Here is a 115,343-nt window from a genome sequence, read left to right on the forward strand (position 1 = left end):
GCCTACTATTGGGTGTTGATCGCTCAAGTGGTCATTATCTTACCGCATGCAGCCCATCTGCCATTGTGGTTAATGGGTTTTGCGGTGGTTAGTATCGTAGCGCAGCTGCCCGGCGTCAAAGCGCGGTTTAAAAAAATAGCACATCTAAAACGCGTCTATCAGGGCATGCAGATGCTCGGGTTTTTATTAGGGCTGGCAGGGCTATGGCTGACTTATCACACCGCTTTCGGCCTCGATATGGGTGTGGCGTTTTTGGTGCTGTGCTTGATTAGTAAGCTGTGGGAGCTCTATAAGCGCCGTGATGCCTATGTGGTATTAAATTTATCGCTATTTGTCCTTGCCGCGCTGTTTTTGATGGATCAAGGCTTGGTCACGACGTTTGAGGTAATCGTGGGGGCGGTGACGGTGCTGCTGGCCTTTATTGCGTTAAATGACGATGGCAATGCTCGTGGTGATGGGCGTCTGCGTACGTTGGGCGTGCTCGGCATCGGCGCATTGCCATTATTGGTCGTGTTGTTTTTGTTTTTTCCGCGCCTGCCGCCGCTTTGGTCAGTGCAGCTCTCAGGTCAGCAGGCGACCACGGGTGTCTCTGATAGTATGTCGCCTGGCGATTTTGCCAATTTGGGACAATCGACCGAGCTGGCGTTTCGGGTAGAGTTTGCAGACAATCGTCCCCCGCAGCAGCAGCTCTATTGGCGTGGCTTGGTGTTTAGTGAGTTTGATGGGGCGACGTGGCGTCCTAGCCCTCAGCAACAAGAGTGGCAGCCTGCTCCGCAAGCACCTGCTTGGATTGAGAATGCCTTTGCAACTATCCCTGATAAAGCAAAAGTTGCGCCGACCAATTATGAGATTATCCTAGAGCCAACGCAGCAAAGCTGGCTGTTTGGGCTTGATTATCCGTTTACGCAGCGCCAAGACGTCAAAATCACCTCAGACTTTACCTTATTAAAAGATCAGCCGGTGACTCAGCAGCTGCGCTACGAGGTAGTGCAGTTTGCACCGATGCGTATCGACCCGATTCTCTCTGATGAGTCGCGCCGTCTCAATCTTACACTGCCAACTGACGGCAACCTGCAAGCGCGAACATTGGCGCAGCAGTTATTCGCTCAGTCAGGTTCAGACCCTATGCGTTATATGCAGGCGCTGGAGCGCTGGATTAACCAAACGGACTTTCGTTATACACTGTCTCCGCCACGACTGAATAATAACCGTATTGATGAGTTTTTATTTGAGACCAAAGCGGGTTTTTGTGAGCATTATGCTTCCAGCTTTACCTTTATGATGCGCGCCGCTGGCATTCCTGCACGCGTCGTGGCGGGCTATCAAGGCGGTGAGCCCAGCCGCGGTGGTAATGTTTGGGAAGTACGGCAAAAGGATGCGCACGCTTGGACGGAGGTTTGGCTTGACGGTCAAGGTTGGGTACGTGTCGATCCGACGGCCTTTGTCGCGCCTGAGCGCATCGAGCAGGGGATGGATGCACTGACGCAGTCGCAAGGCGCGACGATGTTTGGCGACGGCGCTGCCGCCCAAGTCAGCTATCAGCAGTATCAGCTGCTACAAACCTTACGCCGCCTCTCCGATCAAGCCAGCTATTATTGGCAAAAAGACGTCGTTGGCTATGATCAGGACAAGCAAGCCGACTCGCTACTCAAATGGTTTAATATCCGCACACTCATGCAGCAAATTATATGGCTAGTGGCAAGTGCTATTACTGTCATGGTGATTTTGGTCTTTGTTATTTGGCAACGTCGTCGTAAGCGTTGGCATCCAGCAGACCTACCACTTGCACAGCTATCAAAACGTATTGGTAAAAGTGATAAAGAGTTGGCTCGTCAAGAGAGTGAAGGGCAGCTGGCTTGGCTTGAGCGCTTGGCAATAGCGGTTGATGACCGAGAAAATGATTCAAATACTGATATCGACGCTGATATCAACGCCGATACCAATGCTAAAAGTAGTAATAAGAGCAGTAAAGTGAGTAAGCTAACAGATAGCGGGCATTCAGAGAGTGTACAAGCAAAAATCTTGCAAATGAGGCAGGACTATCGGCAACTGCGTTATGGACGCCTAAGCAGCCTTGAAACCAATGATAGCGAGTACCAAACTATCCTAAAGCAGCTTAAGAAAGATGCACGTGAACTGTTCTAATGGCTGTTTTGTGAAAGCGTTGTTTAGCACATCATAAAATAGCTATTGATAATAAAGGAGGCGACTCTATGGCGATATACGTCGATTTTATGCAGATAGAATTTAAAGGCTATAAATGGTGCCACATGCTGGCAGATACCCTGCAAGAGCTGCATGATTTTGCAGCGCTGATTGAAGTGGATAAGCGTTTATTCCATCGTCATGCCAGTTATCCACACTATGATGTCACGGTGCAAATGCGAGAAACAGCGATTGAATATGGCGCTATTCCTGCCAATCGAAAGAAAATTATTGAATGTGCAAAGAAGTTGAAAGTAGAATTACATGAGCAAATAGCACAATCTGAGAATTCCTAATAAGTTAATTTTTTACAACATGAAAAAGGTGGGAGTGCTTTTGCATCCCACCTTTTTATTTGTTTAGACTTTCATTTATAGGTTATTTTGCAATAGCGGCTTTACTAACACCATCAAGGGCTTTTGCAATATTCCCTAATTGGGTATCACAACCTTTTATATTATGGCGGTCTTTGAGATAGGCAGGATTATTGTACGACAACCAGACCTTTTTATCGGCATCTGCACTGATAAGAATTTTTTGCGGCAAATCAATAGCGACGCTTTGCTCGCAATTCATCAATGGTGTACCCGCTTTCGGATTACCAAACATAATCACTTGCGTCGGTCTTAATGTTAAATCGACACCTTGCGCGTTTTTTTGATGATCGACGCGGGCGAATACTTTCATGCCTTTACTTTCGATAATGGCGACCAGCTTATCGGCAGTGTCTTGTACTGAGTGCGGGCTTGGCATGGTTACCAAGCCTTTTTGGGCGTTGATAGCAGGCGTGGTTTTGGGTGTTGGCGGCATCGTGTCAGGCGCATTGACAATACTTTCAATACTGGCGCAAGAGGATACGGCCAAAGCTAGGGCAGCGATAGAGATAATCTTAAGCATAAAAAGTCCTTGTTTATGGTGGTTGTTTGGTAAACCACGGCTGGCTATATAAGTACGCTTTGTATATCAGAACGTGATGCTTTAGAACATTGTGCGTAATAAACCATGCATAGTAAAGGCGCGCGTGACAAATGGATCTTATCAGCGATGATGTATGAGCGCCAACTATGCCAGACGCGCTGCCAGATAATCCACCAGCAAGCGAATCTTTGGCGATAAATGACGATTGTGCGGATAAATCGCCCAAATGCTTTCTTCAGGCTCTCGATAGTTATCCAGTACGCTGACCAATGCCCCTGACGCCAGATATTGCTGCACATAATAATCAGGCAGCTGCACGATACCCAGACCCTTTAATGCTGCATCCACTAAGCTATGACCGCTGTTATATTGCACGCTGCCTGAGACGCGTAGGTTTTTTTCTGTGTCCGTTGGTTTGTGCGCTTGCTGATCCACTGCCTTGTTAGCCTGTTTATCATTTTCGATAAAGTGCCAATAATCACGTGTGCCAAGTAGGCAGTTATGTTTGTACAGATCAGACAGCGTGTGCGGTGTACCATATCTTTTGAGGTAAGCAGGTGCAGCGCAGACAAAGTTGGTACGGCGACTGAGTTTTTTTGCCATCATGGTTGAGTCGCTTAATTTGCCAATACGCACCGCTAGATCATAGCCGCCCTCTATTAGATCTATTTTTTGATTGCTCAAAAATGCTGTCACTTCGATATCACGGTATTGCACCATAAAGTCATTGATCAGGGGCAAGAGTTGCTGCTCGCCATAGGTGACAGGGGCGGTGAGTTTGATTCTGCCTTGCGGCTTAGATTGTAAGTTACTCACCGCTTGCTCGGCGGCATCCAAGCCATCGAGCACACCGCGGCAATGCTGATAAAACACCCGCCCTTCTTCTGTGAGCGATACCTTCCGTGTCGTACGATAGAGCAATTTAATATTCAGGCGTTTTTCTAACGCGCTGATCTGCCGGCTGACTTGCGCGGTGGAGATGCCCAACTCTTTTGCAGCACGTGTGAAGCTCTCGTATTCAGCCACATAGACAAACTCACTAATGCCATCCCAGCGCATGATTATTACCACTGTGAAAAAGATATTTGCAAATATAACACATTGTTATCACAGCAGAAACAACTATAATGGACAGTATAAAATCAACGCCTATAGACGACTCAAACTAGCGCTTGCCTCTACGGTGTAAGCGCTATAAGCTAAATTGGTCTGAGCGTGATTAACGCCATCACTTATTTATGATAACAAGAGAGAATACTATGTCAGATAATTTTATTAAGTCCAAAGCCGCCATCGCGTGGGGGCCAAATGAGCCGCTATCTATCGAAGAAGTCGATGTGATGCTGCCCAAAAAAGGTGAAGTGCTGGTAAAGATCGTCGCCAGCGGCGTTTGCCATACCGATGCGTTCACCTTATCTGGTGAAGACCCAGAAGGCGTGTTTCCTGCGATTTTGGGTCACGAAGGTGGCGGTATCGTCGAGAAAGTCGGTGAAGGCGTGACCAGTGTGCAAGTTGGCGATCATGTCATTCCGTTATACACCGCAGAGTGCGGGGTGTGCAAGTTCTGTACTTCAGGTAAGACCAATCTATGCTCAGCTGTGCGTGAGACCCAAGGTAAAGGCCTAATGCCAGATGGCACCACGCGTTTTTATAAAGACGGTGAGCCGATTTATCATTATATGGGCTGCTCGACTTTTTCTGAATACACGGTGTTGCCAGAGATTTCATTGGCCAAAGTCAACGCCGAGGCACCATTAGAAGAAGTCTGTTTGCTGGGCTGCGGCGTGACCACGGGTATGGGCGCAGTGATGAATACAGCCAAAGTCGAAGAGGGCGCAACGGTCGCTATCTTTGGTTTGGGCGGTATTGGACTGTCCGCAATTATCGGTGCGCAAATGGCCAAAGCCAGTCGCATCATTGGTATTGATATCAATGAGAGCAAGTTTGAGTTGGCCAAAAAACTGGGCGCAACCGACTGCATCAATCCAAAAGACTATGACAAACCCATTCAAGAGGTTATCGTTGAATTAACCGATGGCGGCGTCGACTATTCATTTGAATGTATCGGTAATGTCGATGTCATGCGCTCAGCACTAGAGTGCTGCCACAAAGGCTGGGGCGAGTCGGTCATCATCGGGGTCGCAGGCGCAGGCCAAGAAATCTCAACCCGTCCATTCCAGCTGGTGACAGGCCGTGTTTGGAAAGGTTCAGCATTTGGCGGTGTCAAAGGCCGCAGCGAGCTGCCAGGCTACGTCGAGCGCTACCTAGCAGGTGAGATTCCGCTACAAGACTTCATCACTCACACCATGCCGTTAGAAGACATCAACGATGCCTTTGATTTGATGCATAAAGGTGAGAGTATTCGTTCGGTGGTGCACTTTTCTGAGTAAACATTAAGTTAAGCAGCAAACGATAAGCTGAAAATACCGCGCCTATTATGAGGCGGTATTTTTTTATGCTCAAGACAAACCATAGCGATTAGCCTTGCGCGCGATGAATGATTTGCTCTGCAAGCGTAGTCAAGTCTGTGGCCATAAAGTCCGGTGTTGGCACATTGGGAGCGGATAACAAGGCATTATAAGGACGTTTGAGAAACGCTCCTTGGCAGCCAGCAGCTTGCGCGCCGATGGTATCCCAAAGATGACAGGCGACTAGGCATAAATCTGACGTCTGGACGGCCAGTTCATTAGCGACCAGCTCATAGGTTTCAGGCGCCGGCTTGAACTTTGCGGCCTGCTCCACACTAAAAGACTGCTCAAAAAATACGCTCAATCCTGCCCTGTCTAGTGGCGTAGGGGCAGCGCTGGGTGCTGAATTGGTCAGCGTCACTAGACGAAACCCTGCCTCACGTAGTTTGGTTAATGCTGGGACAGCGTCAGAGTGCGCAGGCATGTTGCTCATACGCGCTTTTAACTCATCGATATCGTCCTCTGTCAGCGTGATTTGGTGGATGTCAGCGCTCATCTGTAATGCGCCGATACCCAGCTCACCAAAAGGCGTGTACAGTCCTGATAAAGTCAAGGTTTGCGAGTATAGCACCAGCTGGGCAAACCACTCTCTTAGCATGTTTTCGTCACCGAATAGGCGTACAAATAACGGCGCTAAAGTGGTTATGTCGAGTAGTGTCTCGTTGACATCAAAGACGATAACCGAGGGTGTTAGGTGAGCGTGCATAAGATATCCTTTCATCGACAACGCTTAGGGTTTAGTCGGGCATATGGGCCAATTGTTCTAAGATATTGAGGTAATTGTCTACCCCTTGCGCGCCGCTTACCAAATGACGCTCATTAAAAATCATCGCTGGCACACTTTGAATGCCTTGCTGCTGCCAGTGCTGCTCTTCTGCGCGTATCTCTCGAGCAAAACGCTGGTCTGCTAAGACCGCCAGTGCCTCGCTTCGATCTAAGCCGACATCTGCTGCGATATCGGCCAGTACCGCGTTATCCGATATATCGCGATTGTCCGTGAAGTGCGCTGCAAAAAGCGCTTGCTTTAACTCATGTCTGTGGCCTTGTTTTTCGGCCCAGTGTAAGAGCTGGTGCGCATTAAAGGTATTGTGCATCCGTGTGTCGTCGTTGAAGTGAAATTGAAAGCCGACCTCATTTCCCGCCTCTGTTATTCTGGCGCGGCTGGCATCTGATTCTGCCTTACTTGAGCCATACTTTTCCATGATGTGCTCACGCATATTTTGTCCTTCTTTTGGCATTTTTGGGTTTAATTCAAAAGGATGCCAATGTATCTCATGGTCTGTATTGCTTTGCTCAAGCGCTGCGGCTAATTGGCGGTAGCCAACGACGCACCAAGGGCACACCACGTCTGAGACGATGTCGATACGTAGGGGAGTGTTGGTATTTTTCATATCTATCTGCCTGATATTATTTATATAATTGATATTATTTAAAGTTATTTGAGGTTTATGCTCAATTGCTATCTATCAATTCATGCTAGAAGAATGATATTGCGATTGCAATCATATTATTAAATAAACTTTGGTTTGTTTTTTTAGATTGATACCTACACTGCAATGACGACACAGTAAAAACAAGACAACGCAATCGTTACGTCATAATAAATCAGTCAGCACTATCTTATAGGTCATAATGCTTTGTAATGTGGCCACTGCCCCGCTGGGCAGATTTACAAGCACGCGCCAGCAGTGGCAAGGTGCGGCCATCACGTCAGGCATCCATCATACAGGAGGGGTTATGCCATAGCCTTGCGTGCAAAGGTCAAGATATGACCCTTAAAAGGCAGCTCAAGATAAGAGGTATCCTCTGGCCTTACGTGCTGACTGCTAAAACCAAACTCCAACATTTTATTGGTCAGCTTATTTTTGCGACCACGCCCAGGGTCGACGATGATGACCTCACAAGTTGGCCGCGCATGGCGCTCGATGAAGTCAGCTAAGATATCGATATGCTGGTCTTCATAGAGCAAGTCGCTACCGATAATCATATCAAACGTGCCCAGATGGCTGTTGTTATCATGCCAGTCTAGGCGCTCAAAATGTATCTCTTTGTTATTGTTTAAAGTGGTATTACGATCAAGGAAATACTCAACCGTCGGATGATAGTCAGTTGCAGTAATATCAGCACGCCTGTGGTTGAGTAGCAGGCTAGACAACGCCATGCCGCAGCCGACTTCTAAGATACGCTTACCAGCCACATCGTAGTTAAGCATATGATTGGCCAGCACCAAGCTCGATGGCCATATCACCCCAAACATCGGCCAAGACGCCGAGCAAATACCGAGGTTTAACGCCTCATCATTGGGATCACTAAATTGTTGATTGTCACGTAGCGTACAAATATGGATGTCGGTATTGCCGATTTCAATCGTTTGATAACGCACGCGCACAGTCGTCAGCGAAGTCATAAACTGTCCTAAAAAATAAGCAAGAATGCAAGGTTTGGCAAGGAGTGCCACGTTCAAAGGCTGGGTTTTTTGTGCAATGACGTAATGCGTAGGGAGCTGGTTGATATAAATGGTGGGTCATGCACAGCAGTGGTTATTGGTGAATATTCAACACGGGCTATATGTCAGTTCAATAAAACATCAGTTCAATAAAATAAATAAAAACAGACAAATAGAGTCTGGCAAAACGTCAAAGGCCAGTATGACGCAATACGGTGCCAGCTACTGTTACGTATGAGGGTAGTATCGTTGCGAAGTGTGCCGCCGTCAGCTATCTCGTTGCTTATATAAAAGCATAGCGGTATGGCATAAAAATAAAGGAGGGCGTTGTAGATAAAAAGAGCGCGCACCGCACCGAGTTGTCTGCTATAAACCCAAACATAGAAGTGGGGTGCGTGCCTCTTAATGAGAATATGATATGTCAGTCATGTCTATTTTTATGTTTATAAAAGTCATGACTGTTACGAGTTATGAGCAAGTACGCCATAGACGCTTAATTTAAAAATCGGAGTCCAGAGGTTTTGAGTGCCCAAACCAGCTCTACAAAAGCGCGGCTATTGGTGAGCGGCTCGCCATCGATGATAAGTACATATCCTGAGCCATCAATCCATAAAAACACAAAACTGGTCTCAGGAATCAATAAGTCAACCTGCTGAAAAAACGAAATTGCTTGGCTTTCTACTGCCCAGCCGCGTTGTTTTTGGCGCAGCATAAAGCCTGAAAAGTCAGCCGCCGCCACACTCAGCATATCCGCTTCTTCTTGGTTATAGCCGATACGCGCCAGACAAAAGCCCTCATCAGAGCCGATGGCGGCACGGCGCTTACCAGATAGGCTAGCGACGACATAAGGCAAAAACTGATCCAATGGTAAGTTGGGCGCGGGCAAAAACAGAGACAACTTTTCGATCCAGCCGGCCTCTATAAAGCGCTGTAACCACGCCTCAGAGTAGCGCTCTAGCCAATCAGCGGCGAGTAGGGTTTGCTCATAAGAGAGTAGGTCTTGTAACGATAGCTGCTCCTCTGTAGGTTCGCTTTGGGAAAATGCCTCAAAAATACCGGCTGGGGTTAGGGTAAGATAGGTTTTATCAGCATTTAAGTAAGAGGACATAGCGGCTACCATTGTGATGAAATTATAAAACAGGCGATAAGTTAAGTTTTGATGGTTTTGGTTTGGTCAAGGCGTTGCTGGCAGTTGTTCCAGCGCTCGTCAAAGTGCCAGTCGCTTTTGCCTAAACGAAACCAAACCAAAGAAAAAGCCAGACGGTCATTGCGAGCGATACAGTGGGCAAAAAACTCGTTTTCGATTTGTTCAATCGTGCCCCAGTCCTCCTCGGCACGTGCTTGCATCAGCTCGGCGGTGATGTCTTTGGATATTTCTTTGGCATCGTCGCTACTGATGCGCAGTCGCTGTTTTTGCTCATTGAGCGACGGCGATATCAATACACTCCAACGCGTCGCCAGCATACTGTTGCGCTGGATATAGCGTTTTTTGTCGATGCAGTCGCGAAAGCCTTGTGCAACATGAGGGTACAGACGGTCTTTAATACGGGTAAATAGATTATTGACATCGTAAGGAATGTCGTACCAGCAGCCATAAAAAAAATCTGCCACCGCGCCCTGTAGCGGCTCTTTTTCGCTCAGCAGTAGGGCCGCATTGATACGCTGCTCATGAAAGTGACGATTGGCAGGTGCCAAAAACACTTTGCGTGAGTAAAAGCGAAACGCACGGCGCGCCTCGGTCTCGGCTTCTTTGATCAGATCTACATCAGACATAACAGGATCCTTTAGGTCACATCTTCGTTGCGGTTATTCTTGCCTTGATAGCGGCTGCGCCTATGGTGTTGCGTTGTATGGACATGACCCAATAATCACGGCGACGACGATTGTCATCGACCATGAAAAAATAAAATCAGCCAAAGCAAGATAGCAAGTAACGACTAATCAAGCAAGGTTTCCATCAAATCAATCATAAACTCGGCGTCTTCTTCATCCATGGCCTCAAACCCTTGCGGCATACCCAGCTCGGCCAATGCTTCTTGACCGTCTGGGTCGTTGTGCAGGTTGAGTATGGCATTCATAAAGATATCGGTATCTGGGAAGTCTTCTTTGATCAGCAGCACATGACTGATATCAGCCAAATCACTTTCGATCAGTACCGATAGCTGAGCTTTGGTCAGACGAGAAAAACCGTGAAATACCTCTGCCAAAAAGAACGCTGCCTGCACATCGCCTTTGATGACTTTACGCGCGGCAGCTTGATATGTTTCGGTGACATCCCAGCTCAGATCAGACTCTGCTATATCGACAGCCTCAAGCAGGCGCAAACCGATCAGCTTGACATCGCGGTTGTTTGCCATCGCGATGGTGGCACCAGCTTTGATATCTTCTAAGGCGTTGATGTCGCTGTTGGCACCAGCGGCGATGACCATTTCATCAGATTTGCCGATAGGACGTGCGACCGCTTTGTAGCCTTGTTCACGGATCAAAGTTGCCGCATCAAAAGGGTTGGCATAGATGACCTGAATGTCCCCAGCCGTGATGATTTGTTGTTGCTCTGCGTGTGAGGCTGGCGTATTTAGGTGCATGTTTAAGTTGGCACGCTTTTGAATCAAGGTGTTAAACATATGCCAACCTGCAAAACGCTCAGGCGAAAAATCAGGGGCGATTAACATATTGTGTGTCGTCATGATTTACCCTTCCTCATTTTGTTTCATATCAGCGTACTGCGCCTGCATGGCTTCGATTTTGCTACGTGATGGCTTGCGGCGCACTGAGGTATAGCCCACGGTTTCACCGCGGCGCACGTTTGGCACCACAGTGGCATAGACCCAGTAGTGACTACCGTCTTTACATAGGTTTTTGACATAGCCGTGCCACTTTTTTCCAGCTTTTGCTGTGTCCCACAAGTCTTGATAAGCCGCTTTTGGCATATCAGGATGGCGCAGGATAGACTGCGGCTGACCAAGCAGCTCGTCTTTGGTGTAACCACTAATCTCGACAAAAGCATCGTTGACGTGGGTTAGGACACCGTCTAAGTCGGTACGCGAGACGATAAGCTTACCATCAGGATAAGGGCGCTCAACACCCGTATCATAAATGGTGCGCGAGGTACCGTCATAGTAAGTCAGCGTCATCTGCTCAGCTGGCATATCCGGCTTTGGTGCATCAGGGACTGGAGAACCCATAGTAATCTCCTTTATTTATCATTGTATTTATCTATCGTTGTATTCGTCGTGATTGACTGGCAAATAATGATCGATTAAATAAGTTTTGCTAGGGCTTCTGAGGCGCGTTTGATGTCCAAAAAGATCAAACCGAGCTTGGCGTTTGGCTTGGCCATGATGGTCAATACCGCTTCATCGCCTGCTGAGGTCATGATGACATAGCCTTTTTCGCCTTGGATCATAATACGATCGATACTACCACGCGCCAGCTCGCGACCTGCACGGTCACCCAATGACAATAAAGCGGCTGACATAGCGCCAACACGGTCTTCATCAACGCCTAACGGTAGGGCTGATGCGATCATTAGACCATCGTTAGAAATTAGGGCAGATGCTTCGACATCGGCAGATGAGCTGTTTAGGTCTTCCAAGATTTGCTGGAACGAATCTGTACGCATATCACTTTCTCTATGACGGGTTATTGAATGGATGAGATCACTATCAGCGACACTAAAAAGGGCTGAAGCAAACGCTGGTCATTATAAACCCTTACTACTTATATTGATATATGTTACAGCAAACAAATGGCTGGGTTCTGCTATTTTTTGACCGTCTAGTTATCATTATCAACCTTTTATCTGTTGTTTTTAATTTTAAGCCGAACTAAAGTTGGCGATAGGGTTTTTATTCTCTCCATTTGGCTCAGCCACTTGCAATCAGACAGTAGGCCTGTAGCAATTTTTGTTTCATTTACCCAGCGCTTTGCTTCATGCTCGCAATGCCTAGCAGCCTGCGTAGCGGCCAGATAAACGAATGATTTATACAAAAAACGTTGACCATAACTTTTCATGATGGTGATATTCACTAGACTTATACCCTAAAAAAATGATATATAGTTATAGGATAGAAACGGTCATTGCTACTGAGCGTCTTGTTCAGGCGTCACATTATCCCGCTTTTCTACTCCCACGAGCCTCTGTATACCGCAGTGTATAGGGGCGATTGTAGTCTTACATCAATGTCCATAATCCCCTTCGTTTGTTGCCATACGACGCGACATCGATGTAAATAAACACGTCCACCATTTTTACCCTAAGGAACCTATATGAGTATCAGTCAGGCCATCGAAAAAGTCGAAGCGCGTTACGCCCATCAACCTGAATTTGTCCAAGCCGTAAAAGAAGTGGCACTGACTATCGCGCCTTTATACGATGCCCATCCTGAATTTCAAAAAATGAAGATATTCGAGCGTTTGGTTGAGCCGGATCGTATTATTTGCTTTCGCGTCAACTGGGAAAATGATAAAGGTGAAGTACAAGTCAACCGCGGCTGGCGTGTCCAGTTCAGCAACGCTCTTGGCCCTTACAAAGGCGGTGTACGGTTTCATCCAACCGTCAACCAGTCAGTGCTTAAGTTTTTGGGCTTTGAGCAAATTTTCAAAAACGCTTTGACAGGTCTGCCGATGGGCGGCGGTAAAGGGGGCGCTGATTTTGACCCTAAAGGTAAAACAGACAGCGAAATTCGCCGCTTTTGCTATGCGTTTATGCGTGAGCTGCACCACTATGTCAATAAAGACATCGATGTGCCAGCTGGTGATATCGGTGTCGGCGGCCGCGAGGTCAGCTATATGTTTGCCATGTACAAAAACTTAACGCGTGAATACGGTGGCGTGTTGACAGGTAAGGGGGTGGGATTCGGTGGTAGCTTGATGCGTACAGAAGCGACAGGCTACGGTGCGGTGTATTTCTTAGAAAACATGCTCGCTGCTCAAAACGAGAGTATCGAAGGCAAAAAAGTACTGGTGTCAGGGGCAGGCAACGTCTCGCTCCATGCCGCCGAAAAAGCCTGCATGCTAGGCGCGACAGTTCTGACGGTCTCCGACTCACAAGGGACGCTCTATGACGCAAATGGCCTAAATCAAGAAAAAATCGATTGGCTAAAAGCGCAAAAAGCCCAGAGCAAGCCACTGTGCGATTATGTCGAGGTCTATGGTGGTGAGTGGTTCGCGCAGCAAAAACCTTGGCATATCAAAGGTGATATCGCCATTCCATCAGCCACACAAAATGAAGTCAACGAAGACGATGCCAAACATATGGTCGAAAACGGCATCAGATATATCGTCGAAGGCGCGAATATGCCACTGACGGCAGAGGCAGTCGATCATATCCGCTTGCACCGTGTGCATTATGCGCCAGGTAAGGCAGCAAATGCAGGCGGCGTGGCGGTCTCAGGTCTTGAGATGTCACAAAACTCGGTACGTCAATACAAAACCTTTGAGCAAATAGATGAGCGCCTAAAGTGCATCATGAAAAACATCCATGACTGCTCGGCTGAAGCGTCAGCAAACTATGGTCAAACGGACAACGGCTATATCGACTATATGGCAGGGGCTAATATCGTTGGCTTTAAACGGGTGGCGGACGCACTGTGCGCTTATGGTATCTTAAACTAACGCTTTCTGGCTGCTGAGACATTGTCAAATACCGCATTTATCATATATAAGTGCGGTATTTTTTTGTCTGTATAAAATATTTATGAGCGCAAAGACTGGTTGCACACTCGAGGTAATAGACGCCAGCTAAAGTTTTTTGGATTATAAAGTATTAATTTATAAAAGCTTTTACATGTTTTACTTGAAGTTACATTAATCTATTTTTTTAGACAGTTTATAAATAATTATCACCGATCTTTTTGACTATCATCAATTATCTCAGTGTTTATCGCACGGGTTTATATCATCAATCATTAATGTCGCGGGCAAACGATGCCGCTGACAATGTCGATATATTTATCAAAGGATGAATCATGACAGTCAATAAGGAGGTCTATTCTGATGGCCGCTCAGGTATGTCGGGCTTATATCCAATGATACAGGATACGCCAAATGCTGAGCGGTTTGCTTGCAGCGTTGGTCAGAATCATAACGATAATGGCAGTGAAGCTATAAGCAATCGAGCGGCGCATGCCTTTGGCGCTTATCCACCAGCCTCCAAACGCGCGCAGACCAGCTGGTATAAAGACCCTGTATTAAACAACCATATAAACAATCATATAAATGAGCATATAAACGAGCAAGTAACCAACCATCTACGTAGCAATGATTACCTAAAGCCCTACCACCAAAACACCCAAAGGGGTATAAAAAGTGACACAAACAATGGCATGCAACCTGTCGGTAAATTTGAGCGGATGGAGCGTCTAGCAGATGATGCAGGCAGTACTATCGATCAGGCGATGACTCATGCAGAGGTCGCGCAGCCGATACGCTTGAGCTTCCAATTGATGACCCGTGCTGAGCCTACCACAATGGTGATTGCGACCATACAATCGCTACTAGCCATTAAAGCGGCCGATGATGAGATTTTAATCATAGATAACAACCATACTAAGCGTGAGCTTTATGAGCCTTTGGCAGATTTTTGTCATAGCTTGAAGCCGCATCTCAATGTGCATTTTTATCATATCGATGCGGTGGCAGGGTTTAAGTCTGGTGCGCTCAATTTGGCGCTGGGACTGATGGACCCTAGCGCCAGTCATGTGGTGGTGGTTGATAGTGATTATCAGGCGTTGCCACATGCCCGTGATGCTATTATCAGCGCTATCCACGAGTATCCTGAGCATGCTTTATTGCAATTTCCGCAGTTTTATCGTGATGCAGATAAAGCAGATGTCCACAGCGAATTAAACCATTATTTTAATCACCATTTGCATCGCTTTTTTAACCGTCAGCGGGCGTTATCTACCGGTACTTATGCGGTGATACGCCGAGATGCTTTAGTGGGTTTAGGCGGCTGGTCAGGAGCGTCCATTACTGAAGATGCGCAGATGGGCGTGCTGCTCCATCGTATGGGTCTGCACAGTCGTTTTATACCCAAGGTGATTGCTACTGGTATATTGCCCACCACGCTGTGTGATCTGATCGCTCAGCGGCAGCGCTGGGTATATGGCAATGCACAAGTGCTCAATAGTTACTTTGTTAGGCCGGCGTCTTTGACCGCCGATAGCAGCGCAAATACAAATGTAAGCCAGACGATGGGCGAGCGTTTGCAGTATATGCGTGCGCATTTTTCGCAGCTGAGTGCCTGGATTAATTTTACGGGAATTTTTATCGTGCTGCAGATCTGTACGCTGCTTATCGTGCTGGCGGCTCTGATAATAGGCGCACAGGTGGATATGGCGATGTTGCTTACGCCCTTATATGTGGTTTATGCCGCTTACGGCGTGTTTTTGTTGCGACGGCTGTGGGCCTATGCACAAGACCGCTCACCACTTAATCAGCAGGTAGCTCAGCACGTTACGCCAACCTTTATCAATAAGCTACGAGCGTGGGCACTGCATCTGAACTTTTGGGAAATCGGTGCGTTGTCATGGTGGCCTGTGCTGTGGGGCCGCGACAAGCCATTTGTCTGTACGCCCAAACAGGTGGTGATCAGTAGCCGCCGCAGCGTATGGCAGGCCAATGTTTGTGCCTTACCAAAACTGCTACTCATACTTAATATCATCACTTTGGCTGTGACCTCACCGCTATCAGCGCTGTATTCGCCTTTGTTATTTGTCAGTGCGCTTGTGGTCACTGTCCTCAAGCTATGGTCTGCAAAGATAGCTTTTGATAACTATGGGTATCATCCTGAGGTGAATGACCGCTATGCTGATGAGCATGACACGTATGACGAGATCAATAACACTGTAAACCAAAGCTGTGTGATTAAAAATAATGTCGCTAAAAATAACAATACGGCTAGAGATAATATTACTAAAAATAAGCGCCCAAATAACACCGACCCAACAAAAAAATATATGGTTGAATAAAATAATAAATGGATGACGTATGCTGACTTCTCTCAAAACCAACCCTAATAGTCATATAAAAGCTAAAAACCCTAACATCATTATGCACAAGACATATGAATTGTCTGAGTCATCAGCGGCGTGTGAGACAATCGATGGGGCAAACGTTAAAGTAAGAAAACCACGACGTATTGCGGTTATCGCTCACTCGTTATATCCCATTGCCCAGCCTTATGCAGGCGGTCTTGAGATGATCACTCAGCTGATTTGTGATGAGCTGGTGGCTCAAGGCCATCAGGTGTTGCTCTACGCTCATGCGGATAGTCAAACCCATGCCACACTAGTGCCCTTTATGACCCGTGATGAATTTGAAAAGACAGTTTATCCCAATGAGCATGAGTCAGTAGAGATGAGCCGTGAGGAGCTGTATCAGTATTTGGTCTACCAGCAGGCGCTGCGCGATATTATTAGCCGTGATGAGATGGGAATGATCGATGTGGTGCACAATCATAGCTTGCACCATGTGCCGATGATGATGGGTCAGACGTTTGGCGCACGGTTTTTTACCACGTTTCATACGCCGATTTTTCCGCAGCTGCGTCTGGCGCTACTGACGCTACGTCTGGGGACGCAGACTCAGTTTACGGCAATCAGTGGTCATCAGCAGCAGTTGTTTGCTGAGTTTGTGCCCTCGCATGTGGTCTATAACGGCATCGATGTCCACTCATTTACTGCCAATACAAACCCAATTGCTGATGAAGTGTATTTTTGGTACGGGCGTATCTGTCCTGAAAAGGGCACGCATTTAGCGATGGACTACTGCAAAGCGGCAGGCAAGCGCCTGATTATTGCAGGACCCAAAAGTAATGAGGAGTACTTCGATGACTATGTGGCACCGTTATTAGAAGCCGATAGAGCGAGCACTGCGCCGTTATTTGATTATGTTGGACATTTAAGTAAGGATCAAATCAACGAGCAGTTAAGCCAATCGACCGCCATGCTATTTACCAGTATTTGGGATGAGCCTTATGGTCTGACGCTCGCTGAGAGCCTCGCTTGCGGTACACCCGTGATTGGCTTTGATGTCGGTGCCAGTGCTGAGATTATCACGCATCAGACGGGTATTATCGTGCCCAAAAAGGATGAAAAAGCATTCATACAAGCGTTTGCTGACATTCAGCATATTTCACGAGCAGCGTGCCGCCTTCGTGCTGAGCAGTTCTGTTCAGTCGCTACGATGGTTGATGGTTATCTGCGTTTATATGAGCAAGCAGTAGCGGTTGATGACAGCAATGGCACTTGAAAGATGTTTGTCTAGCGTTCTTTCCTTTTTTCTTTATGTAGTGAATATCAATGACTGCCTTAATTCGTTAGGAGCTATTTACTATGCGTATCGGCTACTATGCTCATCATCACGGCTCGGGGCACTGCCGCCAAGCAGACAAACTGGCCGCCTTACTATCAATAGAGCTGCGTTCGCAAATGACGGTGTTTACCAGCTTACCTGCCGATGGTTATCGCTTTAGCAGTATAAATGATGAGCACATCGTACGTTTAGACGCTGAGGATGAGCGACCAGATGATGTGCTAGCGGGGCGAGCAGGTGAGTATTGGCAGCCAAGCTGTTTGCACTACTCGCCAGTAGGTAACAAAGACATCCAGAGACGCAGTTGGCAGCTGCTTGATGCCATTTATCAGCGCCAGATTAACCTGATGATTATTGATGTGAGCGCCGAAGTCGCTATGCTATGCCGTACCGCTAGTGTGCCTTATCTCTATGTACGGCTGGCAGGCGAGCGCGATGATGCGCCGCACTTAAACGCCTTTGCGGGCGCGCTTGGATTGTTAGCTCCTTATCCTAAAGCATTGGAGGCGGCAGCAACGCCGGACTGGGTACGACGAAAAACGTTATATTTGGATTTTTTGCCAAGTAAAGCCCAAGGTTTGCCTAGCTTTTGTGAGTTTATGGACGAGCTTATGACATTGACCCATGATGATGCTATTCATAAACAACTGGTCGCCAGTGTCGATAAGTCTTTTATCGTTACTGTGATTAAAGGCTATGGCGGGCACGAAGCGATTGATGCCAAGTTGCCAAAGCTACGCCAAATGCTACCAGACGCTATAATTGTCTCTCTTGGCCCTATCAATGATGAAGTACGGCATTGTGTCGATATTGCCGCCCATGTCGATGATGTGACGCCATTTATCGCCTATAGTCATCTGCTATTGATGGCGTGTGGCTTGAATGGAATTGCGCAGGCCTATGATTATGCCACGCCGTTTATTGTATTGCCTGATGTGCGCCCGCACCGTGAGCAAGAAGTGATGGCAGAGGCGCTTATTGAGCAAGGCCGTGCGCTTAGTTGGCCACAGTTTATCGCTAAAGCCTCTAGTCTGGACACTCAGAACCTATTGTCTTCTCTCTCCACGAATAATAAGTCAATTGACCATGAGCAGACTGCTTTGACGGGTAAGCAAGCCAATCTGGCTGCGCAACGCTTTATGAATAGCATTGTTGACTATATTTCTGTAAAAGCTTGGTTTGCGGAATGGCTATTGCCGCAGTTGGACTTAAAACCTAAAAAATAAGAAATAACAAAGAAACTTATAATAATAAACGCAAAGAAGATATTTATGACTACCATACCCCAAGTAGCAAACGCTGCACATACTACTATTCCCACTAGCGTGCCTTTAACGGTTATTACTACCTGCTATGGGCGCAATCGTCATCTTTATAATCTACTTGGTAGTCTGGCGCAGGGTAGCATCAGGCCGAGCGAGGTGGTTATCGTTAATGATGACGCCGAGGTTGAACGTCTGGCAGACTACGATTTAAATATTATTAAGATAGCAACGACTACAGCGACTGAGCATGGAGTAACAGATAGCATGTCATTTGATATCGGTCGTAACCGTAATCTTGGCGCTGCACGTGCTAGCTATGAGACTATGATTTTTTTGGATGTGGATTGTATCGTCGCCTATGACTTTATCGGCGGGCTATATGATAAATTGCAAACGCATCCTGATGCGCTACTAATGGGACAGCCACGTTATTTAACACGGCCTTTGACGGATGATGAGGGTAGTCAGCTACAGCAAGGTCAAATGGCGTCTGACGCTTTAGACCAGCTGTCGGTATTTAACCCTTATCGTGATAACTTTACCCAACAGCGCAATGACAATATCGACGCTAATATTAAGAAAACGCAAGATTATGGCGCATTTTGGAGTCTTTGCTTTGCGATAATGCGCCATCAGTTCGAGCGGATCGGCGGCTTTGATACCGACTATGTCGGCTACGGCGCTGAAGACACCGACTTTGCTGTTATGGCACGTGCTTTAGACATTGATTTTTATCTGACCAATGACGTGGTTTACCATCAGCAGCACAGCGTCTACCGGCCGCCGCTCAATCATCTCGATAGCATAGTCATCAATGCCAATCGCTTTTATGACAAATGGCAGCATTGGCCGATGGCAGGCTGGCTGGCAGCGTTTGCGCAGCTAGGTTTGATTGACTGGCAAGAGGCACAGACAGTGCCCATTGAGATTCTTCGTCAGCCAAGTAGCGCTGAGATTGACGCCGCACATTGTCCAGATGTGCCGTATGTGTAGACGGCTCTTAGTTCTGCTAATACCGATGCGTCACTAGTATTGATGAGTAGTTAGTATCAATGAGTAGTGAGTTTTGATGAGCAACTAATACTGACGGATAATCTCCACACCTGTCGGCGGCGTTGCAAGCGCTTGCCGCTCAAACGCCCAATTATGACCTTCCCAGAAATGCGCGGTTTTGTCATCATTATTAAAACCCAACATCACTATTGATAGCGGCGCCTCAGCTTTCTGTTTTTGCTGAATATGCAGGCGCGCAGATAACAGTAGCCGATATAATAAAAACCCTGATGTCGGCGCCGATGAATGGATATCAGCAAAAATAGGATAATCTGCCACTACTTTATGCTGCTCTGATAGCACAGCGCAATACTCATCGCTACGTAATAGTTTCTCAAGCTGTTCTGGAATCTCTAGCACTCGGTTGGCCGTTATAGGGTCGTCAGTGGGGTTTGGGTCATCGCATGGCACGGGAAACTGATAGGCAGCATTCCCAAACAAGATGCCAAGCGGTGCTTGCTTGGTCATATCGAGTATCGCTGTCACATTATTACTGCGAGGTGGTAGGCCAAAATGTAGTTTACTGTCACCGATTTGTCTAAAAAATAGCAGCTTTGGTAAATCTTTGGCGAGTGGATGATAGGCAAAGAAGTCTGCATGAATAAAATCATTAAATAACACCAACATATCAGTAGGCTGCAATAACGTCTCTAAGCTCGCTGTGTCTATCGACGGGTTGTTGGCGATCAATATCACACGCTGGCTTCGTATTAGCCGCGCCTGCATGATAGGCGGTAGCACAGCAAATGCTTCTGCAGCAAGATGGCTGCTACTGATGTTTGGTAGTGATTGATCAAGCATATCTGGCATATCAATGTAATTAAGGTATAAAGGTATAGACGGTGAGTGAGATTTTTCTCATATGCTTATTACAGTATAAAGAAGAAGGTGCTCAGGCTTGTTTGAGTTTTGAAAATAGAAAAAATCTGGCAATAAGGTATTGCCAGATTTTTTGTTATGAATAGGTTTTTATAGGGGTTTGTTATACCGCTTCACGCCATCTGCCTTGTGCCATGATACCTGCGATAGGGTTTAGCCCCATCTGATAAGCAAGGTCTGCAGGGCGGGCGATGTCCCATAATACCAAGTCAGCATCACAGCCGACTTCTATCTTGCCTTTTTTGGTTAAGCCTAATGCTTGCGCCGCATGTACGGTCGCCCCTGCCAATACTTCTTCCGTAGTGAGATAAAATAAGGTACAGCCCATATTCATTGCCAATAACAGCGAGGTGAGCGGTGAGGTACCGGGGTTGCAATCGGTTGAGATAGCCATCGGCACCTGATGCTTGCGCAACGCTTCAATCGGCGGCAACTTGGTATCACGCAGCGTATAAAAAGCACCCGGTAATAGCACGGCTACCGTGTTGCTTGCGGCCATTTTCTTGATATCGTCTTCTGCTAAGTGCTCGAGATGGTCGCTTGATAGCCCTTGATAATCAGCGACCAAAGCGCTCGCACCTATATTTGATAGCTGCTCGGAATGCAACTTCACTGGCAAGTCTAATGAGCGAGCAACGTCAAAGACCCGCTTAATCTGCTCACTACTAAAGGCGATGTTTTCACAAAAACCATCGACCGCATCGACCAAGCCTTCGCTATGTAAGATGGGCAACCACTGGCAAACTTGCTCGATATACGCATCGGCACGGTCTTTATACTCTAGCGGTAGCGCATGGGCGGCCAAATACGTGGTACTGACATGAATGTGGTGTTTGTCACCAAGTGCGCGGGCGACTTTTAGCATTTTGCGTTCAGTATCTAAGTCTAGCCCATAGCCAGATTTAATCTCGATACTGGTCACGCCCTCGCGCATGAGGGCGAGCAGGCGTTTTCCACTTTGCGCAAACAATTCTTCCTCATTCGCTGCACGAGTGGCGCTCACTGTCGAGACAATGCCGCCACCTTGTGCCGCGATATCTTGATAACTGGCACCTTGCAAGCGTGCTTCAAACTCGTTGCTGCGATTGCCGCCATACACGATATGGGTATGACAATCGATAAGTCCAGGCGTGATCCAGTTGCCATGTACGTCTTTGATTTGATCGCTTTTATAATGAGTCAGATGCGGTTTGATTTGCTCATGCGTACCAACCCATGCGACTTTGCCGTCTTTGATACCGATAGCGGCGTTTTCTAATTGACCATAAGGGGTGCTTTTGTTTTGATCATTGCTTTGATTGGCGCTTTGTTTGTCACTGTAAATATCAAAGCCGTATTGCGCTGAAAAGGTGGCAAGATTGGCATTGATAATAACGTGATCAAATGAAGTCAAGGTATTAGTAGTATTGTTGTCAAGTATTTGGGCGCTAGTGTGGTTCATAATAAGCTCCTGCTTGTGGTTAACCAACTATTTTTTTTGTCTATGTTAAAAGTAAATGCTGCTCGATAATAGTGGCTAAGAGGCGAGCGGCGACTTTACAGCTGCGTGCATCAATATCAAAGGTCGGATTAATCTCGGCGATATCAACCATTTTTACTTGGCCTGATGCCATGATCAGTTTGACCGCGCGCTCAACGAATGCCAAGTTAATGCCATAAGCAGCGGGCGCACTGACGCCCGGTACCACGCTTGCTGGCAAGCAATCCATGTCAATGGTTAAATAGATGACATCAACGTCATTGATAAAGGTCTCTATTTGCGCCGCAAGTGTTTTCCATTTTTTATTGGTGCAGTCTTCGTCACTGATGATATGAACGCCTAACTGCTCAGCACGGTCAAAGAGCGCGGCAGTATTTGAAAACCGACTAACGCCGATACAGCAATAGTGAAATGGCTGGTCTTGCGCTGCAAGGTGCTCGGCTATTTGGCGAAAGGGCGTACCAGAGGTGGCAACATCAGATTGGCGAATATCTAGATGCGCATCAAAGTTAATCACCCCGATGGTAGGCATTGTGCTTACATGGCTTTTGACATCATTTTCAAAATAGTTTTCGACATTGCTAACGTCATGAGTAGGCTGATCGGCTTTTGATGACAGCGCTTGCCACAATCCTAAAAAGCTGCCATAAGCGATGGCATGACCGCCACCAACTCCAATGGGTAGCCCGCCTTGCTGGATAATGTGACTGACTTTATCAGCGTAGGTTAATTGAGCTTGCTCAAGGGTACGCTCAGCAAAATCATCATTATCATGACAATGAATATCGCCAGCATCACCCAGTAGCGTTGATAGTTGACCATCAAAGCGTTGTTGTAGCTCAGCGATGACGGGCAGCGCCGCAAATGCTTGACGAATCAAAGGCGGCGCCGCTCTGGCTCCCACACGCCCTTGATTGCGTCTGACACCTTGGTCACAAGCGAAGCCGACCAGCCCAATGCGCTGGCCGTTTTTCTGGTTGTTTTGTTGACTGCTGCTATCAAAGGTATAAGGCTGCGCTATTTGATACCAATAGCGGGCGCGCGCAGTTTCAAACGGCTCAGCACGTCCAGTCCAGCGGCTCATATCAGCGGCGCTGTGGCTCACGGCTGTGTCAGGCATTGATAGGCTCATCGCTGATTTCCTTTAATCCGTATTGCTTGTGTATATTTGATCCGCTATAAAATAAGTACAGTGCTACTGGTATAAATTTTCTTTGCTTGCTGTGTGACTTCGTCACTCCAGAGGCGGCATAAAATTCATCCCAGTAGCACGCCATAAAATCTGCACTCTTTTTATTTAGCACTTACTATAGAAGGATGCTATTTATTTAGACTCGTACCAATCGCTGCGCAGTGCCTGCCAATGCTTTGTCAGCGCACCATCTAATACCAGCTGTTTTGCCGCTTCGATATCAGGGGCTAGGTAGCGATCTTTGTCATAAAAAGTCACTTGCTCACGCAATTTTTGATGCGCGGTTTGTAATGCTTCGGAAGTAGCAAGATTACGATGGAAGTCGATACCTTGACTAGCAGCCAATAGCTCAATGCCAACGATGGTAGCGGTATTGTGCGCCATCTCATATAGGCGGCGAGCGCTATAGGTGGCCATCGACACATGGTCTTCTTGGTTGGCAGAGGTTGGGATGCTATCGACACTGCCTGGGTGAGCCATAGACTTATTTTCTGAAGCCAGCGCTGCTGCCGTCACGTGAGCGATCATAAAGCCGGAGTTTACCCCTGCATTTTCTACCAAAAATGGCGGCAGGCCACCTGATAAGGTTGCATCAATCAATAACGCCACACGGCGCTCAGACATAGAGCCAATCTCAGCGATTGCCAAAGCGAGCATATCTGCGGCAAAGGCCACTGGCTCGGCATGGAAATTACCCCCTGAGATAGCTACTGGGCCATCTTCATTGTTAAAAATAAGGGGATTATCCGTCACCGCATTGGATTCTATTAATAACGTCTTGCCTGCTTGGTTGATGATATCAAGGCAAGCACCCATCACTTGTGGCTGACAGCGTAAGCAATACGGATCCTGCACGCGATCGTCTTGCTCGTCATTGTGCGAAGCACGAATAGCACTGCCTTTAATCAGCTGACGATGCGCTTTGGCGATCTCTATCTGACCGTGATGGCCACGCACCTCATGAATACGGGCATCAAATGGCGCATCCGAGCCTTTGGCGGCATCGATAGACATAGAGCCGACGATGGTGGCGGTCTCAAGTAAATCCCTTGCTAAGAAATAGCCACGTAATGCCAGTGCCGTTGAGACCTGCGTACCATTGATAAGGGCAAGGCCTTCTTTGGCTGCTAGGGTGATAGGCTCAAGACCATGCTGCGATAATGCCTCAGCAGCAGGGACTTTTTTGCCAGCGACATAAACGTCGCCTTCGCCCATCATCGCCAGCGTCATATGCGATAAAGGCGCAAGGTCGCCAGAAGCGCCAACGGAGCCTTTGGCGGGAATGTTTGGCGTAATTTGATGATTAATTAAGCCAAGTAAACTATCGACGACCTCGCGGCGGACGCCAGAGACGCCTTGAGCGAGGCTGGCCACTTTCATCACCATAATTAGCCTGACCACGTTGTCTGGCAGTGCCTCACCCGTACCCACTGAGTGTGAGATGATCAGGTTGCGTTGAAGCAGTTCGAGCTGGTCATCGTTGATACGGGTCTTTGCTAACAGGCCAAAACCAGTATTGATACCATAAGCGCTCTCATCACGTGCGATGATGGTACGTACATCGTCATGTGAGGCATCGATTGCCTCATAAGCGCTGGCGGGTAAGGTGAGGTGGACTGGGTGATTATAGATATCACGTAGCATCTCAAAGCTTAGCTTACGTGGATGGAGAGTCAGAGTTTTGATAGCAGTCATAGGAGAGTCCCAAAGTTAAAAACAATATGAATAATATGCTTTAGTGTTCTGATTTACTTAATGGTATCGGCGCTGATGCTGGCAGATGACGCGATTTAAGCCATCCAGCCTACATACATAGCAAAATGTCCGAACGCGGCTGCGAGTAGGACGCTAAGGGCCACACGCTCAAACCATATGACGATCATTTTGCCAACCGATAATGGAATTTCTGTTGCGAGCACACACGGAATCATGGCAGAAAAAAACAGCACGCTGCTAATCGATATCACCCCAGCGACGTAGCGTGTTAGGATATCTGCCTCACTGAGTAGTAGGGCTGGCAAGAACATTTCAGCGAGCCCAGCAGACATACCTTTAGCAGCCACTAAAGGCTCTGGCAAGCCGCCGAGCCACGTAAATGGATACAAAAGCAGACCCAATACATCAAACACTGGGGTGTATTTGGCTAACAAAAGACCGGTCAGCCCGACAGCAATAATCGAGGGCACAATGGCAGCAGCCATCATAAGACCATCGCGAAAATTGGACCATAAAATCTGTTTTAGGTCAGTTGCCTGACGCGACGTCGCTAAGCCTAAATCAAAAGCGGCGGCCAGCCGTTTGCCACGGGTATGATCGAGTGGCGGGCGTTCAACGTCATTGTCAAAAAGGCTGATGGGCGGAATACGAGCGGTAATAGCGGTGACGATAAAGGTAATCACCAGTGTTGACCAAAAAAATACATTCCAAAACTCCATCAAGTTTAAGGTTTTGGCAACAATCACCATAAACGCTGCCGATACCGTAGAAAACCCAGTCGCAATAATGACGGCTTCACGCGCTGAGTATTGTTTTTGTAGGTACACACGATTGGTAATCAATAAACCAATAGAGTAACTACCCACAAAAGACGCAACGGCATCAATAGCTGATGAGCCAGGCGTTCTCCAAATCGGTTTCATAATCGGCTGCATCAGCACACCGACCATCTCAAGCAAACCAAAACCCACCAAAAATGCCAAGATTAATGCCCCAATAGGTACAATCATACCCACGGGTAATGCCAGCTTTTCAAACAAAAATGGCAGCATATCAGCTTCCATCATATAGGCAGGGGCGGTGCCAGTCATATACATCACCGCCAAAACCAAACCGATTATCTTAAACACGGTCAGGGTCTTGTGGGTGAGGTTCTTGCGCCATGAACCGTCTATGAATGGCTTGCCAACACCAAATATCATCAGCAAAAACAATAAGGTCACAGATAAGGTGTGTTGCTGAGTGACCAGATAAGTGGCCCCATGATCAAACAAAATCGTGCTTTTGTCACCGATGGTAAAGGGCACAAAAAACATCACTAAGCCAATAGCACTAAAGACGATAAGTTGTAATAGTGCGATGGGTTTCGACAGCAGTTTGTTAGACGATGGCGGCGTCGTCATAGCATCAGTATCGGCGTGATTTATGGTGTTTTGCTCAATCATATTATCCTCCTTGATAAAATGTATTGGGTAAGCTATTTAATCATCGGCAGATGTAAGCCATAGTCCTTGGCGGTTTTGATCGCCAGCTCGTAGCCGGCATCGGCATGACGCATCACCCCTGAGCCGCAATCATTGACCAGTACGCGCGCCAAGCGCTTGGCTGCGTCATCTGTACCATCGGCGACGATGACCATGCCAGAGTGCTGCGAGTAGCCCATGCCCACGCCGCCGCCATGATGGAGGGACACCCAAGTGGCGCCGCCTGCGACATTGAGCATACCATTTAATAGCGCCCAATCCGACACCGCGTCTGAGCCGTCTTTCATGCTCTCAGTTTCACGGTTTGGGCTGGCAACAGAGCCGGTATCCAAATGGTCACGGCCGATGACGATGGGGCCTTTGAGCTCACCGTTTTTGACCATCTCGTTAAAGGCAAGTCCTGCTTTATCACGTTCGCCCAGACCTAACCAGCAAATGCGGGCTGGCAGGCCTTGAAATTGAATACGCTCTTTTGCCATATCCAGCCAGCGATGCACATGGGTGTTTTCAGGGAACAGCTCTTTGATTTTTTGATCAGTTTTATAGATATCTTCTGGATCGCCTGATAGCGCCACCCAGCGAAACGGCCCTTTACCTTGGCAAAACAGCGGACGCACATAAGCGGGGACAAAACCTGGGAAATTAAAGGCGTCTGTTACCCCTTCATCAAAGGCCACTTGGCGGATGTTATTGCCATAATCTGTGGCAGGGATACCCATGTCTTGTAGATCCAGCATGGCTTGTACGTGTACGGCACAAGAGGCGGCGGCAGCTTTGCTCAGTGCGGCGTGTTGCTCTGGGTTTTCTTGCGCCGCCCTCCACTCATCAACGCTCCAGCCACTTGGCAAGTAGCCATTGATTAAATCATGAGCGGAGGTTTGGTCAGTGACTAAGTCAGGTTTGATTTCGCCTGCGTTCGCACGCTTGACCATTTCAGGCAGGATATCGGCGGCGTTACCAAGTAGGGCGATAGAGACGGCTTCACCAGCGGCGGTATGTTGCTTAATCAGCTCATAAGCATGGTCAAGATCGTCCGCTTGCTTGTCGACGTAACCAGTACGCAAGCGAAAATCAATGCTGGACTGCTGACATTCGATGTTTAAAGAGGTCGCACCAGCAAAGCTTGCGGCCAATGGCTGCGCGCCGCCCATACCGCCAAGACCAGCGGTCAAAATCCAGCGTCCGCTCCAATCGCCATCATAATGCTGGCGACCTGCCTCGACAAAGGTCTCATAAGTGCCTTGGACGATGCCTTGGGTGCCGATATAAATCCAGCTGCCAGCGGTCATCTGCCCATACATAAACAAGTCTTTACGATCCAGCTCGTTAAAATGCTCCCACGTTGCCCAGCGCGGGACAAGGTTGGAGTTGGCAATGAGCACGCGCGGCGCATTTTCATGCGTTTGAAAGACGCCAACGGGTTTGCCAGATTGTACGAGTAAGGTCTCATCGTCTTCTAGCTCTTTAAGAGAGGCGAGGATTTGATCATAGCTTTCCCAATTACGGGCAGCGCGTCCGATACCGCCATAGACGACTAGGCTCTTTGGGTTTTCGGCCACATCAGGGTGCAGGTTGTTTTGAATCATACGATACGGCGCTTCGGTCAGCCAGCTCTTGCAATGCAGCGTATTGCCAGTGGGTGCAGCGATATCACGGCTGTCATCACGGCGGGTAAAGGTGTTTGCCTTAAGGGTGTTGTCTGTGGTGGTTTCCTTGGCAGTAGTCATGAACAGATCCTTTTGAGTGTGCGTCGCTTATTTACGCCGCGTGTTTACGTGGTCTATTTGCGAGGCATTTAGCGATAATATTGGAATTGCTTAATAAGTTGTATATACAAATTATCAAAGATTTATTTTTCATGCAAGCATTTTTTGTATGGGGTAAGATCTTTGACGCACGCCTGTCTTAGTGCCGGCTTTTCTTTGTCTTCTGTGGTCGGTGATCCAACGCAGGTAGTGATGAATGGATGAGGGCTGCCGCGGCGACGGATGGTCATGGTATTATGAGGCTATTATTTTGCTAAAACTGACGGTAAAACACGGACATGACAAAACAAGTTCCCGCTTATCAGCGGATCAAAAATGCAATCTTGGACAATATTCACTCAGGGAAGTGGCAAGCAGGTGAGGCCATCTCTACAGAGATGGCGCTGGCTGAGGAGTTTGGTGTATCGCGCATGACGGTCAACCGTGCGCTAAAAGAGCTGAGCGAGGAACGGGTGCTGGAGCGCCGGCAAGGCTCAGGGACCTTTGTCGCCCAGCAGCAGTTTAATCATACCTTTGTAGAGGTGCGCAATATCGCCCAAGACTTGCGCTCGGCCAACCGCGATTATCAAGCGCAGGTGGTGAGCAAACGTGTGATCACCACAAGTATGCTAGATGATGAGCTGCGCCGTAAGTTTGCTATCGACAGTGCGGCAATCTCAGGCGCGAGGAGCGCGGCGGATAGTAGTGCGGCGGTCTTATACGAAGTGAAAATCATTCATTTCGCCGACGGCCTGCCCATACAGTTTGAGGAGCGCTGGGTCGATGCACAAAAGCTACCTGAGTTTATCGAGCAAGACTTTAGCATTATTAACACCAGTGAGTACTTGATTGCCAAAAGTCCACTGGAGCGCGGTAGCTATACCATTCGGGCGCTAGCAGCACCAGATGAGATCGCCGCGCTGCTACAGATTGCCCCGCAGTCTCCCACATTGGTGCTGCGCCGTCAGACCTATTCAGCAGGGAAGGTGTTGACCTTTGTGAAAATGTGGCACGCAGGGGAGCGCTATCAGTTCGCAGGCGAGCTATGACCACAAACGAGCAAAATTGGCTGCTGCTCACTGTTTTTGTACGTTTATTCTTACCTAAGTGCGTTAGTATAGAAACAATTGAGTTTTTTTGTTTGAAAACTATTTGTTTGAAAACCTTTTGTTTTAAACCCTTTGTTTGAAAGATAGGGACAGGCTGTGATAAGAAAATGCAGAAAGTAGCCAACACAGTATTGAAAAATTTATCTGCAGTCCTCAAATCGGGCAGCTAAAGCCGATGCGCGCTGTGCGGACACTGTCCAAGTACGATTTGTTTGTAAAGGTGTTTGCCTGCATGGTTTTATCATACTGTTTTCTTATACAGCTTTTGCCTACAGCATGGGCACCCTATACTTTTGCTAGACACTTTTAGACTTATTCATTCATCTTATAAGGACGCCTTATGAAACGTCGTACTCTTTTAGCCCTCGCCGCCAGTACAGTCCTGCTCGCTGCTTGTGGTCAGTCTACTACCAATGACGCCGACAGCAATGCGACTGATAATGCCGCGAGCGGTGGCTCTGATATGCTGCAACGCATCAACGATGGCGGCACGATCAATGTGGGTACTGAGGGTACCTATCCGCCGTTTACCTATCACGATGAAAGCGGCAAGCTGACCGGCTACGATGTCGAAGTCACCCGTGCAGTGGCGGATAAGTTAGGCGTTGAGGTCGAGTTTAAAGAAACCCAGTGGGATGCGATGCTCGCAGGCTTAGACTCGAAGCGTTTTGATATGGTGGCCAACCAAGTCAGCCTAACGACGCCTGAGCGCCAAGCAAAGTACGATCTCGCGCAGCCTTATAGCTGGTCTGGTGCCGTGGTACTAGCGCCTACCGACGACAATCGTTATGGCTCGTGGGATAACCTAAAAGGTCTACGTAGCGCCCAGTCGCTAAGCAGTAACTATGGTGAGCTGGCCGAACGCTATCAAGCCGAAATTGTCCCTGTCGATGGTATGGCGCAAGCGATTCAGTTGGTCAAGCAAGACCGCGCTGACTTTACCATGAATGACAATTTGGCCGTACTCGATTATCTAAAAAAATTCCCAGATAGTGGCCTTGAGATCAAACTGGTTGCTCCGGCCGACGAGCAGCGCGGTTCAGGTTTGGTGCTATTAAAAGGCAATGACGCTGTCGTGACGAAGTTAAATGAAGCCATGAGCGAGCTGCATGCCGACGGCACGCTGACCAAGCTTAGCGAAGAATTCTTTGGTGCTGATATAAGTCAACAAAAATAATGCTAGCGTCTCTTACCTCAGCGTTAACCGATCTATTGGCACTGCTGCCCTTTATGAGTCCTGATCGAGCGCAAATCGTCATCGACTCGTTTTGGCCGATGCTCAAGGGTGGTATCTACTATTCGATACCGCTGGCTTTGATTTCGTTTGCCATCGGTATGATGATTGCGCTTATCGTGGCGCTGATTCGTATCGTGCCACGTACCGGCTGGCTGCATGAGATTGTCTACCGTCTGGCCCGTATCTATGTCTCGGCAATTCGCGGGACACCGATGCTGGTGCAGTTGTTTATTATCTTTTATGGCCTGCCAAGCGTCGGCGTCAAGCTCGACCCGTTTCCTTCAGCGATTATTGCGTTCTCCTTAAATATCGGTGCTTATGCCTCAGAGACGGTACGTGCCTCGATTTTGTCGATTCCAAAAGGTCAGTGGGAAGCAGGCTCGACGGTTGGTCTGACGTATCTGCAGACTTTTCGCCACGTGATTTTGCCGCAAGCGTTACGGGTATCGGTACCGCCGTTGTCCAATACCTTTATCAGTCTGGTCAAGGACACGTCATTGGCGTCGCTGGTATTGGTCACAGAGCTGTTTAAGCAAGCGCAGATCATTACCGCCCGCAACTATGAGTTTATGCTGGTTTATACCGAAGCGGCTTTTATTTATTGGGCCATTTGTTTGTTTTTGACCTTTATCCAAGGCAAGCTTGAGACCAGACTCGATCGTTATGTGGCAAAATAACCGACAATTATTGGCCACTGCCGCCATTTCACTCAAGCGACGAGCCAAGTATAGTAGTAGCTATTTGTTTACTCGTGTTTTGTTATTATTCTTTATTTGTCAGCGGAAACCTCTATGATTCAAGTCAGTAATATTCACAAAGCCTTTGGTGACAATCAAGTGCTAAAGGGCATCGACTTGACCATCGAAAAAGGCAAGGTGGTGGTGATACTTGGGCCGTCAGGGTCGGGCAAAACCACGTTTTTGCGCTGCCTAAATGCGCTGGAGATACCCGATCAGGGCGTTATTGCTTTTGAAGACGGTAGCTTGACAGTAGACTTTGCCACCAAGCCTAAGAAAAAAGCCCTGCTGGCACTGCAGCGTAAGTCTGGCATGGTGTTTCAGTCTTATAATTTGTTTCCGCATAAAACAGCGATAGAGAACCTAATGCTTGGGCCGACGGTGGTACAAGGGCAAAGCAAAGCCCAAGCGCGTAAGCAGGCGCTGGCCTTGCTCGATAAGGTGGGCTTGGCAGACAAAGCAGATCTGTATCCATTTCAGCTATCAGGTGGTCAGCAGCAGCGCATCGGCATCGCACGTGCGCTGGCCATTGAACCGTCGCTGTTATTGTTTGATGAGCCAACCTCAGCGCTTGATCCAGAGCTGGTACAAGACGTACTTGGCACCATGAAGCAGTTGGCCTCAGAGGGCTGGACGATGGTTGTGGTGACTCATGAGATAAACTTTGCTCGTGATGTGGCCGATCATGTGGTGTTGATTGAGGGCGGCCATGTGGTCGAAGAGGGCAGCGCCAAGCAGCTGTTTGAAGACTCTACCCACCCTCGTACGCAAGCGTTTTTGCAGCGTATCGAGCAGTAATCGGGCGCAATAGATATTGTCTGGCGCAACCTTGTGACTCTTATATAAAGCCTTTATGCAAAAAACAGCCCCAACCATGATGTCATGGTTGGGGCTGTTTGTGTGTAAGCTATTTTTTCACTGAGGCTTTTGTTTTGTTAAAAAGATTTTGGTCGCCGTCTGAGCCACCTTGGTACGCGCGTAGTCGTGCCATTTAGCATGGCATTCAATAAAGCCGCCAGCAAAATCAGTACCACGCCCACATATTGTATCCATGAAAGCGCCTGATGCAGGAGCAGTAGCGCCAAAGCAATGGCGGTCAATGGCTCAAAGATAGTAAAGACCGATGCGCGCGTGGCAGGCAGTTTCTCTAATGCTTTCATATACAGCGCAAATGGCACCACCGTACCAATCAAGGAAAGCCCCAGTGCGTAGCCCCAGGTGGCCAGCGGTAAGGCAAATAGCTGCCCGTAAGTACGATACGTCTCAGGCAACAACAGCAGTACGCCAGCACTGATGATAATCGAGGTAAAAAACACCAACGGCGCAGGGTGGGCATAATGCATCGCGCGTTTGCCAAGGACACCGTAGAGCGAATAACACACGCCAGATAGCAGCCCAAGCGCGATACCCCAGTTGACTTTTGCCTCATCACCCAGCATCGTCAAACCCACACCAAACACCGCCATGAGTGCCAGTAGCGCTGACTGACGAGTGATAGGCTCCTGCAATAACACCGCAGAAAACAGCAGGCTAAACACTGGTGCGGTATATAGCAAAGCAACCGCAGGGCCAGCGCCGACATAGATGACGGCAAAAAAATAACAGAGCGACATACCAAGCACGCCTATCAAGGACTGCAGCGCCAGCCCCAGCCACTGTTTTGGACGTAGCTTAATTAAATGGGGCCAGAGCGTTGGTAGCATGACCAGCACCAAAAAAGCGGCGCTCACGATGCGCAAAATAGTAATCTGCCAGCCACTAAAGCCGCTCTGGTTTAGATAGGTGGAAAATATCCCAAGCGTGCCCCAGCAGACTGCAGCGCTAATGATTTGAAGGGTGCCTATCCATGACTGCCGCGCTGTCATCGCGCTCTCGGTGTGTGCCATATCGCTCTCTATTTTATTTTCTAGAAAATTCAAACAATAAGCGAGCAGCTGGCAGCCTAGTAGGTGCTGTTTGCTCACTACGCGCCTAAAATAACAAAAGACAACCTGATAAAAGGCTGCCTTTTGTTTGTTATTTTCAGTCTAACATTAAAGCGTTAATGAAGGACTAACACAAGTCCATTAAACTTAAAAGTCGATTTACTTGGGCTGCATGATTTAAACTTGCAGTAAAAAATTGCTTAGCAAGCGTTTGGCACCTTCTGTGGCAAATGACTCTGGATGAAATTGCACGCCCTGAATTGGATAGTCTTTATGCTGCAATCCCATTATCTCATTGCCTGCGAGCGCCGCCTCTGTCAGGCTCAAGTGATGATGGGCGTCATTGGCAACGACAGCAGTGACGGTTAAGCAGTCAGGTAGCGTATCCGCCTTTACCATAAGCGAGTGATAGCGCATGATTTCTACCTCTTGCGGCAAGCCTTGATAAACACCTGCATCGTCATGGCGAATGGCGGAGACTTTGCCATGCATCGGTACGTGAGCTCGTATCACATCGCCGCCGAATACGTGGGCGATACCCTGCATGCCTAGGCAGACGCCCAATATCGGCGTGGTTTTTCCCATGATTTTGATGACTTCTGCACAGATGCCAAAATAGGCAGGATCATCAGGTGCCCCTGGGCCAGGTGAGATGATAATGCGGTCAAGATTCATCGCTTGTACGTCAGCCAAGGTGATCTCGTTGTTGCGTTTGACGATGACGTTTGCAGCGCTAGCGCTGTCTTTATCATCCTCCATGGTTTGCAAAATCTCGCCGATATATTGATATAAGTTAAAGGTAAACGAGTCGTAGTTATCGATAATCAAAACATTCATAAGTCATCACTCTTTGCTGAAGTAGAGAGGGGTTTAGGCGGTCATAAAGCTGTCTAACACCACTTTCATGGCAGAGAGCTTACGCTGGATTTCTAAGTATTCATCAGCAGGGTTGGAGTCGTAGACATTGCCGCCGCAGGTTTGCGCGTAGGCGGACTCACCATTGATAAATAGACTACGAATAGGAATGGCAAAAATACAATCGCCATTAAAATTAAACGAGCCAAGCGCGCCGCCATACGCACCGCGGCCATCAGGCTCTAGCTCGTTGATGACTTTGATTGCCTCGACTTTTGGCGCCCCTGATAAAGTACCGGCAGGGAAGTTGCTGGCAAGCGCGCTAAACATATCTTCATCAGGGTGCAAAATCCCAACGATTTCAGAGGAAATGTGCTGCACATGTGAGAAGCGTTTGATGTCCATTAGGCTGCGCACCTTCACCGTACCAAAGCGCGCGACACGGCCGATATCGTTACGGTGCAAGTCGACCAGCATATTATGCTCGGCGATCTCTTTGGCATCGTTTAGCAACGCGCGGGCAAGCTGACGGTCTTCTGAGACATCGACGCCGCGTTTGGCGGTGCCAGCCAGTGGATAGGTTTCCATCTCACCTTGTCGCAAGCGAAACAGCAGCTCGGGGGAGGCACCAATGATGCACTGCTCAGCAAATTTCATAAAGTACATGTGCGGTGATGGATTGACCGCGCGCAGCTTTTCATAAATCGGCATCTTGTCGCCGCTAATACGATATTTGGATTTAAAGCCCACCTCGCACTGAAAGATACGCCCAGAGATGATGTCTTCTTTGACTTGCATGACGGCGCGCGCATGCTCATCTTGGCTCATGCCATCAGCCAAAAACTCAACCGAGGGCGGCTCATAGCAGGGGATGGGTGCATCAAGCAAGGCCTTGATTTGCTCGATACGATTGTCTTGCTGCTCGGTAGGATAGTAAAAATAGAAGATTTCTCCGGTCATCTTATCTAGCGTTAGGCCATCGAGATAGACGCCAAATTTAAAGGGTTCAAAATCGTCGCTTGCCTTTGCATTGAGACTTGGCTCAAAAAAATTGACACTGTCATAACCTAAGTAGCCGACCAGTCCGCCTGTTTGATCACGAGCGATGACGTGCTGCGGGGTGATGCTGCGTAGTAGCTCATAAGGGTTGTCCGTTTGATAGTGCTGGGTTTTGGCGGTTTGATTATCAGTAATTGCCAAAGTTGTGCGGTCAATAGCGGCGATGGTCATCACAGGGTCAAAACCAATAGCATGATGGCGCGCCATATGTCCATCTTCGCCTAGTGACTCAAGCAGATAGCAGGTCTCAAAAGCACGCTCAATACGTTTAAATAACGCAAAAAAATCGATATCTTGGGTGAGTTTGATGCGTTTTGGTTTGCTGGGAATCTCAATCGCCGCAGGCGGATTGTGCTGTAGGGTAGGTGTCATAGTGATGTCCAAAGTGAGTTAGATAGGTGTCAGATAGAGATAGGCAGAATTGATACTAAGCAAAGTTGATACTAAGCAAAATTGATATAATGGCTAATCGCTTACGCACTTTCTCTATGCGTCGCCAATAAAGCGCTGACGTCATGCGCCTGCATCGCCTTGGCGCCGCGTGAGACAGTGGCGATACCAACCCCTAATTGCTCAGATATCTCACGCTGGGTCACGCCGCGCGCCAACAAATCAAAGATACGGATACGGTTGGCAATCTCTTGCTGCTCTTTTTCTGTCAGCAGCGCGCGAAACAACGCCTCGATATCCGCACTATCAGGACAGTTCGCCAAATGCTGTAATAAACTGTGATAAGGGTTGGTACTCATGGTATGTCGTCTTATAATAATCAGTCAGATAATAAATAACAGAACAATGGCTCTTGTTTCAGCATTCTAGTACAGTAGTACAAGAAAAACAAGGTATCCGCCTATCTTTTTATGATATTGGTTTATGATGTTGATACGTCAACCGACATCTTCCTCCCTTAGGTTTTTCGACCGCCTTTACAAATTATCATTAAAACGCTTAATTTTTCATATTCATTATTGCCAAATTGTTAATACTTGGTTATGATGCCTGTCATTATTTAAATGCTAATAATTATCATTAATATTATTAATGTTATTCGTATGTGAGCCATGCTGTAGCGTCTTGGTGTTTGTCAATGTGGCGATATAGCCATGCATTGATAAATGCCGGACAGGCTACAGTCACAGCTAAAATTTAATATTGATCGTCATCAAAGTGAGTGTGTTATGCGTGAAGTAAAGTTACCAATCTCATCCAATCAATTAACCGTATTATCTATGGGCGTGGCAGCCATATTGTGGACGCAGGCGGCTAGTGCGGCAGCAGACGACATGCCAAGTACTACGCTACAGACCATTACTGTCACGGCCAACAGCTCGGTACGAGATAAAGTCCAAGAAGATGGCGTGTATGTCGAAGACTATACGCCAGCTGCGCAGGCAAGCCACTTAAGTGATTTTTTGGATGTCATACCAGGGGTTGAGGTCGGTGGCACCTCATCGGTCAATCAGCGCGTGCGTGTGCGCGGTCTTGACGACACCAATCTAAAAGTGACGATTGATGGCGCGCGTCAAGAAGGCGCGATGTTTTATCACATGGGTGATATCACCATCGATCCAGACCTATTAAAACAAGCAGAAGTGGCAGTGGGTAACAACTCTGTCACGCTAGGTAACGATGCCATCGGCGGCGCAGTAGCATTTGAAACGGTCGATGCAGTAGATTTACTCAAACCGGGTCAAAAGGTCGGTGCCAAACTACACGCAGGATACGGCAGTAACAACGACGAGCTACTGACATCAGCCACCGTCTATGGTGCCCCAACTGACAACGTCGATTTGTTGGCCTACTATGGCAAGCGCGATGCAGATTCTGGCGAAGATGGTAGCGGCCGTGAGCTTTTTGAAGACAGCGAAAGCGAAAACATCTTATTAAAAGCAGGGGTTTCGATCCTTGACGATCACCGAGTGGGCGCCAGCTTTAGCCGTACCGAAAAAAAAGGTATCTTTCCATTTCGTCCAGATTTTCCGAGTTTGAGTGATGAGAGAATACCGCAAAAGGTAAGCCGAGATACTTACACTGTCGATTATAACTTTAATCCAGTAAACCCTTTGGTTGATGTTGATGCCAATATCTATCAGACCGAGACCGAGATCTTGCGTGATAACGATACTGAAGTCACGCCTGGCTATGATTGGAACGCTAAGATAAAAACCACTGGCGCGAAAGTTGAAAACACCAGTGTGATTGAGAGTGCGTCGGGTCGCCATAAGCTGATCGCAGGTGCTGAGCACTACCAAAAAGAGTCAGAGATGGCGCGCGACGGTGCGCGTACAGGTAATGATGAAGCCAAAAACACCTCAGTCTATCTAGAAGACCAGTGGCAGATGGGTAAGCTAACCCTCACACCAGGCGTTCGTTACGACCGTTATGAGTCTCCTGAGTTTGTATCGGACGGCAAAACGTATGACAATGTGGTTGGTGCGTTGGCAGCCAGCTATGAAATCGCGCCGCGTACGCAAGTGTTTGCCAGCTACACAGAGCTGTTCAATGGTCCAGATTTAGGCCAGGCGATATTTAACAGCAATGGTGATGGTATCTATGTCAATGATGACCTAAAACCAGAAGAAGGCTATAACTCTGAAGTAGGTGTCGCGACTACGCTACGAGGGCTGACGCTTGCCGATGATGCGCTACAATTAAGTGCAAAATACTTTAAATCAAATATCGAAAACTATCAGCTGTTTATGAGAACTGGTAATCGCCCAGGAAGATTTGGGCTTGACTGTGAGACAGGAGCAATCGGCGGTGAATGCCAAGGTATGTACAACAGTGCCGAGGACTACGAAATTAAAGGGGTTGAGCTGGCAGCCAACTACAGCACTCGTGACTTTGGCATGGGTCTTAGCTATGCGCGCGCCCGTAGTGAAGGCAGTGAAACAGGCGACAGCATCCCATCAGTGAGTGGCAGTGGTGCTGACTCGGGTGATCGCTATATGCTCAATCTAAACTACGAGCCAAGTGATGAGGTGGGACTAGGCTGGCGCAGTACTTATGTCGCGTCGCTCACCGATAACAACCAAGACACCAAGCCAAGCTATGATGTGCACGATGTGTATGTGAACTATTCACCACGTCAGTTTGATGGTCTAAAAGCCACAGTTGGGGTTTATAACCTGTTTGATGAAACTTATGCTAGCCACGCTTCACGCTTAAATCCAGCTGATGCTACGGCTACAGATTTTGAGATGGGTCGTAATATCAAAACCTCTTTGACCTATCAATTCTAATCTAACTGTTATTAGTAATATCTAAAAGCCAGCTGTCTTTGTATGAGAGCTGGCTTTTTTATGATTGCTACTAAAGGTAAAGTATGTCTGAGTCGCAGTCATTGCATAATTAAAGCACAAACATGTCAAAGTGTTAAAATGATAATAAAAGGAGCCAAAAATGGCCAAACCTACTCCACGAGTATTAGAAGTAAAAAGCATCGCTGATATCACTCCAAACATGCGCCGCATTACGCTTGGCGGTGAAGGCATGCAAGACTTCCCAATCGAGCAAGAAAGCGCCTATATCAAACTGATGTTTGCAGGGGAGGCAGGAAAAAAGCCGATCATGCGCACTTATACCATTATCCAGCAACGTGACGATGAAATCGATGTCGATTTTGTCTTGCATGGTCTCAATCACAAAGGCGCTGAAGGTCCTGCCTCACATTGGGCCAAAACCACACAAATCGGTGATACTATTTTGATCGGTGGGCCTGGTGCCAAAAAGCTTATCAATCACGAGGCGGATTGGTTTTTATTGGCGGGAGACATGACCGCGCTGCCCGCCATCACGGTAAACTTAGCACAGCTGCCCGAGGGTGCCGAGGGCTATGCCGTCATCGAGGTGCTGAGTGAGGATGATATCCAGCCGCTACAAAAGCCGAAGAATATAACGCTTGAGTGGGTAATCAATGCCGAAGCAAGAAGCAGTCATTACCCCATTCTTGAGCGTATTAAGACGCTAGGCTGGCCGGCTGGTGAAGTGGCAGTGTGGGCGGCGTGCGAGTTCAATAGTATGCGAGCGCTGCGTCAGTACTTCAAACAAAAAGAAGTGGCTAAAAGTCATCTTTATATCTCCAGCTACTGGAAACTTGATAGCAATGAAGATGAGCATAAAATTGTCAAACGCGAAGATGCTGCATTAGGGTTATAAGGTGACGTAGCCACAGTCCTGCTTAACTATAACAATGTATCGACAATCACTGGCCGACCTTGATGGTTAAGTACCGTCACATCGACGTTATATAAGTCTTTCATGGTATCTTTAGTGATGACATCGACAGGCTGCCCAACCGCCATCACTTGGCCAGTTTTCATCATGACCACAGTATCGGCAAACTGCGCGGCTTGGTTGATATCATGTAGGACGATGACCACGGTTTTTTGCTGACTGCAGCTAAGCTCGCGCAGCTCACGCATCAGACGCCCTGCATGGTACATATCCAGATTGTTTAGCGGCTCATCGAGCAGTAGATACGGCGTGTCTTGGCAGACAATCATCGCAATCAGCACGCGTTGCCGCTGACCACCAGAGAGTGTCGATAAAAAACGCTCGGCTAATGGCTCAAGCTCAAAACGCGCGATCATTTCTTGTACTTTTTGCTCGTCCTGTGCGCTTGGCTGTCCTTGATGATACGGGTAGCGGCCAAACATCAGCAGCTCATGCACGCGCAGACGACCTTGCACTTGGTTGTCTTGCCCAAGCATCGCCACCGTCTTAGCCAAAGTGCGCGCAGGGCAGCTGACAATGTCATGCTCACCAAACATCACTTTCCCAGACTGTAGCGGTTGTAGCCTTGCCATGACCGAAAATAAGGTAGATTTGCCCGCGCCATTGGGGCCGATTAGGGCAATTACTTGGGCGCTTGGTAAGGATAAGCTGATGTCATGCAGGATTTGTTGTTTGCCGATATGGTGGGAGATATTATCGAGTTTAATCATAATAATTCTTATTTTTTAGATAAATTTTAATCAGTTTTAAATAGTTTATGATTTTTTATATAGGTTAGTACGACATGTTATCAACGACGCTGAGTCATAAAAATCAAAATTAAAAACACCAAGCCGCCCGCCAGCTCAATCACCACGGATAACACTCCCGCCATGCCCAGTACTTGCTCAAACAGCGTCTGACCGAGGACCAAACAAATCATCGCCACCAAACTGACCAATATCAGGCGCTCGCTATGATACATATGCCGTGCAATGCGATTGGTCAAGGCGCAGACCAGCAAGCCAAAAAAAGTTACCGGCCCGACCAGTGCCGTGGCGGTGGCGACCAATACCGCAATGACTGTTAATAGCCCAAATGCGAGGCGTTGATAATTAATGCCCAAATTAATCGCTTGCGCCTTACCGAGCATCAAGACATCGCATTGATAGCGCCAGCGCCAAATACACAGCGCGCTAATGGTGCAAATAATGAAGCTGATCCCCAATAGCTGCGGGTTGACGGTATTAAACTGCGCGTAACTGGCTGACTGTACCACGACAAAATCATCAGGATTAATCAGGCGTGCAATCAATGCCGATAAGCTGCGAAACAACACCCCAAAGATAACGCCCACCAGTATCAGCCGCGTCAAATCCTGACTGCTTTTTGAAAACAGCACTCGAAACAATAATAATGACGCGCCAAACATCAGGACAATCTCAAGGGTGAATTTGGCAATAGGATTGATGCTGGTAAAGCTCATCGTCCCCAAAAAAAACACCAATAAGCTTTGTAGCAGCACATACAGCGAGTCAAAGCCCAGTAGAGAAGGGGTCAAAATAGGATTGTGCGTTAAGGTTTGAAAAAGCAGAGTCGATACGCCAATCGCATAGCCGACCACCATGAGCGCCAGCAGTTTTTTACCTCGTAGTGGCAAGGCAAAATCCCAATGACCATTGACATTGAGTGTCAAAAACAGCGTCATCGAGACCAGTAAAATAACAGCGGCAATCGCCTTTGGATGACTGGTAATAAATGCCCAAAGCTGAGCCAAGCGACTCTGGGTAGAGGGGGCTGTGTGGTTCTCGTTATCTAAATTATTATTTTTTAAACGACGCTTCTCTGCTGAGTCAGTCTTTGTAGAGCGGCCAGTTATAGAGCCATGCTTAGACGGTGAAAACATACGTAAATCCTACTATGCTACCTGTAATAGTAACAACGCCACGCTTATCTAAGCAGACAACAGGACGAATAAATAAAGAAAAGGGTCGATGGCGGTGAGTCAGCTGCTTGATGGCCAGATGCGTTATTATGCGCTACATTGTTATGAGGTGCCTTATTACAAAACGCCTTATTACAAAACGCCTTATCGCTCAGCAGGCGCGCGCAATAACAGCCATAAAAAAAGCACCGTGCCGACCACACCAAACACTGTGGCGACCGGCACTTCAAACGGGTAGCGGATAGAGCGCCCGATGATATCGCAGAGCAATACTGCCGATGCGCCCAGTAGCGCGACAGCTGGCAAGCTACGGCGCAGCTTATCGCCCATCAGTCGGCTGACGATATTTGGCACCACCAGACCAATAAAAGGAATCATGCCCACCGTCACGACAACGACCGCGCTCATCATCGCCACCATACCGACGCCAAGCCAAGTGACCTGCCGCTTACTAATGCCTAAGTTCAGCGCGATATTATCGCCTAGCCCAACGATGGTTAGCTTATCAGCGATGATATAAGCCAGCACGCACAGCGCGCCCGTTAGCCATAGCAGCTCATAACGCCCTGCCAAAACGCCAGAGAAGTCGCCAAATTGCCAAACGCTAAGCATCTGTAGCGTCTCGGTCTGATAGGCGATAAAGGTCGTCACCGCCTCGATGATACCGCCAAAGACGATACCGATGAGCGGAATCATCAAAAAATCCGTCGGCGGAATGCGGTGAATGAGTAGCATAAACAGCATCATGCCACCGACTGCCGCAATGGTGGCGACACCCATTTTGACCAGTAGCGCACTGGCAGGGAACAGCAGGCTGACGACCAATAAACCCAGTGCTGCGCTTTGCGTTGCCCCTACCATCGATGGCTCGACGAAGCGGTTTTTTAGCACCACTTGCATGATCATCCCTGCCACCGCCATGGCGACACCGGTCAAAATAATGGCAATGGTACGCGGTATGCGGCTCACCAGTAGTAGCGAGCTGTCTGAGTTGGCGCTATGGTTGATGAGGCTATGAAAAATACCAGACCACGAAAAATCCGCTACCCCAATGGATAAACTTAACAACACCAAAAGCCCCATCATGATGAGGCTGGCTGCGTTGATAAGCCATGGCGGTATGGCCGTACGACGACGCGCATGACTCAGAGCCTTGCTGCCGCTTTGCCAAGGTGATGATGTGGGCAAAGCGGGACTGGTCTCAAGACTATTGGCGCGGGTCTGGGCACGCGATGAAAATAACGACATAACGGCTACTGGCTCATTAAATAATAGGTCAAAAAATAGCTGGTATGGTTGCCGCGTTTATTTTGCGCTTGCAAACGCATTTTTGATCGTGGTCAGATCTTGTATCCATTGATAATAACCACCAAAGGCGAGATAAGAATCTGGGCTTAGATAAACCACTTGGTCTTTTTGCCACGCGGTGGTTTGGGCGACCAGCGGATTGTCTAAGACTGCTTTGGCACCCACGCTGTCTTCACCGATAGCGGCGCTACGATCGACGACGAATAGCCAATCAGGGTTGGTCTTTTGTAGATATTCAAAAGAGATCGGCTGGCCATGACGACCGTCTTTGATTTGATCGTCAGCGATCGGCACATTGACGACATTATGAATAAAGCCATAGCGTGAGTCAGCGCCATAGACAGACATTTTATTGCCATTGACCATCACCACCAGACCGGTGCCACTGTCTTTGGTGACGGCTTTGGTCTCTGTAATTAGGCTGTCGATATTGTTTTGTAATTTGGCTGCTTGGGCGCTTTTACCAAACAGCGCGCCAAGATCATGCAAACGCTGTTTACTTGACTCATAGATGTTGGCCGTATCGATGGTCATATCTAGGGTTGGCGCGATGCTTGAGAGCGCATCGTATTTTTCGGCCATCCGCGAGCCGACCAAGATAGCTTGGGGCTGCATGGCGTTTAGAGCCTCAAGATCTGGCTCAAATACCGTACCCACTTCTTTTGGCTCAGGTTGCGTCTCTGAATGCAAGTTGTCCAAATGTAGGCCACTTGGCGCCCCATCGACAGCCACATCCAGCGCCGCCAAATCCTGTAGCAAGGTCATGTCATAGACGACCAATGGCGATGGATTCATTGCCAGATCGATATCCCCTCTGGCGGTATCGACAGTAATGGTATGTGTCGAGACAGCATCGTTATTGGCGACGTTTTCGGCATGGTCAGCGGTTGGGTTTTCGGTCTGAGCGTCCGCAGGCTCTGAGTCGTTGGACTCAGGAGAGCTGCAGCCTGCCACGCTGATCGTCGCGGCAAGGGCGGTGGCCATCGCCGTCCATAAGGGACGTTTAAAAAAAGTGCTAGAGAGGCGGTTGGATAATACAGTAGTAGACATAAATAACTCGGTAAATCAGCTGGGTGAGCGGTGTAGAGACAACGTAGTCAGCTTGTAAAATGTCAATGACGGTCTGAAAACCATCACAGTCACCACACGGCTCATATAAAAAAAGAGCTGGTTGCAGATGTATCACATAGGATGATAGGCAAGACGATGCTCAGCGGTATTATTATCGTTCGTACATTCACTATCCAAGCGCTCGTTGATGTTGATATTGTAAGTTAAGTGTACTCAAGCGGTCTTATCGGATAGATAATCGGTCATGATAAATTAATTGAGACTCATTATCAATATAAATGATAATGGTTTTTATTAACGTATTGCCAATTACAAATAAAACAAGCACGTTGTTTTATCGGGTACGACTGATTTAGGCTTTGGCTAATAAAATTAACACAATTTATTATTGATAATAATTATCGTTTGCACTATCATCTACACCATTCTACCTCGGTCACTGAATATTAGAGTGTTATGAGTTCAACGATTTTAGACGCGCCATCTCCCAAACTGACGCTCGCCGCTGCCGTGGTCGTCGTCGGCCTTCATGCCTTGACTGTCGCTGCGCTCGTGGCGATGAAAGCGCCTGAAAAACCAGTAGAAGCAAAAATCCAAACGCCGCCCATTGAGATAGAGCTTGTGACATTGCCGAAAAAAGAGCCTGTCGCCGTGGTAGAGCAAAAGGCGCCAAAAGTGCAGCCAGCGCCGCCAAAACCTAAAGCCGCGCCTACCGTCAAGGCTCAACCAAAACCGATCAAAGAGCCGGTTATCAAAGAAAAACCGCCTAAAGCAACGCCACCAAAGAAAGCAACGCCGCCTAAAGAAGTAATAGAAAAGCAGCCTGACATCATCAAGACAGAAGCGCCAAAAACACCGGCAGCTGAGCCTAAAGTCGATACCCACGCGGCTGATGAACAACGCAAAGCTGAAGAACGTCGCAGAACTGAGGAGCGTCGTATAAAGGAGCAAGAACAGCAGAAGGCTGAGCAAGAAGCCCGTGATAGAGCAGCAGCGCAAGAGGCTGAGAGGTTGGCGGCAGAAAAAGCGGCTAGAGAAAAAGCAGAAGCACTGGCTGCCCAGCAAGCCGCGCAAAGAGCCGCTCAAGCAAAAGCTGCAGCAAGCAATACGCCAGTGAACTTTACTGCCAGTAATGCTGATTGGGCGTCACCGCCGAGATGGAGCTTTCCTAGGCGTGCTGCTCGAAATGCTCAATCAGGCGATACGTTTAATGTGGTGTTGGTGTTGAGGGTCAACAAGCAAGGCGGCATTGATAGTGTGCGAGTGTCGCAGCCGTCAGGCAATCCAAGTGTGGATAATGCAGCGCAGCGTCAAGTTCGCTCTGGCAAGTTTACACCCTTTACACAAAACGGCGTGCCCGTGGTGGGCAATGTAACACTAACAGTTAGCTACGCTGTACCTTAGCGCGCATTTTATTGAATTCATCTCATTAATTTTAAAAAATATTTATAATTTTATGATTCTTTATGATAAGGCTAGCTGTGATATACGCCGCGCTATCATAGGATGATATTAAACATTAAGGAGTCTGGCATGGACTTTATGCACTACTGGCAAATCAGCGACATGGTGACCAAAACCTTGTTTTTTTTGCTATTTATCTTGTCTATCGTCTCTTGGGTGACGGGGGTTATTCGCGTACTACAAAGCCGCAAACTGGCCGCTACTGTCGCAGACGATTTGAGTCAGCAGATTACCGCTAAGCAGCCTGAGCTGGCCGGCTGTGATGCCGCGCAGCGTCGCCTAGTCACCGAGCAGACATTGCTCAAGCATATCGGCCGCTACCGCTTTGCCAGTGAGCGTGGCTTGCCTATCCTTGGCACGACCGCTGCGATTGCGCCTTTTATCGGGCTATTTGGGACGGTATGGGGCATCTTTCATGCGCTGCACAATATCGGTATGACCGGACAGGCAGGACTCGGACAAGTGGCAGGCCCTGTCGGTGAGGCGCTGATTATGACAGGCCTTGGCATCGCGGTTGCCATCCCAGCGGTGGTGTTTTATAACCTCTCAGTGCGTATCAATCGCCGAGTGATGTATCATGCCAATGACCGTGCCCATGATTTGTTGGCGACATCTGCTAAGCAGGCAGTGACCAATAGCCGTCCTAGCACTGTCACTGCGACTCAGGCCGCAAAAGATCAGCAGATCGCCCAAAGAGATGCGCCACACGCCACGCACTATCGCAGCTCAGCGCCATCGCAGGGCTAGTCGCTGCTGGGGCATAAATGGGCAGCAGGGCGCCAAACGAGTACAAACGGTGCATCAATAACCAAACGTATTGAGGATAGTTATGGCATTTCAACTGGGTGATGATGATAGTCAGAGTATGAATGAGATGAACCTCATTCCGCTGATTGATATCATGCTGGTCTTGATGATTATATTTTTATTGACGGCGACGGTGCTCAATCCAGCGGTGCCATTGGACTTGCCAAAAACCAGCGCAGCAGTCACTGAGCCGCCACCAAAAGCCATTCAAATCAGCATCGATAAAGACGCGGGCATATTTTGGGACAGTGATCCAATTAGTATGGACACGCTAGAGGCAAAGCTACAAGAGCAAAGTGCAACAGGCGAGGATCCTTCGGTGCAGCTACGCGCTGACAAAGACAGCAAGTACGATACCGTGGCACAAGTACTGGCCGCCGCTAGCCAAGCAGGACTGACCAAGATAGCCTTTGTCAATGAGTAGCCTAATAAAGTAGGCGGTATAAAGTGCGAATAAACGGGCAGTTATAGCAGCAGAGTGGCAAAAAGTAGCAGCGCGCCGATCAACAGAAAAACCACCAAAACAACAATAAGAAAAATCAAAATAATAAATGCTTTCTCCAGCCTCGCTCGGGTAACCTTGCGAGGTTTCCTTTATTTTGGGTTTGGTAGACCCTATTACCAAGCATAACCAAAAGGACGATAACCATAGCCCAAGCGTCCAGACCCATAGCCGAATGGATAAGGCGTGCGCAGATAGTCGAGGTCGCGCTGACGAATATAATAGTAGCGCCCTTGCGAGTAGGCCTCTTCTAGCTTTTCAATGCCCTCCAACGGACAAACAGGCTGCCAGTCGTAGCCTTCGCGGCCCAGCTTATAGGCGTTGAGCTCGGTGCAGTAGGTTTTTAGGCCTTGCTGGCGTCCTTGCTCCCATTGGATGCGATTGGGCATCGCCCCGCCGACGCTTGCGCATTGATTGGTATAGTGTCCAAAGTACGCTCCTGAACGGCCACGGATACCATCTGCGTAGCCGACCTCCTGCCAATTGCTGGCTTGACACTGCTGCGGCGTTAGACTCTGAGTCGTGGCGCAGCCTGATAGTAGTAGCACGGCCGTACCTATCATCGCCAAGCTCAGGCTTGCTCGGCTTTTTTGTATACCGCATCGACTGGTTTGTATATCGCTTGCTAGCGTGGCGACTTTGCAGCGTGACGCGGTGCTCGATGAGTTTTGCTGAAGAAGATAATTCATAATAAACCTGCGCGCGTTTAAAATTATGGTTTATCATAGCACCTTTTAGCGCTACCAGCTTTTTGTATCTTGTGAGTATTGGTGTTTTTATATATCGATAAGTAATTGATATACCAGTGAATCCATAAGAATGATAGCACGCAGGCGCGCTACAAGCGTTTGCGGCTACTGTGTAGGGCTTGCTTGATTTTTAGGCGTTGATACGCATTATAAGTGTCTATCCGCGCGCTTTTTAGCCGCCAGTGGTGAGCGTTATATTTTTCATATCATTGTTTTTAGTCAAAAGGCCAGACCATCATGGGAATATTGATCGGCGTTATCATTGTACTATTTGTGTTAGGGAGTATGATGGCGCTCAAACCGAACGGTATTGATCAGCGCTTGGATAAGCTGCGCATGACAGCACGCCGCTTGCAGCTCAACCCAAAGCTGGTCAGTTGCCCTGATTGGATCAAAGGCCGTGACAACGAGTATGGCCGCGGCATGCTTGGGCAGTACTGCCTCATACTGGACGATATCCAGCTGCCCCATGCGCGCTATCAGGTGATTGATGGACAGTGGCGACCAGATAGTAGCTTTGTCGATACGAGTGCAGATGACAGCAAGCTTGTGGTGCCAAGTGCGATTCGCGCGACTCATAGCAAGCCTGTCATCAAACCGGCCAACTTTGCTTTGGATAAAGCGCCGCTGGACTTGCCTGCGAGTATCGAGCCTTTTGTCAAAGGGCTGTTGACCAAAGCCAATAGCATCGTGATTTACTGGGAAGATATCGCCTATGTGCGTCCAGCAACCAACCCCGCCTATCAACAAAAAATGATTGAGACTGATCTATTGGCCCTAAAGGCAAACTTAGACAAATGGGCGCGACAAATGCAAAAAAAACCCTAAAGCTGGTAAAGCAATTTTTCGTCTCCATTTAATAGCAATATGCAAGCACTTTTGGCAAACTCTCAGTCATTTGCAGTTGACAGCTTAATACTTAGCAGTGTAACGTCTTTATAACGTGCGCTTTGTATTATGGTTAGTGTTTGTTTCATAACCGTTTTTATTGGCAGCCATTACTACAATAAATCGCTGAGCGAATATACTTAGCTACCATAAATTGCCATGCTGCTGAATTTAAACCTACTTTTCATCTACTTATATTATGGTGTCGTCACATATGGCAAAAACCACAACCAAAAAAACTCCAGCATCCGCGACCGATAGCCCAAAAAAAGGCAAGTCGTTGGTGATTGTCGAGTCACCCGCCAAAGCAAAAACCATTAATAAATACCTTGGTGATGACTTTATCGTACGCTCAAGTATCGGTCATGTTCGTGATTTGCCCGTTAGTGCCAGTAAAAGTGCAAAAAAGACAACCGCTGCCAAAAAAGATGAGACGCTGAGCAAAGAAGAAAAAGCGCAGCAAGCACTGGTGCGCCGTATGGGTGTCGATCCAGAGCATGACTGGGCGGCCGTCTATGAAGTGCTGCCGAACAAAACCAAAGTCATCAAAGAGCTAAAGGCACTGGCCAAAGACGCTGACAAAATTTATCTGGCCACGGATATGGATAGAGAAGGGGAAGCCATCGCTTGGCATCTAAAAGAAGTCATCGGCGGCCCTGATAGCAAATACCAGCGTGTGGTTTTTAATGAGATTACCAAATCCGCCATTCAAAATGCGTTTAAAGAACCATCAAAGCTCGATATCGACCGTGTCAACGCCCAGCAAGCGCGGCGCTTTTTAGACCGTGTCGTCGGCTTTATGGTATCGCCGCTGCTATGGCAAAAAATCGCGCGGGGTCTGTCGGCGGGCCGTGTGCAGTCGGTTGCGATGCGCTTGGTGGTCGAGCGTGAGCATGAGATTCGCGCTTTTATTCCAGAGGAATACTGGCAAATTCATGCCGATACCCACGTTACTGCTAGTAATGTCAAAAAACCGACAGATGCTGAGCAAAGCTCGATTCGCCTAGAGGCGACCAAACAAGGCGGCAAAACGCTTAAGCTGGTCAATAAAGAACAGACCGATAAAGTCTTAGCAGTACTCAAAACCAGCGATTTTATCGTCAAAGAGCGTGAGGAGAAACCCACGCAGTCGCGTCCGAGTGCGCCGTTTATCACATCGACCTTGCAACAAGCGGCCAGCACACGCTTAGGGTTTTCAGTGAAGAAGACCATGATTTTAGCGCAGCGCCTGTATGAGGCGGGGCACATTACCTATATGCGTACCGACTCGACTTTTTTGTCTGGTGATGCCTTGGCGGCTGTGCGTGGCTATATCGAAGACAGCTATGGCGATAAATATGTGCCAGAAAAACCAAATTTTTATGGCAACAAACAAGGCGCACAAGAGGCGCATGAGGCGATTCGCCCATCTAATGTCCATATGAAATCCACCCAGCTCAAAGGCGTTGAGCGCGATGCCATACGTCTGTACGAGCTGATTTGGCGTCAGTTCGTCGCCTGTCAGATGCTGCCAGCAAAGTATCTATCGGTGAATTTATTTGTGGCGGCAAGCGATGTCGAGCTAAAAGCCCGCGGCCGTACCATGGTGTTTGATGGCTATACCAAAGTCATGCCGCCTGCCAAGACGGACGATACGCTACTGCCTGATGTCAAAAAAGGCGATCAGTTGACCCTAGATAAGCTCGACCCAAGCCAGCACTTTACCAAGCCGCCACCGCGCTATACTGAGGCCAGCCTTGTCAAAGAGCTGGAGAAAAAAGGCATCGGCCGTCCATCGACATATGCCTCTATCATCTCCACCATTCAAGACCGCGGCTATGTCAAGCTCGAAAACAAGCGCTTGTTTGCCGAAAAAATGGGTGATATCGTCACCGATAGATTGACCGCAAGCTTCCCAGACTTAATGGACTATACCTTTACTGCCGCGTTAGAGGACAAGCTAGATCACGTCGCAGAAGGCGATCAAGACTGGAAAGATGTGCTAGATAACTTTTATGGCGACTTTAAAAAGACGCTCGAGCGCGCCAAAGAAAAAGACGGCATGCGCCCCAATGACCCGACCGATGTGCCAGACGTGCACTGCGATATATGCTCGCGTCCGATGCAGCTGCGTACCGGCTCGACGGGGGTGTTTTTAGGCTGTACAGGTTATAACTTACCGCCAAAAGAGCGCTGCAAAGGCACCAAAAACTTGATGCCAGTCGAAGCTTTTGCCAATCTTGATGAAAGCGACGCGGCCGATGAAGTGGCGGAAGTCAAAGACCTGATGGAGAAAAAACGCTGCCCCAAATGTGGTACAGCGATGAACGGCTATATCGTCGATGGTGGCCTGAAACTGCATATCTGCGGTAACAATCCTGACTGCGACGGTTATATCTTAGAAGAAGGTAAGTTTGAAGTCCCAGGCTCAGATGCGCCAACCATTGATTGTGATAAGTGCGATGGACAAATGGAGCTAAAGACCGGACGCTTTGGCCCTTACTTTGCCTGTCAGCAGTGCGACAACACCCGCAAAGTGCTAAAAACCGGTGAAGCTGCACCGCCGCGTATGGATCCGATTCATCTGCCAGAGCTCAAATCAACCAAGCATGATGACTATTTTATCTTGCGTGAAGGCGCTGCAGGCATGTTCCTCGCCGCCTCAAAGTTCCCAAAAGTGCGCGAAACCCGTGCGCCCAAGCTGGCTGAGCTGCGACCTATCAAGGATAAGATGGAAGATAAATTCCAGTATCTGTTTGACGGGCCAGATGAAGATCCAGATGGCAATCCAACGATACTGCGTTGGTCACGTAAGAAAAAAGAGCAATACATCGGCTCTGAAAAAAACGGCAAAGCCACGCGTTGGGGTGTTTACTGGCGCAATGGCGAGTGGGTTGAGGAGTAATCAATATCAGTCCAAACGATAGCCAACCCGCTATAAAACAGATACAGTGAGCGACCTGATAGCCGCGTATCTGATTTATTTGGATTCGACCATACCTTGCGATGTTAATGTCCATAAAAAAACCTCTTAGATGATCTAAGAGGTTTTTTATTAGCAAACGGCTATGTTTTACGACCGAACTACTGCGATTAGGTCTTTTCGATGATACCACATGCCACACGGTCACCTGCATTACCCGCAGGCTGACTGGTATAATCATCAACCCCACTATGCACGATAAAGGCTAAGCGGTTGACACTGTATTTGCCAGCTTCTGCCGCAGAGATTTTTTTGTTGACGTAGTTGATGGTAGCAACGCCATCTTCGTTTGCTGTCAAGTTAGGCAGGTCGCCTGCATGGCCATTCATGTCATCAGGGTTTGAGTGCGGTTTGTTGTCTGGATTGAAGTGGCCGCCTGCTGCTTTACCCATATTGGCACAGCTGCCTGTCTCGTGAATATGAAGCGATACGGTCTTACCAGGCTGCAAGTTCATCAGCTTACCATACACCTGTACGCCGCCATCTACTGGACGTAAGAATACTTGTCCGACTTCATTTTGGTTACCAGCGACGGCTTTGATGGTAGATTTTAGTGCTGGCTGATTGACAGGATTGCCTGTTTGCATTTGACCTTCGACCGTTTGACAGCCAGTCATGGCAAGAGCCGAACCACATAGTAGTGCACTTGCAAGCATTGTCTTATTCATTATTCTCTCCATTTATATTTATTCGTTGTGATGAATGTCTACTGTTTTCTCAAAGTACTCATGTTTTCTAAGTACTCAAACACTGTATTCAAATACTGTCCTCAAACACTGCTTAATTGCTCAAGCATTGCTTAATGTCGCAATCAGTATAGCCAAGCATTAGGTATAGTTATTCATCAAATGCGCAACAATCGGTTAATAAATGTAAGTATCGTATTGGTTTAAAAAGCATGAGGCAAAAAAACCGCCCATCATGATGATGAGCGGCTTTTTTTATCAGAGTGGATTCATAACCAATCAAATCAGTTATGTAGCGCTTTGCCAGAGGTTTTATCGACCGTTACTTTGGCAGGCTTAAGCGGCACTGGCATACTGACCAGCGCTACTTTTAATATCTCATCAATTGTCGCCACTGGCTGAATGGTCAAGCCTTCTTTGACGTTGTCGGGGATATCAGCTAGGTCGCGCTCGTTACTCTCTGGAATCAACACATGCTTGATGCCACCGCGATGCGCAGCCAGTAGCTTTTCTTTGAGACCGCCGATGCGTAAGATTTTACCGCGCAAGGTAATCTCGCCTGTCATGGCAATATCCGGGCGAATGGCAATGCCAGTTAAGGCAGAGACCAGCGCTGTAGTCAGCGCACCACCAGCCGATGGGCCGTCTTTTGGCGTCGCGCCTTCTGGCATATGCACGTGGATATCAGTGGTTTTGACGGTGTCGTAGTCGATACCTAGGCTGTCGCCACGCGCCCGTACCACACTCATGGCCGCACGGATTGACTCTTTCATCACGTCACCAAGCGATCCGGTAAAGCTCAGCTCACCTTTGCCTTTCATGGCCACCGCTTCGATGGTTAATAGCTCACCGCCAACTTGTGTCCAAGCAAGACCAGTCACGCGGCCGATTTCAGGCTCTTCTTCTGCCAGACCGTAGTCGTACTGATGGACGCCTAGATAATCATCGATGTTTTTGTCGTCGACTGTGACTAGCTGACGCTCTGCTTTTTTCGGTGCGCGGGCGCCATGGGTTTCGACCGAGCCGCGTACCACTTTGCGGCAGATTTTATTGACTTCACGCTCAAGGTTACGCACACCAGCTTCACGCGTATAGCTACGCACGATGCTATGCAATGCCGCTTCGACAATCTCAATCTCGCCTTCTTTGAGGCCATTTTGCTTGATGGCTTTTGGTACAAGGTATTTCTGCGCGATATTGACCTTTTCTTCTTCGGTATAACCCGGCAGGCGAATGACTTCCATACGGTCCAGCAGGGCAGGCGGGATATCCATGCTGTTGGCAGTACAGATAAACATCACTTGCGATAAATCTAAGTCCATATCGAGATAATGGTCGTTAAAGGTATCGTTCTGTGATGGATCTAGCACTTCAAGCAAGGCTGACGCTGGATCGCCGCGGAAGTCTTGCGCCATTTTATCGATTTCATCGAGTAAAAATAGCGGGTTTTTGACTTCGACTTTGGCCAATGACTGGACGATTTTACCCGGCATCGCACCGATATAAGTACGGCGATGACCACGGATTTCTGCTTCATCACGCACACCGCCAAGCGCCATACGCACGAACTTACGACCCGTTGCACGTGCAATCGACTCACCCAACGAGGTTTTACCAACACCCGGAGGGCCGACTAAGCACAAAATCGGGCCGCGAAGTTTTTTCACTCGTGATTGGACAGCGAGGTACTCTAAGATGCGGTCTTTGACATCTTGCAAGCCGTAATGATCTTCGTCCAGCACCGTTTTGGCTTTATCAAGATTGATCGAAACCTTGGTCGTGGCGTTCCACGGCGTGTCCAAAATCCACTCGATATAGTTGCGCACCACTGACGATTCACTCGATGCAGGCGGCATCATTTTGAGTTTTTTTAGCTCTTGCTCGGCTTTTTTGCGCACATCTTCTGGCAAGTCAGCATCTTCTAGACGCTGCTCTAGCTCAGCGACATCATCTTCGCCATCGAACGCGCCATCATTGAGATCTGATAGCTCGTTTTTGATCGCTTTCATCTTCTCGTTTAAGAAGTACTCGCGCTGGTTATCTTCCATCTGCTGACGCACGGCTTCTTGGATATCCTGCTCGATGTTTTGTTCCGCGCTTTGCTTGACGAGATATTCGGTCAAGGTATTGATATGGGTTTTGATATCGTCTTTTTCTAAAAACGATTGCTTGACCTCTAAATCCATCGATACGCGGGTCGAGATAAAATAGACCAACTCCAATAGGTCGTCGATACGCCCCGCCACGCGCGTCAGCTCACGCGCATTACGTAAGCGCGCATCCGCATAGCTCTCAAACAGGGTGGTCAGCGCTTGAATGGTGTTTTTTTGCTGGCTCTCATCCATCGCTACATCAAGGTCAGCGCGTTCAAACCGTGCCATCATTAGCGCATCATGGTTTTCAATCGTATCGACACGCGCACGGTACTGACCTTCGATCAGCACTTTAATGCAGCTCTCGTCGCTGTCATGCGGCATGGTGCTGACGATGCGGCACACGGTACCGTATTGATACAAGTTGTCTTGATCAATGTCTTCGGTGAGTGAGTCTTTTTGTGCCACGACCAGTACTTTGTTGCCATACTCCGCCTGCGCCAATTCGACGGCTTTAACGGAGGGTGCGCGGCCGACAAATAGGGCGATTTGCATGTGCGGATAGACCACCACATCACGCAGCGCCAATAGCGGCAAATATGCTTCTGCCGGTTTATCGTGATGTTTTTTTGCTTGATCTGCGGTCGCCGCGATACTCTCTTGGGTATCGTTTGGCGTATCGCCGTCAGTGGCTGCGGTCGAAACGTCGACATCGATGTCGATATTGTCTTGATCAATATTGTGTTCGCTCATATATTCCTTCCTCGTTCACCAGACTTGTAAAGTCAAGTTCGTGGTTCATGTTTAGATAAATGGTGCTGCTATACAAAATTGCAAGGCTCTATTGCCAACAGAAACGAGGATATTGTCTCTTTATTTGCTTGGTTTTATTTGTCTGCGGGGTTCTGCGCGTGGGTTTTGTGAGTAAAATCAGGTAAAATAGCGCGCGTCTTAGCCGCAATCGGCAGTCAAAGCTATCTATAAGGCAGAGCGGGTAAAACGCAAAAGCGCCATCATAAGGCTAAAAACATAGGGTAAGGGGCGAGAATATGACCATCAATGCAGTGCTGTTGGCGGTAGTCATCATGCTAGGGCTATCTTTGGCGCGGGTACACGTGGTACTGAGTTTGTTAATCGGCGCGCTGGCAGGTGGGCTCATCGCAGGTCTGGGTATGACCGATACCCTCAATGCCTTTCAAGAAGGCATCCGCAATGGCGCGCAAATCGCGCTGTCCTATGCGCTGCTTGGGGCTTTTGCAGTGGCGATTGCTCACTCTGGATTGCCGCAATCACTCGCAGGAGCGGTCATTAAGCGTATCGATGCTGGTGGCACCAGCGCGATGATTAAGTATCTGCTGTTTGCCGGCTTGGTAATGATGAGCTGCTTTAGCCAAAACCTAATCCCTATTCATATCGCTTTTATCCCGCTGCTGGTGCCGCCATTGCTGCTGGCGTTCAACCGTATGCAGATAGATCGCCGTCTGATCGCGTGCCTGTTGACCTTTGGTCTGGTCACCACTTATATGTTTATTCCTTATGGTTTTGGTGATATTTATCTCAATCAAATCATGCTAAAAAACGTTGGAGAAGCAGGCATCGATGTCGCCGATATTTCAGTTGTACAAGCGATGGCAATTCCGGCGACAGGGATGCTGGTCGGCTTATTAACAGCGATATTTATCAGTTATCGTAAGCCGCGTGATTATCAGCAAGTCGCAGTGGATAAAGAAGCGCATGACGCCGTGGTGGCCAATGATGCCTTGAGCAAAACCGCTGCTGGCGCTAAGGCACAAAGTAAGCTCAAAACCCTAGTGGCGCTAGCGGCTATCGTCACCGCCTTTGTGGTGCAGCTTTATACCGACTCGTTGCTGCTCGGCTCGATGTTTGGCTTTGGGGTCTTTATGGCGACCGGCGTGGTCAAATGGCGTGATGCCGATACGGTGTTTAATGATGGTATCAAACTGATGGCGATGATTGGCTTTATCATGATTACCGCGCAAGGCTTTGCTGAGGTTATGAAAGCGACGGAGCAGATTCAGCCGTTGGTCGATGGCGCGGCGTCGTTGTTCGCAGGTAACAAGGCCATTGCCGCCTTTATTATGCTGCTCATTGGGCTGGTGGTGACCATGGGGATTGGCTCATCGTTTTCGACCATCCCTATTTTGGCCGCGATCTATGTGCCGCTCTGTATCTCTCTAGGGTTTTCACCGCTCGCCACCGTGGCGATTATCGGTACGGCTGGCGCGCTTGGTGATGCAGGCTCGCCTGCCTCAGATTCGACACTCGGGCCGACCTCTGGCCTGAATATCGATGGCCAACACGACCATATCAAAGACAGCGTGGTGCCGACCTTTTTGCATTACAATATCCCATTATTGGCCTTTGGTTGGATTGCAGCGATGGTGCTTTAGACAATACTCTAAACGGCTATTACCAAATCAAAAAAGGCGAGTGATTTGATAATCATCCGCCTTTTTGGCTTTTTATAAGGGTTTGGTTCACATTTTTCTCAGTTGCTTAGCGCACTAAGAATAGCGCTGTAATTATCAGCGATGTGCTAAGCATACCCTGTAGTTTGTTGTTCGATATAAATCATTTTTCACTGGTATTACCACCCTCATCAAAATCCCCAATCTCACCATTTACATTACTCAAAAACGCATCACTTTGTGCCAGCAACTCATTCAAACGCGCCTCATTAATGACATTAGCCAATTCATCAGAGCCAAAGGATTGTTCTTGACTGTAGTAAAGCATTTCTCTTTTGTCATCACTTCCTAACGCTTTTAGATACGTATCAACGGTATCAGCGCTAGAGGCTTCTTGCTCAGCACTATGGTTAGTTTTTGCGCTATTATTTGGTTGAAACCACCTTATACCACTTGGCGTTATCAGGCCATCTAACGGCACATCCCAAGGCTGACGCGCTAGCTGCTCGACCACCTGAAAATCATAACACCAGCCAATTTTTAACGGTTTTTTTAACCCTGCCTGATGGCTTTTACCAAGTGTCGTATCATAAAAGCCGCCGCCCATACCCATACGATTGCCACGTTTATCCACTGCCACCAGTGGACAGATAATGACGTCTAACTCTCGTGCCCAGCGTAACCTGCGATGATGATTTTGCTTCATACCCAGACTATGAATCCGTGTCGGTACGTTTACCCATTTAGAATGATAAATCGGCACAAAACGCAGGTGTTTATCAACATTACCCGTAGCATCACGACCGAGCGAGCCGACCACTGGCAAATACGGCAAATAACCTAGGCGCTTACACCAGTTAAGCAGTGGCTGAGTGGGCAGCTCACCAAAGCCATCGTAATATAAGCCAATACGCGCGCACGGTGGTAGTCGCTGCTGGAGTTTGGGTAAATGCAAACTTGCCATGCGCGCGTATTGTCTGCGTTCGCCTGCACTTAACTGGCGACGCTGGCGGGTAAATTGCCGTCTGGGTGGGTTGACAATAGTAGCAGCCATTTTATCCTTTACTTTTACGTCAGCGCCCTTAGATGATGACTTAGGCGGTGCTTTAGGCGCTGTCGTGGCAGACGGGTATTGGCTGGTGCTTTTGGACATCAGTTAGCCTCACGGACGTGGAGAAATTTGTGATAAGTCATGCTATCATAACGCCACTTTACATCGTATTTTCCTTTATGTGCAGCGTGCGTTGCACTTTTTATGGCTCAATAAAACCAAAGAGGGTAGTTATGTCGACACAGAATCAGGCAACACGACTTGAGAAAGACACAATGGGCAACGTGGAAGTCCCAGCCGACGCTTATTGGGGTGCGCAAACCCAGCGTAGCCGTGAAAACTTCAAAATCGGTGGCGAGACCTTGCCGCGTCCGATGATTGAAGCGATGGCACTGGTAAAAAAAGCCGCTGCTATCACCAACGCCAGCCTAGAGCGTATCGAAAGCGATAAGCGCGACCTCATCGTACAAGCGGCAGATGAAATCATCAATGGTGGCCTTACCGATCAGTTTCCATTAGTGGTTTGGCAGACCGGTTCTGGTACGCAGTCAAACATGAACATGAACGAAGTACTCGCCAACCGTGCCAACGAAATCGCAGGGAACGCGCGCGGCAGCTACACGCCGATTCACCCAAATGATCATGTCAACCACGCTCAGTCTACCAACGACAGCTTCCCAACCGCGATTCGTGTGGCCGCTGCTCGTCAGATCAACAGCCTACTTATCCCAGCGGTAAAAGCACTACGCGATACGCTAAATGCCAAAGCCCGCGAGTTCGATAGCATCGTCAAAATCGGCCGTACGCACTTACAAGACGCCACGCCTTTGACCCTAGGCCAAGAGTTCAGCGGTTATGTCAGCCAGCTTGACCATGCATTGACTCGCATCGACAATGCGTTACAAGGTCTATATGAGTTGCCACTAGGCGGCACAGCGGTTGGTACGGGTCTAAACGCTCACCCTGATTATGCAGTAAAAGCCGCTGAGCAATTGGCGACATTGACAGGCTTACCCTTTGTCACTTCACCAAATAAATTTGAAGCACTAGCGGCGCGTGATGCCGAAGTCTTTGCTTCTGGCGCATTAAAGACCCTAGCAGGTAGCCTCAATAAAATCGCTAACGACGTACGCTGGCTCGCTTCAGGCCCGCGCTGTGGTCTTGGCGAGCTGACCATTCCTGAAAATGAGCCAGGCTCGTCTATCATGCCAGGTAAAGTCAATCCAACGCAGTCAGAAGCGATGACCATGGTTGTGGCGCAAGTGATGGGTAACGATACGACTATCAGCATGGCGGGCGCGTCAGGTAACTTTGAGCTAAACGTGTATAAGCCGGTGATTGCCTTTAACCTATTGCAATCTATCAAGCTATTGGGCGATGCGTGCAACAGCTTTAATGAAAACTGCGCGGTCGGTATCGAGCCAGTAAAAGAAAAAATCGATGACTTTTTGCACAACTCATTGATGCTGGTGACGGCACTAAACCGTCATGTCGGCTATGAAAATGCAGCAAAAATCGCCAAGACGGCTTATAAAGAAAATAAGACTTTGAAGCAAGTGGCGGTTGAGTTAGAGCTACTCACTGAAGCGCAGTTCGATGAGTGGGTCACTCCTGAAGATATGGTGCATCCTAAGTAAGCAGTAGACCAAATAATGACCTGCTACGGCGTCAGATTCGCTTAATGTACGATAAGTACCATTTACACTCGTCTTTCTGGTAGCAGCGTCATATTTGTTCCACTGAGAATTTAGAAAGAAAAAGACCTTGTCACGTTATGTGGCAAGGTTTTTTTATTCAAAATCTAAGCTCAATTAAAACTTATACAGCAAGCCTAGCGTCGTGGTGGACTCGGTACGCGAGTTGACCATTGGGCTGTCTTTTTGCTCATTTGGCAGATAGCTTAAGCTTTGGTTGGCAAAGCCTGCCCAGCGCTCATTGAAGTCATAGTTGGCACTGATATTGATATAAGGGTTTAAGCTTGAATTGGATTTATAAGCAGCAATGCCGGTCTTGGCAGATTCTTCTTCACTAACGCCATAATAATACTCGTTATAATCTGCATCATGATACTCAAATCCTGCACTCGGATAGACGGTGAGCTTACCTTGAGTGATACGCGCCAGATAAGTCAGCCGCGCTGTGTTGCCGCCGCTACGATCCAATACATCTGTTGCGATCTGCGCACGAAAACCCCCAACTGGCGTACGACGTAAATACGTCAAACCTGCCGCTGCCGAGGCCTTACGTTCATCTAGTCCTTGTAGCGCGCCGCGGGCATCATCAGGGTCAAACTCGCTACCAGACAGCTGCGCGTATGCCGAGAGCTGATTGGTACCATCATTGATGAGATAAGCACCAGCTTGAGCGCCGCGCGCATAGACTCTGTTGTTGTCATAAAACACGCCCGGCAGCACGCGTATATCAGTGCTGTCTTCCATATCATAGGCTGGATTGACGGCCATGACGTTAACGCCGACGCTAAGTACCGCGTCTGGATCGGTCGGTAAGTTGTTTTTAAAAATTGCGGCATGAGACATGCTGGCGACACCCAGTAAGGCAGTAGCTGCCAAAGCGTTAAAGGTTGTACGGGTAGCGATATGAGGTAGCGCAGATACATTAGACATGGTTTTTTTCTCATCAGTGGTTGGACTAGTAAATGGTGAAACGATATCGTCAAAATTTGAGCAAATAAAGATAAGTAAGATAAGTAAAAAAGTGCTGGTGAATAAATTGCACAAGCTGTTGGCACGCAGGCTGTTATCAACACTATTCATAGTGACGAATAGCCACGACGCGCTACTCAATGAGCGCTATTCAATGGCGGCGAGCACTTGTAGTAGCTGCTGATGCATGTCTTGCCACCAGTAGGCAAAGCCAACACTCATGACGAGCATCACAAGCCAAGGGAGCATCTGCCATCGTATCGCAGGTTTTTTTGCCTTATTTGAGTCAGCAGGGTGATGACTATTATTATGATAGTTATTATACCCTGTATGCTGCTGATAAGTGGGATGGATGTGCAAGCTTGCATCAAAAGGCAGGCTTATTTGTGTGGCCTTGGCACGCTGACGATAGGCAATGGCAAAGGCCAGTGCAATCACCAAACCTGTCACCGCGCCGCCGATATGACCAGCATTGTCGATACCAGGGACAGCAAAACCATAGACCAAATTGATACCCATAATAAATATCAAACTTTTGAGATTAAGGACAAGGCCGTTGACTGAGATTTTGAATAATGCGGCGATGAGTAACGCCGCCCCGATACCCATGATGCCACCAGAGGCACCTGCCGATATGCCAGGCTGTCCCGTGCCATCTAAAATCCCTTGCCAAGTGACATAGTTATTGAGTAAGTTGCCACCGATGGCCGCCAATAAAAACAAGGCCAAAAACTTCGCGGAGCCAAACATCGGTTCGGCCACTTGACCGAAAAAATACATGGCAAACCCATTAAACAATAGATGCATCAAACCAATATGCAAAAACGCACTACTGAGCAGCCGCCATGGGTCGTCAGTCATGGTAAAGGGCAGCGCATTGGCGCCCCATTTGAGCAAATCCTCAGTCGAGGGGTTATTGGCATCGACGCCTGTTAGCACCTGCAGGAGAAACAGCCCAATAAAGCTGATTAACAGTAAGGTGGTCACAGGTGCTGTCTTTAACAGTTGTTGTATGGTCATAAGCGCCAGTTTTATTGATAAGTTATAAATAGAATAAATAAGCAGTAGAGACAATGATAAATAAAGCACAAAGACGATGCGTAGAGCAAGTCGTTTGCCAGCGTGCCCGTTTGTCAAACGGCGCTTGTATCAAAAGCCAATCAGCCATCATGGCTCACTTTGAGGTTTTCGTACGTGCCTTTTACCAAGATGTCTTTTGTGACTGTGTTGATATCGGTATGACCACAAAATGCCATACTAATATCGCACTCGTTATAGATAAGCTCAAGCGCGCGGCGCACACCATCTTCGCCATAAGCGCCTAGCCCATACAGAAAAGCGCGGCCAATCATCGTGCCTTTTGCGCCCAAGGCGATGGCTTTTAGGACGTCTTGACCTGAGCGAATCCCGCTATCGAGCCACACCTCGATGTCGCTGTTTTCGGCATGGACTGCCTGTACGATGTCAGAGAGGGCAGAGATAGAAGACAGCGCCCCGTCCAACTGACGACCGCCATGGTTGGAGACGACCAGCGCATCGGCACCGCTACGGGCGGCGAGTATCGCATCTTCAGGCTCCATGATGCCCTTTATAATCAGCTTACCGCCCCACATGTCTTTGATACGCGCGACATCATCCCAGCTCAGGCTTGGATCAAACTGCTCTGCCGTCCAAGCAGAGAGTGATGACAGATCCTCAACATTTTGTGCATGACCGACGATATTACCAAACGTGCGACGTTTGGTGCCGAGCATATTCATACACCACTGCGGCTTGGTCATTAGGTTTAGGATATTGGTCAGTGTCGGTTTGGGCGGGGCAGAAAGTCCGTTTTTGATGTCTTTGTGGCGTTGTCCAAGCACTTGCAAGTCGGCGGTCAAGATAAGTGCTGAGCAATTGGCTTCTTTGGCACGGCGAATCAGATTGGCCATAAAGTCCTGATCGCGCATGACGTATAGCTGAAACCAAAACGGCTTACTGGTGTGGGCGGCGACATCTTCAATAGAGCAAATACTCATGGTCGACAACGAAAAGGGCACGCCAAATTTTTCAGCGGCGCGTGCGGCATGTATCTCACCATCGGCCCACATCATGCCAGTAAACCCCGTTGGGGCGATGGCTACAGGCATCTTGACTGGCTCACCGATCATACTCGTTGCCAGACTGCGATTATCCATATCGACCAATACGCGCTGGCGCAGCTTGATACGGTCAAAGTCAGTCTCGTTATTACGATAGGTGGTCTCAGTCCACGAGCCTGAATCGACATAGTCATAGAACATACGCGGCACTTTACGCTCAGCGACACGGCGCAAATCTTCAATATCGGTCACTTTTTTTAATTCAGTCATCTTTTTTAACTCCGGCAATTTTTTAATGTTGGGTGTGAGGCGTTTATAGATGTCTTGTTATTATTATGGCAAGCTGTCCTATGATGGCGCAGACATAAATAACTGCTGCAAATCCAGCACCGAAAACGGATAATTTAAGCGTACTGTCGGTGTGATTATCACAGGAATGGTAGTGGCAAATGTCATCATCAGCGGCTCATCGAAGTCGGCAATATCGACATACTGATAGGTCAGCCGTTGTACGGTTTGAAACTGCGCGATGACTTGTTCAGCGACATCACACAGATGGCAGCCTGTGGTGCCAAGCAGCCACCAGTTATCGATATTTTCACTAGTGCCAAGGCTAGGGTTGGCGGCTACTATGCGTGCCCGCAGCTCTGCTATATCCTGCTCTGCTATATTATTATCATAATCCATGTTTATACTCGTGCTCTATTGTTTATATCTAACGTTCTACGTCTGGCGCTTGTTTTTATGTGGGTGGCAACCGCTTCGTTTATTTGGATGGGTCATAAAAAAGCTTATTGTAAAAAGCTTATATTGCATTGTGCTACTGACATGATAAAGAAATGGGGTAAATAATGACAGCGATTATGAGATTAGGTAAGATGACCTGCTATTTGAGTTAACTGCTTGGGCTGTTTTTGGATAAGCGGCTAACTTTTATCTTTTCAATCACTTGGATATCGCGCATGGCAAGTTTTGGCACATTTATCAAACGAGTATTTTTGGCGTTCATGTTGTTGGTCGTGGTTTTTCATATTTTGGTCGCAGGGCTATTATTGATTTGGAAAACCCAGCCCATTAACAACAGCATGTTTATGCTGACCCATCGTCTGACCGGCGGCGAGGTCACCCAAGAGTGGGTAGAATATGATCAAATTGCCAAGTCCGCCAAGCAAGCAGCGATCGTCAGTGAAGACGCAACCTTTAGCCAGCATAATGGCTTTGACTTAAAGGGTATCGAGGCTGCACGCAAAAAAAACGAAGAAACAGGCAAGATGTCGGCTGGCGGCTCGACCATCACGCAGCAGTTGGCCAAAAACCTGTTTTTGACCGCGCATCGCTCCTATATTCGTAAAGGCGAAGAGGCGATTATCACCGTGATGATAGAGACGTTGTGGGACAAACAGCGTATCTTGACCGCTTACCTTAACGTGGCTGAGTTTGGCGATGGTATCTACGGTATCGAGGCGGCTGCACACCACTATTTTAATAAAACTGCGGCCAATCTCAACCGTGACGAGTCCGCGCTGCTCATCAGTATGCTGACCAATCCAAAATACTATGAAAACAACCAAGGCGATAGACGGCTACGTAACAAACAGCGTATCATCAAAAAACGCATGAAAAATGCAGTCTTACCACAATCCGCATCATGACGTATCGAGAAGGCAAAAGGAGTAGGGACGTGGCAGATACCAAAAGCAATGATAACCAGCATCAGACTGACAATAGCGCCGCCGTGATGAGCATAAACGATGGGGCACATGGGAAAAAAGCGGGTGATCTCGCCCACATCGCATGGCAGCGGTTTGAAGATGGCAGTTATTCGCCCAGCAGTTATATCAATCGCGACCTGTCTTTGTTGCAGTTTCATCTACGGGTACTGGCGCAGGCTGCCAGTCCGCGCCATCCACTGCTCGAGCGTTTGTTTTTTTTGATTATTTTTTCATCAAATATCGATGAGTTTTTTGAGATTCGCGTTGCCGGTATCATGCAAAAGCTCAATATCGGTGATGTGTCGACCAGCGCGCACGGTATGCGGCCCAGTGAAGTGCTCAATGATATCTCTGCTGTGGCGCATGAAGCCATCGCTGAGCAATATCGCATTCTCAATGAAGACATCTTGCCCGCGCTGGCCAAAGAAGACATCCGTTATCTCAAACGCGATGAGCTAAATAGCGAGCAGTCGGCATGGATGAAGCGCTATTTTACCGAACAAGTCTCGCCTGTGCTGACGCCGATTAGTATTGATCCTGCCCACCCGTTTCCGCGTTTGGTCAATAAAAGCCTCAACTTTATCGCTACCCTAGAGGGCAAAGATGCCTTTGGTCGTGATATCAATCTCGCCATCGTTCCCGCGCCGCGCAGTCTCCCACGCGTCATACGCTTACCTGATGAGCTGACTGGTGGCAAAGAGCATCACGTCATGCTATCGGCCATTATTCATGAGCATATTGGCGAGCTGTTTCCGGGGATGAATGTCACCGGCTGTCATCAGTTTCGACTGACGCGTAATGCGGACTTAGACCTAGCGGACGATGTCGAGGATATCGCCAAAGCGTTAGAGGGTGAGCTTGAAAACCGCCGCTTCGGTGATAAGGTGCGCCTAGAGGTCACCACCGACTGCCCAACGCCCATCAGCGACTATCTGCTCAATGAGTTTGAGCTGCACGACAATCAGCTGTACCGTGTCAACGGGCCGGTCAACCTCACGCGTTTATTGTTCGACTTTAATATACCAGCGCTGCGCTATCAGCCCTTTACGCAAGCGATACCCAAAGCGTTTCGCCGCGAAGAAAAAAAGCTGGACAAAACCAGTAGCATGTTTGCCGCCATGCGCAAAAGAGATGTATTGGTGCATCACCCTTTTCATGCCTTCTCGCCTGTCGTCAACTTATTATGGCAAGCCGCCAACGACCCAAAAGTTTTGGCAATCAAGCAAACGCTGTACCGCTCAGGCACCAATTCAGAAATCGTCAAAGCACTGGCCGCTGCTGCTCGAAATGGCAAAGAAGTCACTGCCGTCATCGAGCTGCGCGCCCGTTTTGATGAAGCCTCAAACATCGCAGTCGCCAATTATCTGCAAGAAGCAGGGGCGGTAGTGGTGTATGGCATTGTCGGCTACAAAACCCATGCCAAACTGATGCTAATCATACGCCGCGAGGATGATCGCATTCGCCGCTATGTACACTTAGGGACAGGCAACTACCATGCCGCCAATGCTAAGGTCTATACCGACTACGGCCTGTTTACCGCCGACCCTGATATCTCAGAAGACGTGCACAAGATATTTCAGGAGCTAACGGGCATGGGCAAGCCTGCCAATCTCAAAAAACTCCTGCATGCGCCCTTTACCTTGCATGATAAGTTGATGAGTTTTATCGATGCTGAGATCGCTCACGCAAAGGCAGGCAAACGCGCTCATATCATGGTCAAGGTCAATGCTTTGACTGAGCGTCGCCTGATCGGCAAGCTCTATGACGCCTCTCAAGCAGGGGTAAAAATCGAGCTGATTTTGCGCTCGATGTGCTGTCTGCGTCCACAGGTCAAAGGTTTGTCGGAAAACATCACAGTACGCTCGGTGATAGGCCGGTTTTTAGAGCACACACGCATTTACTATTTTTATAATAACGGTGACGAGCGTCTGTATTGTGGTAGTGCCGACTGGATGGACCGTAACTTGTTTCACCGTGTCGAAGTGGCGTTTCCGATTGAAGATAAAAAACTGTTTCAGCAGATATATCAAGATGGCTTGATCAACTACTTACAAGACAATACCCAAGCGTGGACACTCAATGGCGACGGCGTCTGGCAGCAATTACAGCCCGCTGCTGGCACACCGCCACATGCCGCCCAAGAGCATTTATTAACGCTCATCAATGGGGTAGAGGCGTCGTCTTAACAGCCCTCTAATACTGACTCAAACCAAACGCTGGCGATGACTGGCGTTTGGTTTTTTTATGGATGCCAGTAGGTACCGTTATTTGTGTGATGCTGGCAGGAAGTTACAAACTGTCTTGTAACCTCACATTTATTCACACATTGATACCGCAGCACACTGGTGTCTGGTCGAGCCTTGTTTCTATAATAAAAATACACTCAATCATAAAGCATAGAACGTAAAAGAACGTAAAAGCCAATGATAAAAGCATAGGAAAAAAGGGAAGCCTCTATGAATAATCACGATACGACGCCTGATACTTCTGATACAAAATCAGACATCAAAAAAGCAGCCGAACAGGCAGACAGTCAAAAGATTCAGCAAAATCTCAAGGAAGACAAGAGAGTCGATGTGCCTGAACAGCTAAGCGAAGAAGAGCAAACCGCCTTCATCGAAGAGGATTTACGTACCGATAAATAAGAGGATAACAAATAACAGGATAAATAGTTACTCCACTTATTAGCCAATACATACGTGAGGGATATAGCATGTCAGACAATACACGCCCAAATAATGAAGAAGCAGTACCGATCCACGACCCTGCCATCAAACAGCCAGACAACCCAAAAGGCAGCTATGAAGGCCGAAAGTACCAGCCAAATATAGATGGGCCAGAACAAGCCTCACAGGAGACAGACGAGGTCTATGTCGACCCGCGTAAAGAAGAAAACCTACCTGATGGCGGCAAAAACGTGGCCGATCTCAATGCTCATGATTTGAGCCAAAAAGGCAATGGATAGTTCGTTGTCCATATAGGTTAGACTCATATAAGCTATTATAAAACATAAGGTCGAGTATTGAGCATACCATTTCGTGGCCATGCTAAAGAAGTAGCTACGACCATCAAGTATTAATGAAAAAGTATTCATGAAAAAACAATAACGATAAAAAAGACAAGGATGAGATGATGCAAACCAAAGATCCAGCATTAACCAAAACGCCCATAGATAATCATAAAGATCATAAAGACGCGCTTGGTCGCCACGATATGAGCAATAATGGCAAAAAACATGATATCGAAGATCATGAGATTGAAGAAAAAACGACAGAGAATAAAGGGACAGATACTTTTGAAGAAGGCATCGTAGAGACAGAGCATGTCAATGACGATGATAACCCTGCGCGCCAGCCAGATCGACGCGATCAAGAAGGCACTGCGTTTGATGATAACGTTAATGAAAGGACTGTCAGTAGCGAAGCCCCTGATAGCCATAAGATTAACAATAAAAATCGCTATGCCACTGTCGATAATGCCCAGACACGGGTGTTAAACCCTGATGAAAAAGATCATGAAAAAGACAGATAGTTTTTTTATGATCTAGGGCAAATCCTTCATTCACTTGATTTACTTTCATCTTTCTATCATAAGGAAATGCTATGAATAATCCCAATGATCACTCATTAAAACCAGCAGAGACAGCGCAAACGCCAAAACACCAGCAGCATGAACTAAAAGATGCTGACGACAATGACGGTATCGTGCCTGATGATGCGCTGCAAAAAGCCAATCCTGCGGCTGCAGAGCGTGTCACAGATGATCACGATCCGCATCACGTCGCCAAAGACCATAAACAGTATGATAGCCCGCTGATGGAAGACGATAAATAGTTAAGCGGGCGTGCCACTATGAAACCGTAGCTCAGTATCAGGACTGGTGATAAGCGCTGCTTCTATTTCTCTAAAAAATGCCACTCGCTCATCGATAGCCTCTGTCGATAGTGACTGTGCCAATGCCAAATAATCCTCAAAATGACGACTCTCTGACTTGAGCAAATAGCGGTAGTATTTTGCCAATCGCTCATCATCAATCACCTCAGCCAATGCCGCAAAGCGCTCACAGGAGCGCGCTTCGATAAACGCGCCGATGATCAGCACGTCAATCATTGCCGCAGGCTCATAAGTGCGCTTGTGTTTGAGCATGCCTTTGGCATAGCGCCCCGCACTTAAGTATCGCCATTCTTGACCACGCTCATTCATGATACCCAGCACTTGCTCATAGTGCAGCATCTCCTCACGTATCAGCTGCGCCAATTTACGCTGCAAATCATAAGAAAACTCATAGCGAAACAGTAGGTTCATCGCGGTGCCAGCGGCTTTTTTTTCGCAGTTGGCATGATCTTGAATGATCAAAGGTAGGTCAGCGATAGCGGCGGCTACCCAGTCTGGCGTGGTACGTGCACCCAAAAAACCATAAACCGCAGATAAGTCTACTTTGTTCGGTGTGCGCAGCTGCGAGATATCTACACTGTCTTCTGTACTGTTTTCTACTGTAGTGTCGTCGTTTATAGCATGGGAGTTGGTTGGCATGGTCGGTTTACTCATAGTCTGTGTCATGGTCAAAAAGTATTGGATAAGATAAAAGGTTGTTTTAAAGGTTTGGGTTTGCCGCCTGAGCTTATTAAGTATTAAGTATCGTTTTTATACTGAACTGGATATATAAAAGCCCGAAAAAACGATTACCACGATTTGAGGATAAAGAGCCTAAGCGCTGATAGGCTGTAGGGTATCATTATTATACAACCCCAGTATTTACTTGGTGAATGGGGTTTTCTTGTTTATTTCTTTATTTGATAGTAGGATGATATTTTGTTTAGGCGGCATTTTGTTTGATGACTCAATAAAGGAGCGATCAAGGAGCGATGAGCGCCCGCTCGAGATGGCAAACATTATAACAACTGCCAGCGCGATATAAAGCAGATATCACTATCGACAAAAAGGCACAGCCATCACGCAGATCACCCGCTCATATCAAGGGCGCGCCGTTTTAGAGAAATGCACGCCATCTACTACCCCTATAGTGGTAGCAACTTCGTAGGTACACCCATCACAGATAGATAAGGATAACAGCATGAGCCAATCTTCTAACGCCAATCGGATTCAAAAAGGTATTCTTGCCATCGACCAGCAGTTGTATGACTTTATCGAAAACGAAGTGCTGCCAAAAGTCGGTGTGGACTCAGACAGTTATTGGTCAGGTTTTGAAAAAGTCATCAAAGCGTTTACGCCGCGCAACAAAGCGCTGCTTGCGACGCGCGACAGCATTCAAGCGCAAATCGATCAATGGCATCTAGACAATCCTGCCAAAGAAGGTGAGATTGATTTCCCAGCGTACAAGGCTTTTTTGCAAGAAATTGGCTATTTGTTACCAGAAGGCGATGACTTTACGGTAAGCACCCAAAACGTCGATGACGAGATTGCTCATATTGCAGGTCCACAGCTAGTCGTCCCCGTACGCAACGCGCGCTATGCGCTAAATGCCACCAACGCTCGTTGGGGCAGCTTGTACGATGCCTTGTATGGCACCGATGTCATCAGCGATGAAAATGGTCAAGAAGCGGGCAGCAGCTATAATCCCACGCGCGGCGCGGCTGTTGTCGCTTATGCCAAAGCCTTTTTGGATGAGCATTTTGCGCTAGCCTCAGGCTCTTATACCGATGTCACAGGCTTTAGCGTCGTCGATGGCAAACTGGAAGTCAAGCTGGGTGATAGCAGCACTGAGCTAAAAGACGCCGAAAAATTCGTCGGTTATGTCGGCGAGGCAGATAGCCCCTCTGGTATTTTGCTCAAAAACAATGGCCTACACGCAGAGATTCAAATTGATGCCAGCCATCCAGTAGGTAAAGATGACCCAGCAAACATCAAAGACGTACTATTAGAGTCCGCCATTACCGCGATTCAAGACTGCGAAGACTCAATCGCTGCGGTCGATGCCGAAGAAAAAGTCGAAGTGTATCGCAACTGGCTCGGTTTGATGAATGGTGATTTGCAAGAGACGTTTGAAAAAGGTGGTAAAACTCGCACCCGTAAGCAAAACCCAGATCGTGAGTACACCACACCAGAGGGCGGCACACTGATCTTACCAGGTCGCTCATTGCTCTTGATTCGTAACGTCGGTCACTTGATGCAAAACCCAGCGATTTTGGTCGATTTGGGCAATGGTCAAGAGCAAATCTTTGAAGGCCTGATGGATGGTTTGATCACGCCGCTATTGACGCTAAACGATCTAAAAGGCAAAAACGCGCTATCAAACTCACGCAAAGGCTCGATGTATATCGTCAAGCCAAAAATGCATGGCCCTGATGAAGTTAAAATGGCCAATGATTTGTTTAATGCGGTAGAGGACTTGCTCGGCCTAGAGCGCCATACGCTCAAGATAGGTATCATGGATGAAGAGCGCCGCATGACGGTAAACCTAAAAGAAGCCATCCGCCAAGCCAAAGAGCGCGTTATCTTTATTAATACCGGCTTCTTGGATCGTACAGGCGACGAGATGCATACCAGTATGAACGCAGGTGCCTTTGTGCCCAAGGGCGAAATGAAGTCGCAAGCATGGCAGCCCGCCTATGAGCAGTGGAACGTCGATATCGGTCTAGAAACTGGCCTGCAGGGCGTGGCGCAGATTGGTAAAGGGATGTGGGCCAAGCCTGACGAGATGAAAGAGATGCTAGAGACCAAGGCGGCGCATCCAAAATCTGGTGCCAGTACCGCTTGGGTACCATCACCGACAGGCGCCACCTTGCATAGCATGCATTATCATCAAGTCAATGTCGCCGAGGTACAAGACAGCCTAAAATCACGCGAGCGTGCTAGCCTAGACGATATCTTGACCATTCCATTGGCCAAAGACACCAACTGGACAGAGGAAGAAAAACAGCAAGAGCTGGACAACAACGCGCAGGGCATCTTAGGGTACGTGGTACGCTGGGTAAACCAAGGCGTCGGTTGCTCAAAAGTGCCTGACATCAACGACGTGGGCCTGATGGAAGACCGTGCGACTTTGCGTATCTCAAGCCAGCATATCGCCAACTGGTTGCATCACGGTGTGGTCAGCGAGCAGCAAGTCATGGATACCATGAAGCGTATGGCGAAGATTGTCGATGAACAAAACGCCGGCGACAGTAGCTATCAGCCTATGGCAAACAACTTTGAGCAGTCTTATGCCTTTAAAGCGGCCTGTGACCTCGTCTTTAAAGGACGCGAGCAGCCAAGCGGCTACACTGAGCCACTATTGCACCAAGCACGCTTGGATCTAAAAGCCAACGTCTAAGCCAGTGTGCGTCGCTATCCTATTGCATCGGCATAAAAGCTGTGTCGATGCATGTATATATTGCTACATGGCTATATTGACCCGATGTCGATAGTGGGTCGATAGTAGATAGCGATAATGCTGTTTCGCTTATAAGCGCTACTTATCAGTGAATAAGTAGCGCTTTATTTTTGTACGCAATACAGTGGGCATAATCGAATGGTTTGTCATAAAACTTACGATAAACCATTGGTATTTAAGCGCATTGTATGGCTGTTTTTTTTTAACGCCTGAGCGCTATAAAAGATATGGAGTGCGCCAGATATCGCGTTAAAAGTACAAAAAAATATGTTGCAAATTATGTCAAAGTTGTTATGCTTGTACTCGAAGTATGAGTTTGGTAACGGATGTTACGCAGCAGAAGGATAAAGACCAACGTTTACATGGCAGTTACTTTTTTGATGCTGGTTATGTAAGTCATGGTTTTTTCATCTTACTGTAATAAAACTTCGCCACACTTGTTTCTGACTAATCTCGGTAGCCAGTTACACATTATATCTTTGAGGATTTGTGACGATACCAATTGGGCACCAGCTAATAATAGCTCGCTCATTACTACAATTGTAAAGTGGAGATACCCCATGAAAAAACTACTTTTAGCTACAGCCGTTGCTGCTCTATCTGTTTCTGCAGCCAATGCCGCTCCAACTATCTATGGTAAAGCATTTGTTACTGCCGACTATGTAAATGCTGAGTTTGATGCAGCTGGTAGCGTAAATGATTATGATGAAGACACTGTAGAGATTAACTCTAACTCTTCACGTATCGGTATCAAAGGCTCTGAAGCCTTAACTGCCAACACTGACGTTATCTATCAGCTAGAGTATGGTACTCGTGTTGACGGTGATAAAGATGGTTTCACTAACCGTGATACGTATCTTGGTGTCGTTAACAAAAACTTTGGTGAGATCCGTGCTGGTAAAAACCAATCTACTTTAGATTATGTAAACAACGTAATCGTTAACGATGGTTATTGGGATAACCTAGGTGGCAACAAGCTTGAGTCAAATGAAGAGCAAGGTGGTTTGAATATGGCTGATAGTAGCCGTATCAACAGCTCAATCGTTTGGATGACTCCAAAGTACGATAACCTACCATTACAACTTTCTGTCATGTATAGCTCTGATGAAGATAACGGTAACAAAGACGATGGTTTCGGTGCTGCGCTAATGTTTGACCAAGGTACTGGCTTCACTGCTGGTGTTGCGTACGATAAAGACCAAAACATCAATGGTGATATCATCCGTGGTACAGCAACTGTCGACCTAGGCAAGTATGTTGCAGCTCCAATCACATTGGGTGCTTTATATCAAGTAGCTGATTTTGACGGCGCTGGCTCAGGCGATGAAGATGAAAAAGGTTTCATTCTTAGTGCAGCAATGGGCTTAGCCAACTTTGCTCGTCCAGCAACTATCTACACCCAGTATAACAATACCTCGAACCTAAATGGTTGGAAAAATGCTGATTCAGATCAAATCGTTGTTGGTGGTAAATACTACTATCAAGACAACATCATTGCACATGCTTATGCAGGTATGAACAATGCTGATAACGTTACAGTTGCAGGTACCTCTATTACTGGTGATGCTGAAGTATTTGTAGTTGGTGGCGGTCTAGAATACAAATTCTAATCTAACCATTAGAATATAAATAAAAAACTCATCCTTCGGGGTGGGTTTTTTTGTTGTATGTATTATTTGTGACAAAAGTCTACCGCTGAGGTAGAAAACAAGAGTTTCAGACAGTTTGCATTTTTGCCCTATATTTTATGGCGTATTTTTAGTAAAATCCTTCTTTACCAATTACCGAAAGAGTACTATGACCAAGTTTATATTTGTGACCGGTGGGGTAGTGTCCTCACTAGGAAAAGGTATCACCGCCGCTTCTCTTGCTGCGGTCTTAGAAGCGCGTGGCGTGACTGTCACGATGACCAAGATGGATCCGTATATCAACGTCGATCCAGGTACGATGAGCCCATTTCAGCATGGTGAGGTGTTTGTCACCGAAGATGGCGCAGAGACGGATTTAGATTTGGGCTATTATGAGCGCTTCTTACGCCATTCTAAGATGAGTAAGAGCAACAACTTTACCAGTGGTCGTATCTATCAAAACGTGCTAAACAAAGAGCGCCGCGGTGAGTATCTGGGTGGTACCGTACAGGTCATCCCGCACATCACTGATGAAATCAAAAGTAAGATTCTTGCCAGTGGCGAAGGCTACGATATCGCCATCATCGAGATTGGCGGTACAGTCGGTGACATCGAGTCGCTGCCATTTATGGAGGCCGTACGTCAGATGCAAGTAGAGCTTGGCCGCAATCGCGCTATGCTTATGCATTTAACGCTGGTGCCTTATATCGCCAGTGCCGGCGAAACCAAAACCAAGCCGACCCAGCATTCAGTCAAAGAGCTACGCTCTATCGGTCTGCAGCCAGATATTCTCATCTGCCGCTCTGAGCACCATATCTCGCAAGACAACCGCCGCAAGATTGCGCTGTTTACCAATGTCGAAGAGCGCGCAGTCATCATGTGTGAAGATGCCCAAAGCATCTATCAAATCCCGCGCACCCTACATGAGCAAGATCTTGACGATCTAATCTGTGAGCGTTTTGGTCTTGATGTACCAGAAGCGGATTTGAGCGATTGGGACAAAGTGGTCGAAGCCCAGCTCAACCCTGAAGCGGTAGTGACGGTGGCGATGGTCGGCAAATATGTCGAGTTACCAGACGCTTATAAGTCAATCAACGAAGCGTTGCTACATGCCGGTATCGTGCATCAGTCAGATGTCAAAATTGACTATATCGATGCTGAGCTACTAGAGACGGACGATGAGCTGTATGCGCGTCTAAACGATGCCGATGCGATTTTGGTACCAGGTGGTTTTGGTGAGCGCGGTACCACTGGTAAAATGAGAGCCATCACTTATGCCCGCGAAAACAAAGTGCCGTATCTGGGTATCTGTCTGGGTATGCAGTTGGCGGTGATTGAATACGCCCGTAATGTGCTGCATATCGATGCCAACTCTTCTGAGTTTCATCGTACTGCCGCTGAGCCTATCATCGGTCTGATCACTGAATGGCTAGATGAGCGCGGCGAGCTACAGATTCGTAGCGATGACTCAGATCTTGGTGGCACGATGCGCCTAGGCGCGCAGCAAGCAGAATTGGTCGCTGGTAGCAAGCTATCACAGATTTATGGCACCAAAAATATCACTGAGCGTCATCGCCATCGTTATGAGATGAACAATCGTTATATCGAGCCACTAGAGCAAGCGGGTATGAGTATCTCGGGTTATTCTGCCAAACAGCATTTGGTTGAGTCGGTTGAGATTGCAGATCATCCATGGTTTATCGCGGTACAGTTCCATCCTGAATTTACCAGCTCGCCTCGTGGTGGCCATCCGCTGTTTAATAGCTTTGTCAAAGCGGCAAAAGACTATAGCGAAACGAAGTAGCTGTTAGCTTAGTAGGAAGTAGTCGTTAGTTTAGCAGAGAGAGTTGCTACTATTAAAAAAGCTATGAGTGAGCCGGCAATAATTGTGCTCGCACCAATCATAAATGTTATGCGATAACAGCATTACTATAAAAAGACTGATCTTCGGATTGGTCTTTTTTGCTTTTATACATGCAGGGGGTTATGCCTAGCTGGTCGGGCAGTGACAATAACAATGCTTGATCATGTCTAATTACGCTAGGATACTTTCTTTCATTGGGTTATCGGTTACAATATCAGGCAGAGACATCACTATAATAAAGAGGAAAATAGCGGTATGGACAATCTAACCACAGCGCAATCGCATATCACGCTCACCACCCCCAGTCACAGCACCATCACGATCGGTAATGATCAGCCGTTTGTGTTGTTTGGCGGCATAAATGTCTTAGAATCGAAAGAGATGGCGTTTGAGATTGCGGAGCAGTATGTCGAGATATGTCAGCGTTTGGGCATCGGCTATGTGTTTAAAGCCAGCTTTGATAAAGCCAATCGCTCTAGTTTGCATTCTTATCGAGGCCCAGGCTTAGAAAAAGGTATCGACTGGCTGGGGCAAATCAAAGAAAAGTTTCAAGTACCGATCATCACCGATGTACACGAGCCGTATCAAGCCGCACCGGTCGCAGAGGTCGCTGATATCATTCAGCTGCCTGCGTTTTTGTCGCGTCAGACTGACTTGGTGCATGCGATGGCAAAGACAGATGCCATCATCAATATCAAAAAAGCGCAGTTTTTAGCGCCGCATGAGATGCGTCATATCATCAATAAATGCTTGGAAGGTGGCAATGATAAGCTCATACTTTGTGAGCGCGGCAGTGCCTTTGGTTATAACAATTTGGTCGTGGATATGCTCGGGTTTGATACCATGAAACAAATGAACGTACCGGTGTTTTTTGATGTGACCCATAGTTTGCAGCAGCCAGGCGCGCGCAGTGACAGTGCTGGCGGTCGCCGTGAGCAAATCACCACCCTTGCCCGTGCAGGAATGGCAACGGGACTGGCGGGGCTGTTTTTGGAGGCGCATCCAAATCCAGAAGTGGCAAAATGCGATGGCCCCTGTGCGCTCAGAACCAGCCAGTTGGAGCCGTTTTTGCGTCAGCTTAAACAGATTGATGACTTGGTCAAAGGTTTTGAGGTGTTAGATACTCATTAATACCGTCAATGGAACCCATGATAGGAGGATAAGATAATGGCGATTCAGACAGCACAAGTCAGCATCGAAAACATCGATGATGCCAAAGGCTTGGACAGTGTGATGACCGCGCTGAAAAACATCACAGGGGTGACCGCGATAGACCTTGATGCGGCAAGCAGTATAGCAACCGTGCGTTATGATGATACCGATACCAGTATTCATGCCCTAACGGCGGCGATTAGCATGGTCGATTATGTGACGCAGCCATATCCTATCGATGCGCCGCAAAACCCACGCTATCATGATTAAAAGTTATCATAATTAAAAGTTATCACAATTAAAAGATACTGACGTCGCAAAGTGAGCGTCGAGCATCGCCTGCTGGATAAAGTCAATTCGATATAAAAACGACGTGACAGCCGTGGATCTGATTTATTTGGATTTGATTATATAAAGTATGAAGGCGTTAGATAATAAAGTCATACCAAAGCGCCTTGTTGTTGGCTCTGATAGGGCTTATGCTAGGACACGCCCTTAGTAAATGACTGTATTTACTGTAAACTAGGTTAATTATATAACAATAAGGAGGCCCTCATGGCAACCCAGACTCGTATTATCAATATCGATGGCATGACTTGTGGCGGCTGCGTGGCAAGCGTCCATACAGCCACAGGTGATATCGACGGTTTAGATACCATGACTGTCGATTTGACTGATAAGCTGGCAACGGTGACATTTGATGATAGCAAAACCAGCGCAGAAGCCATTGCGGCCGCGATCGAAGAGGCAGGTTTTGATGCAACCGTCGCCAACTCATAAGCCTTACCGCTTTAACGCAAAACCAGCTGTCATGGCTGGTTTTTTTCATGAGAGCCTTGCGGTCAGTCTACTTGCTTTGACAACTGTGCAAAGCATGGCTGCAGGGCTTGAATAGAGGATAGTCGTAGCCATTTATTAGGTATGAGGCAATAGCCACGCTTGAGTAGGATTTATCTCTCATTAGATTAGGGCATGTTCTTATTTTTGTTGAGCCACTATAAAATAAATACAGTGCGACTGGGAGTAATTTTGCGCAGTCTCTGTCTACGCAGGTACAGCAAGCAAGAAAAATTGATACCAGTCGCGCGTGATAAAACCATGTACTTCTTTTATTTAAGGTTGACCCTATCATTCATGTTGAGAATGAGGGCACGCCCCAGCATAGCCTATTTGCCTGCAGACGCTTTTTTCTGATTTTGACGTCTGATATTTAGATTTTTTCACCGATTTTATTATACATTTATAAACGCTATAGTCCGCCTACCCAAAAATAAAGCGCCTGTTATTTAAGAGATGGCAGTTGCCTTTATAGATGCTTTGGCCGCTTTTAGAGTAAACCGACTATGTAATGCGCTATAACGCAACCACGAGTTTTATTTATGAAAAATTCTACCCGCACCAGTACTGATCCCTCTTATGAGGTAGCGACTGATATTGAGTCCAAAACTGCGATAGCGCCTGAGCGTGCGCACTTGCAGCTGGCGATCGATGGCATGACGTGTCAGGCGTGTGCTTCGCGGATCGAGAAGGTACTTAGCAAAAAGCCGGCGGTATATGAGGCAAGTGTGAACTTCGCTGGTGAGACTGCTAATATCGATTATGATCCGGCGCAGACCACCCCTGAGCAAGTCACAGAGTGGGTCAACAAAACCGGCTTTGTCGCCAATCTGCAAGCCGATGAAAGCTTGTTTGCGCAGACGGATAAAGACACTGCAACCGAGTATCCATGGCGCTTGATCGGGCTATGGATTTGTCTGTTGCCGTTTTTGGTTGGTATGGCGGGTATGCTAACGGGGTTTGGTATGGCGTGGATGCCGCCTGTTTGGATTCAGTTTGTCCTAGCCACCATTGTCCAGTTTGGACTGGCATTGCCATTTTATAAAAGTGCGTGGGCGTCTATCAAAGGCGGCCTTGCCAATATGGACGTGCTGGTGGTCATCGGTACGGTGACTATTTGGGCGTATTCTACTTATCTGTGGTTGACTCATGGCGATGGTACGTTAAGCAGCCTATTGCAAAGTGGATATGCTGGCGGACATGGCCCCGCTGTGTATTTTGAAGCCGGGGTGATGGTCATCGCCTTTGTGCGAACGGGTAAGTATTTGGAGGAGCGCACCAAAAAGCACAGCCTAAACAGTATCGATTTATTGTTATCATTGACGCCAGATGAAGTAGAGCAGCAGCAGCCCAACGGCGACTTTCATAATGTCGCATTGCAGGCGGTGCAAGTCGGTGACATCCTGCGTGCCAAGCAAGGCAGCCGTGTGGCAACCGACGGGGTGGTCATAGATGGCGGCGGCTGGTGCGTGGAGAGTCATCTGACGGGTGAGTCTGTGCCCCTCAAAAAACAAATAGGCGACGAGCTGCTGGCAGGGGCATTGGTCGAAAACGGCAGTTTGCTGTATCGCGTCAGTGCCAAAGGCAGCGATACCAAGCTTGGCGATATGGTCAAAGCCCTTAGCGACGCCCAAGGCTCAAAGGCTGACTTGGCAAGGCTTGCCGATAGAGTAACGGCTGTTTTTGTACCAGTGGTGGTGACCATCGCTTTGGCTACCTTTGGGCTAACGTGGTGGCTGACCGGCATGGTGGATACCGCCTTGATGCATGCGGTGTCGGTATTGGTCATCGCGTGTCCTTGTGCGCTCGGTCTGGCCACGCCTGCGGCTATCATGGCAGGCATGGGCGTGGCCGCGCGCCATGGCGTTTGGTTCAAAGACGCGCAAAGCCTCGAGGCGGCGGGCAATATCGACACGGTCGTGCTTGATAAAACCGGCACATTGACTGTCGGTAAGCCGTCTATCGTCGATCATGTCATGGTGGACAGCTCCATTGCTGTCGATGATGTGCTACAAATTGCGGCAAGCGTTGAGGCGCATGCCAGTCACCCCTTAGCGACCGCCTTGATCAATGCTGCGGCCGAGCGTCATTTGCCACTGATGACTGTCACTGATATCAGCGTCATCAAAGGCGCGGGTATCCAAGCCAATATCGAAGGCTTGGGTCTGGTAAAAGTCGGCACGGCAGAATTTGCCAATCTAACTTTGCCAAAATTTATGCCAAAAGTATGGCAAATCGCCAGTACCGTAGCGCTTAGTATCAATGATGAACCGCTTGGGGCGTTTGCTTTGGCAGATGATCTAAAGGCAGACACCCCGCAGGCGATAGCGGCGTTACAAGAAAGCGGCATCCAAGTCATCTTGATGAGTGGTGATAAGCAGTCTGTGGTTGATCACGTGGCAGGGCAGCTGGGCATCGATAAGGCATATGGCCAAATGAGCCCTCGGGATAAAGCCAGTCAAATCGCGCTGTTGCAAACTGCAGGCCATAAAGTGGCCATGGCAGGTGATGGCGTCAATGATGCGCCAGCGATGGCCACCGCCGATGCCAGTTTTGCCATGTTTGAGGGTACTGATGTCGCGCAGCATAGCGCCTCCGCTCGCTTGATGGGCGAGTCGCTGATGCATATCGATGCGGCACAAAAAATCGCCAACGCCACACTGCGCAATATCAAGCAAAACTTATTTTTTGCGTTTCTTTATAATACGCTGGGCATACCGCTGGCAGCGTTTGGGTTTTTAAACCCGATGATTGCCGCGGCGGCAATGGCGCTAAGCTCTATCTCTGTCCTGATGAACGCGCTACGTTTGACCCGTTTTCGCACTGAGGTTGAGCTAGATAATACCGTCTCTACTCATCACACTGATGATAAGCGCTTGCCAAGTGCATAAGTCTGCTAGGGTAGTCACCTTCGCCGATATCGCCGTGAGCCAGATAGGCGGATAACCGAGCGTTTGTATGACTTTATGAGCGTCAGTCGGTGCAAGAGAAGGGAAGTTTGGCGAAATTTATGCTATGATGCCACGTACGATAGCTGCTCATGAAATCCGTAAATAAACGCTTGATTTTGTCCAAACCCAGCCGATTATACTAAGTAGGCAAGACAGGTTTGGGCCTGCGCTATACGATATTTTATTTTATCTTTTTTGTATTCTAGTTGCCGTTATTTACCCCATAAACTTGGCATGACCAAAGGAATTAACAGACATTATGTACGCTGAAGAAACCACCAACGTCACCGCAATTAAAGACATTCGCGCTCGTGAGATTTTAGACTCGCGCGGTAACCCAACCATCGAAGCTGACGTCATTTTGGCTGATGGTACTATCGGCCGTGCTGCTGCACCAAGTGGCGCGTCTACTGGCTCACGTGAAGCCCTCGAGCTACGTGATGGCGACAAAGATCGCTACATGGGCAAAGGTGTCAAAAAAGCCGTGGCCAACGTCAATAGCCAGATCCGTAGTGCGCTTATGGACAAAGACGTCACCGAGCAGCAAGCCATTGATGATGCGATGATTGCATTAGATGGTACAGAAAACAAAGACAACCTTGGCGCAAATGCCATGCTCGCGGTCTCTCTTGCCACGGCAAAAGCCGCTGCTAAGTCACAAAGCTTGCCACTGCATCAATACATTGCCAACCTGCGCAATCAGACATCATTGACCATGCCGGTACCAATGATGAATATCCTAAACGGCGGCGAGCATGCCGACAACACCGTTGATATCCAAGAGTTTATGATTGAGCCAGTTGGTTTTACCAGCTTCTCAGAAGCCCTGCGCGCAGGTACAGAGATTTTCCATAGCCTAAAGTCTGTCCTAAAATCACAAGGTCTCAATACTGCGGTTGGTGATGAAGGGGGGTTTGCGCCCAACTTGCGTAGCAACGAAGAGGCCATCACGGTCATCATGCAAGCGATCGAGCAGGTCGGTTATAAGGCCGGTGAAGAGATTCATTTGGCGCTAGACTGTGCGGCCAGTGAGTTCTATAAAAACGGACAATATATCTTGGCAGGTGAGGGCAACAAGGCCTTTGATAGCCAAGGCTTCTCAGACTACCTTGTAGGCCTGACGCGTCAATATCCGATCATCTCTATCGAAGATGGCCTGGATGAGTCAGATTGGGACGGCTGGAAGTACTTAACTGAGCAAATCGGTGATAAAGTTCAGTTGGTTGGTGATGATTTGTTTGTGACCAACCCTGCTATCTTGCAAGAAGGTATCGACAAGCACATTGCCAATGCGATTTTGATTAAATTTAACCAAATCGGCACGCTGTCAGAAACCCTAGACGCCATTTATCTGGCGAAGAAAAATGGCTATGCGACGATTATCTCGCATCGCTCAGGTGAGACAGAAGACAGCACCATTGCAGACTTGGCAGTCGGTACCGCAGCCGGTCAAATCAAAACGGGCTCACTATGCCGTTCAGACCGCGTAGCGAAGTACAACCAATTGCTACGTATCGAGCAGCAAGTACGCGCCAGCTACCGTGGCCGTGAAGAGTTCATTGGCCTACGTGGCTAAACGTTCTTATAGTTACAGTCGATAAGTAAGTGTATGCTGGATGATAGGCTGCTTTTGCGGTATCGTTCAGCATACTGAGCTGTGTTGATTCTCTCTGTCTTGTTTGGCGCAAACCCTTTATGAAATACTTTAGCCAATTTATGCTACTTGCCTTAGCCGTTGCAGTACTTTTAGGTCTGCAGTATCAGTACTGGCTGGGTGGCAATGGCCATTTTGAGCATGAAAAACTGCTGACACAAATCGAAGAGCAGCAGCGCTTAAATGACAATCAAGTATCAGCAAATAACTTGTTGCGTACGGACGTTCATGACCTAAAAAACGGTCTTGAGGCGGTAGAAGAGCATGCTCGTTTAGACTTAGGTTTGATCAAACCCAATGAAACCTTTGTACAGGTTTCCACGGCGCCGACGACGCACAGTCGTTATTAAGGCGGGCACATTAAGCCAGTCGTTTGGCGATACCTTGGTCTTGCCATTATCATTATCATTATCATTATGACCACGATGACATTCAGACACTTTTCAGTCTCTCTCTTTTTATCTTTTCCCCTTTTTTAGCGCCACTTCATGGCTCCCCGTGATTTTTCTTTGATAGGCCTTGGCTCATGAATACCACTCCTCGCATACATGCCATGATCGTTGCTGCTGGTCGCGGCAGTCGTTTTGGTGCGTCTATGGCCAAGCAGTATACCTTGTTTCAAGGCCAGACCTTGCTGCAGCATAGCGTGGCACGGCTCGCTTGTAGTGTCTTTATCGAGCAGTGTTGGCTGGTCATCGCTGCGGACGACACCACCGCGCAAACGCTCGATTTTACCATGCCGGTACAATATGCCACTGGCGGTGCTGAGCGTTGGCAGTCGGTGCAGGCGGGCGTGGAGGCCATTCGGCAGTCGGGTGCTGCAGATACCGATTTGGTCTTGATCCATGATGCTGCGCGCCCAGCGGTGCCCAGCTGTGATATCGATAAGGTCATTACGGCGGCGATGCATGAGCCGTATGGCGCTATCTTAGCCACGCCAGTCGCTGATACCCTCAAGCACTCCTATGCACAAGACGCGAGGCTACCTACTTATATTGCGCAAACGCTCGATCGTAGCAATATATGGCAAGCACAAACGCCGCAAGTCTTTCGACTAGACCAATTACAAAAAGTCCTACAGCATGTCAGTGAACAGCAGATAGCGATCACGGATGAAGCCAGTGCTTTTGAGTCTCTGAGTTTACCCATCCGCTTGGTGGCTGGCAGTCGCCAAAACATCAAATTGACGTATCCTGATGATGCTGTCTTGCTCTCTGCTATCTTGAGTCTGCAAGCTTAGTAGCTTTTACCTTGATAGCCTTTACGTAGACGCTAGAACCATCAGCTTATTAAACCCCTTGTCTTTTTAGTACAACCGTATATTATCGCTGCAAAAAATACAAAGCGATGCACCCAATATATTTGTTTTAGTAAATATAAAGGTGTACTAATATATCATTATTTATCTATAACCAAAATTATAGAGCAAACATAGGTTGCTTTGATGACGAAACTGGCCTATGATGTAACTAACTTAATACAATTGATATAAACACTTATAAAATCAATAATATAACAAGCCAGTTGATTGATTTTAATTGTCTTGTCTCTAGATTTTTTCTAACGTTAGTATGGTTGTCTTAGCTACATTAACCTAAATATAGGGAGAAGCGGATTGTCAATGGTCAATGATTCGACAAATCCAGTAACGACGGATCTTTACCAGCTGGTGTACATCAGCCGGATTACTTCGACTGGTCTGTCAAGTCCCAGTACGCTTAATGACATCTCAGAGATTGCGGTTGAGCGTAACCAAACGGACGAGATTACTGGTATCCTTTGTTATGGCAATGGATATTTCTTGCAATGTGTGGAGGGGTCGGAGCAAGCTTTGACCAATCTAAAAAATCGCTTGCTAGTAGATGATCGACATAAAGACATGAATGTCTTGGATTTTTCAGCGATTGATGAGCGCCGTTTTTCGAGCTGGTCGCTGCGCTCTATCACACTTGAGCGCTGGATGACGAGAGACCCTGTGTTGAAAAAGCTTATGCCGTTTAAGCCTTATAGCTGGAGTGCGGATGAGTGGCGCAGGTTTTTGGATGTACTACAAGGCTACTACGAAGAGCAAATCAGAACAGGTAATATTGACACCCAACCGATTAAGTACAGTACCTTAGGGGTAACCTTAAGTAAAGTAGTCGGTCAGCACCAAGCGTTCTTTTTGATCCAAACGGTATTGGGCTCGATGATAGTCATCGCATTGTTGTGGCTGATGCTATCAGATAAAATCTGATAGAAGGTTAGCCTGCGCCGACGGGTACGGCAAAAAATTTATACCAGCTTCGCTATATCTTATTTATTTGACCGGACTATAAGCAGTGTGTAGCCAACTTTAAACTTGCAAGGCCAGCATTCATTGCTGGCTTTTTTGTGGCTATCTATCAGACAGATAGCGTTTGATTTTGGTGGTGGGAGTACGTCAATAGAGTCTAGAGTTTAAAAGTTAGAAAAAGGGTGGCTCATTAGAAGGAAAGGGTGTGGCTTACTTAATTAAACCAAGTCATTGAGTCAAAAAACAAACATAAAAAAAGCCCCACTCATAAGATATTATGAGTGGGGCTTTTTGGTGGTATGCTTATCAGTCTTATCTTATGCTAAGTAAAAGTTATGCTAAGCAGAAGGGCTAATAAGTGACGCCTTATAGTGGCGTCCCCAGGGGGATTCGAACCCCCGTTACCGCCGTGAAAGGGCGGTGTCCTAGGCCTCTAGACGATGGGGACTAGTAACAACACCTCAGCTGCTTTCACCATTTATGCTGAAGTGGTGCGTATTCTAATAGCGTCTGCGTTTTCTGTCAAGCCTTTTTCTTCGTCTTTTTAAAATTAAATATCTTTTTTTGATAGCGCGGCGCGGATGCAGGTCTTTGCGTTTTAAATGATGCCGAATCCATAGAGAGGTGCAAGCGCTGATGGTCAGGGCTAGTAGCATATAACCGAGGATGGTGCCCCATAACTTAAGCTGTGGATCCATAGTAGAGTCCCTCCTATCAAGCCTTGCAGTGATGACTCACATACTGCAAGGACGTGTGGGCGACTTTGACCATCTGTAGGATGATAAGAACACTAAGCAGTAGGCTGGTATGGCTCGTCAGCGTACTGTTTTTATTCTCATATCCTTTTCGACTAAAACACCAAGAGGGTAAAGTCAGCTAGTCTTACCAATAGCATTATTATGAGGGCATAACAATATAGGATATGTGATTAAAGGCTTATTTGTCAGTTTGCGTAGCGGTGTCAGCTTCGGTAGGCTCAGTAGCCATGGCATTTGCGAGCATGGGGTAGCTGTTTAAGATATGACAAAAAAGCTCGGCAGTTTTTTGCGTATCGTATAGCGCTGAGTGCGCGTCTTTACCATCAAACTCTAACCCTGCCGCTTTACAGGCTCGTGCCAGTACCGTCTGACCAAAAGCAAGGGCCGACAGTGTCACGGTGTCAAATACCGAAAAGTTATGAAAAGGATTGTGGTTTTTGCTATTGGTACGTAGCACTGCGGCATTTAAAAACGCCAAATCAAAATGGGCATTGTGACCGATGAGCACGCACTGACGACAGTCCTCTGCGCGTCTGACTTCTTTTAAACCTTTAAAGATACGCCGTAAAGCAGTCTTTTCGTCTTCGGCGATGGCTTTGCGCATAGGGTTTTTGGGATCTATGCCAGTAAATGCCAGCGCACTTGGCTCTAGGTTTGCCCCTTCAAAGGGTTCGATATGGGCGTTTAGCGCATCTCCTGGATAAAACACGCCCTGCTCATTGAGTAAGATAGGGATACAGGCGATCTCTAGTAGCGCATCTGTTTGCGCGTTAAACCCTGCTGTCTCCACATCGACGACGACAGGCAAAAATTTACGAAACCGGTCTTTTAGGCTCAGTGGTGCTTGCTCATCTGACGAACCTGCAGTGCTATCTGCGCTAGTCGCCGGTGTGTGCTCAGGGTTGCGGGGTAAGGCGGTATCGTTTTGAATGGTCATATTACGTTAAATCACTTTTGTCAGTCGTGCTGTTGTATTGAATAAATAATTATTAAATTGAATAAACAATCACTAAAAAACCATCCTACGATCTCAGCTACGCTTTAGGTAATCAAGGTAGCGTCGATATCGTCGGATAGCAAATAAAAGCGCGGGTTTTGGCGTCCGCTGCCACTTATTCTTAAGTTAGCTTAGTTTTTAATCAACTTAGTCTTTAGTCGAATTAGTCTTTAATTGACCAAGGGAGTGTCTCGCCCGCCAGCAGCGGTGTCAATGAAGTGCCGTCAAAATACGGATAAGCGTTTGGCACTTGCATTGGTGTGTTTACAAGGGTGATGGTGCTTTGGTTGACAGGCAGACCATAGAACTGCGCGCCAAAACGACTGGCGAACCCTTCTAGTTTGTCTATCTTGCCGACACTGTCAAAGGCGGTGGCATATAACGGCAAAGCGATAGAGGCGCTATAGCAGCCGGCACAGCCGCACGTGGCTTCTTTTTTGTCGGTTGCGTGCGGGGCGGAGTCAGTGCCCAAAAAGAACTTTGGATTGCCACTTGTGGCCACGTCTAACAGGACTTTTTGGTGGCTTTCACGCTTTAAGATAGGTAAGCAGTAAAAGTGCGGCTTGATACCACCGACCAGCAAATGATTGCGGTTAAACATCAGATGCTGCGGGGTAATGGTCGCGGCAATATGGTTGCCTTGTGCCAAGACAAAATCAGCGGCGTCACTGGTGGTAATGTGCTCGACGACGATTTTTAGAGTGGGAAATTTGATGATGATTTGTGCCAATACCTCGTCTAAAAACCGCTTTTCGCGGTCAAAAATATCCACATGATCTTGCGTCACCTCACCATGTAACAATAACGGCAAGTCGTATTTTTCTAACGCTTCAAACACATCGACGCATGCACTGATGTCAGTGACACCATCAGCCGAGTTGGTCGTGGCCCCTGCCGGATAAAGTTTGACCGCTTGGACGATACCGGATTTTGCGGCCATCTCGATGTCTTGAGGCGTGGTGTTGTCTGTGAGGTATAACGTCATGCGGGGGTCAAACGCTACAATGCGCTCAGCGCTTATGTCGCTGTTTTGCAAGTGCGTCATGATACGCTCACGATACGCGCGGGCATCATCGACTGTTTTGACAGGGGGGACAAGATTTGGCATACAAATGACACGGTTAAAGCTATCTGCAGCATGTGGCACGGTCGTGCCCAGTGCCTTGCCGTCACGCAAATGAATGTGCCAATCGTCTGGCTGAAGAATGGTCAACTCTCTAATCGAATCAGTCATAAGGTCGTCGCGCTCTATATCGTCATATACGGGAAATAAAAGGGAGTGATACTGCCCGACTATCATAACAGATTTGCCTACTTGACTAAATATGTGACCAGATATAGTCGCTATGAGAGACAGGCGGGCAACGACCTAGCTGGCATGCCAAATAACCGCTGCCAAAATATATTTATTTGAGATTTAACGCAAAAGCGCGCCGCACGGGGCAGTGGTACTTTTGCCCATAGTAAATATGATGTACACTGAGCAGGTGGTTTATTTTTTTGTCTACGATTAGCGCTTTTATCCCCACTCAATTCTCATCATCAAAACTTTATAATAGGAGTTATTCATGGCTCAACTTGATCCAAAAAATATTAATAAAATCGTATTGGCTTATTCAGGTGGTCTTGATACCTCCATCATCGCTAAATGGCTGCAAGAAACCTATGATGCTGAGGTGATTACTTTTACCGCTGATATCGGTCAAGGCGAAGAGGTTGAGCCGGCCCGTGCCAAAGCCCAAGCCATGGGCATCAAAAATATCTATATCGAAGATTTGCGCGAAGAGTTTGCGCGTGACTATGTCTTCCCGATGTTTCGTGCCAATGCCATCTATGAAGGCGAGTACTTACTCGGTACGTCTATTGCCCGTCCGCTCATCGCCAAGCGTTTGGTTGAGATTGCCAAAGAGCACAACGCCGATGCCATCAGTCACGGTGCGACAGGTAAAGGGAACGATCAGGTACGTTTTGAGCTTGGTGCGGTCGCGTTGTCGCCTGATGTTGTGACCATTGCGCCGTGGCGTGAGTGGGACTTGTCAAGCCGTGAGAGCTTGATGCAGTATGCTAAAGAGCATGATATTGCCATTGACTATGCCGGCAATAAGAAAAAATCGCCTTACTCAATGGATGCTAACCTACTGCATATCTCTTATGAAGGCGGTATCTTAGAAGACCCATACGCCGAGGCAGAAGAAGATATGTGGCGCTGGTCGGTCAGCCCAGAAGACGCCCCAGACGAGGCGCAGTATCTAGAGCTAGAGTATGAAAAAGGCGATATCGTTGCGATTGATGGTGAGCGCCTCAAGCCATATGAGGTAATGATTAAGCTAAATGAGCTAGGCGGCAAGCACGGTATCGGTCGTTTGGATATCGTCGAAAACCGCTATGTCGGTATGAAGTCGCGCGGCTGCTACGAGACGCCAGCAGGTACCATCATGCTAAAAGCGCATCGCGGTATCGAGTCGCTGACCCTAGATCGTGAAGCGGCGCATCTAAAAGACGAGCTGATGCCGCGCTATGCAAAAATCATCTACAACGGCTACTGGTTTAGCCCTGAGCGCATGATGCTACAGGCATTGATTGACAAATCACAAGAGTATGTCAATGGTACGGTACGTGTGAAGCTGTATAAAGGCGCGGTGAGCGTGGTTGGTCGTAAGTCAGATGACTCACTGTTTGATGAAAAAATCGCCACGTTTGAAGATGATGCGGGCGCATATGATCAAAAAGACGCAGAAGGTTTTATCCGTCTAAACGGCTTGCGTTTGGCCATCGAAGCCAGCCGCGGTCGTGATTTATCAAAATAAGCGCTTACGCTATTTTTGATAACTTGATCATCAAAAAGCACGTCATTACATAAAATATAAAACAAAGGCCGCTATCGATAGCGGCCTTTGTTTTTTTATGACGGTATTATGAGGATGTTATGAGTCTGGTCATAAAAAATATTGTCTATTTGGTTTGTTGGTCATTTGCGGGTGTAGTCTCGTCATCGTCTACTCGAACGATGGCGACATCTTGCTGCTGGCGCTCTTTTAGGCGGTCTTGCTCTATGACTTCCTCAGTTGCCAGCACCATACCATCTGACTTTTGGTTTTGATACTTGAGCATCGCAAGAGCACCAAGGACACCGATCACAGTGACGATCAAAAGGATAACGGGGTTTTTCCAAAGTGGCGTGGCCGCGTCATATTCAATCGGTTTTTCGCTGATGGTGGCTGGGGTGTTGTCGTTATTACCGCCGATTAACCCTAAACTGACCAAAGGCGGCTTTGGTGGGTTGGCAGGCTCGGAAGTTATGCGCAGGCGATTGCGGCTCAAATAAATATCAGATATCTTTGCCAGCTGTAATAGCCAGCGCTGATGCGGTAGCGCGACGGCAGGCATTTGGGCAAAGACCAGCATATCATTGTGACGACCTTGCTGGACATTGTCAGGTGAGCGGCCGATGGCCTTAAGGTAGTTGCCAGTGGCCAGCTGCATATCTTGTACAGGGCTTTGATTGTCAGGTCTAAACCCAGTCAGCTCATACCAGTAAGGGTCAAATATCGGGGGCACGCTAGATAGCTGCGCGCTACTCAATAGACGGCGCTCGGCGGCATCTACAGGTGATGCTTCTGTCGCAGCAGACGGCGTGTCTATACTGCCATGTTGGCTCGGCGCTTGTGCGGCGACTGTCTCAGATGTACAAGCCTGCGCAAAACGCTCAGCTGCTAAAAACTGCGGCTGCAGCGCAAACCACTTATCGATCTCATCATTATCTAGCTGACTATAATCTGCTAAGATAGCCAGCTCACGTAGTGCAATCACGCACAAAGACGTGAGCAAAATTTGTACTTGTGGCGAGGTGGCTTTTATCTGAGAAGCAATGCGCTCACTGGCTTTGGTGACTCGGGCATTATCGTTAAATATCGCATCAGCAGCGTCGTGGCGATGGTACAACGTCGCCCCTAACGTGGCAAAGTTCATCGAGTTGTATTGGCGTAGCTCTTTGACCGCGCCGCGCCCGAATAGCTTTTTGCTGACCGCCTGTCCTTGATAGCGCTGCTGATAGGCGAGGAGCGCACTGACAATAGCTTGTAGGCTGGCATCCATTGCTAAGCGCGCCTGCGGCAGTGAAAGCTGGGCGGCATCTGCCAAAAGCGACACCATAGGCTGGGTATCATGATATAAAAAATCATACATCGACACACGTGTCGGTGAAATAGTCGTCATAATCTGCTAGCATCAAAAAGTGTGCCCCTATATTACGGTGCCAAATGTCTCGGCACAATCCCTTAATAATAGAAAAATTCAATTCATTGACTCACAACACGGTTGACACAGACATCAATTAGATGACTGAACGCTGGATATATCCTATGAAGAATAATGAAAACGTTGATAAAAGCTTTGATAAAAACCTTGATATGCATTTGGTGATTAATATTGCTCAGCAAGCCTTAACACTCTACCAATATGATAAAAAAATAGCGCGATACGCCGTATCTACCGCCAAAAACGGTATCGGCAGCCAGCAAGATAGCGGTTGTACGCCGCTTGGCGAGCATGTCATTGCTCAAAAAATAGGAGGCGATGCGCCGATCAATGCTGTATTTGTCGGGCGGGTGCCAACTGGGGAGATCTATGATGATGCGCTCGGAAAGCAGTATCCTGAGCGCGACTGGATACTAAGCCGAATTTTATGGTTAAGTGGTCTCGAGGAAGGGTACAATAAAGGCTGTAATGCCCAAGGTGGCTGTGATACCTATCAGCGTTATATCTATATTCATGGCACCCCCGACACCGAGCCGATGGGCGTTGCGCGCTCGCATGGCTGCGTGCGTATGCGCAATGACGACATCGTAGCGTTATTTGCGCAAGTCAAGGAAGGTACGCCTGTGTCTATAGTGTCAGCGTAGATGAGCAGATAGTGGCTTTGGTCAAGCAAGCGTGTCAGATACATTGCAACATCAAGCAGAATAACTTTACGGAGTGATTGATAAAATCAACTTTATAGAGACTGGATATTATTTAGTATATTGATATAATGTTTGCCTTATTAAAAGTGAGCGTGTCGTGCCAGATACCGCTCACTTATGACGTCTTTTATGATAAGGATAACGATAATGTCTAAAGAAAGTCTAGTCACGCTACAACAAGCTTTTGATGAGCGCCGTTCGGTATATGCATTGGGCAATGAATTACCAGTCGCGCCGCAAGCGATTGTTAACATGGCAGAGCGAGTGCTTTTGCATACGCCTTCAGCCTTTAACTCGCAGTCTTCACGTCTGGTGGTGTTGTTTGGTGACGAGCACCAAAAGCTGTGGGATATCGCTGAAGAAAAACTGCGGGCAGCGGTCGGCGACGGTGACTTTTCAGGCAGTCAGCAAAAGCTGGACGGCTTTCGAGCGGCGGCGGGTACCGTCTTATTTTATGAAGACCGAAACGTGACCAAGTCATTACAAGAGCAGTTTGCTTTATATGCTGAGCGTTTCCCTATTTGGGCAGAGCAAACCTCGGCCATGCACCAGTATGCCATGTGGACAGAGCTGCGTACGCTGGATATCGGTGCCAACCTACAGCATTATAATCCACTGGTAGATGAAGATGCCGCGGCAGCGTTTGCTATTCCGGACAGTTGGGAGCTGATAGCGCAGATGCCATTTGGTAATATCAAAGCCCCTGCTGGCGAAAAAACCTATCAGCCGGTCAGTGAGCGTATGAAAGTACTGGGTCTATAAGAGAGCCAGATACGAGGGCGTGCCTTCATTTCAAAAATGGTGATAAAAATGAGATAAATTGCGGTCAAACAAGGAAAATAGCGCCGTTAATATCGGGATATTGACCAGCTATTTGACGATGTTTGGCAAAATTTGGCCATTTTTAGCCCATTTAGATAACTATCGAGTGAATTGAAGACACGCCCTAGGCCTGCCTGATGATAACGTGGCCTTGTGTTACCGATATCAATGATAAAAAGACAGCTCATCAACCATGAGCTGTCTTTTTTTGTATGCAACATAATGGTTTAGATTGATATCAGCGATTTTTTGACTTTGGCCAAACGTTTTTGAAGAGGTTTATGTTGGGTCTTTAGGGTAGCAGCAAACCAGCCTGCGCCAAATAGCGCCCGCGTTTCTGTCGCTGATTTTTGCTGATAGTGCTGGCCATAACGCATGGCGTCGTCATAGTGACTCAGTGCTTGTTTTGCTTTGAGCAAGTGCTTACGCTGACGCTTGAGCTTCTTTTTCGCTTTCTTTTTTTTGTGGCCTGTCTTGAGCAAAGGCGCAGCAAACTCATGGACATGATATAAGGTCGTCACCTGCTGGTTTAACGCTAGTAGGGCTTGCTGACTCTCTTGCGTGTCTTGGGCGTCTTTCATCTCTTGGGCACCGCCGTTTTTCTTGGTATCGTCGGTAGCGCTCTCTTCTGACTCAGCGCCATCTAAGCATGGGGATCTTTTATGTTGTAGCCGCTCCTCGGCTTGCACAAATGCTTTTTGCTGCTTGAGGAGCACGGCTGTTAGCGCCTCTTTTGCGCTCTTGTCCGCGTGCGGCTCAAGCGCTGGATCACTCATCGCAAAAGCAATCAGCTCCAGTAAGGTTAGTTGAAAGTCATTGGCACAGACAGCGTCCATGGGCCGTACTTTCATAGCGTCAATATCAGCCCCCCATTCTACAGCAGGCGCGCCATATTGCTGTAAATGTGGCTCTACAGTAGAGACCAGATGAGTAAGGTGCTGATAGTCACTGAGTAACGCTTGAGTTTGCTCTAGTATAGGTGACCACTCAGGGTTGATCTCATCAGAGAAGCTGGCAAACGCTTGCAGAGCAGCGTGCAGGCGAGTGATACCGATCGCTAGCTGCAAGACATGGGCGTCATCATAGCGCCCAGAGACGATAGCGCTGCTATTAGGCAGCATATGTAGTAGGCAGTGATGTACCGCCGCCCGTACAAACGCAGGCATGCTGGTATGGTTGTCGATATGAGAAAGCTGAGTATCAGCAGTGACAGCAGGGCTATGCGTTTGTCCTGTAATCAATAGACCACCGCGCTCGGCTTTGGTGATGGTAGATAAGCACAGCTTATAACGCTTGCACCAGACTTTGGCTGTCGTAAATAAAAAATCAATAGCGCCTGACACCAGCTCAAACTCAATTTCTTGAATACAATCACGCAGCGCATCATCATTACCGTGGACAATCTCTCCATAGTCATAGGCCATCTCCAGCTGATTGTCTGCGCCTTCATCATTGTCTTCTATTAACAGGCGGGTGGTGCGCTCGACATCAGTGACATACAGCTGAGTGAGGTTTTTGGTGAGTTTTTTGAGCTTAAAGGACGCAAGAGTAGGGGCGATGGCGGTGTCTTTATATATACTCAAATCAGGCATAAGCGCTTTGTCAGCGAGCATGGCTTGTACGTGCTCAGGGTCTAAGGTGGCGTTGTGCTCTAGGCGAGCTGCCAGACCATCGCCGCCAGCTTTGATGGTCTGCACCCATGTATCATCTTCTTTACGAATGCGTAGGCCAATCCCTGCTTGCGCCAACTGCTGATCAGGGGTGTCATAGTAGTGGGCAGCCATTTGTGTGGTTTGAGAGGATTTGACTTTTGCTTGACGCATCAAGCCTTTAAGCCGCGACTCTGGGACCAAAAACTTGAGTTCGATCTCTTGCATAATGACTCCTAATAATGACGACGAATGATTATTAGTCTACCATCCTATGCGTGATGATAGGACAATAAAAAGCCGCCCTACAGTATGTAGGACGGCTTTTTGTATCAATTATACTTAAAAGTAGTCGATGATTAGAACTGGTTCATGGTGTTCTTTTCGCCGCCAGCTTTTAGTGCGTTGTCACCTGAGAAGATCTCTTTGTGATCATCGCCTAAGTCAGAGCCCGCCATGGCTTGGTGCTTAACACAAGAGATACCTTCGCGGATTTCTTTGCGTTGTACGCCAGCTGCATAAGCAAGCATGCCTTCTTCACCAAAGTAGCCTTTAGCAAGCTCATGTACGCTAAGCGCTGTGGTGTGGTAAGTTGGCAGGGTGATCAAGTGATGGAAGACACCTGCTTCACGTGACGCATCACGCTGGAAGTTTTGTGCAGCAACGTCAGCGGCAGCGTCAAGCTCAGTACCGTCGTAATCGCTACTCATCAAGTTATCTTTGTCATAGCTTGATACGTCTTTGCCTTCTTCTTCCCACTGAGCGATTACTTGCTTACGGAAGTTTAGCGTCCAGTTGAATGATGGGCTGTTGTTGTATACAAGCTTGGCTTTTGGCTGCTGCTCTTTGATGCGATCTACCATTGATTTGATATGGGCAACATCTGGCGTTGGTGTTTCGATCCACAGTAGGTCAGCACCGTTTTCAAGCGCAGTCACACAGTCAAGTACGACGCGATCGATGTTGGTCTCTTCACGGAACTGATATAGGCCGTTAGCCAGACGTACTGGACGAACCAGCTTACCGTCACGCTTCAGAAGGACGTCGTTTTCTTTTGCGTCAGCGATGTCGATTTCTTCAACGTCGATGAAGTCGATGTACTGAGAAGCAAGGTCGCCTGGCTCATTTGATACTGGGATTTTTTGCGTCAACGATGCGCCTTCAGAGTCAGTACGAGCAACGATAACACCGTCTTCAACACCAAGCTCTAAGAATGCGTAACGAATGGCATTGATTTTGGCGATGTAGTCTTCGTGCGGTACCGTTACTTTACCAGCCTGGTGACCACATTGTTTGGCATCAGATACTTGGTTTTCAACCTGAATGGCACAAGCACCGGCTTCGATCATTTGCTTGGTTAGCAAATAAGTGGCTTCTTCGTTACCAAAACCTGCGTCGATATCGGCGATGATTGGCACAACATGCGAGTCGAAGTTTTCGATTTTCTCTAAGATAGCTGAGGTATCTTGACCTGCTTCTTCAGCTGCGTTTAGCTCGCGGAAGTAGTCGTTTAGTACTTTAGCATCGGCTTGACGCAAGAACGTGTAGATCTCTTCGATTAGCTTTGGCACAGAGGTTTTTTCGTGCATAGATTGGTCAGGTAGTGGACCAAACTCAGAGCGTAGGGCAGCTACCATCCAGCCTGATAGATAGATGTAGGTTTTAGATGTGGTGCCAAAGTATTTTTTCTTTGCATACATGGTTTGCTGAGCGACAAAACCGTGCCAAGCACCTAAAGACTGTGTGTATTGAGACGTATCGTTGTCATAGTCTTCCATGTCTTGACGCATAATTTTTGCAGTATATTTGGCGATATCCAAACCGGTTTTAAAACGGTTTTGCATCATCATACGTGCCGCATCAGTCTCGCTGATATTCTGCCAGTTACCGTGCTTTTGCTTTAATTCACGTACTACGTCGATCGCTGATTTATATGCAGTTGACATCTATAGTCTCCTTGGTGGGGTGTAAAAAAACGAAAAATTCCATGTTAAAATAACGCTAATGGTGTCTGACCAAATAAGCGTATCGTGATGCTTTATTTGAGTGTTATCGGCGGCTTATCAGATCAGAGACCATCATCAGTCATCCGTTCGAGCATCTGTTCAAGCCTTAGTTACCCTAAACAAACCTGCTCGCGAATACAAGTAAGCTACTAAACTTGGTCGTCGACAGATGATGGGTAAAATATCGATAACAATGGGGCGTATCCATATATTGCTCAGGGGCTTACGCTAAATTATTAGACAGCAGTGTCATCATTGGCGATAAGAGATGTTACAATATTCAATGCCGTAATCGCTGGGTTTGGTCGCAATCCATGACCGATATCCTCTGGGTAGCTGGCCTGCGATCGGGATTTTTATAACGTTGTCGCAGCGATGACTTTCATAAATGTCTCTTTTGTCAACACGGTTTGGCGGCTTGTACGACCGGCTCATCAGAGTCTAATAGACCGGTATCAATAGCGCACAAATAGGATGGTTGTGGTCCGTGTTGCAAATCATCTACGGGATTCACTATAACTGCCTTACCAAGATTTATCTAATTTATGATAGTTATCTTTAGTATTTTTGTGGGTTATAATGTATAGATAACAGCGGTTTACGACCGGTAAATCGCGTTGTCACCAGTGAGTGCTAACACAAAATATAAAATAAATAGCGATATTATGCAGTTAAAGGCTGATGGTCAGCATCACTGCACAAAAAATGCCAAGCTTATAAAAGGCGTTTATTCAAAAGCCAAGAGAAATATATATGAATTTGCAGCGGGTAGATTTAAATTTATTGGTACATTTAGATGTGTTGTTACGAGAAAAAAACGTCACGCGGGCAGCCGAGCAGCTTGGCATTACCCAGCCTGCCATGAGCAATATTTTGCGGCGGTTGCGCAAGCTGTTTAATGACCCATTATTGGTGCGCTCGTCCGAGGGTATGACGCCAACGGAGCGTGCATTAGAGCTGCAGCCACGTATTCGTGAGATATTGGCTGACTTGACGCAAGTGCTGGAACCACGCACAGAATTCCGTCCTTATAGCACCTCACGCGTGTTTCGCATCATGACCTCAGACTACGCCGAGGCGACGCTGGTGCCAAAGCTGGTCAAAGCGCTGCGCTCTGAAGCGCCCAATGTGATTTTGGACTTTTTGACGCCCTCTGATGTCTCCTACCGTGACATGGAGCAGGGCCGTGTGGACTTGGCGATCAACCGCTTTAATGAGATACCGCAGAGCTTTCACCAAGTGCTGGTCTGGCGTGATACATTTAGTTGTTTGCTGTCCTCTGAAAGCCCTTATGCCAACCGCTTTAATCTAAAAAACTACCTAAAAGCTCAGCACGTTTGGGTATCCAAAACAGGTATGGGGGTCGGGTTTGGGGTCAACCCTGAAAAGTCTGGCGGGCTTGGCTCTATCGACCAAGCATTGCAGCGCTTGGGTCAAAAACGGCAAATCAGCGTTTTTACCCGCCATTATCAGATGCCAGCCATGCTCGCAGCAAATAAAGACTTGATTGCCACTTTGCCGACACGCGTGGCTCGTATGCAGGCCAACAACGACAGTATCATCATGGAAGAGCCGCCATTTTTTATTCCTGAATTTGAGCTGACGATGGCTTGGTCGCCACTACTTCAGCATCATCCAGCCCATCGCTGGTTGCGTCAGCTGATCATGCACGTGGCGCGTCAGGTGGTCGCTGAAGAAGAAAATCCGCCACAAAACATACCTGTCATCAATCATTTGTTTTGATTTAATACGTCTTGCCTCTACTTATCAGCTTACTCTCTCAAAACCAGCCATAGGGCTGGTTTTTTGTTTTTAACTCAGTCAATGACCATTGACTGAATCGAGCACCCATCTTTTAAACCTCTATTAGACAAGAGAGATTAATATCTCAGTGACACTCTTAACATCTTATGCACACTTCTTTATATCTTGTAAACCTACTTGCTGAGCATTTTGCTATGATAAATGAGATTTAAGAAAAAAAACAATGAACAAGGCTATTGTTAAGTTTTATAACACTATAAAGATGGCTCGATATCATCATTTAAGTGAGCCGATTGAAAGTCGATCAATACTTTAAAATTGATTCAAATAAACCATTATCATGTATAACAACAAGGACATACATCATGGCAGATATTACGACAGTAAACCCAGCAACGGGCGAAAATATCGAAGAATATAACTACATGAGCAATGACGAGGTCAATCAAATCGTCGATGCTTCGCACCAAGCTTTTTTAAAGTGGCGTAAAACCAGCCACGAGGAGCGGGCGAAGGTGATTAGCTCGATTGGCGAGACCTTGATGAGATATAAAGAAGAGCTGTCTCGCCTTATGACTAAAGAGCGCGGCAAGCTCTATAATCAGAGCCTGCAGGAAATAGATTTGTGTAAAGCCATCTGCGACTATACGGCAGAAAAAGGTGTCACTGCACTAGCTGACGATGAGCGCGATATCGAAAATATGAAAAAAGGCATCGTAACTTATCAGCCAATCGGTGTTATCTACGGTATGCAGCCATGGAACTTCCCAGCTTACCAAGTCTTTCGCTATGCCATTGCCAATTTGATGGCAGGTAACAGTATTTTGCTAAAGCATGCTGCTAATGTTACAGGCTCTGGCTTATTAATCGAGAAAATTTTCCATGAGTCTGACTTACCAAATGACCTGTTTCGCACGATTTTGATTGATCATGATCAATCAGAGATTTTGATCGGTAACGATAAAGTGCGTGGTGTGACGCTCACTGGTAGTGATGGTGCAGGTAGCGTGGTGGGCCAGCAAGCCGCCAAGGCTATCAAAAAAGTCGTCTTAGAGCTGGGCTCAAATGACGCCTTTATCGTGCTAGAAGATGCCGACTTGGATCTGGCCGTTGAGACCTGTACACAGGCGCGTTTGATCAACAACGGTGAGACATGTGTAGCGGCCAAGCGTTTTATCGTAGTAGATAGCGTGTATGACGAGTTCCGTCAGCGTATCATTGACAAGTTCCAAAGCAAAAAGTCAGGCGACCCGATGGATGACAGCTCAGATTTGGGGCCATTGGCACGCAAAGACTTGCAAGAAAAACTGCATGAGCAGGTTGAGGACAGTGTAAAAAAAGGCGCGACCGTTGCCGTCGGTGGTGAGCTGCCAGAAGGCAAGGGCAGTTTTTATCCGCCAACTATTTTAGAAAACGTAAAAAAAGGCCAGCCTGCCTATGATGACGAGCTGTTTGGCCCTGTGGCCTCGCTAATACGTGCTCAGGATCAAGAAGATGCGCTGCGTATCGCCAATGATAGTCGCTATGGACTCGGTGGTGCTATTTTCTCAAAGGACGAAGAAAAAGCCATTCGCTTGGCGCGTGAAGAGTTTGACACCGGTATGGTTTATATCAATGGTTATGGACTGGCAAATCCAGCCCTACCATTTGGCGGCGTCAAAAACTCTGGCCATGGCCGCGAGCATGGCGGTTTTGGTATCAAAGAATTCGTCAATATCAAAGCCATTCATGTGCATAATGGCTAATGCTATACGAAGCCATTAGCAGGTACTAATAGTGTGTACTAGCATACAACAAGCCCCCTCATTCAACTATTGAATGAGGGGGCTTGTTTATGGCGCTGTTATACGCCTAGCTCCGGCTCGTGATTTTTGGGTACTGATTTTTGGGTACTATTGCATCATCGGTCGAAATATAGCCTGAGCGGTAATGAGGGCAAATGCGGCTGAGCCGATATAGATGGGCTTTGTAGAGGCAGTGCCTTTGTCGCTATGAGTAATAGTGTCCATGGCAACAGTTGATGCTCAAGCTTCTGTACCCGTGCCTGCAAGCTGTCGGCCGTGTCTTTTTGGTCAACCACCAGTAACGCTTGGGTCAAGACAGCGCCTGCATCAAGCTCGGCGGTGACGACATGGATACTACAGCCATGATGACGATCACCTGCGTGTATGACGCGCTGATGAGTATCAAGGCCTTTATAAACAGGTAGTAGCGAAGGGTGCAGGTTGATCATCGGCGCAGGCGCATGGTCGATAAACCCAGCACTTAGTACCCGCATAAAGCCTGCCAGTACAATCAAGTCGGGCTGCCAAGCGCTCAGTTGCGTGCTGGCATGCGCCTCAAAAGTCTTGATGCCCATGCGCTTGCCGCTGGCCACATGTGACAATACGGCGACTGGAATATCCGCGTCTTTTGCGCGGGTGACAGCGTAGGCGTCTTCGCGATTACTGATGACGCCGACGATCTCAATCGGTAGCGTCCCTGCTTGCATGGCGTCTATCAAGACCTGCAGGTTACTGCCGCTACCAGAGACCAATACCGCCACGCGTAGTGGCTGATGGTGAGCTGTATGATGGCTATCTGACATTAACGGTACACCACCGCATCTGCCTGCTCATCAGCGCTGCGTTTGACCATTTCCCCTAATTGCCATGCGGTTTCGCCGGCAGCATTTAAGGTATCGATGGCTGCTTGCGCTTTGTCTTTTGGTACCACGATGACAAAGCCAACGCCGCAGTTAAAGGTGCGATACATCTCGCCTTGCTCGATATTGCCTTGGGTCTGAAGCCAAGTAAACAGCTCTGAGAACTGCCAGCTCGCCGTGTCGATACTAGCGGCCAGATCGTCTGGTAGCACACGGGGCAGGTTGTCCGTAAGACCACCGCCGGTGATGTGCGACATGGCGTGCAGGGCTGAGCTGCCAAGGGTATCTTGCAGCGCTTTGATGGCTTTGACATAGATACGAGTCGGTGCCATCAAGGCATCCTGAATAGGCTGACCGTCAAGCATCTCGTCGCTGGTGGTGACATCCACGCCGCTTACGTCGATGACCTTGCGCACCAATGAGTAGCCATTTGAGTGTGCGCCGCTAGAGGCAAGGGCGATCAATACATCGCCTTCGCTGACGTTTTTGCCTGTGATGACTTCGCTTTCTTCGACCACACCGACGCAAAATCCCGCTAGGTCATAATCATCGTCTTGATACATGCCAGGCATCTCAGCAGTCTCTCCGCCGATAAGCGCACAGTTTGACAGTTTGCAGCCCTCGCCAATACCAGTGACCACAGTCGCCGCGACATCGACGTCCAGCTTGCCTGTCGCATAGTAATCTAAGAAAAACAATGGCTCAGCACCGCATACAAGCAAGTCGTTGACACACATAGCGACCAAATCGATACCGATGGTGTCGTGACGCTGTAGCTGCAATGCTAATTTAAGTTTGGTGCCGACACCATCCGTCCCTGATACCAGTAGAGGCGAGATGTAACCAGTCGGAATACGACAAAGCGCTCCAAAGCCGCCAAGTCCGCCCACAACCTCAGGGCGAGAGGTGGCTTTTGCCACTGATTTAATACGTTGAACCAACGCATCGCCAGCATCAATATCAACGCCAGCATCTTTGTAGCTTAAAGAAGGCTTGTTACTCATGGTCATCTCACAAAATTTATAAGGAATGAAGGTGGGTCAAAAAGCGAGTTGGTTGTGATAACTCTGAAGGTCGTGGGCGCATTATACCCAAAAACCGCCCTGACTCGCAAAGCAACTTGCCACTTATTCGCTATATTTGCATCAGTTTGCGCCAGATCGTCAGCGGTTGCCAAAAAACTCTGATTAAACCATAAAACATCCTGACTATAGGGAATGACTAAAAGTGACTGTTACCTGTGATTGCTCCGTATGGTTTTGCTGGCATGTTACTACTTACAATCATATAAGAAACAAAAAATGACGGATTTTTTGCTGTACTTTGCGATAATAGAACACAAAATCATTGTCAATCACTGTTTACTATTTTTCATTGTTTACTATTTTTATTAGCCAATCGCAGGGTTACCCACCATGATAAACCAAACCATAGATCCTTTTTTTCGGCGCTTATTTATTGTGGCGGCGATGGTGGTGGCGCTTTTTTTATTGTATTTGATGATGCCAGTCATTATTCCGTTTGTTTTTGCTTTTGTACTGGCGTATTTGTTTAATCCGCTGGTCAAGCGCCTATCAAAGTATATTAAGCGCTGGGTGGCGATTATCATTGTCTATGCCACCATCACGCTGGGTATGGTGCTGCTGCTTTGGTGGCTGGTACCGACGTTATGGCATCAGCTGCAAGCGGCTTGGGAATATCTGCCAAAGGTGCTAAATTGGTACAATCAAGTCGTGCGTGAATGGTTTGCCAATAACAGCCGTATTCGTTTGCCTGAGCTAGAAGCCAAAGGGTTTTCTGAAACGTTGGTCGACTATATGCAGACGAACTATAAGTTTGCAGATGCCAGTACGATGATGAGTCAAATCATCGCCTCTAGTATGAATTTTATCAACAATGCAGGTCTTATCGTATTGGTACCGATTTTGACTTTTTATTTTTTATTCAACTGGGATCAGCGGTTGCAGACTTGGAAGATGGCCATACCAGCACCCTATTGCAAAAAAGTGTTACAGGTAGCGCATGAGTGCGACCGTGCATTGATGGCATTTATCAAAGGTCAACTGCTGGTCATGGTACTACTGGGCGCGATATATGCGGTGCAGCTGCAGCTTATCGGCCTTGAGCTGGGTCTGATCATCGGGATGGTGGCAGGTATCGCAAGCTTTGTGCCTTACCTGGGGTTTGGTATCGGTTTTATCGCGGCCATTGTCGCCTGTTTGTTTCAGTTTGGGCTAGACTGGACCTATTTGGCATTGATTGTTGGGGCGTTTTTGGTGGGGCAGGCGGCAGAGGGCTATATCCTGCAGCCACTGTTGTTGGGGGATAAGATTGGTCTATCGCCGCTGTGGGTCATCTTTGCGGTATTGGCAGGGGCAAGCTTATTAGGCTTTGTCGGGATGCTGATTGCACTGCCTGTGTCAGCTGTCCTGAATGTGTTGTTTCGCCATTTGTATGATTATTATCGCTCAACCGATCTGTATAAAGGCCACAAGCAACTGACATTGTTTAAGGATCAATGATTCATGTGTCTTAGTATTTTATTTATCCCGTGGTTATCACCATTTTAAAATGAGGATACGCCCAAATGATGAGTGATAAAAGTTATAACATGGATTGTATGAGCGTAAATGCCGATTGATGCAAGGTAAAGGGTAAAAGACTTGTCAGTCATTTTACAAATATGTTATATATAGGCGCAGTATCCACGGTATTTATCGTTCCTAGGTTGGCTTGGGTCAGCGTTTATAAAAGCACAAGCTACTCAAGTCAGTTTAAAAATATTAGTCGTTTAGCCTTTTTAGTGATTGCGCTACGCAAACCGAGTTGATGATTCATGGCAGAAGCACAGCTAAGTCTCAATCTGGACATTAAGCACGATGCAAGTCTTAGCGATTTTGCAGGTCCTGGTTGGATGTCGATTATTGATGCAGTCAGGCAGCTACATGTCGGCCTGATCGGTCAGTTATACCTGTTTGGCAGTCCTGCGACGGGCAAGTCTCATCTGTTGTCCGCTATTTGTGAGTCGTATATAGAAATGGATAAGACGGCTATCTGCTTGTCGCTCAATGAGCTGATTCATACAGATGTCCATGTCCTCTCGTCGTTAGAAAACTTTGATTTAATCGCCATTGATGATTTGGAGGTGCTAGAGCAAAGCACCCAGTGGCAAGAGGCTTTGTTTCATCTGATCAATCGTAGCCGAGAAGGGCAGCGCCAGCTATTGTTTGCTGCCAACAAACCTGCAAGTGAGCTACCGTTTGGGCTAAGGGACTTGCTGACGCGTTTGGCTCAATCGCCGACCTTTAAGGTTCCTAATGGCCATGACTTCGCTGACCGTCAAGCGCTGCTGCAATCTATCTTGCGCCGCCGTGGCTGGCAGTTTGACGACCGTATCATCGATCACTTGCTGACCGACGGACCACACCGTATCGGTGCGATGATGGACGTGCTCAATTATATTCAGCCCATGTTTTCCAATCTTGGCCGCAGCAATATCTCCAAAGCCGTCATCAGTGATGCGCTGCGTACCATCGATGAGCAAACGTTGGCCGCTGAGCTGGCAGATATTGCTCAAGAGACGCAAGTAGATAACAGCACAGCAGAGCAAGACCAACATACCATGCCACTCGACTTTTAGGCGGCGTTGTTCTTACTTCTAATAGGTTTGATTGCTTTTTATAAGTTTGAATGCGCGATAAATAATGGCGTATGTTATGAGTAACCCCATACGCTGTCATACAAAAAACAACGGTTTTCCCCCATTGTTTGCCAACTGTTAGCCAACCCGCTTTATTCTCTAAAACGCCACATGACTACTGGACCCACTTATGAAACCACATGCTTCTTTGTTAAAAAAACTGACCACCAGTGCTTTGCTCATAGGGGCAGGTTCTGTCTCTATGCTATCGCACGCGGCCGTGACGCTGTTGGTCGATGATCATATCAAGGTCACTGCCATCAATGGTCAAGAAGTGCAGCAGAGTGCCTTTCAGCCGCTCACAAAGAAGTTTACGTTGCAGCCTGGTACGCATGCGATTACGGCCAAATACGACCGTTTGTACAACTTGCGCCGTGATGAGCACGACTATTTGCGCTCAGGCAATGTCAGTGTGACCGCGCAATTAGCAGACAATCAGACCTATCGTCTGACCATGCCAAACCAGCCAGAAGCGTACGAAGCAGCAAGAGAGTACGCCAAACGTCCGACATTGGCTGTAGAGCAAAATAATACTGTGATCGCCAGCCAGCAAAGCCTCGGTAATCAACAAGGCGGACTGTTCTCAGGCTTGGGTAAAGCCATCGGCGGCGTGTTTGGTGGTGCAGGTGACGCCGAGCGACAAAACCAGCGAGCGATTGCCGCTTTAGAGCAGCCAGCGACTCAGCCGGCCCAGAGTAGTATCAATACAGGCACCGCGCAATCTGTGCCAGCGGCTGTGCAAACCGGTAATACTCTTGATAGCTTTATGCAGCTATGGCTACAGGCGACCCCTGCGGAGCGCGAAAAAATCCGTCAGTGGATTCAAAAGTAAGCAGCCTAAGTGTTTTGAACCAAAAAAAAGCACCCATTGGGTGCTTTTTTAATGCTTATGTTTTTTGTACTTATATTTTTAGTGCTTATGTATAAGTATAAGCGGCGTATTTTATAGCCTTAGCCCAAAAACGCATTGTACATCCAGATCAGTTTTTCTTGCTGTTGTACGTATTCATCGACCAAGTCTGCTGTGCCTTGGTCTTCGGCTTTTTCGGCCACTAATGACACGTCGCGCTGCTCTTCGATCAAAGCTTTTAGGCCAGTGACCACACCTTTTACACAAGCGTTGCCATCTTTGACGTCTTTGTCTTCAGAGATGCTGGTGTGCTGAGCAAAGTCGCTATAAGCGTGTAGTGGCGTACCACCTAATGTCAAGATACGCTCAGCGATCTCGTCGATCTCTACTTGTAGGCTGGTATATAGCTCTTCAAACTGCGGGTGCAAAGTAAAGAAGTGCTCACCCTTGACGTTCCAGTGATAACCACGGACGTTGATATAAAACATATGATAGCTTGATAGTAAGTCGTTTAGCTTGCTGATGACTTCGCTCATGTCTGCTTTTTCTAGACCAATCTGGTTGGTTGCATTATTACTCATGATATTATCCTTATAGTTTGAGTGTTCAATAAAAAGTCGTATTAAAAAGCCTAGTAGCGTACGTAATCTTGAGTCACCAAAAAGATGACCAAAAAACCACTAAAAAGCTTGATAATAAAGAAGACTAAGAGTGTAGCAAGTCATGGGCTACGTGGCTATGCTCATTCATATAATATAGCCGTTTTACCAAAAAAAATAACAATATAAATGATACGGCGATACTCGCACCAAACCAGTTTTCAGTTGCCTATAAGGCGGCCGATAATCAGTATCATAAACAAAGGTATTTACTATCAAAAGTAGGTATCGTCCTCACACCTACTTTCTTGGGACTTCTAAACCCTTTTTTCTTCTACTGGTGACTATCATAGCAAAACATCATGGATAAGTTAAATTCATTAATTTCAACCATGTGATTGGTTATTTAGAACCAAGGCGCGCCCTATAAGAGTATAGAGCGCTTTTGTATCATAAGCTGCTAAAAAAATATTATTAAGCAGGCGGTTGCAAGCTTTCAGGGTTTAAGCCTTTGACAGGCACCACTTCTTGGAGATGCTGACGCACGGTATCGATCGGAAACTTTTGCGCTTGTAGGCGTTTTGGGACAATCTGGCTGCCTTGTTGGCCTTTAACCTCAAACATCATAAAAATGTAATCGTCGGTTTCATCCCAGCTTTTGACAGCAGTCCATGGAATGACGGCTTGCTGAGTTTGGCCTGCACGCATCTGCATGCCGCGCATCTGATTGCTATTAAACATCTCTGGTTGATTGACAGGCATGGCCATCACCAGTCCGTGCTTTTGTACGCCCAGCTTCATCTGGCGCATCTCATCTGGCATTTCTTGATCGGCCACTTGTTTTTCAAACTCTCTTTTGACGTACCATTTAAAACCAAGGGTACGCACCAGTACATAAATCACCACGGCCACCAGCATTAACCAAAAGATAATCGTAGAGTAGCCCGTGACAAACACCAAACCTGCAATCGCTAGTATCACGACCACGGCCATGACGACCCATTCTTTGGTCTTAAAACTGGATAGACCAAATGAGGGACTCGCACTGGCAAACAGCTCATACTGTGCTTGATGAAATTCGGCCTCGGTGAGGTTTAAGGCGATGGGTTGGAGCGTGTAAGGGTACAGGGCCATAGAGGTTTCTCAGATACTTGTGTTAACAGCGTTGGGTTTCGATCGCCAAAGCAGGACAGCGTCGCCATACTTGGCTAAAGACAGAAAAAAGATATGCGCTTATCTTACCGAAAAGCGCTCTTAAATGAAACATATAAGCGGTGCGATGGCGGGATTGGTCTTATATTTCTATGGATGCGCTGTGCTCAGGTGGTATTTATATAAAATAAAAACCACTCCAGCATAACAAGCGCTACGGCGTGAATATGGCACCACAAAAGTCTTGTTAGGGCGTTATCGCGATATCACTGAGAACATCGCCAAAATATAGGCAAAACATGGTCAAATCTGCTGGGTCTTGGTATCATAGCGGCTATTATATATTCTTATAACCAGCATGGTACATCAGGCGGCTTGATATCCATCAGTGCGTCATGAAGACAATCATCAGAACCATTTTAGGATAATGCGATGGTCCTTTAACAGGCCATGTAAGTCTATTATCTTAGTGAAATTGGCCTGATAGAATGCTCTGATTGGCTGATCTGATTATCAACACACCCTATTAAAATTTTACCCACATTTAGCGTTACAGGCGACTATTATGATTGATCCGAAACTCTTGCGCGGCGATTTAAGTGATTTACAACAGCAGCTAGCCACTCGCGGCTACGAGCTTGATATGGCTTTTTGGCAAAATATCGAAACCGAGCGTAAATCGCTACAAGTCAAAACCGAAGAGCTGCAATCGCGCCGTAATGCTGGGGCAAAGCAAGTGGGCGTGCTAAAAAAATCAGGCGAAGATGCCAGCGAGCTACTGGCTCAAATGCAAAGCATCAGCGGTGAGATTAAGGCGGCAGAAGATGAGCTGCGCACCTTGCAAGAGCGCATCACACAAGCGGCCATGCAAATCCCTAATATTCCAGCAGCAGATGTGCCTGTCGGAACGTCAGAGGATGATAATGTCGAAGTGCGCAAATGGGGGACGCCGCGTCAGTTTGATTTTGACATCAAAGACCATACCCATATCGGTGAAACCTTGGGCATGCTAGATTTTGAAGCGGCCACCAAGCTGACCGGTAGTCGTTTTAATGTGCTAAAAGGGCAGCTGGCACAGATGCATCGCGCTTTGATTCAGTTTATGCTGAACACTCATACGGTCAAGTACGGCTATCTTGAGACTTACGTGCCTTATATCGTCAATAGCGAGAGCCTAAAAGGCACCGGCCAGCTGCCAAAGTTTGAAGAGGATTTGTTTAAACTGACCAATCATACCAATAACGATGAGATGGATTTTTATCTGATTCCGACTGCAGAAGTGCCAATGACCAACTTGGTGCGCGGCGAGCGTTTGGATATCAAAGAGCTGCCATTGAAGTTTACCGCCCATACGCCATGCTTCCGTAGTGAAGCTGGCTCGCATGGCCGTGATACCCGTGGTCTGATTCGTCAGCATCAGTTCGAAAAAGTTGAAATGGTCAATATCGCTACTAGCGAGCAGTCAGATGATTTGCTTGAGGCGATGACAGGCCAAGCCGAAGATATCTTGCAGCAGCTAAATCTTCCTTATCGAGTGGTACAGCTGTGTACTGGTGATATGGGCTTTGCTGCGCAAAAAACCTACGACATCGAAGTATGGCTACCAAGCCAAGATACCTATCGCGAAATCTCTAGCTGCTCAAACTGCGGCGACTTTCAGGCGCGCCGCATGGGCACGCGAGTCAAAGATGGCAAACAAACCAGTCTTGCTCATACGCTAAACGGTTCAGGCCTTGCTGTTGGCCGTACGCTGCTGGCAGTGATGGAAAACCATCAAAACGCTGATGGTAGTATTAGCATTCCAGAAGTGCTGCGTCCATATATGGGCGGCGCTGAGACCATTTTGGTTTAATGCAGTGATGTTTTTCTAAATTGCCCTCTACATTACTATCTAAGCTGCGGGTCATCCATGGGTTCGCGGTTTTTTGATCCGTGTTGGTTTGAAAAAACTGATACAAATGATGATTAAATACAAACGATTCTATCAGCGCATTTTTAGCGTGCCTGATGGCAAATATGTTAATATAGCACTTTGACTTTATCGTCTGTCTGTCGATGATGCGTCAGGCGTTTTCGGCAGGCTATCCTCGAGTAAACTCTCCTCTTATGCTCCACATTTCTGATTCGAATATTAGGACACTCTATGCCAGCTCCAATTAGCGAACGTAAACTAGCCAATGCCATCCGTGTACTGTCGTTTGATGCGGTTCAAAAAGCCAATTCAGGGCACCCGGGCGCGCCGATGGGCATGGCCGATATTGCCGAGGTTTTGTGGCGTAAATTTTTAAAGCACAACCCTACCGATCCTAACTGGCACAACCGCGACCGTTTTGTTTTATCAAATGGTCATGGCTCGATGCTGATTTATGCATTGCTACATTTGACTGGTTATGACGTCAGTGTCGATGACCTAAAAGGCTTCCGTCAGCTGCATTCAAAAACCCCAGGTCACCCTGAGTATGGCTATACCCCTGGTGTTGAGACGACCACAGGCCCACTCGGCCAAGGTATCGCCAATGCCGTTGGTTTTGCGATTGCCGAAAAAACCCTTGCCGCCCAGTTTAACCGTGACGGCCATAACATCGTCGATCATCATACCTATGCGTTTTTGGGTGATGGCTGCTTGATGGAAGGCATCAGCCACGAAGTGTGCTCGCTCGCAGGCACGCTAGGGCTTGGCAAACTGGTCTTCTTCTATGATGACAATGGCATCTCTATCGACGGTAATGTCGAGGGCTGGTTTACCGACGATACCAAAGGACGCTTTGAGTCTTATGGCTGGCAAGTCATCACCGTCGACGGTCATGATGCAGACGCGATCACCGCGGCCACCGAGCAGGCCATTAACGAAACGGCAAAGCCAAGCTTAATCATCTGTAAAACCACCATCGGTGCTGGTAGTCCGAACAAGCAAGGTCTAGCGGCTAGCCACGGCGCGCCACTTGGTGATGACGAAATCGCCTTGACTCGTGATGCATTGTCTTGGAAACATGCCCCATTTGAGCTAGACGATGAAATCTATGAAGCGTGGGATGCCAAAGCCAAAGGCGATGTGCAACAAAAGAACTGGGATGCTGACTTTGCAGCGTACAAAAAAGCCTACCCAGAGCTGGCAGACGAGCTATTACGCCGCCTAAATGGCGAATTGCCAGCTGATTTTGCTAGCCAAGCAAAAGACTATATTCAGCAAACCCAAGAGGCAGGCGGTGATGTCGCCAGTCGTAAAGCCAGTCAAAATGCGATCAATGCTTTGCAGCCATTGTTGCCAGAGATCATGGGCGGTTCAGCCGATCTTGCTGGCTCAAACCTCACGCTATTTAAAGACGCAAAGGGGATTGAGACCGACGTTGATGGCAACTATATCTACTACGGCGTGCGTGAGTTCGGTATGACTGCGATTGCCAATGGTATCGCCTTGCATGGCGGCTTTATCCCTTACGTGGCGACCTTCCTGATGTTTATGGAATACGCGCGTAACGCCGTGCGTATGGGCGCACTGATGAAGCAGCGCATCATTCATGTTTATACGCACGACTCGATCGGTCTGGGTGAAGATGGCCCAACGCATCAGCCAGTCGAGCAATTGACTAGCCTACGAACCACGCCGAATCTACGCACATGGCGTCCTTGCGATGCGACCGAATCGGCTACGGCTTGGGTAGAAGCGATTAAGTCAGCAAACAATCCATCCGCCTTGATCTTTAGCCGTCAGAGCTTGCCACATCAAGCGCGCGATGAGAGCCAAGTCGCGAACATCGCCAAAGGTGGTTACGTACTAGCCAAAGAACAAGGCGAGCTAAAAGCAATCATCATCGCCACCGGCTCAGAAGTTGGTCTTGCGATGCAAGCGCATAAGACGCTTAGCGAAAATGGCATTGGCGTGCGTGTGGTCTCTATGCCATGTGCCGAGATCTTTATGGAGCAAGACGCTGATTATCGCGAGTCAGTATTGCCTGCCACCATCCGCGCCCGCGTCGCAGTAGAAGCAGCGCACGTAGACTACTGGCATAAGTTTGTCGGTCTCGATGGCAAAGTCATCGGTATGACCACTTATGGCGAGTCAGCACCAGCCAGCGACTTGTATAAAGAGTTTGGTATTACCACTGACGCTGTGGTTGAAGCAGTAAACAGTTTGGTCTGATTAATCAGAGCTTAGACTGAGTTGTTGAATCCAAAAAAGAGCTGCCAGAGTAATCTGGTGGCTCTTTTTTGGTAAATTGATCGGTCGATTTTTTATAGACGTTGAAACTTTGAGGATATTGTACTAAGCGCTATGATGCTCAGCCTTAATCATATCAGCGACTTTTTCCGCTATCATAATCGTTGGTGCATTGGTATTGGCGCTAATCAGTGTTGGCATGATAGAGGCGTCGATGACTCGTAATCCGCTGACACCGCGTACTTTTAATGCCAAATCCACGACTGAGCCGTCATCTGCGCCCATGCGGCAAGTACCGACAGGATGGTAGATGGTGTCTGACTTGTTGCGGATAAAGCCAAGCATGCCGTCTTTTTTGATATAAGGCGCAGGGTAGTCCTCTGTGATGTAGGTGGCCATGGGAGCCTCTTGCATGATGGCGCGAGTGCGCTCGGCGCCCGCCACCATATATTCTACGTCTTTGGGGTGCGACAGATAATTGGGGTCGATCAACACGGCCTCTGCAGGGTCGGCCGATGCCAGACGGACAGTCCCTCGGCTCTCAGGGCGCAAGTAGCAAGTATGGCACGAAACCGCAAATCCACGTTTGAGATCGCGACCATGCTCGATGACGCGCGAGATGACGAAGTGCAGTTGGATGTTGGGCCATTGTTTTGGGGCATCACCAACACTGAAGAAAGCGCCTGCTTCTGCATAGTTGGTGGACAGTAGGCCGGTGCCATCTTTGCGCCACTGCCGAATGCTCTTGGCCAAGGTTGAGAGCGTCGCCATACCAATACCGATGACGTCGGTGGTATTGACCTCGTAATCAAACACCACGTCTAGATGGTCTTGTAAGTTACCGCCGACCTCGGGCGCATTCACGATTACCTCAATTCCGTGGGACTGTAGATGCTCGGCAGGGCCGATACCTGAGAGCATCAGGATTTTGGGTGAGCCAAAAGCGCCGCCTGATAAAATCACTTCATGGCGTGCCATGACGGTATGCTCGACGCCGTCTTTTTCATAAGCGACGCCAACGGCTTTTTTGTCTTCAAAGATAACGCGGTTGGCTTGAGCATGGGTAATGACGGTGAGGTTTGGCCGGCGTTGTACTGGATGCAGGTAAGCGGCGGCGGCAGAGCAGCGCTGACCTTGTTTTTCACCATGAAAATGCGTGACTTGATATAAGCCTGCGCCGTCTTGTTTTTTGCCATTAAAGTCTGGGTTGTGATCTAAACCATTGGCGATAGCCGCTTTTACAAAGGCTTTGGAGATATCGCGCGGACTGAGCAAGTCACTGACGTGCAAAGGCCCGCTATCGCCATGTAGCGCATCTGCGCCATGGATGTTGTTTTCAGCTTTGATAAAGTAGGGGAGGACATCGTTAAACCCCCAGCCGGTACAGCCTTGCTCAACCCAGCGCTCATAATCAAGCGCACTGCCGCGCGTATAAATCATGGCATTGATGGCGGATGAGCCGCCCAAACACTGACCACGCGGCTGAAAACCTTTACGATTATTAAGGTGCTCTTGTGGGGTGGTGTGAAAGCACCAGTTATTGAGTTTTAGCGGCTTGCCTGGCACCATGAGGATAAGTCCAGCTGGTACCCGAACCGCAAGGTCTTTGCCTGCGCCGCCGTATTCTAACAAGCAGACACGGATGTCTGGGTTTTCTGTCAGGCGGCTGGCAAGCACACAGCCTGCAGAGCCGCCACCGACGATGACGTAGTCAAAAATTGCATCAGATTCCATACGATATTTCCTTAGCTTCCATGCTAATTGAGCTGGGTGTGATGACCCAGACGATACAGACGTCAATCAGTATAGACCCAAAGTCATAGCGATGTTAAATGGTTTTTATCAGCAGATAGGTTTTTGATAGTCAGCTTTTAGACTGTAGCAATATGACAGAGGCAATGATGGTGTGTAGCATCGACAACTGCCAGCTATACCTTGCACACCTCAGAGCGCACGATAAAGCGCTTGCCCTCGGGTATCTCCAGCGAAAAACTGGCGCCGCGACCATCGACCACATCGATGATAAGATCGGTGTGTTGCCATAGCTGATACTGGGCTTTGCCCATATAAAAAGGACATCCTGCCAGCTGGCCGACCAAAACATCTTGGCCGCCCACGACAAACTCGCCTAAGGGGTAACACATCGGCGAGCTGCCATCGCAGCAGCCACCAGACTGATGAAACATCAGCTCGCCATGCTTGGATTTTAGTAAGTCGATCAGTGCTTTACAAGATGGGGTAGCAGTGACTTTCATCATGATGTCCTTATCATTGGTGGTGTGTCTTGAGTGAATAAACTGGGTAAATTGTTTAAATATCTGTATAAAACCAGAGGCATATAAAAAGTCGTACCCTCTTCATTCACACCAAAGATAGCATGTGAGTGAAAACGATACGACTAAGAGGGCTAAATAAAATACAACAAGCCAGTGCTGCGCTAAAAGAGAACCAGCCTAAAGCATCACAGTCCCATCACACCGTCATGAGCCTACATGCTATAGTCAATGACGATGCGACCTTCGATTTTGCCATCACGCATCCGCGCAAAGATATCATTGATATTTTCAAGTGGCTCAGCCGCGACGGTAGCCTTGACTTTGCCTGCCGCTGCCATGTCTAGCGACTCTTGTAAGTCTAGGCGCGTACCGACGATCGAGCCGCGAATGGTAATGCCATTTAACACGGTATCAAAGATAGAGACAGGGAAGTCGCCCGTTGGTAAGCCGTTACACACTAAGGTGCCGCCGCGGCGGAGCATGCTTAGCGCTTGGTCAAAGGCTTTGGCAGATACTGCTGTCACAAGGGCGCCATGAGCGCCTCCGATCTGCTCTTGGAGATACTCACCAGGATCGGTATCTTTGGCATTGACGATGACTTTGGCGCCCAGTTTTTTGGCAAATTCAAGCTTCTCATCGTCGATATCGACCGCCGCGACATTAAGGCCCATGGCAATGGCGTACTGAACGGCCATGTGCCCAAGTCCGCCGATACCTGAGATCACCACCCAGTCGCCAGGCTTGGTATCCGTCATTTTAAGACCCTTATAGACGGTGACACCTGCGCACAGCACCGGGGCAATCTCGATAGAGTCGACGCCCTCAGGGATGATGCCGACATAGTTGGCATCGGCCAAGACATACTCAGCAAAACTGCCGTTTACTGAGTAGCCGGAGTTTTCTTGCTGCTCGCATAGCGTTTCCCAGCCGCCTAGGCAATGCGTACAGTGACCACAGGCAGAGTAGAGCCAAGGCACACCGACGCGGTCACCCTCTTTGACATGGTGGACGTTGTCGCCGACAGCTGTGATCAATCCGACGCCTTCATGGCCTGGGATAAATGGCGGATTTGGTTTGACAGGCCAGTCACCTTCGACAGCGTGTAAGTCAGTATGACAGACGCCAGAAGCTTGCATTTTTACCACAATTTGACCGGCACCTGGGGTTGGGATATCCACTTTTTCAATCTGCAAGGGTTGTCCGAAATCATGTAGTACGGCCGCTTTCATTTTATTACTCACGTTGCATTCTCCTTATCGCGGATGGTGAGTTGATAGACATCATATCTACCAACTCATTACTTTATGGCGGCTACCATAAAGTGCGTGACAGACAGGCTTAAAAGAAGCCCATCTTTTTGGGACTATAAGAGACCAGCATGTTTTTGGTTTGCTGATAATGATCGAGCATCATTAGATGGTTTTCGCGGCCGATACCTGATTGCTTGTAGCCACCGAAGGCTGCGTGTGATGGATAAATGTGATAGCAGTTGGTCCAGACGCGGCCCGCTTGAATACCACGGCCAAAGCGATACGCCTTATGTACACTACGAGTCCAGACGCCAGCGCCTAGGCCGTATAAGGTATCGTTGGCGATTTTCATGGCTTCGTCATCGTCTTTAAACTTTGTGACGGCAAGTACAGGGCCAAAGATTTCTTCTTGGAACACGCGCATGTCATTGGTGCCCTCAAAGATGGTTGGCTGCACATAATGACCGTCGCCCAGCGCGCCATCATGTTTGGCTTGTTCGCCGCCGACCAATACTTTCGCGCCTTCTTGTTTACCGATATCCAGATAAGAGAGGATTTTTTCTAATTGGTCTGAGCTGGCTTGCGCGCCAATCATGGTATCAGTATCTAGCGGGTTGCCCATCTTGATGGCCTTGACGCGCTCGATACAGCGTTTCATAAATTCATCATAGATACTCTCATGTACCAGTGCGCGTGACGGACACGTACAGACCTCACCTTGGTTGAGGGCAAACATGACCAAGCCTTCGACCGCTTTGTCTAAGAAGTCATCGTCTTCATCCATCACATCGGCAAAGAAGATGTTGGGGCTTTTGCCGCCCAGCTCTAGCGTCACAGGAATGATGTTTTCACTGGCGTACTGCATGATAAGGCGGCCGGTTGTGGTCTCACCAGTAAAGGCAACTTTGTTGATGCGCGGGTTAGAGGCCAGTGGTTTACCAGCTTCAACGCCAAAGCCATTGACGATGTTTAGCACGCCCTTTGGCAAAATGTCAGCGATACCGATGGTCTCTAGCATAAATAGCACGGACGCTGGTGTTTGCTCAGCAGGCTTCATGACGATACAGTTACCAGCGGCGAGGGCGGGGGCGATTTTCCACACTGCCATCAGGATAGGAAAGTTCCACGGGATGATTTGTCCGACCACGCCTAGTGGCTCATGGAAGTGATAAGCAACGGTGTCTTCATCGATCTGGCTGATGCCGCCTTCCTGGGCGCGAATGGCACTGGCAAAGTAGCGAAACTGATCGATAGCTAGCGGGATATCCGCCATCAAAGTCTCACGCACAGGCTTACCGTTTTCGTAGCATTCGGCGATAGCAATGGCTTCGAGGTTGGCTTCCATCTTGTCTGCGATTTTGAGGAGTAAGTTGGCGCGTTCAGCGACACTGGTTTTACCCCAAGCGTCTTTGGCAGCATGCGCAGCATCGAGTGCTTTTTCTATATCGGCTTCTTTTGAACGTGCCACTTGGCAGATGATTTTGCCATCGATGGGGCTAGGGTTGTCAAAGTATTCACCATCAATGGGGGCGACCCACTCACCATTGATGAAGTTGTCGTATTTTTTGCGGAATTGGACGGGACTGTTTTCAGTATTGGGATAAGCGTATAACATGAACGACTCCTTGTTGGGCATTATGATGATTGAAACATAAATATTTGGCCTTCCTGACCAAGCTATGACTCTATCGTACTGAGCTTTGGTGTTGAGTGATAATGACTTTTTATAATGATATACTTCGTATCATATAACTTTATGTTATGCGATTAGCGCCTGTTAAAGTGCTTTGTAAAGTGAGTGCAGCTGTTATAATTAAATGGCAGTGCCGCACACTTGGGTGCGATGCAATGCGGTATTTTTACTTCCTATTTTCTTTTATTACTTATTGGTTTGGATATATGCGTCAATCTTCTGCTCTTAATATTTTAAAAACAGGTCAAAACGTTTTTTTGACTGGATCGGCAGGGTCGGGTAAGACTTATACTCTGAACCAATATATTGATTATTTGCGCGCGCGCCGTGTGCCAGTGGCGGTCACAGCCAGTACAGGCATTGCAGCGACGCACATGAGCGGCACCACCATTCACAGCTGGTCAGGAATAGGCATCAAAGATGAGCTGACGGAGCGCGATTTGAGCAATTTATCGCGCAAGCAGTTTTTGGCAGATCGCCTAAAAGAAACAGCGGTACTTATCATCGATGAGATATCGATGCTGCATGCCAAGCAGCTAAACTTAGTCAATCAAGTGCTCAAACACGTGCGCAAAAACGACAGTGCCTTTGGCGGCATCCAAGTGGTCGTTGCCGGCGACTTTTTTCAGCTGCCACCGATTGGCAGTCGCGGC

General features: G+C 47.8%; 96 protein-coding genes and 1 tRNA gene (2 of these 97 cut by a window edge). 49 read left to right on the forward strand and 48 right to left on the reverse strand.

Annotated features, from left to right (window positions below; genetic code table 11):
• Together BTV99_RS01220 and BTV99_RS01225 are read left to right on the forward strand one after the other, a co-directional pair.
• Window positions 1–2,145, forward strand: partial view of a DUF3488 and transglutaminase-like domain-containing protein gene (locus BTV99_RS01220; protein WP_075100523.1) — the 3' portion only. The gene continues 177 nt to the left of window position 1, outside the view; the window shows 2,145 of its 2,322 coding nt (coding positions 178–2,322); its start codon lies beyond the left edge, outside the window; the stop codon is at window positions 2,143–2,145.
• Window positions 2,146–2,213: 68 nt separating this feature from the next.
• A complete protein-coding gene (locus tag BTV99_RS01225; protein WP_075100524.1) occupies window positions 2,214–2,501 on the forward strand; it encodes a DUF4031 domain-containing protein in 288 nt (95 codons plus the stop codon).
• 82 nt (window positions 2,502–2,583) lie between these two features.
• Here the strand turns inward: BTV99_RS01225 and BTV99_RS01230 are convergent, their stop codons facing one another.
• Both BTV99_RS01230 and BTV99_RS01235 read right to left on the reverse strand, forming a co-directional pair.
• The gene (locus BTV99_RS01230; protein ID WP_075100525.1) at window positions 2,584–3,102 is read right to left on the reverse strand and encodes a DUF302 domain-containing protein; all 519 of its coding nucleotides are present in this window, start codon (window positions 3,100–3,102) and stop codon (window positions 2,584–2,586) included.
• 165 nt (window positions 3,103–3,267) lie between these two features.
• Window positions 3,268–4,182, reverse strand: a complete 915-nt coding sequence (locus BTV99_RS01235; protein WP_075100526.1) for a LysR family transcriptional regulator — start codon at window positions 4,180–4,182, stop codon at window positions 3,268–3,270.
• Between the two features lie 200 nt (window positions 4,183–4,382).
• Here BTV99_RS01235 and BTV99_RS01240 point away from each other — a divergent pair, with 200 nt between their 5' ends.
• Entirely contained in the window at window positions 4,383–5,513 is a 1,131-nt protein-coding gene (locus BTV99_RS01240) for an S-(hydroxymethyl)glutathione dehydrogenase/class III alcohol dehydrogenase (protein ID WP_075100527.1), read from the forward strand.
• Window positions 5,514–5,601: 88 nt separating this feature from the next.
• On the opposite strand, the gene BTV99_RS01245 is transcribed toward BTV99_RS01240, so the two are convergent.
• The 9 genes from BTV99_RS01245 to BTV99_RS13250 form a co-directional block, all read right to left on the reverse strand.
• Complete coding sequence (locus BTV99_RS01245) at window positions 5,602–6,297, reverse strand: haloacid dehalogenase type II (RefSeq protein WP_075100528.1); 696 nt, start codon at window positions 6,295–6,297, stop codon at window positions 5,602–5,604.
• Window positions 6,298–6,328: 31 nt separating this feature from the next.
• Window positions 6,329–6,982 carry a DsbA family protein gene (locus BTV99_RS01250; protein WP_075100529.1) on the reverse strand — a complete coding sequence of 218 codons (654 nt, stop codon included), beginning with the start codon at window positions 6,980–6,982 and terminating at the stop codon, window positions 6,329–6,331.
• Between the two features lie 344 nt (window positions 6,983–7,326).
• Window positions 7,327–7,998, reverse strand: coding sequence for a methyltransferase (locus BTV99_RS01255; RefSeq protein WP_075100530.1), 672 nt, complete (start codon window positions 7,996–7,998; stop codon window positions 7,327–7,329).
• A 532-nt stretch (window positions 7,999–8,530) separates the two neighbouring features.
• Entirely contained in the window at window positions 8,531–9,145 is a 615-nt protein-coding gene (locus tag BTV99_RS01260) for a hypothetical protein (RefSeq protein WP_075100531.1), read from the reverse strand.
• A gap of 41 nt (window positions 9,146–9,186) precedes the next feature.
• Window positions 9,187–9,810: a hypothetical protein gene (locus BTV99_RS01265; RefSeq protein ID WP_075100532.1), complete on the reverse strand. Its 624-nt coding sequence runs from the start codon at window positions 9,808–9,810 to the stop codon at window positions 9,187–9,189.
• Between the two features lie 164 nt (window positions 9,811–9,974).
• Entirely contained in the window at window positions 9,975–10,724 is a 750-nt protein-coding gene (locus BTV99_RS01270; RefSeq protein ID WP_075100533.1) for a PhnD/SsuA/transferrin family substrate-binding protein, read from the reverse strand.
• Between the two features lie 3 nt (window positions 10,725–10,727).
• Window positions 10,728–11,222, reverse strand: a complete 495-nt coding sequence (locus BTV99_RS01275) for a PAS domain-containing protein (protein ID WP_075100534.1) — start codon at window positions 11,220–11,222, stop codon at window positions 10,728–10,730.
• A 74-nt stretch (window positions 11,223–11,296) separates the two neighbouring features.
• Complete coding sequence (locus tag BTV99_RS01280; RefSeq protein ID WP_075100535.1) at window positions 11,297–11,659, reverse strand: roadblock/LC7 domain-containing protein; 363 nt, start codon at window positions 11,657–11,659, stop codon at window positions 11,297–11,299.
• 176 nt (window positions 11,660–11,835) lie between these two features.
• A complete protein-coding gene (locus BTV99_RS13250; protein WP_143507017.1) occupies window positions 11,836–12,066 on the reverse strand; it encodes a hypothetical protein in 231 nt (76 codons plus the stop codon).
• 240 nt (window positions 12,067–12,306) lie between these two features.
• Here BTV99_RS13250 and gdhA point away from each other — a divergent pair, with 240 nt between their 5' ends.
• From gdhA to BTV99_RS01305, 5 genes are all read left to right on the forward strand, one after another.
• Complete coding sequence (gene gdhA, locus BTV99_RS01285; protein WP_075100536.1) at window positions 12,307–13,653, forward strand: NADP-specific glutamate dehydrogenase; 1,347 nt, start codon at window positions 12,307–12,309, stop codon at window positions 13,651–13,653.
• A 353-nt stretch (window positions 13,654–14,006) separates the two neighbouring features.
• Window positions 14,007–16,010 (forward strand): glycosyltransferase family 2 protein, encoded by a 2,004-nt coding sequence (locus tag BTV99_RS01290; protein ID WP_075100537.1) that lies wholly within the window; start codon window positions 14,007–14,009, stop codon window positions 16,008–16,010.
• A 19-nt stretch (window positions 16,011–16,029) separates the two neighbouring features.
• Complete coding sequence (locus BTV99_RS01295; RefSeq protein WP_075100538.1) at window positions 16,030–17,292, forward strand: glycosyltransferase; 1,263 nt, start codon at window positions 16,030–16,032, stop codon at window positions 17,290–17,292.
• An 83-nt stretch (window positions 17,293–17,375) separates the two neighbouring features.
• Window positions 17,376–18,581, forward strand: coding sequence for a hypothetical protein (locus BTV99_RS01300; RefSeq protein ID WP_075100539.1), 1,206 nt, complete (start codon window positions 17,376–17,378; stop codon window positions 18,579–18,581).
• Window positions 18,582–18,626: 45 nt separating this feature from the next.
• Window positions 18,627–19,613 carry a glycosyltransferase family 2 protein gene (locus BTV99_RS01305; protein WP_083608465.1) on the forward strand — a complete coding sequence of 329 codons (987 nt, stop codon included), beginning with the start codon at window positions 18,627–18,629 and terminating at the stop codon, window positions 19,611–19,613.
• Window positions 19,614–19,697: 84 nt separating this feature from the next.
• Here the strand turns inward: BTV99_RS01305 and BTV99_RS01310 are convergent, their stop codons facing one another.
• The 6 genes from BTV99_RS01310 to hutU form a co-directional block, all read right to left on the reverse strand.
• Window positions 19,698–20,474, reverse strand: coding sequence for a hypothetical protein (locus tag BTV99_RS01310; RefSeq protein WP_075100540.1), 777 nt, complete (start codon window positions 20,472–20,474; stop codon window positions 19,698–19,700).
• A 181-nt stretch (window positions 20,475–20,655) separates the two neighbouring features.
• The gene (gene hutI, locus BTV99_RS01315; protein ID WP_075100541.1) at window positions 20,656–21,993 is read right to left on the reverse strand and encodes an imidazolonepropionase; all 1,338 of its coding nucleotides are present in this window, start codon (window positions 21,991–21,993) and stop codon (window positions 20,656–20,658) included.
• 40 nt (window positions 21,994–22,033) lie between these two features.
• Window positions 22,034–23,164, reverse strand: coding sequence for a formimidoylglutamase (locus BTV99_RS01320; RefSeq protein ID WP_256713701.1), 1,131 nt, complete (start codon window positions 23,162–23,164; stop codon window positions 22,034–22,036).
• A gap of 192 nt (window positions 23,165–23,356) precedes the next feature.
• Window positions 23,357–24,919 carry a histidine ammonia-lyase gene (gene hutH / locus BTV99_RS01325; protein ID WP_083608466.1) on the reverse strand — a complete coding sequence of 521 codons (1,563 nt, stop codon included), beginning with the start codon at window positions 24,917–24,919 and terminating at the stop codon, window positions 23,357–23,359.
• A gap of 95 nt (window positions 24,920–25,014) precedes the next feature.
• The gene (locus BTV99_RS01330) at window positions 25,015–26,385 is read right to left on the reverse strand and encodes a YjiH family protein (RefSeq protein WP_083608467.1); all 1,371 of its coding nucleotides are present in this window, start codon (window positions 26,383–26,385) and stop codon (window positions 25,015–25,017) included.
• A 32-nt stretch (window positions 26,386–26,417) separates the two neighbouring features.
• A complete protein-coding gene (gene hutU / locus BTV99_RS01335) occupies window positions 26,418–28,151 on the reverse strand; it encodes a urocanate hydratase (RefSeq protein ID WP_075100542.1) in 1,734 nt (577 codons plus the stop codon).
• Between the two features lie 317 nt (window positions 28,152–28,468).
• Between hutU and BTV99_RS01340 the strand changes: the two genes are divergently transcribed.
• The 4 genes from BTV99_RS01340 to BTV99_RS01355 all read left to right on the forward strand — a co-directional run bounded on the left by BTV99_RS01340 (window position 28,469) and on the right by BTV99_RS01355 (window position 32,050).
• Complete coding sequence (locus tag BTV99_RS01340; RefSeq protein ID WP_075100543.1) at window positions 28,469–29,218, forward strand: UTRA domain-containing protein; 750 nt, start codon at window positions 28,469–28,471, stop codon at window positions 29,216–29,218.
• Between the two features lie 400 nt (window positions 29,219–29,618).
• Complete coding sequence (locus BTV99_RS01345; RefSeq protein ID WP_075100544.1) at window positions 29,619–30,455, forward strand: amino acid ABC transporter substrate-binding protein; 837 nt, start codon at window positions 29,619–29,621, stop codon at window positions 30,453–30,455.
• On the forward strand, window positions 30,455–31,192 hold the full coding sequence (locus tag BTV99_RS01350; RefSeq protein ID WP_075100545.1) for an amino acid ABC transporter permease: 738 nt from the start codon (window positions 30,455–30,457) through the stop codon (window positions 31,190–31,192). Before BTV99_RS01345 ends, BTV99_RS01350 begins: the two co-directional genes overlap by 1 nt.
• Before the next feature lie 114 nt (window positions 31,193–31,306).
• Window positions 31,307–32,050, forward strand: a complete 744-nt coding sequence (locus BTV99_RS01355) for an amino acid ABC transporter ATP-binding protein (protein ID WP_075100546.1) — start codon at window positions 31,307–31,309, stop codon at window positions 32,048–32,050.
• Window positions 32,051–32,187: 137 nt separating this feature from the next.
• Here the strand turns inward: BTV99_RS01355 and BTV99_RS01360 are convergent, their stop codons facing one another.
• From BTV99_RS01360 to BTV99_RS01375, 4 genes are all read right to left on the reverse strand, one after another.
• Window positions 32,188–33,138: a DMT family transporter gene (locus tag BTV99_RS01360; RefSeq protein ID WP_075100758.1), complete on the reverse strand. Its 951-nt coding sequence runs from the start codon at window positions 33,136–33,138 to the stop codon at window positions 32,188–32,190.
• Between the two features lie 216 nt (window positions 33,139–33,354).
• Entirely contained in the window at window positions 33,355–34,014 is a 660-nt protein-coding gene (locus BTV99_RS01365; RefSeq protein ID WP_075100547.1) for an aminodeoxychorismate/anthranilate synthase component II, read from the reverse strand.
• Between the two features lie 33 nt (window positions 34,015–34,047).
• Window positions 34,048–35,463: an anthranilate synthase component I family protein gene (locus BTV99_RS01370; protein ID WP_075100548.1), complete on the reverse strand. Its 1,416-nt coding sequence runs from the start codon at window positions 35,461–35,463 to the stop codon at window positions 34,048–34,050.
• Window positions 35,464–35,564: 101 nt separating this feature from the next.
• A complete protein-coding gene (locus tag BTV99_RS01375; protein WP_075100549.1) occupies window positions 35,565–35,840 on the reverse strand; it encodes a Trp family transcriptional regulator in 276 nt (91 codons plus the stop codon).
• 429 nt (window positions 35,841–36,269) lie between these two features.
• Between BTV99_RS01375 and BTV99_RS01380 the strand changes: the two genes are divergently transcribed.
• Together BTV99_RS01380 and BTV99_RS01385 are read left to right on the forward strand one after the other, a co-directional pair.
• Complete coding sequence (locus BTV99_RS01380) at window positions 36,270–38,333, forward strand: TonB-dependent receptor domain-containing protein (protein WP_075100759.1); 2,064 nt, start codon at window positions 36,270–36,272, stop codon at window positions 38,331–38,333.
• A gap of 160 nt (window positions 38,334–38,493) precedes the next feature.
• On the forward strand, window positions 38,494–39,249 hold the full coding sequence (locus tag BTV99_RS01385; protein WP_075100550.1) for a siderophore-interacting protein: 756 nt from the start codon (window positions 38,494–38,496) through the stop codon (window positions 39,247–39,249).
• A 26-nt stretch (window positions 39,250–39,275) separates the two neighbouring features.
• On the opposite strand, the gene BTV99_RS01390 is transcribed toward BTV99_RS01385, so the two are convergent.
• From BTV99_RS01390 to BTV99_RS01405, 4 genes are all read right to left on the reverse strand, one after another.
• On the reverse strand, window positions 39,276–40,037 hold the full coding sequence (locus BTV99_RS01390; protein WP_075100551.1) for an ABC transporter ATP-binding protein: 762 nt from the start codon (window positions 40,035–40,037) through the stop codon (window positions 39,276–39,278).
• Window positions 40,038–40,117: 80 nt separating this feature from the next.
• Window positions 40,118–41,212, reverse strand: a complete 1,095-nt coding sequence (locus BTV99_RS01395) for an iron chelate uptake ABC transporter family permease subunit (RefSeq protein ID WP_083608468.1) — start codon at window positions 41,210–41,212, stop codon at window positions 40,118–40,120.
• Window positions 41,213–41,395: 183 nt separating this feature from the next.
• Window positions 41,396–42,337: an ABC transporter permease gene (locus BTV99_RS01400; RefSeq protein ID WP_156410090.1), complete on the reverse strand. Its 942-nt coding sequence runs from the start codon at window positions 42,335–42,337 to the stop codon at window positions 41,396–41,398.
• A 219-nt stretch (window positions 42,338–42,556) separates the two neighbouring features.
• A complete protein-coding gene (locus BTV99_RS01405) occupies window positions 42,557–43,609 on the reverse strand; it encodes a siderophore ABC transporter substrate-binding protein (protein ID WP_083608469.1) in 1,053 nt (350 codons plus the stop codon).
• 477 nt (window positions 43,610–44,086) lie between these two features.
• Here BTV99_RS01405 and BTV99_RS01410 point away from each other — a divergent pair, with 477 nt between their 5' ends.
• From BTV99_RS01410 to BTV99_RS01420, 3 genes are all read left to right on the forward strand, one after another.
• Window positions 44,087–45,034 (forward strand): energy transducer TonB, encoded by a 948-nt coding sequence (locus BTV99_RS01410; RefSeq protein ID WP_075100553.1) that lies wholly within the window; start codon window positions 44,087–44,089, stop codon window positions 45,032–45,034.
• A 129-nt stretch (window positions 45,035–45,163) separates the two neighbouring features.
• Entirely contained in the window at window positions 45,164–45,841 is a 678-nt protein-coding gene (locus BTV99_RS01415) for a MotA/TolQ/ExbB proton channel family protein (RefSeq protein WP_075100554.1), read from the forward strand.
• Window positions 45,842–45,923: 82 nt separating this feature from the next.
• Window positions 45,924–46,325: a biopolymer transporter ExbD gene (locus BTV99_RS01420; RefSeq protein ID WP_075100555.1), complete on the forward strand. Its 402-nt coding sequence runs from the start codon at window positions 45,924–45,926 to the stop codon at window positions 46,323–46,325.
• Window positions 46,326–46,519: 194 nt separating this feature from the next.
• On the opposite strand, the gene BTV99_RS01425 is transcribed toward BTV99_RS01420, so the two are convergent.
• Window positions 46,520–47,092, reverse strand: a complete 573-nt coding sequence (locus BTV99_RS01425; RefSeq protein ID WP_075100556.1) for a DUF2799 domain-containing protein — start codon at window positions 47,090–47,092, stop codon at window positions 46,520–46,522.
• A 297-nt stretch (window positions 47,093–47,389) separates the two neighbouring features.
• On the opposite strand from BTV99_RS01425, the gene BTV99_RS01430 reads away from it, so the two are divergent.
• Together BTV99_RS01430 and topA are read left to right on the forward strand one after the other, a co-directional pair.
• A complete protein-coding gene (locus tag BTV99_RS01430) occupies window positions 47,390–47,980 on the forward strand; it encodes a hypothetical protein (protein WP_075100557.1) in 591 nt (196 codons plus the stop codon).
• 274 nt (window positions 47,981–48,254) lie between these two features.
• Window positions 48,255–50,924, forward strand: a complete 2,670-nt coding sequence (topA, locus tag BTV99_RS01435) for a type I DNA topoisomerase (RefSeq protein WP_075100558.1) — start codon at window positions 48,255–48,257, stop codon at window positions 50,922–50,924.
• A 188-nt stretch (window positions 50,925–51,112) separates the two neighbouring features.
• On the opposite strand, the gene BTV99_RS01440 is transcribed toward topA, so the two are convergent.
• Window positions 51,113–51,670 (reverse strand): superoxide dismutase family protein, encoded by a 558-nt coding sequence (locus BTV99_RS01440; RefSeq protein WP_075100559.1) that lies wholly within the window; start codon window positions 51,668–51,670, stop codon window positions 51,113–51,115.
• A 302-nt stretch (window positions 51,671–51,972) separates the two neighbouring features.
• Window positions 51,973–54,534 (reverse strand): endopeptidase La, encoded by a 2,562-nt coding sequence (gene lon, locus BTV99_RS01445; RefSeq protein WP_256713702.1) that lies wholly within the window; start codon window positions 54,532–54,534, stop codon window positions 51,973–51,975.
• A gap of 296 nt (window positions 54,535–54,830) precedes the next feature.
• Between lon and BTV99_RS01450 the strand changes: the two genes are divergently transcribed.
• A complete protein-coding gene (locus tag BTV99_RS01450; protein ID WP_075100560.1) occupies window positions 54,831–56,192 on the forward strand; it encodes a Na+/H+ antiporter family protein in 1,362 nt (453 codons plus the stop codon).
• Between the two features lie 181 nt (window positions 56,193–56,373).
• Here the strand turns inward: BTV99_RS01450 and BTV99_RS01455 are convergent, their stop codons facing one another.
• Entirely contained in the window at window positions 56,374–57,363 is a 990-nt protein-coding gene (locus tag BTV99_RS01455) for a 5-formyltetrahydrofolate cyclo-ligase (RefSeq protein ID WP_256713703.1), read from the reverse strand.
• Between the two features lie 131 nt (window positions 57,364–57,494).
• Here BTV99_RS01455 and fumC point away from each other — a divergent pair, with 131 nt between their 5' ends.
• A complete protein-coding gene (gene fumC / locus BTV99_RS01460; protein ID WP_075100561.1) occupies window positions 57,495–58,898 on the forward strand; it encodes a class II fumarate hydratase in 1,404 nt (467 codons plus the stop codon).
• Window positions 58,899–59,072: 174 nt separating this feature from the next.
• On the opposite strand, the gene BTV99_RS01465 is transcribed toward fumC, so the two are convergent.
• The 4 genes from BTV99_RS01465 to BTV99_RS01480 form a co-directional block, all read right to left on the reverse strand.
• Window positions 59,073–59,885 carry a MipA/OmpV family protein gene (locus BTV99_RS01465; RefSeq protein WP_075100762.1) on the reverse strand — a complete coding sequence of 271 codons (813 nt, stop codon included), beginning with the start codon at window positions 59,883–59,885 and terminating at the stop codon, window positions 59,073–59,075.
• Window positions 59,886–60,071: 186 nt separating this feature from the next.
• Window positions 60,072–60,944 (reverse strand): rhomboid family intramembrane serine protease, encoded by an 873-nt coding sequence (locus BTV99_RS01470; RefSeq protein ID WP_075100562.1) that lies wholly within the window; start codon window positions 60,942–60,944, stop codon window positions 60,072–60,074.
• Window positions 60,945–61,084: 140 nt separating this feature from the next.
• Complete coding sequence (locus BTV99_RS01475) at window positions 61,085–62,275, reverse strand: alpha-hydroxy acid oxidase (protein WP_075100563.1); 1,191 nt, start codon at window positions 62,273–62,275, stop codon at window positions 61,085–61,087.
• Window positions 62,276–62,353: 78 nt separating this feature from the next.
• Window positions 62,354–62,692 carry a glutaredoxin family protein gene (locus tag BTV99_RS01480; protein WP_075100564.1) on the reverse strand — a complete coding sequence of 113 codons (339 nt, stop codon included), beginning with the start codon at window positions 62,690–62,692 and terminating at the stop codon, window positions 62,354–62,356.
• A gap of 275 nt (window positions 62,693–62,967) precedes the next feature.
• On the opposite strand from BTV99_RS01480, the gene mtgA reads away from it, so the two are divergent.
• From mtgA to BTV99_RS01510, 6 genes are all read left to right on the forward strand, one after another.
• Window positions 62,968–63,657, forward strand: coding sequence for a monofunctional biosynthetic peptidoglycan transglycosylase (gene mtgA, locus BTV99_RS01485; protein ID WP_075100565.1), 690 nt, complete (start codon window positions 62,968–62,970; stop codon window positions 63,655–63,657).
• Between the two features lie 86 nt (window positions 63,658–63,743).
• Entirely contained in the window at window positions 63,744–65,903 is a 2,160-nt protein-coding gene (gene ppk1 / locus BTV99_RS01490; RefSeq protein WP_256713709.1) for a polyphosphate kinase 1, read from the forward strand.
• 270 nt (window positions 65,904–66,173) lie between these two features.
• A complete protein-coding gene (locus BTV99_RS01495) occupies window positions 66,174–66,362 on the forward strand; it encodes a hypothetical protein (protein ID WP_075100566.1) in 189 nt (62 codons plus the stop codon).
• 68 nt (window positions 66,363–66,430) lie between these two features.
• Window positions 66,431–66,682: a hypothetical protein gene (locus BTV99_RS01500; protein ID WP_075100567.1), complete on the forward strand. Its 252-nt coding sequence runs from the start codon at window positions 66,431–66,433 to the stop codon at window positions 66,680–66,682.
• 164 nt (window positions 66,683–66,846) lie between these two features.
• Entirely contained in the window at window positions 66,847–67,248 is a 402-nt protein-coding gene (locus tag BTV99_RS01505) for a hypothetical protein (protein ID WP_256713704.1), read from the forward strand.
• A gap of 71 nt (window positions 67,249–67,319) precedes the next feature.
• Window positions 67,320–67,550 (forward strand): hypothetical protein, encoded by a 231-nt coding sequence (locus BTV99_RS01510; protein ID WP_075100569.1) that lies wholly within the window; start codon window positions 67,320–67,322, stop codon window positions 67,548–67,550.
• Here BTV99_RS01510 and BTV99_RS01515 read toward each other — a convergent pair whose 3' ends face one another.
• The gene (locus BTV99_RS01515) at window positions 67,551–68,249 is read right to left on the reverse strand and encodes a tRNA-(ms[2]io[6]A)-hydroxylase (protein WP_075100570.1); all 699 of its coding nucleotides are present in this window, start codon (window positions 68,247–68,249) and stop codon (window positions 67,551–67,553) included.
• A 541-nt stretch (window positions 68,250–68,790) separates the two neighbouring features.
• Between BTV99_RS01515 and BTV99_RS01520 the strand changes: the two genes are divergently transcribed.
• From BTV99_RS01520 to BTV99_RS01570, 11 genes are all read left to right on the forward strand, one after another.
• Complete coding sequence (locus BTV99_RS01520) at window positions 68,791–70,989, forward strand: malate synthase G (protein WP_075100571.1); 2,199 nt, start codon at window positions 68,791–68,793, stop codon at window positions 70,987–70,989.
• Between the two features lie 620 nt (window positions 70,990–71,609).
• Window positions 71,610–72,659 (forward strand): porin, encoded by a 1,050-nt coding sequence (locus tag BTV99_RS01525; RefSeq protein ID WP_075100572.1) that lies wholly within the window; start codon window positions 71,610–71,612, stop codon window positions 72,657–72,659.
• A 187-nt stretch (window positions 72,660–72,846) separates the two neighbouring features.
• Complete coding sequence (locus BTV99_RS01530) at window positions 72,847–74,481, forward strand: CTP synthase (RefSeq protein WP_075100573.1); 1,635 nt, start codon at window positions 72,847–72,849, stop codon at window positions 74,479–74,481.
• 315 nt (window positions 74,482–74,796) lie between these two features.
• Window positions 74,797–75,672 (forward strand): 3-deoxy-8-phosphooctulonate synthase, encoded by an 876-nt coding sequence (gene kdsA, locus BTV99_RS01535; RefSeq protein ID WP_075100574.1) that lies wholly within the window; start codon window positions 74,797–74,799, stop codon window positions 75,670–75,672.
• A gap of 36 nt (window positions 75,673–75,708) precedes the next feature.
• A complete protein-coding gene (locus BTV99_RS01540) occupies window positions 75,709–75,963 on the forward strand; it encodes a heavy-metal-associated domain-containing protein (RefSeq protein WP_075100575.1) in 255 nt (84 codons plus the stop codon).
• A 285-nt stretch (window positions 75,964–76,248) separates the two neighbouring features.
• A complete protein-coding gene (locus tag BTV99_RS01545) occupies window positions 76,249–76,473 on the forward strand; it encodes a heavy-metal-associated domain-containing protein (RefSeq protein WP_075100576.1) in 225 nt (74 codons plus the stop codon).
• Between the two features lie 599 nt (window positions 76,474–77,072).
• On the forward strand, window positions 77,073–79,421 hold the full coding sequence (locus BTV99_RS01550) for a cation-translocating P-type ATPase (protein ID WP_075100577.1): 2,349 nt from the start codon (window positions 77,073–77,075) through the stop codon (window positions 79,419–79,421).
• Window positions 79,422–79,740: 319 nt separating this feature from the next.
• A complete protein-coding gene (gene eno, locus BTV99_RS01555) occupies window positions 79,741–81,057 on the forward strand; it encodes a phosphopyruvate hydratase (RefSeq protein ID WP_075100578.1) in 1,317 nt (438 codons plus the stop codon).
• Between the two features lie 119 nt (window positions 81,058–81,176).
• Window positions 81,177–81,485, forward strand: a complete 309-nt coding sequence (locus BTV99_RS01560; RefSeq protein WP_075100579.1) for a septum formation initiator family protein — start codon at window positions 81,177–81,179, stop codon at window positions 81,483–81,485.
• Window positions 81,486–81,661: 176 nt separating this feature from the next.
• A complete protein-coding gene (gene ispD / locus BTV99_RS01565) occupies window positions 81,662–82,375 on the forward strand; it encodes a 2-C-methyl-D-erythritol 4-phosphate cytidylyltransferase (protein WP_075100580.1) in 714 nt (237 codons plus the stop codon).
• 381 nt (window positions 82,376–82,756) lie between these two features.
• A complete protein-coding gene (locus BTV99_RS01570; protein WP_243456067.1) occupies window positions 82,757–83,371 on the forward strand; it encodes a BLUF domain-containing protein in 615 nt (204 codons plus the stop codon).
• 411 nt (window positions 83,372–83,782) lie between these two features.
• Here BTV99_RS01570 and BTV99_RS01575 read toward each other — a convergent pair.
• The 3 genes from BTV99_RS01575 to pyrC form a co-directional block, all read right to left on the reverse strand.
• Window positions 83,783–83,858 (reverse strand) — tRNA-Glu (locus tag BTV99_RS01575).
• A 488-nt stretch (window positions 83,859–84,346) separates the two neighbouring features.
• On the reverse strand, window positions 84,347–85,105 hold the full coding sequence (rnt, locus tag BTV99_RS01580) for a ribonuclease T (protein ID WP_075100582.1): 759 nt from the start codon (window positions 85,103–85,105) through the stop codon (window positions 84,347–84,349).
• A 223-nt stretch (window positions 85,106–85,328) separates the two neighbouring features.
• Entirely contained in the window at window positions 85,329–86,399 is a 1,071-nt protein-coding gene (gene pyrC, locus BTV99_RS01585) for a dihydroorotase (RefSeq protein ID WP_075100764.1), read from the reverse strand.
• 334 nt (window positions 86,400–86,733) lie between these two features.
• On the opposite strand from pyrC, the gene BTV99_RS01590 reads away from it, so the two are divergent.
• The gene (locus BTV99_RS01590; protein WP_075100583.1) at window positions 86,734–87,972 is read left to right on the forward strand and encodes an argininosuccinate synthase; all 1,239 of its coding nucleotides are present in this window, start codon (window positions 86,734–86,736) and stop codon (window positions 87,970–87,972) included.
• 145 nt (window positions 87,973–88,117) lie between these two features.
• On the opposite strand, the gene BTV99_RS01595 is transcribed toward BTV99_RS01590, so the two are convergent.
• A complete protein-coding gene (locus tag BTV99_RS01595; RefSeq protein ID WP_075100584.1) occupies window positions 88,118–89,380 on the reverse strand; it encodes a hypothetical protein in 1,263 nt (420 codons plus the stop codon).
• Window positions 89,381–89,526: 146 nt separating this feature from the next.
• Between BTV99_RS01595 and BTV99_RS01600 the strand changes: the two genes are divergently transcribed.
• Both BTV99_RS01600 and BTV99_RS01605 read left to right on the forward strand, forming a co-directional pair.
• Window positions 89,527–90,066, forward strand: a complete 540-nt coding sequence (locus BTV99_RS01600) for a L,D-transpeptidase (protein WP_075100585.1) — start codon at window positions 89,527–89,529, stop codon at window positions 90,064–90,066.
• 207 nt (window positions 90,067–90,273) lie between these two features.
• Window positions 90,274–90,888, forward strand: coding sequence for a nitroreductase family protein (locus BTV99_RS01605; protein ID WP_075100586.1), 615 nt, complete (start codon window positions 90,274–90,276; stop codon window positions 90,886–90,888).
• Between the two features lie 287 nt (window positions 90,889–91,175).
• On the opposite strand, the gene BTV99_RS01610 is transcribed toward BTV99_RS01605, so the two are convergent.
• Together BTV99_RS01610 and BTV99_RS01615 are read right to left on the reverse strand one after the other, a co-directional pair.
• Entirely contained in the window at window positions 91,176–92,825 is a 1,650-nt protein-coding gene (locus BTV99_RS01610) for a CYTH and CHAD domain-containing protein (RefSeq protein WP_075100587.1), read from the reverse strand.
• A gap of 131 nt (window positions 92,826–92,956) precedes the next feature.
• Window positions 92,957–94,543: an isocitrate lyase gene (locus BTV99_RS01615; protein WP_075100588.1), complete on the reverse strand. Its 1,587-nt coding sequence runs from the start codon at window positions 94,541–94,543 to the stop codon at window positions 92,957–92,959.
• An 813-nt stretch (window positions 94,544–95,356) separates the two neighbouring features.
• Here BTV99_RS01615 and BTV99_RS01620 point away from each other — a divergent pair.
• Entirely contained in the window at window positions 95,357–96,346 is a 990-nt protein-coding gene (locus tag BTV99_RS01620; RefSeq protein ID WP_075100589.1) for a LysR family transcriptional regulator, read from the forward strand.
• Between the two features lie 386 nt (window positions 96,347–96,732).
• Window positions 96,733–98,112, forward strand: coding sequence for an NAD-dependent succinate-semialdehyde dehydrogenase (locus tag BTV99_RS01625; protein WP_075100590.1), 1,380 nt, complete (start codon window positions 96,733–96,735; stop codon window positions 98,110–98,112).
• Window positions 98,113–98,267: 155 nt separating this feature from the next.
• On the opposite strand, the gene purN is transcribed toward BTV99_RS01625, so the two are convergent.
• Both purN and purM read right to left on the reverse strand, forming a co-directional pair.
• Entirely contained in the window at window positions 98,268–98,954 is a 687-nt protein-coding gene (purN, locus tag BTV99_RS01630) for a phosphoribosylglycinamide formyltransferase (RefSeq protein WP_075100591.1), read from the reverse strand.
• A complete protein-coding gene (purM, locus tag BTV99_RS01635) occupies window positions 98,954–100,015 on the reverse strand; it encodes a phosphoribosylformylglycinamidine cyclo-ligase (RefSeq protein ID WP_075100592.1) in 1,062 nt (353 codons plus the stop codon). Before purM ends, purN begins: the two co-directional genes overlap by 1 nt.
• Before the next feature lie 411 nt (window positions 100,016–100,426).
• Here purM and BTV99_RS01640 point away from each other — a divergent pair, with 411 nt between their 5' ends.
• The 3 genes from BTV99_RS01640 to BTV99_RS01650 all read left to right on the forward strand — a co-directional run bounded on the left by BTV99_RS01640 (window position 100,427) and on the right by BTV99_RS01650 (window position 103,543).
• On the forward strand, window positions 100,427–101,533 hold the full coding sequence (locus BTV99_RS01640; RefSeq protein ID WP_075100593.1) for an AI-2E family transporter: 1,107 nt from the start codon (window positions 100,427–100,429) through the stop codon (window positions 101,531–101,533).
• Between the two features lie 314 nt (window positions 101,534–101,847).
• The gene (hda, locus tag BTV99_RS01645) at window positions 101,848–102,651 is read left to right on the forward strand and encodes a DnaA regulatory inactivator Hda (RefSeq protein ID WP_075100594.1); all 804 of its coding nucleotides are present in this window, start codon (window positions 101,848–101,850) and stop codon (window positions 102,649–102,651) included.
• 190 nt (window positions 102,652–102,841) lie between these two features.
• The gene (locus BTV99_RS01650; protein ID WP_075100595.1) at window positions 102,842–103,543 is read left to right on the forward strand and encodes a DUF2057 family protein; all 702 of its coding nucleotides are present in this window, start codon (window positions 102,842–102,844) and stop codon (window positions 103,541–103,543) included.
• Window positions 103,544–103,662: 119 nt separating this feature from the next.
• Here BTV99_RS01650 and BTV99_RS01655 read toward each other — a convergent pair whose 3' ends face one another.
• Window positions 103,663–104,142 (reverse strand): Dps family protein, encoded by a 480-nt coding sequence (locus BTV99_RS01655; RefSeq protein ID WP_075100596.1) that lies wholly within the window; start codon window positions 104,140–104,142, stop codon window positions 103,663–103,665.
• A 492-nt stretch (window positions 104,143–104,634) separates the two neighbouring features.
• Window positions 104,635–105,294 carry a YcxB family protein gene (locus BTV99_RS01660; protein WP_075100597.1) on the reverse strand — a complete coding sequence of 220 codons (660 nt, stop codon included), beginning with the start codon at window positions 105,292–105,294 and terminating at the stop codon, window positions 104,635–104,637.
• A 583-nt stretch (window positions 105,295–105,877) separates the two neighbouring features.
• Between BTV99_RS01660 and serS the strand changes: the two genes are divergently transcribed.
• On the forward strand, window positions 105,878–107,164 hold the full coding sequence (gene serS / locus BTV99_RS01665) for a serine--tRNA ligase (RefSeq protein WP_075100598.1): 1,287 nt from the start codon (window positions 105,878–105,880) through the stop codon (window positions 107,162–107,164).
• A 291-nt stretch (window positions 107,165–107,455) separates the two neighbouring features.
• Window positions 107,456–109,453: a transketolase gene (tkt, locus tag BTV99_RS01670; protein ID WP_075100599.1), complete on the forward strand. Its 1,998-nt coding sequence runs from the start codon at window positions 107,456–107,458 to the stop codon at window positions 109,451–109,453.
• Window positions 109,454–109,576: 123 nt separating this feature from the next.
• Here tkt and BTV99_RS01675 read toward each other — a convergent pair whose 3' ends face one another.
• The 4 genes from BTV99_RS01675 to BTV99_RS01690 all read right to left on the reverse strand — a co-directional run bounded on the left by BTV99_RS01675 (window position 109,577) and on the right by BTV99_RS01690 (window position 114,612).
• Complete coding sequence (locus tag BTV99_RS01675; protein WP_075100600.1) at window positions 109,577–111,205, reverse strand: GMC family oxidoreductase; 1,629 nt, start codon at window positions 111,203–111,205, stop codon at window positions 109,577–109,579.
• Between the two features lie 194 nt (window positions 111,206–111,399).
• Window positions 111,400–111,726, reverse strand: coding sequence for a DUF779 domain-containing protein (locus BTV99_RS01680; RefSeq protein ID WP_075100601.1), 327 nt, complete (start codon window positions 111,724–111,726; stop codon window positions 111,400–111,402).
• 233 nt (window positions 111,727–111,959) lie between these two features.
• Window positions 111,960–112,988 carry an alcohol dehydrogenase AdhP gene (gene adhP / locus BTV99_RS01685; RefSeq protein ID WP_172953111.1) on the reverse strand — a complete coding sequence of 343 codons (1,029 nt, stop codon included), beginning with the start codon at window positions 112,986–112,988 and terminating at the stop codon, window positions 111,960–111,962.
• A gap of 97 nt (window positions 112,989–113,085) precedes the next feature.
• Entirely contained in the window at window positions 113,086–114,612 is a 1,527-nt protein-coding gene (locus BTV99_RS01690) for an aldehyde dehydrogenase family protein (protein WP_075100603.1), read from the reverse strand.
• Between the two features lie 284 nt (window positions 114,613–114,896).
• Between BTV99_RS01690 and BTV99_RS01695 the strand changes: the two genes are divergently transcribed.
• Window positions 114,897–115,343: the start of an AAA family ATPase gene (locus tag BTV99_RS01695; protein WP_075100604.1), read on the forward strand. 1,467 nt of this gene lie beyond the right edge of the window; the window shows 447 of its 1,914 coding nt (coding positions 1–447); the start codon lies at window positions 114,897–114,899; the stop codon falls past the right edge of the window.

The sequence above is a fragment of the Psychrobacter sp. Rd 27.2 genome (genome assembly GCF_001921755.1).
Lineage (GTDB): Bacteria > Pseudomonadota > Gammaproteobacteria > Pseudomonadales > Moraxellaceae > Psychrobacter > Psychrobacter celer.

Bases quoted from the DNA above. Each gene is read 5' to 3' on its own strand.
- BTV99_RS01225 (WP_075100524.1), top strand. From the start codon at position 2,214: ATGGCGATATACGTCGATTTTATGCAGATAGAATTTAAAGGCTATAAA.
- BTV99_RS01230 (WP_075100525.1), bottom strand. From the start codon at position 3,102: ATGCTTAAGATTATCTCTATCGCTGCCCTAGCTTTGGCCGTATCCTCT.
- BTV99_RS01235 (WP_075100526.1), bottom strand. From the start codon at position 4,182: ATGCGCTGGGATGGCATTAGTGAGTTTGTCTATGTGGCTGAATACGAG.
- BTV99_RS01240 (WP_075100527.1), top strand. From the start codon at position 4,383: ATGTCAGATAATTTTATTAAGTCCAAAGCCGCCATCGCGTGGGGGCCA.
- BTV99_RS01245 (WP_075100528.1), bottom strand. From the start codon at position 6,297: ATGCACGCTCACCTAACACCCTCGGTTATCGTCTTTGATGTCAACGAG.
- BTV99_RS01250 (WP_075100529.1), bottom strand. From the start codon at position 6,982: ATGAAAAATACCAACACTCCCCTACGTATCGACATCGTCTCAGACGTG.
- BTV99_RS01255 (WP_075100530.1), bottom strand. From the start codon at position 7,998: ATGACTTCGCTGACGACTGTGCGCGTGCGTTATCAAACGATTGAAATC.
- BTV99_RS01260 (WP_075100531.1), bottom strand. From the start codon at position 9,145: ATGTCCTCTTACTTAAATGCTGATAAAACCTATCTTACCCTAACCCCA.
- BTV99_RS01265 (WP_075100532.1), bottom strand. From the start codon at position 9,810: ATGTCTGATGTAGATCTGATCAAAGAAGCCGAGACCGAGGCGCGCCGT.
- BTV99_RS01270 (WP_075100533.1), bottom strand. From the start codon at position 10,724: ATGACGACACACAATATGTTAATCGCCCCTGATTTTTCGCCTGAGCGT.
- BTV99_RS01275 (WP_075100534.1), bottom strand. From the start codon at position 11,222: ATGGGTTCTCCAGTCCCTGATGCACCAAAGCCGGATATGCCAGCTGAG.
- BTV99_RS01280 (WP_075100535.1), bottom strand. From the start codon at position 11,659: ATGCGTACAGATTCGTTCCAGCAAATCTTGGAAGACCTAAACAGCTCA.
- gdhA (WP_075100536.1), top strand. From the start codon at position 12,307: ATGAGTATCAGTCAGGCCATCGAAAAAGTCGAAGCGCGTTACGCCCAT.
- BTV99_RS01290 (WP_075100537.1), top strand. From the start codon at position 14,007: ATGACAGTCAATAAGGAGGTCTATTCTGATGGCCGCTCAGGTATGTCG.
- BTV99_RS01295 (WP_075100538.1), top strand. From the start codon at position 16,030: ATGCTGACTTCTCTCAAAACCAACCCTAATAGTCATATAAAAGCTAAA.
- BTV99_RS01300 (WP_075100539.1), top strand. From the start codon at position 17,376: ATGCGTATCGGCTACTATGCTCATCATCACGGCTCGGGGCACTGCCGC.
- BTV99_RS01305 (WP_083608465.1), top strand. From the start codon at position 18,627: ATGACTACCATACCCCAAGTAGCAAACGCTGCACATACTACTATTCCC.
- BTV99_RS01310 (WP_075100540.1), bottom strand. From the start codon at position 20,474: ATGCTTGATCAATCACTACCAAACATCAGTAGCAGCCATCTTGCTGCA.
- hutI (WP_075100541.1), bottom strand. From the start codon at position 21,993: ATGAACCACACTAGCGCCCAAATACTTGACAACAATACTACTAATACC.
- BTV99_RS01320 (WP_256713701.1), bottom strand. From the start codon at position 23,164: ATGAGCCTATCAATGCCTGACACAGCCGTGAGCCACAGCGCCGCTGAT.
- hutH (WP_083608466.1), bottom strand. From the start codon at position 24,919: ATGACTGCTATCAAAACTCTGACTCTCCATCCACGTAAGCTAAGCTTT.
- BTV99_RS01330 (WP_083608467.1), bottom strand. From the start codon at position 26,385: ATGATTGAGCAAAACACCATAAATCACGCCGATACTGATGCTATGACG.
- hutU (WP_075100542.1), bottom strand. From the start codon at position 28,151: ATGACTACTGCCAAGGAAACCACCACAGACAACACCCTTAAGGCAAAC.
- BTV99_RS01340 (WP_075100543.1), top strand. From the start codon at position 28,469: ATGACAAAACAAGTTCCCGCTTATCAGCGGATCAAAAATGCAATCTTG.
- BTV99_RS01345 (WP_075100544.1), top strand. From the start codon at position 29,619: ATGAAACGTCGTACTCTTTTAGCCCTCGCCGCCAGTACAGTCCTGCTC.
- BTV99_RS01350 (WP_075100545.1), top strand. From the start codon at position 30,455: ATGCTAGCGTCTCTTACCTCAGCGTTAACCGATCTATTGGCACTGCTG.
- BTV99_RS01355 (WP_075100546.1), top strand. From the start codon at position 31,307: ATGATTCAAGTCAGTAATATTCACAAAGCCTTTGGTGACAATCAAGTG.
- BTV99_RS01360 (WP_075100758.1), bottom strand. From the start codon at position 33,138: ATGGCACACACCGAGAGCGCGATGACAGCGCGGCAGTCATGGATAGGC.
- BTV99_RS01365 (WP_075100547.1), bottom strand. From the start codon at position 34,014: ATGAATGTTTTGATTATCGATAACTACGACTCGTTTACCTTTAACTTA.
- BTV99_RS01370 (WP_075100548.1), bottom strand. From the start codon at position 35,463: ATGACACCTACCCTACAGCACAATCCGCCTGCGGCGATTGAGATTCCC.
- BTV99_RS01375 (WP_075100549.1), bottom strand. From the start codon at position 35,840: ATGAGTACCAACCCTTATCACAGTTTATTACAGCATTTGGCGAACTGT.
- BTV99_RS01380 (WP_075100759.1), top strand. From the start codon at position 36,270: ATGCGTGAAGTAAAGTTACCAATCTCATCCAATCAATTAACCGTATTA.
- BTV99_RS01385 (WP_075100550.1), top strand. From the start codon at position 38,494: ATGGCCAAACCTACTCCACGAGTATTAGAAGTAAAAAGCATCGCTGAT.
- BTV99_RS01390 (WP_075100551.1), bottom strand. From the start codon at position 40,037: ATGATTAAACTCGATAATATCTCCCACCATATCGGCAAACAACAAATC.
- BTV99_RS01395 (WP_083608468.1), bottom strand. From the start codon at position 41,212: ATGTTTTCACCGTCTAAGCATGGCTCTATAACTGGCCGCTCTACAAAG.
- BTV99_RS01400 (WP_156410090.1), bottom strand. From the start codon at position 42,337: ATGATGGGGCTTTTGGTGTTGTTAAGTTTATCCATTGGGGTAGCGGAT.
- BTV99_RS01405 (WP_083608469.1), bottom strand. From the start codon at position 43,609: ATGTCTACTACTGTATTATCCAACCGCCTCTCTAGCACTTTTTTTAAA.
- BTV99_RS01410 (WP_075100553.1), top strand. From the start codon at position 44,087: ATGAGTTCAACGATTTTAGACGCGCCATCTCCCAAACTGACGCTCGCC.
- BTV99_RS01415 (WP_075100554.1), top strand. From the start codon at position 45,164: ATGGACTTTATGCACTACTGGCAAATCAGCGACATGGTGACCAAAACC.
- BTV99_RS01420 (WP_075100555.1), top strand. From the start codon at position 45,924: ATGGCATTTCAACTGGGTGATGATGATAGTCAGAGTATGAATGAGATG.
- BTV99_RS01425 (WP_075100556.1), bottom strand. From the start codon at position 47,092: ATGAATTATCTTCTTCAGCAAAACTCATCGAGCACCGCGTCACGCTGC.
- BTV99_RS01430 (WP_075100557.1), top strand. From the start codon at position 47,390: ATGGGAATATTGATCGGCGTTATCATTGTACTATTTGTGTTAGGGAGT.
- topA (WP_075100558.1), top strand. From the start codon at position 48,255: ATGGCAAAAACCACAACCAAAAAAACTCCAGCATCCGCGACCGATAGC.
- BTV99_RS01440 (WP_075100559.1), bottom strand. From the start codon at position 51,670: ATGAATAAGACAATGCTTGCAAGTGCACTACTATGTGGTTCGGCTCTT.
- lon (WP_256713702.1), bottom strand. From the start codon at position 54,534: ATGAGCGAACACAATATTGATCAAGACAATATCGACATCGATGTCGAC.
- BTV99_RS01450 (WP_075100560.1), top strand. From the start codon at position 54,831: ATGACCATCAATGCAGTGCTGTTGGCGGTAGTCATCATGCTAGGGCTA.
- BTV99_RS01455 (WP_256713703.1), bottom strand. From the start codon at position 57,363: ATGTCCAAAAGCACCAGCCAATACCCGTCTGCCACGACAGCGCCTAAA.
- fumC (WP_075100561.1), top strand. From the start codon at position 57,495: ATGTCGACACAGAATCAGGCAACACGACTTGAGAAAGACACAATGGGC.
- BTV99_RS01465 (WP_075100762.1), bottom strand. From the start codon at position 59,885: ATGTCTAATGTATCTGCGCTACCTCATATCGCTACCCGTACAACCTTT.
- BTV99_RS01470 (WP_075100562.1), bottom strand. From the start codon at position 60,944: ATGACCATACAACAACTGTTAAAGACAGCACCTGTGACCACCTTACTG.
- BTV99_RS01475 (WP_075100563.1), bottom strand. From the start codon at position 62,275: ATGACTGAATTAAAAAAAGTGACCGATATTGAAGATTTGCGCCGTGTC.
- BTV99_RS01480 (WP_075100564.1), bottom strand. From the start codon at position 62,692: ATGGATTATGATAATAATATAGCAGAGCAGGATATAGCAGAGCTGCGG.
- mtgA (WP_075100565.1), top strand. From the start codon at position 62,968: ATGGCAAGTTTTGGCACATTTATCAAACGAGTATTTTTGGCGTTCATG.
- ppk1 (WP_256713709.1), top strand. From the start codon at position 63,744: ATGAGCATAAACGATGGGGCACATGGGAAAAAAGCGGGTGATCTCGCC.
- BTV99_RS01495 (WP_075100566.1), top strand. From the start codon at position 66,174: ATGAATAATCACGATACGACGCCTGATACTTCTGATACAAAATCAGAC.
- BTV99_RS01500 (WP_075100567.1), top strand. From the start codon at position 66,431: ATGTCAGACAATACACGCCCAAATAATGAAGAAGCAGTACCGATCCAC.
- BTV99_RS01505 (WP_256713704.1), top strand. From the start codon at position 66,847: ATGATGCAAACCAAAGATCCAGCATTAACCAAAACGCCCATAGATAAT.
- BTV99_RS01510 (WP_075100569.1), top strand. From the start codon at position 67,320: ATGAATAATCCCAATGATCACTCATTAAAACCAGCAGAGACAGCGCAA.
- BTV99_RS01515 (WP_075100570.1), bottom strand. From the start codon at position 68,249: ATGCCAACCAACTCCCATGCTATAAACGACGACACTACAGTAGAAAAC.
- BTV99_RS01520 (WP_075100571.1), top strand. From the start codon at position 68,791: ATGAGCCAATCTTCTAACGCCAATCGGATTCAAAAAGGTATTCTTGCC.
- BTV99_RS01525 (WP_075100572.1), top strand. From the start codon at position 71,610: ATGAAAAAACTACTTTTAGCTACAGCCGTTGCTGCTCTATCTGTTTCT.
- BTV99_RS01530 (WP_075100573.1), top strand. From the start codon at position 72,847: ATGACCAAGTTTATATTTGTGACCGGTGGGGTAGTGTCCTCACTAGGA.
- kdsA (WP_075100574.1), top strand. From the start codon at position 74,797: ATGGACAATCTAACCACAGCGCAATCGCATATCACGCTCACCACCCCC.
- BTV99_RS01540 (WP_075100575.1), top strand. From the start codon at position 75,709: ATGGCGATTCAGACAGCACAAGTCAGCATCGAAAACATCGATGATGCC.
- BTV99_RS01545 (WP_075100576.1), top strand. From the start codon at position 76,249: ATGGCAACCCAGACTCGTATTATCAATATCGATGGCATGACTTGTGGC.
- BTV99_RS01550 (WP_075100577.1), top strand. From the start codon at position 77,073: ATGAAAAATTCTACCCGCACCAGTACTGATCCCTCTTATGAGGTAGCG.
- eno (WP_075100578.1), top strand. From the start codon at position 79,741: ATGTACGCTGAAGAAACCACCAACGTCACCGCAATTAAAGACATTCGC.
- BTV99_RS01560 (WP_075100579.1), top strand. From the start codon at position 81,177: ATGAAATACTTTAGCCAATTTATGCTACTTGCCTTAGCCGTTGCAGTA.
- ispD (WP_075100580.1), top strand. From the start codon at position 81,662: ATGAATACCACTCCTCGCATACATGCCATGATCGTTGCTGCTGGTCGC.
- BTV99_RS01570 (WP_243456067.1), top strand. From the start codon at position 82,757: ATGGTCAATGATTCGACAAATCCAGTAACGACGGATCTTTACCAGCTG.
- rnt (WP_075100582.1), bottom strand. From the start codon at position 85,105: ATGACCATTCAAAACGATACCGCCTTACCCCGCAACCCTGAGCACACA.
- pyrC (WP_075100764.1), bottom strand. From the start codon at position 86,399: ATGACTGATTCGATTAGAGAGTTGACCATTCTTCAGCCAGACGATTGG.
- BTV99_RS01590 (WP_075100583.1), top strand. From the start codon at position 86,734: ATGGCTCAACTTGATCCAAAAAATATTAATAAAATCGTATTGGCTTAT.
- BTV99_RS01595 (WP_075100584.1), bottom strand. From the start codon at position 89,380: ATGACGACTATTTCACCGACACGTGTGTCGATGTATGATTTTTTATAT.
- BTV99_RS01600 (WP_075100585.1), top strand. From the start codon at position 89,527: ATGAAGAATAATGAAAACGTTGATAAAAGCTTTGATAAAAACCTTGAT.
- BTV99_RS01605 (WP_075100586.1), top strand. From the start codon at position 90,274: ATGTCTAAAGAAAGTCTAGTCACGCTACAACAAGCTTTTGATGAGCGC.
- BTV99_RS01610 (WP_075100587.1), bottom strand. From the start codon at position 92,825: ATGCAAGAGATCGAACTCAAGTTTTTGGTCCCAGAGTCGCGGCTTAAA.
- BTV99_RS01615 (WP_075100588.1), bottom strand. From the start codon at position 94,543: ATGTCAACTGCATATAAATCAGCGATCGACGTAGTACGTGAATTAAAG.
- BTV99_RS01620 (WP_075100589.1), top strand. From the start codon at position 95,357: ATGAATTTGCAGCGGGTAGATTTAAATTTATTGGTACATTTAGATGTG.
- BTV99_RS01625 (WP_075100590.1), top strand. From the start codon at position 96,733: ATGGCAGATATTACGACAGTAAACCCAGCAACGGGCGAAAATATCGAA.
- purN (WP_075100591.1), bottom strand. From the start codon at position 98,954: ATGTCAGATAGCCATCATACAGCTCACCATCAGCCACTACGCGTGGCG.
- purM (WP_075100592.1), bottom strand. From the start codon at position 100,015: ATGAGTAACAAGCCTTCTTTAAGCTACAAAGATGCTGGCGTTGATATT.
- BTV99_RS01640 (WP_075100593.1), top strand. From the start codon at position 100,427: ATGATAAACCAAACCATAGATCCTTTTTTTCGGCGCTTATTTATTGTG.
- hda (WP_075100594.1), top strand. From the start codon at position 101,848: ATGGCAGAAGCACAGCTAAGTCTCAATCTGGACATTAAGCACGATGCA.
- BTV99_RS01650 (WP_075100595.1), top strand. From the start codon at position 102,842: ATGAAACCACATGCTTCTTTGTTAAAAAAACTGACCACCAGTGCTTTG.
- BTV99_RS01655 (WP_075100596.1), bottom strand. From the start codon at position 104,142: ATGAGTAATAATGCAACCAACCAGATTGGTCTAGAAAAAGCAGACATG.
- BTV99_RS01660 (WP_075100597.1), bottom strand. From the start codon at position 105,294: ATGGCCCTGTACCCTTACACGCTCCAACCCATCGCCTTAAACCTCACC.
- serS (WP_075100598.1), top strand. From the start codon at position 105,878: ATGATTGATCCGAAACTCTTGCGCGGCGATTTAAGTGATTTACAACAG.
- tkt (WP_075100599.1), top strand. From the start codon at position 107,456: ATGCCAGCTCCAATTAGCGAACGTAAACTAGCCAATGCCATCCGTGTA.
- BTV99_RS01675 (WP_075100600.1), bottom strand. From the start codon at position 111,205: ATGGAATCTGATGCAATTTTTGACTACGTCATCGTCGGTGGCGGCTCT.
- BTV99_RS01680 (WP_075100601.1), bottom strand. From the start codon at position 111,726: ATGAAAGTCACTGCTACCCCATCTTGTAAAGCACTGATCGACTTACTA.
- BTV99_RS01690 (WP_075100603.1), bottom strand. From the start codon at position 114,612: ATGTTATACGCTTATCCCAATACTGAAAACAGTCCCGTCCAATTCCGC.